The following is a 112,723-nucleotide window of genomic DNA, read 5'->3' as shown; positions in this document are numbered from 1 at the left end:
TGGATGACGCCCGCCGCCTGCGGCGCGGTCCAGCCCTTGCGGATGGTCCAGGCACGCGCTTCCTTGGGACCGGCCGTCAGGTACGTCTGGAGGCCGAGCGTGTGGAATCCGACGTGCGCGAGCTGGGCCAGGCCGGACTCGGTCTGGCCGGTCTCGGCGAGCATCTCCGCGGCCTCGTCCGGTTCCAGTTCCGCGAGCTCCGCCTCGAACTTCCCGTCCAGGAAGATTGCGTCCGCAGGCGCGACCAGCTTGCGCAGCGCCTCCTGCGAGGCAGTGTCGGCGAGCCCGGCGTCGTCGGTGTTGAAGACGTAGATGAACGGCTTGGCCGTGAGGAGTTGGAGCGAGGAGATCTCGGCCAGGTCGAGGCCGGCCGCGGCCGCTCCCTGGTAGAGCGTGGTGCCGGCCTCGAGGATCTCCTGCGCCTTGTTCGCGGCGGCGAAGAGGACGGGGTCACCCCTCTTGATCTTGACCTCCTTCTCCATCCTCGGGAGTGCCTTCTCGAGGGTCTGGAGGTCGGCCAGGATCAGCTCGGTGGAAATGGTCTCGATGTCGCCGGGAGCATCGGCCGACCCGTCGACGCGGACGACGTCCGGGTCGTCGAACACGCGCGTGACCTGGCAGATGGCGTCGGCCTCACGAATGTTCGCGAGGAACTTGTTGCCCAGGCCCTCACCCTCGGACGCACCCTTCACGATGCCGGCGATATCGACGAACGACACGGTGGCCGGCAGCTCGCGCTGGCTCCCGAAGATCTCGGCCAGCTTGCCCAGCCGCTCGTCCGGCAGCGGGACCACACCGATGTTGGGCTCGATGGTCGCGAAGGGGTAGTTCGCCGCAAGCACCTGGTTGCGGGTCAGTGCGTTGAAGATGGTGGACTTGCCGACGTTGGGCAGGCCGACGATTCCGATAGTGAGAGCCACGTCGGGTGATTCTACGTGCCGAGCCCACCGACGGGGCACCGACCGGCCGAGGCCCACGCACCTGCCACCCACACGAGACCTCGCCCGGCCACAACTCGAACCAGTGACCTCGCTATTCCGATTTAACATGCCTAAGTCGAAATAGCGAGCTGGCTGGTTCGAGTTGGAGAGGTGCCACGGCGACGTCGATCCCAGAGGTTCCCGTCCCAAGGGATTCACCGCTGCCGCGTCTATCGCAGCGCAGATCTGGGGTGCCGGCGCGTTGCTCGACGAACTGGAGGATCTTGGAGTCCGGATCGCAGCACGAGCACGTGGCTGATCGCTGTCAACCGCCACTCGCACGAGTGGCCGACCACGGCCCCGGTCACCATCTCGACCCTCGAGCCGATCACGGGAACGCCTGGACCTGCTGGAGCAGTTCCGGGGCGCGGCGGTCGAACACGCGCGCGCCCATCCGGATACCGACCACGAGCAGTGCCGCTCCCTCCGCCAGGCCGAACGCCAGCGTCGCCCAGCCGACCAGGAGATTCCCGGAGGCCATCGCCCAGATGCCCAGCCCGATCAGCGGCACTGACAGGAGCATCACGATGAGCATCGTCAGGAGCTGCGCGAGCATCGTCGCCATCGCCGCGCCCTGCGGCGACTTGAGCGGGCTCTCCCCCGGCTTGGGGACCGGGTAGACCAGTGCCGCCGACGCGACACTGGACACGCCGAGTACGAGCCCGAGAGTCCCGAGACTGATGCCCAGCAGCGGCACGGTCAGGTCCCAGCGGCCGGACAACGCCAGCGTCAGCAGGGTGACGAGCACGACCACCAGGGTGCCGAAGACCAGGACGGGCAGCGCCCGCCCCCATCGATCGGCACGCCCCGAGGTCCCGGTCGCGACATGCAGGGCGAAGGCCGTGTAGTCGTAGCCGACGTCGTTCGACACGCTGAACGCGAGCACCCACGCGACGACGGGCCCTGCCAGGAGGAGCAGTTCCAAGTTGCCCGAGGAGCGCGTCGGCAGCCACAGGATCACCGGCATCAGGAAGATGACGCCGATGCCCGCCGCGTAGCGCGGGTCGCGGATCCAGTAGGTGGTGCAGCGTGCGGCAACGGCACCGATCGGGGTGGCCGGGAACCGATCGAACCAGCCGAGCCCCTTGCTCCTTGCGCCCTTTCCTCCCCCGACCGTCGGAGTGACGAGGGCCTTCGCGAGCGAGCGCGTCCAGATCAGCCACAGCACGGCGACCGTCGCCACGGCGATGGCGAGCCGGGCAACGGCGGTACCCCACGCGCCGTCGTGCACCGCGACCGGGAGCGACCACGGTGCGCCGAACGGCGTCCATGCCGCCAGTTCGCCGAACCTGACGAGCACGGCCGAGAGCACCGAGCCGTCCGCGCTCACGGTGACGCCTCCGTCGCTCGCCTCACTCGAGACGGCGCCGATCTCCTCGCTCGCCCAGCCGATCGCGGGCCCGATCAGCACCAGCGGCACGATCGCCGCCACTGCCACGACCTCGCGGTACCGGCGCGACTCCAGCAGCGGGGCGAGCGCCGTGGTCACCGCACGCGACCCGACGATGCAGGCCGCCACGCCGATGGCCGCCCCGAGCAGGGCGACGAGGATCAGCCACGGCTCACGCCACCACGCGAGGGCGGACCCGCCCGCCGCGAGCAGCGTGGCCAGTCCGGGTACGGAGATCACGCCGGCGACGGCGAGTCCGATGATGAGGGTGCGGTGGGGCATCGCGAACGTCGTGAACCGTTGCGGGTCGAGCGTCTGATCGACGCCGAACACGAAAATGGGCACGATCCACCAGCACATGACGGTGACCGCTCCGACGAGCGTGATCACGTGCCCGGTGAGGACCGGGTCGGCCCCGCCGCCCGCGATCGCGGCGATCACGAGCGATCCCACCACGACGAGCGCGTAGAGCAACGCGACGCAGAGGCCGATGGTCTGCCAGACGCTGCGCCGGAGCGTGTTGCCGAGGAGCGTGAGCTTGAGCCTCAGGAAGTGCGCAACCATTCGAGCCCCTCAGCTCGGGTACGGCCTCCGACGAGGTCGACGAACCGGTCTTCGAGCGTCTGATCGCCCCGGACCTCGTCGACGGTGCCGGCCGCGAGTACCTGACCGGCGCCGACGATCGCGACGTGGTCGCACATGCGCTGCACGAGATCCATGACATGGCTGGAGACGACCACGGTGCCGCCACCGGTGACGTAGTCGGCGAGGATGTCGCGGATGTTCGCGGCGCTCACAGGGTCGACGGCCTCGAACGGCTCGTCGAGCACGAGGGTCCGCGGCGCATGGATCATGGCGCTGGCCAGGGCGATCTTCTTGGTCATGCCGGCGCTGTAGTCGACGACGTACGTGTTGGCGTCGGCGGCGAGGTCCATCGCGACGAGCAGGCTGTGGGCACGTTCGGCCACGGTGTCGCGGTCCATGCCGCGCAGCAGGCCGGCGTACGTGACGAGCTGGAGTCCGGTGAGGCGGTCGAACAGGCGCACGCCGTCGGGCAGGATGCCGAGCGTGGCCTTCGCCTCGTCAGGGCGGGCCCACAGGTCGGTGCCGCGCACGTGCACGGTTCCGCCGTCGGGCCGGAGCAGACCGGTGGCCATGGAGAGCGTGGTGGTCTTCCCCGCCCCGTTGGGGCCGACGAGCCCGTAGAAGGATCCGACGGGCACATCGAGGTCCAGCGCCTGCACGGCGATCTTCTGGCCGAACCGCTTCCACAGGCCGCGCAGGCTGAGCGCGGCGCCGGGATCGGGCGGCGGGGCCGTGTTCGGTGCGGGGATCACGGTGTCCGACGGCGCGGCGGCCGCGCCGTCGACAGGGGGGCCGCCTCCGGGACCGGTCTGGTAGGTCATAGCGACAACGTAGACGGAGAGTCGGACACCGGGCATCCACCATCGGGATGACGTCGCTCCTCCGCGAGATCGAACCTGGTGGGCGGGTCGGTAGCGGTCGTGTCAGTCACTCGTGGCAGCCTTGGCGGCATGGACATCGGCTGGATCCTTCTTGCGCTCGCCGTCGGCGTGGTCGTCGGCTGGCTGATTCATAGTGTGCGGGCGTCGAACGCCGTGCGCGACGCGGAGCTGGAGTCCGCCCGCCTCAATGCGCTCGCGGAGGCGTCCGAGCGCGAGGTGGTCATGGTGCGCGAGCGGGCCGAGGCCGACGTCCAGGCGGCACGGGAGCGCGCCGCCGAGCAGGTCGCCGCCGCACGCACCGAGCAGGAGCGGGCCGCCCAGCAGTTCAAACTGCTCGCCGGCGAGGCCCTGGAGGCCAACACCAAGCAGTTCCTCACGCTGGCGGAGCAGCGGCTGTCCACCGCGACGGTGCGGAACGAGGAGCAGCTCGCCCAGCGCGAGCAGGCGGTCAAGAATCTCGTCGATCCGCTGTCCAAGGTGATGGACAAGGTCCGCACCCAGGTCGAGGAGGCCGAGAAGGCCCGGGCCCAGGGGCACGGTCAGCTGACCGAGCAGCTGCGCCAGGTCACCGAGGAGTCGGCGAAGCTACGCAGCGGGACGAGCGACCTGGTGGCCGCGCTGCGCACGTCGGAGGTGCGCGGTGCGTGGGGCGAGCTGCAACTCCGCCGCACGGTCGAGGCCGCGGGCATGCTCAACCGGGTCGACTTCACCGAGCAGGACGAGTTCACCTCCGACGCCGGGGTGCAGCGCCCGGACATGGTCATCCATCTTGCCGGGGCCAAGAACGTCGTCGTCGACTCGAAGGTGGCGTTCATCCGCTATCTCGAGGCGCAGCAGACCGACGACGTGCACCGCCGGGAGCAGCTCCTCGACGCGCACGTGAAGCACATGCGCAAGCACGTCGACGAGCTGGCGGGCAAGAAGTACTGGGCGCAGTTCGACGCGGCGCCGGAGTTCGTGGTGATGTTCGTCCCGGCCGAGGCGTTCCTTTCCGCAGCGGTCGAGCAGCAGCCGGACCTGCTGGAGTACGCCGCACGGAAGAACGTCATCCTCGCCACGCCGATGACCCTGGTCGCCCTGCTGCGCACCGTCGCCTTCGCATGGCGGCAGGAGGCCCTCGCCGAGAACGCGGCGAAGGTGCACCAGGTGGGCAAGGAGCTGCACTCGCGGCTGGTCACGATGACGGACCACGTCACGAGGATGGGCCGATCCCTGGAGAGCTCGACCAAGAACTACAACAAGCTCATCGGGTCGCTGGAGCGCAACGTGCTCAGCTCGGCCCGCAAGATGGTCGAGCTCGAGGTCGTCGATCCCCGGGACGCGATCGAGGTGCCGGGCGAGATCGAGGAGATCCCGCGCCCCATCACCAGGTCCGAGCTGCTCGCTGCCGACGAGGGCGGCGTCGTGGCGATCGAGACGGCGCGTGACGCCCAGGACGGCCGGAAGCCGGGCACCACCGGCGATCCGGACGGGACCGCGTCCGGCCGCTCCGCCGGCACCGACACGCTGGACACGGTGGTGGTCCAGCAGGTCGAGGTCACGGAGCTCGCCACGAGCGACCAGCGCGCCCTGGCCGAGGCGGAGAGGACGAACCGGTCCCAGGCATCCGGGGGCTGAGGGTCGTCAGGCGAGCGGAAGCTGCTTGCGTGACTCCTTGCGCGGCCGCTTGTCGTCCGCGCCTGCGGCCTTGAGGCCGGCACGCAGCTCGCGGGGCAGGGAGAACATGAGGTCCTCCGTCGCGGTCCGCACCTCCTGCACATCGTCGAACCCGCGCCCCTCCAGGAGCGTCAGGACGTCGCGCACCAGGATCTCCGGGACCGAGGCGCCCGAGGTCACACCGACCGTCGTCGCACCGTCCAGCCAGGCCTCGTCGATCTCCGACGAGCGGTCCACGCGGTAGGCCGACCGGGCGCCCGCCTGGAGCGCGACCTCGACGAGACGCACCGAGTTCGAGGAGTTCGCCGAGCCCACGACGATCACGACGTCGCACTCGGGCGCCAGCTTCTTCACCGCGACCTGACGGTTCTGCGTGGCGTAGCAGATGTCGTCGCTGGGCGGATCCTGCAGGGACGGGAACTTCTCCCGCAGCCGGCGGACCGTCTCCATCGTCTCGTCCACCGACAGCGTGGTCTGCGAGATCCACACGACCTTCGCGGGGTCACGCACGACGACCTGGTCGACCTCCTCGGGCGAGTTCACGACCTGCACGTGGTCGGGCGCCTCGCCCGCGGTCCCCTCGACCTCCTCGTGCCCCGTGTGGCCGATCAGCAGGATGTCGTAGTCGTCCTTCGCGAAGCGGACGGCTTCCTTGTGCACCTTCGTGACCAGGGGGCAGGTCGCGTCGATGGTGTCGAGGCTGCGTGCCGCCGCGGACTCGCGCACCGCCGGGGAGACGCCGTGCGCGGAGAACACCAGGCGGGCTCCTTCGGGCACCTCGTCGGTCTCGTTGACGAAGATCGCCCCGCGCTCGCTGAGGGTCTCCACCACGTACTTGTTGTGCACGATCTCCTTGCGCACGTACACCGGCGCCCCGTAGGTCTCCAGGGCCTTCTCGACGGCGACGACGGCACGATCGACGCCCGCGCAGTACCCCCGGGGGGCGGCGAGGAGGACGCGCTTGGTCAGGGTGGACGTTCCGGAAGTCACGTCCGCCAGTCTATGGGCCATCCGGCGACGTCCGGGCCGGGCATCCCTGTGACGTCGTCGACCCTTCTCAGGATGCGCACGGCCACGCCACGTCGCCGCCATCACCCGCCCGGCCGGCGCCTGTGGACAACCAGCGCGTGGAGACGCCGCATGTCAGCCACTCCGTGCAGGATGGTCCCGTGACCGATCAGACCGCCGCCCCGCTGCCGCTTCCCGAGAAGGCTCTCGACACGAGTGCGAGCCGCCCGTGGCCGGTCCGGGTGCTGTCGGACAAGATCAAGGGCTACATCGACCGGATGCCGCCGGTGTGGGTCGAGGGACAGGTCGTCCAGTTCAACCCGCGCCCCGGTTCGGGCGTGCAGTTCCTCACGCTGCGCGACGCCGATCGCGACGTCTCCCTGCCCGTCACGATCTTCTCCAGTGCGATGGCACGCCTGGCGAAGGCCCCGGCCGAGGGCGATCACGTCGTCGTGCACGCGAAGCCCACGTTCTGGACCAAGCGCGGCACCTTGCAGATGCAGGCCAACGACATCCGCGCTGTGGGCGTCGGGGAACTCCTGGCGCGCATCGAGGAGCTCAAGCGGGTCCTGGGGGCCGAGGGGCTGTTCGACCTCGACCGCAAGCGCCCGCTGCCGTTCCTGCCGGGCGTGATCGGGCTGGTGTGCGGGCGGGAGTCCAAGGCGGAGCATGACGTCGTCGTCAACGCCCGGGCGCGCTGGCCGCAGGTGCGGTTCGAGATCCGCGAGGTCGCGGTGCAGGGTGTGGGCGCGGTCCCCGAGGTGAGCCGGGCGATCCAGGAGCTCGACGAGCGGGACGACGTCGAGGTGATCGTCGTGGCGCGCGGCGGGGGCTCCGTCGAGGACCTGCTCCCCTTCTCCAACGAGGCACTCGTGCGGGCGGCCGCCGCCTGCCGTACCCCGCTGGTGAGCGCCATCGGCCATGAGACGGACTCGCCGCTGCTGGACCTGGTCGCCGACCTGCGCGCCTCCACTCCGACGGACGCGGCCAAGTGCATCGTCCCCGATGTCTCGGAGGAGCGGCAGCGCCTGACGCAGGCCCGGCAGCGCATCCGCGGCGCGATGGCGTCGCTGCTGAGCCGCGAGCAGCACGGACTCGACGGCGTCCGCTCGCGTCCCGTGCTCGCCGCGCCGCACACCATGCTGGAGTCCCGCGAGCGGGAGGTCTCCCAGGCGATCGGGCATGCGCGGCACACGCTGAACGCGCTGCTGCTGCGCGCGTCGGGCGAGATCGGCCGGCTCGAGGCACAGGTGCGCGCACTGTCACCGGCGTCGACCCTGGAACGCGGCTACGCCGTCGTGCAGCGTGCGGACGGTCACGTGGTCCGGACGCCCGGCGATGTCGCCATCGGCGACGACGTCCGCGTCCGCCTGGCCGACGGCGCGCTGGACGCGGAAGTCACGTCCGTCGGAGGCTGAGACGGTCACGCCTGGTCGGCCGACGCTGCCCGCCCGTGGTCATCGCGATGCCGCGTCGACACCCTGGGCGATCGGTAGAGTATCTGGCATGCGATCGGAAGACTAAAATCCCTGCGATCGGTAGAGTAGGGCACATGCCCGAGTACCGTCGTCGCATTCTCGACGCCACCCTTGACGAGCTCCAACCGCACCTGCGTGCCCTGTCGATCCATGGGCCCAAGGGCGTCGGCAAGACCGCGACCGCCGCCCAGCGCGCCAACTCGGTGATCGACCTGAGCCTGCCGCGCCAACGCGAGCTCGTCACAGCGGACCCGAGCATCCTGACCAGCCTGCCGGGCCCGGTCCTGGTCGACGAGTGGCAGCGACTGCCCGAGGTCTGGGATCACGTCCGCCACGCCGTCGACGCCGGGTCACCACCCGGGTATTTCATCATCGCAGGCAGCTCAGCACCACGCGGCGCCATCGTGCACTCCGGGGCCGGCCGGATCGTGCCCATGCGCATGCGACCCCTGAGTCTTGCCGAGCGCGCCATCGAGACACCCACCGTCAGCCTCGCCGAGCTCTTGCAGGGTTCAGACGGCGTTCAGGGATCAACGAAGATCCGCCTGGCCGACTACGTCGAGGAAATCACCGCGTCCGGGTTTCCGGCCATCCGCCCGATGCCCGCCCGGGTTCGCCGGACCGAGCTCGACGCCTACCTGACGAACGTCGCCCAGCGCGAGTTCCCCGAGCAGGGCTACCCCGTGCGCAAGCCAGAGGTGCTCCGCGGCTGGCTCGCTGCCTACGCCGCGGCAACTTCCAGTACGACCGCCTACTCCAAGATCCTGGACGCCGCCACGCCCGGCCTTGACAGCAAGCCTGCCAAGGAGACCACGATCGCCTACCGCGATGCTCTGTCCTCCCTCTGGCTTCTGGACCCCGTCCCGCCATGGATCCCGAGCCGCAACCACCTCGACCGCCTCGCCCAGTCCCCCAAGCACCAACTCGCCGACCCTGCCCTCGCCGCGCGGCTGCTCGGGCTCGACGCACCCGCGCTGCTCCGCGCCGAACAAGGCAGAACCCAGCTCACGGAAGGCACAATCCTCGGCGCCCTGTTCGAGCACCTGACCACCCTGAGCCTGCACACCTACGCCGAAGCCGCCGAAGCCCGCGTGCACCACCTGCGTACCCGCAACGGAGACCACGAGGTCGATCTCGTCGTCGTCCGCCCCGACGGCCGCGTCCTGGCCGTCGAGGTCAAACTGGCCGACCGGGTCGAGGACTCCGACGTGAAACACCTCACCTGGCTCGCCGACCGCATCGGCGACGACCTGCTCGACGCCGCGGTCATCTACGCCGGCGAGCACGCCTACCGGCGCCGCGACGGCATCGCTGCCATCCCCCTCGCGCTCCTCGGTCCCTGAATTCCCTCGCGCCAACTGGCCACCACTCCGCCAGTGATCCACCACTGCAGACGCGCCGCCGAGCGGCTGGTCGATATGCTGCTTGATGCCGCTCAGGCACCGTGGCCGGGTCTGAACGCACCGCCTGCCGCGCGGTGGAGCCTGTCGGCGAGCCGGTCGAAGGCCGCCGCGAGTTCGTCGCCCTCGATGACCTCGATGTCCACGCCGAGCTGTGTCAGCCACAGCGCGAGCTGATCCGGATCGTCCGACCCCAGCTCGACGCGGCACGCGGACTCGCCGACCACCTCGATCTCGAGCGGGGCAGGGATCCTCGCGGCGACGTGGGCGGCGGGAGCGTGCACGAGCAGCCGGGCGCGATACTTCCAGGCCGCCTTCGTAACCCGGCCGACGACGTAGTCGACGACCTTGTCCTCCGGGATCACGCGCGGCCGGAACCGCGCGCCCGTCGGCGCGCGCGGAACCACGCGGTCGACGCGGAAGACACGCCAGTCGTCGCGGTCGAGGTCCCACGCGAGCAGATACCAGCGCGCCCCCCAGCTCACCAGCCGCTGCGGCTCGGTGAGGCGCACCGATTCGGTACCCCCGTGCTTCGTGTACCCGAACCGGAGCCGCTCGTGGGCACGGATCGCGCCCGCCACCACGCCGAGCACCGAGAGATCGAGCACCGCCTCCGCACCGGGAACGATGCTCGTCGCCTCGCGCACCGCCTCGACGCGCCGGCGCAGCCGCGAGGGCAGCACCTGCTCCAGCTTCGCGAGCGCCGTCAGCGAGGTCTCCTCGACACCGAGCCTCCGGGTCGCAACCGTGCTCAGCCCGACCGCGACGGCGACCGCCTCGTCGTCGTCCAGCAACAGCGGAGGCATCGCCGTCCCGGCCGCCAACCGATACCCACCCGCGACACCAGGACGCGCATCCACGGGGTAGCCGAGCGACCGCAGCTTGCCGACGTCCGCGCGTACCGTCCGCGTACTCACGCCCAGCCGATCGGCGAGTTCGGAACTCGTCCAGTCGCGCTTGAGCTGGAGCAGCGACAGCAGTTCGAGCAGGCGGGCCGAGGTCTCCAACATGTTCTCGATCATTCCAGCTATTGCGGAAGCTAACCTGCCGCAATAGCTGGAATCGTGCTTGTCATGACCGAGAACACCGCACTCATCCCCTTCCGCATCGACATCCCGCAGGCCGACATCGACGACCTGCGCCAGCGGCTCGCCAACACCCGCTGGCCGCACCCCGTCCCCGGCCGGGACGACCGCACCGACTTCAGCCGCGGCACCCCGGTGGCGTACCTCAAGGAACTCGCGGATCACTGGCGCGACGGGTTCGACTGGCGCGCCCAGGAGGCGGCACTCAACAAGTACGAGCAGTTCACGACCGTGGTGGACGGGCAGACATTCCACGTCGTGCACGTGCGCTCGGCGAACCCGGAGGCCACCCCGCTCGTGCTGAACCACGGCTGGCCCGGATCCTTCGTCGAGTACCAGCACCTGATCCCGCTGCTCACCGACGACTTCCACATCGTGATCCCGTCGCTGCCGGGCTTCGGGTTCTCGACCCCGCTGTCCGGGACCGGCTGGGAACTGGCGCGGACGACGGACGCCTACGCCGAGATCATGACGCGGCTCGGGTACGAGCGGTTCGCGGCGCACGGCACCGACATCGGCGCGGGGACCACCGGACGTCTCGCATCGATCTATCCGGAGCGAGTCATCGGCACGCACATCGGCAGCGACGGGCAGACGCTCGGGCTGGTCGGCGAGAAGTTCCCCTACCCCGACGGCCTGTCCGACGACGAGATCGCCGAGATCGAAGCGGTCCGTGCCCGGGGCGCCGCCGATCGCGGGTACTACGAGATGCAGAACCACCGCCCCGACACGATCGGCGCGGCGCTCGTGGACTCGCCCGTCGGTCAGCTCGCGTGGGTCGCCGAGAAGTTCAAGACCTGGACCAGCAGCGCGTACCGGACGCCGGACGAGTCGGTCGACCGCGACCAGCTCCTCACGAACATCAGCCTGTACTGGTTCACCCGCAGCGGCGCGTCGAGCGCGCAGTTCTACTACGAGGCCGAGCACTCGGGACTCAACTGGCTCACGCCTTCCAGCGTGCCGACCGGGTGGGCGGTGTTCGACACCCACCCGCTGATGCGCCGCACGATGGATCCGGGGAACGCGATCGGCCACTGGAGCGAGTTCGCCGAGGGCGGGCACTTCCCCGCGATGGAGGAGCCTCAGCTGCTCGCGGATGACATCCGCGCGTTCTTCCGCGACCTTTCCTGACCGTTTCGCGGGCGGCGTCGCTCTCGGCCCCCGGCAGGTCGTGCTCTTCCCAGGGCCGGCCCGCCGGGCACGCCGAGGGCCGCGCCCGCCTCGGGGCCGGCCCGGGCCACGGTGGGGCCCTACGCCGCCACCGCGAGGCCCGCACGACGGCCGGCGTCGGCCATCCAGTGGGACTCGCGGAGCTCGACGAACTCCCGGATGCAGCCGGAGCACCCGACGAGGTGGTCCTCGAGACGACGACGGCGGCCGGGCAGCATCTGATGCTTGAGGTACTTCCGCATCGAGGCGCGCGTCTCCGGGCAGCCGATGGCCTGACCTGTGTTCCGCATGTCCCTCAGACGCGCGAAGGTCCCGGATGTCACAGCATTTCGGCAAACTCTTCAGAATGCCCCACGATCAGCTCCGACGCCACCGGAACAGAGCACCCCGGCGTGCGGGCTACCGCGCCCGCTCCACCCGCCGCTCGTCCCACACGGGCTCGGGCGTCTCGCGCACGACGCCGTCGGACCCGAACACGAGGTAGCGGTCGAAGGACCGGGCGAACCACCGGTCGTGCGTGACCGCGAGGACCGTGCCCTCGAACGCCTCCAGCCCTTCCTGGAGCGCCTCGGCAGACTCGAGGTCCAGGTTGTCGGTCGGCTCGTCGAGGAGCAGCGCCGTGCATCCGGCGAGCTCCAGGAGCAGGATCTGGAACCGGGCTTGCTGGCCGCCGGACAGCCGGTCGAAGGGCCGCTCCGCGGCGACGGTCAGCTCGTAGCGGCGCAGCCGGGACATGGCCTTGCCCCGGTCCTGCGCATGCTCGGTCCACAGGATGTCGAGCAGGGTGCGCCCGAACAGCTCCGGATGCGCGTGCGTCTGCGCGAAGTGCCCCGCCACCACGCGCGCACCGAGCTTCCAGGAGCCCTCGTGCGCCACCTCGCCGCCCGCGAGCAACCGCAGGAAGTGCGACTTACCCGATCCGTTGGAGCCGAGCACGGCGACGCGTTCCCCGAAGAACACCTCGAGGTCGAACGGCTTCATCAGCCCGGTGAGCTCGAGCCGGGCGCACGTCACCGCCCGCAGTCCCGTGCGCCCGCCGTGCAGGCGCATCCTGATGTCCTGCTCCCGCGGCGGCTCGGGAGGCGGGCCCACCTCCTCGAACTTCCGCAGGCGCGTCTGGGCCGCCCGGTACCGGGACGCCATGTCGGGGCTGTTCGCCGCCTGCTGCCGCAGGGTCAGCACCAGCTTCTTGAGCTGCGCGTGCTTCTCGTCCCAGCGCCGCCGCAGCTCCTCGAAGCGCGCGAACCGCTCGCGACGCGCGTCGTGGAACGTCTCGAACGACCCGCCGTGCACCCACGCGTCCGCCCCGGCGGGGCCCGGCTCCAGGGACACGATCCGGTCCGCGACCCGCGCGAGCAGCTCGCGGTCGTGCGACACGAACAGCACGGTCTTGCGCGTCTCGCGCAGCCGCTCCTCGAGCCAGCGTTTGCCGGGCACGTCGAGGTAGTTGTCCGGCTCGTCGAGCAGGAGCACCTCGTCCGTGCCGCGCAGCAGCGCCTCCAGCACGAGCCGCTTCTGCTCGCCGCCGGACAACGTGCGCACCTCGCGGAACTGCGCGCGCTCGTAAGGCACGCCGAGCGCCGCCGTCGTGCACTTGTCCCACAGCGTCTCTGCCTCGTAGCCGCCGGCCTCGCCCCAGTCCGCGAGCGCCTGCGCGTAGGCCATCTGCACGCGGGTCTGGTCGGTGCCGTCGTCCGCCGCCATCATGGCGTGCTCGGCGTCGTCGACGGCGCGGGCGGCGTCGCGGATGCGCGGCGCGGAGACCGAGGCGAGCAGGTCGCGTACGGTGCTCTCGTCCCGGACGGACCCGACGAACTGCCGCATCACGCCGAGGCCGCCGGTGACGGTGACGGTGCCGCCGTCCGGGCTCAGCTCGCCGGTGAGGAGCCGGAGCAGCGTGGTCTTGCCCGCGCCGTTGGGGCCGACCAGCGCGGTGGCGCTCCCCTCGCCCACCCGGAACGACACGTCGCCGAGCAGCGCCCTCCCGTCGGGAAGGTAGTACTCGAGATGTGCGGCTTCGAGGTGACCCATGGGCACATGGTCGCCGTTCGCGCCCGTGAGGCCAAGGGCAATTCGACGGTCCGACGGCGCGGCGGGCGTGCTGCGGGCACCTGCGACGGCTCCTGCCCTGTGGACAACGCCCCTCGGATGTCGGTGACGTGTTGTTGACTGTTCCCCGTGAACACCGACGCCAAGAACACCGACGCATCCGATGTCGCCAGCCTGTCGTACGAGCAGGCGCGTGACGAGCTCGTCCGCGTGGTCCAGCGCCTGGAGGCCGGCGGGGAGCCGCTGGAGGACTCGCTCGCGCTGTGGGAACGTGGCGAGGCCCTGGCCACGCGATGCCAGGAGTGGCTGGACGGCGCCCGTGAGCGTCTCGCGGCCGCTCAGGCGGCGTCGGGTGACGGCGCCGGCGCATCGACGAACGACAGTGAGGTCACCGAATGAGCAGCCACGTTCTCGCCGTGGGCGAGGCCCTGGTCGACGAGGTCCGCCGCCCGGACGGTTCCGCGGCCGAGCATCCGGGCGGCAGCATCGCCAACGTCGCCCTGACGCTGGGGCGTCTGGGCCGGGATGTCCGGCTCGCGACCTGGCTGGGTCGGGACGAGCGTGGTGACGCGGTGCGTACGTGGCTCGCGGAGTCGGACGTCGCGCTCGCCGAGGGCAGCGACGAGGCGGACCGCACGAGCGTGGCGATCGCGACGCTGGACGACGGCGGGTCGGCCAGCTACGAGTTCGACCTGACCTGGCGGGTGCCGGAGCGGGCGGCGGCCGGTGCGGACACCCTGGCGGTGCACACGGGTTCGATCGCGGCGGTGCTGGAGCCGGGCGGCGGTCAGGTGCGTGCGCTGGTCGAGGCCGCGCGGGCGACGTCGACCATCACGTACGACCCGAACGCGCGGCCGGTGATCATGGGTTCGGCCGATGCGGCGCGCGAGCGGATCGAGGCGCTGGTCGCGCTGGCCGATGTGGTGAAGGTCAGCGACGAGGATCTCGCGTGGCTGTACCCGGGTCAGGACCCGGTCGAGGCGGCCCGCGCGTGGCGGGCCACGGCGTCCGGCGACGCGGAGTCCGGCGACACCGCCAGGGCGGCGGGGCACGTGGGGCCCGCTCTCGTCGTGGTGACCAGGGGCGGCGAGGGGGCCGTTGCGCTCTCTGCGGCCGGCGAGGTCGAGGTGAAGGCGCCGTCCGCCCAGGTGGTGGACACGGTCGGGGCCGGGGACTCGTTCATGGGTGCCCTGATCGACGGCTTGTGGGGCCACGATCTGCTGGGTGCCGGGCGCCGGGATGCGTTGCGCGCCATCGGGCCGGACGTGGTGACCGCGATCCTGGAGCAGTGCGTGGCGGTCGCGGCGATCACGGTGTCGCGCGCGGGCGCCAACCCGCCACGACGGGCGGAGCTGGACGGATGAGCGACGAAGCAGCGAGTACGAGGGAGGAGTTGTCCGCATGACCGAGATCCGACGGCCGACCCCGGAGGCAGCCTGGAAGCGCCTGCGCACGGGCAACGACAGGTTCGTCGGCGGCGCTCCCGCGCATCCGTCGCAGGACGCCATCCGGCGGGCGGAGCTGACGGCGGCCCAGTATCCGCACACGGTGATCTTCGGCTGCTCGGACTCGCGGGTGGCCGCGGAGATCATCTTCGACCAGGGGCTGGGCGATGTGTTCGTGGTCCGGACCGCGGGGCACGTGCTCGACACGACGGTGATCGGCTCGATCGAGTACGGGGTGAACGTGCTGGGGGCGTCGCTCGTGGTCGTGCTGGGCCACGACTCGTGCGGTGCCGTGGCGGCGGCGGCGCACACCCTGGCCACCGGGGAGCAGCAGGGCGGTTTCGTGCGGGCCGTCGTGGACCGGGTGATCCCGTCGATCGTGAGCATCACGTCGGGCGCTCCGGGGACCGACATGGGCGCCCTGTCCGACCCGGACGTCCTGCGCCGGGAGCACGTGAAGCACACGGTGGGGATGTTGCACGGGTACTCGGCGGGGCTGGCCTCGGCGGTGGCGGAGGGCCGGTGCGCCGTCGTCGGCGTGGAGTACGACCTGTCCGACGGCGCCGCCCAGCTGATCCAGGTGCTCGGTGATGTCGGGGAGGAGCCGGGTTCGTGACCCGGCTCACCACGAGCCGGGCGTGCGGGTGCGGCACGATAGGAGCCATGAGTTCCGACACCGCCGTCCCCGCGCCGTCCGGCGCCGCCGTGGAGACCGAGTACCGCATCGAGCACGACACGATGGGGGAGGTCCGCGTCCCGAAGACCGCCCTGTATCGCGCCCAGACGCAGCGCGCCGTGGAGAACTTCCCGATCTCCGGCACGCCGCTGGAGCGGTCCCACATCGAGGCGCTCGCCCGGGTCAAGAAGGCCGCCGCCCAGGCCAACGCCGAGCTGGGCGTCCTCGACCAGGACGTGGCCGACGCGATCGTCGCCGCCGCGGACCGGGTGGCCTCTGGAGAGTTCGACGCCCACTTCCCGGTGGATGTGTACCAGACCGGGTCGGGCACGTCGTCGAACATGAACACGAACGAGGTGCTGGCCACCCTCGCCACGCAGGCGCTGGGCAATGACGTGCACCCGAACGACCATGTCAACGCGTCCCAGTCGTCGAACGACGTGTTCCCCACGTCGGTGCACGTGGCGGCGACGTCGGGCATCGTGAACGACCTGGTCCCCGCCCTGAGGCACCTTTCGGACGCGCTGGCCGCGAAGTCCGGGGAGTTCGCGGAGGTGGTCAAGTCCGGCCGCACGCACCTCATGGACGCCACGCCCGTGACGCTCGGCCAGGAGTTCGGCGGCTACGCGGCCGCGATCCGGTACGGCATCGAGCGCGTCGAGGCCGCACTCCCCCGGGCGGCCGAGGTCCCGCAGGGCGGCACTGCCGTCGGGACCGGCATCAACACGCCGGCCGGGTTCCCGCAGCGGGTCATCGAGCTGCTCGCACAGGACACGGGCCTGCCGATCACCGAGGCGCGCGACCACTTCGAGGCGCAGTCCGCGCGGGACGGGCTCGTGGAGCTGAGCGGCGCGCTGCGCACCATCGCCGTGTCGCTCACGAAGATCTGCAACGACCTGCGCTGGATGGGCTCGGGCCCGAACACCGGCCTCGGCGAGATCGCGCTGCCGGACCTGCAGCCGGGTTCGTCGATCATGCCGGGCAAGGTGAACCCGGTGATCCCGGAGGCCGTGCTCATGGTGGGCGCGCGCGTGATCGGCAACGACGCGACCGTGGCGTGGGCCGGGGCGTCGGGCACGTTCGAGCTCAACGTGCAGATCCCGGTCATCGCCCAGGGCGTGCTGGAGTCGATCCGCCTGCTCGCGAACGCGTCCCGCGTGCTCGCGGACAAGACGGTCTCGGGGATCACGGCGAACGTCGAGCGCGCCGCCGCGCTGGCCGGGTCGTCGCCGTCGATCGTCACGCCGCTGAACCGCGTGATCGGCTACGAGGCCGCCGCGAAGATCGCCAAGCACTCGGTGGCCCGGAAGATCACCGTCCGCGAGGCAGTCATCGACCTCGGCTTCGTCGAGCGCGGCGAGATCACCGAGGCGGAGCTCGACGAGGCCCTCGACGTCCTGAAGATGACCCGCCCGCCGCAGGCCTGACGACGCCGGGCGTCACCACGACAAGGGCCTTTGGTTAGCCTTACCTAAGGTGCTACGCTCCCTCACGTAGGACGCACACCGAAGAGGCGCACTACCGGACACGCGGGGCTGGGGGGCTTCCGTCCGGGAGTGCGCCTCTTCGCCGCGCTCACCTCACTGGGCCGAGCTCACCCACTCACACCTCGAGCTTCTCCAGCATGTCCGTCACCAGCGCCGCCACCGGCGACCGCTCGGAACGCGTCAGCGTCACGTGCGCGAACAGCGGGTGCCCCTTGAGCGCCTCGATCACCGCGGCGACGCCGTCGTGCCGGCCGACCCGCAGGTTGTCGCGCTGCGCGACGTCGTGCGTGAGCACCACGCGTGCGTTCTGGCCGATCCGCGACAGCACCGTGAGCAGGACGTTCCGCTCGAGGGACTGCGCCTCGTCGACGATGACGAAGGCGTCGTGCAAGGACCGCCCGCGCACGTGGGTGAGGGGCAGCACCTCGAGCATCTCGCGGCTGATCACCTCGTCCACGACATCCTTGGAGACGAGCGCCTCCAGGGTGTCGTAGACCGCCTGCCCCCACGGGTTCATCTTCTCGGCCTCCGTGCCGGGCAGGAAGCCGAGCTCCTGCCCGCCCACCGCGTAGACCGGCCGGAACACGACGACCTTGCGGTGCCGGCGCCGCTCGAGCACGGACTCCAGTCCCGCGCACAGCGCGAGCGCCGACTTCCCGGTCCCGGCACGCCCGCCGAGGGAGACGATCCCGATCTCCTCGTCGAGGAGGAGGTCGATGGCGATCCGCTGCTCGGCGGAGCGCCCGTGCACGCCGAACACCTCCTGGTCGCCGCGCACGAGCCGCAGCCGCTTGTCGGCGGTGACCCGCCCCAGCGCGGAGCCGCCGGGCGCGTGGACCACGGTGCCGGTGTGCACCACCAGTGGCCCGGCCGCCTCGACCGTGCTGGGGTCGAGGGCGGTCAGGTCGAGGCTCTCGGAATCCCACAGCTCGGACATCTGCTCGTCGCTGACGTCGAGCTCGCGCATCCCGGTCCAGCCGGACTCGACCGCGAGCTGCGCGCGGTACTCCTCGGCGGTGAGGCCCACCGCCGACGCCTTGACCCGCATCGGCAGGTCCTTGGACACGACGGTCACGTCCGCGCCCTCGGCGGCGAGGTTGGCGGCGACGGACAGGATGCGGGTGTCGTTGTCGCCGAGCCGGAAGCCGGCGGGCAGGACGGTCGGGTCGATGTGGTTGAGCTCGACGCGGAGCGTGCCGCCCGCGTCGCCCACGGGGACCGGGGCGTCGAGGCGCCCGTGCTCCATGCGCAGCCCGTCGAGCATGCGCAGCGCGCTGCGGGCGAAGTAGCCGAGCTCGGCGTGGTGACGCTTGGCCTCGAGCTCGGTGATGACGACGACGGGCAGGACGACGTCGTGCTCGGCGAACCGGAACATGGCACGCGGGTCGCTGAGGAGCACCGAGGTGTCGACGACGAACGTGCGGCGACCTTCCTCGGCCGGGGAGTCGTTCCCGGCCTCGTCGGTCTGGGAGTGAGCCGACCTGGGGCCTGCAGCCCCGCTGTGAAGATCTGAAAGCTCTGCCTTCGGGACAGCTGTGGTTCGGGTCATGGCATCTGCTCCCTCCGGCGCCGAAGCGCCTTCGCAGCCGCGTCGTCGTTCACGAAGCTGGTGGATGAGCGGTCGGCCCGCCCCTGGCGCACGACACCGCGGCACAGGGTCGGGATCGACCCTCTCCACGGAGCGATAACTCCATAGGTGGCCTCCCGAGGACGACTGGGTGCCGTCCTTGGTCGCGAACGTACGCCGCCGTGGAAGTTCTGACCAGCCCCTCACTCGGCCGCGTCGCGAGATGTCACACACTGTTCACATCTTGGTAACTTCTTGGCCTTAATGCCAAGAAGTAGTCAAGATTTGGGCTTTCGAGGGAGGTCGCAGACCCCCGGACGCGGTGATGGCGCCCGTCGGATCGATCCGACAAGATATCCGGATGGCTGCCTTCGTCGTCCTGCTCCGGGGAGTGAACCTCGGACCCAACCGCCGCGTCCCCGCGACCGACCTGCGCGGTGCCGCGCTCGACGCCGGCTTCGCCGACGTTCGCACCCTGCTCAACAGCGGGAACGTGGTCCTGACCACGGGCACATCGGACGCCGGGGGGCCCGACGACGTCGCCCGCCTCCTCTCGGACCGCCTGACCGAACGGGTGGGCACCGAGATCCCCGCCATCGCACTGACCGCCGACCGGCTCCGCGCGATCGCCTCCGCGAACCCGTTCCCCGCCGCCGCCCGCGAGGACCCGTCGCACCTGCAGGTGCACGTGCCGTTCGGGGAGGTCGACGAGGTGGGGATCGCCCGGCTCGATCTCCAGCACCCCGGGCGCGAGCACATCGGCGTGGCCGCGGGCGTCGTCTACGTGCACTACGTCGACGGGATCGGACACTCCAAGCTCACCACCGCCGCGCTCGACAAGGCGGCCGGCACCACGCTGACCGCCCGCAACTGGAACACGATCACACGACTCGGCGAGATGCTCCGGGATCTTTCGTGACGAGCGCCACGCTCCCCCGAGAGCGAACCGCCGGCAAGGCAAAGACCGGTTCCGGGTAGGGTTGTAGCGCTGGATCGCACCCCCGTGGACCGAAGGAGCCTGCGTGACCACTTCCGCCACTCTCGAGGCCCCAGGACCCGTCCAGAAGCTCCGCGGTTGGGTGAGCCGGGAGACGATCGGCGGGGCGCTCCTCATCGGCGCGGCGGTCATCGCCCTGCTGTGGGCCAACTCCCCGTGGTGGGAGTCCTACGAGGCATTCGCCGGGACCCCCGTCGGGCCCGCCGAGCTGTTCGGCCTCCCGGTCCACCTCGACCTCACCCTCGCCGACTGGGCGGCCGACGGCCTGCTCGCGGTCTTCTTCTTCGTGGTCGGCGTCGAACTCAAGCACGAGTTCGTCGCGGGCAGCCTGCGCAGTCCCCGGGAAGCCGGCGTCCCCATGGTCGCTGCCGTTGGCGGCATGGCGCTGCCGGCGCTGCTGTACGTGGGGATGATCTTCGCGCTCGGTGCGGGCGACCTGATCCACGGCTGGGCCATCCCGACGGCGACGGACATCGCGTTCGCCCTGGCGGTGCTCGCCGTCTTCGGCAAGGGCCTGCCCACCGCGATCCGCACGTTCCTGCTGACGCTCGCCGTCGTGGACGATCTCCTGGCGATCATCGTCATCGCGATCTTCTACACGGAGGACATCAACTGGTGGCCGCTGCTCGCCGCCCTGGCCTGCGTGGCCCTGTTCGGCTGGCACGTCCGGGCCAGGAAGCCGCAGTGGTGGGTCCTGGTGCCGCTGGCCGTGCTGGCCTGGGCCTTCATGCACGAGTCGGGCGTCCATGCCACCGTGGCCGGCGTGCTGTGCGGCTTCATGGTCCCCGCGGTGATGATGCACGGCGAGGCCGACACCCGGACGCACGCCTACGAGTACAAGGTGCGGCCGTGGTCGTCGGGATTCGCGCTACCGGTCTTCGCGTTCTTCGCGGCGGGTGTGTCGCTCATCGAGGGCGACGGCCCCGCCGCCATGCTGAGCCAGCCCGTCGTCCCGGCCATCGTGGTCGGACTCGTGCTCGGCAAGATCATCGGCGTGCTGGGGACCACCTGGCTCCTGATCCGCCTGACGCCGCTACGGCTCGCGGACGGCATCGGCGTGCGCGACCTGCTCCCCGTCGGGCTGCTGGCCGGAATCGGGTTCACAGTGTCGCTGCTGATCAGCGAGCTGTCGTTCGGTGACGCGGAGCATGCCGACGGCGCGAAGATCGCGATCCTCATCGGATCGGTCGTCGCGGCCCTGCTCGGCGCGCTCACGCTCCGCTGGGACGCCCGCCGCGCCCGGGCCGCCGACATGAACCTCGACGGCGTGGCCGACGAGGTGCACGACTTCATCGGCGACGAGAAGGACAGGCAGGAACACGGCTGATTCGCGCCGCACGACGCCGGGGCGGCCCGGCGTCGTGCGGCGGCCGCGCCGGCGCGGTGCCCACGGCAGGTGAATGCCGGGGCCAGGCACTCGACAGCAGGACGGCCGGGCACGCACGAGGTGGTACGGCAGCGGGCCGGAGCCCGCCGTCATACCACCTCGACCGCCCCGCCGTCGTACCACGCGACCGGGATCTACGCCGCGGTGATCACGCCTCCAGCAGCAGGGCCTCGCCCTGCCCGCCGCCCCCGCAGAGCGCAACCGCGGCACGTCCGCCGCCCCGGCGGGCCAGCTCGTGGGCCGCGTGCACCGCGATACGGGCGCCCGAGGCGCCCACCGGGTGACCCACCGAGATCCCGCCGCCGTGCTGGTTGACCTGGTCCATCGACAGGCCCAGGCGCCGCGCGGAGACGACGGTGACGACCGCGAACGCCTCGTTGATCTCGACCACGTCGAGGTCACCCACGGACCAGCCCTCGCGGTCGAGCGCCTGCTCGATCGCGCGCGCCGGCTGGGAATGCAGCGAGTTGTCCGGCCCCGCCACCTGCCCCCAGGACCGCAGGGTCGCCAGCACCGGGACACCGGCCGCCTCGGCCCGCGCCCGCGTGGTCAGCACCAGCGCCGCCGCGCCGTCGGAGATCTGCGAGGAGTTCCCGGCGGTCAGCGTCCCGTCCTTCGTGAAGGCCGGGCGCAGCTTCGCCAGGCCCTCGGCGGTCGTGTCGGGCCGGACGCCCTCGTCGGTCGTCACCTCGACGGGCTCGCCCCGCCGCTGCGGCACCGACACCGGCGCGATCTCGGCCTCGAAGACGCCGTCCTTCCACGCGGCCGCCGCCCGCTGGTGCGAGGCCGCCGCGACGGCGTCCTGCTCCTCCCGTGACACGGCCACGTCGCCGGTGTTGTGCTCCTCGGTGGACTCCCCCATCGAGACCCGGTCGAACGAGTCGGTCAGGGCGTCGTGGGCCACCGAGTCCTGCATCGTCACCGGCCCGTACGCGTAGCCGGCGCGCGAACCGGCCAGCAGGTGCGGAGCGTTCGTCATCGACTCCTGGCCGCCCGCGAGCACCACGCCCGCCTCGCCGGTGCGCAGCATCCGGGCCCCGTCGATGATGGCCGTCAGCCCGGACAGGCACACCTTGTTGATCGTCACGGACTGCACGTCCCACGGCACCCCGGCCGCCACGGCGACCTGCCGCGCCGGGTTCTGCCCGGCACCGGCCTGCACGACCTGGCCGAAGATCACCCGGTCCACGTCACCCGCCAGCGAGCCGGCGCCCGCGAGCGCCTTCCGCGCCGCGACGGCGCCGAGTTCCACCGCGCTGAGCGAGGCCAGCGCACCCTTCAGTCGTCCCTGCGGCGTCCTCGCCGCCGAGACGACGACCACGTCGTCACTGCTCATGATTTCTCCTTCGTCACGGCACCGCGCCGCCTCGTGAGCGGCCCGGTGCGCCGGGTCGGGGTGCTCAGGCCGTGGCGGTGACCACGTCGTCGGGCACGAGCACCTCGGGCTCGGTCGCGGCGCGCACGTCGTCCGCGCTCACTCCGGGTGCCAATTCCCTGAGTACCAGGCCGTCGGGTGTCACGTCCAGCACGGCGAGGTCCGTGATGATCCGGTCCACGACGCCCTTGCCGGTCAGGGGCAGGGTGCACTCGTTCACGACCTTCGCCGAACCGTTCTTGGCGACGTGCTCCATGAGCACCACGACGCGCCGGGCGCCGTGCACGAGGTCCATGCCGCCGCCCATCCCCTTGACCATCTTGCCGGGGATCATCCAGTTCGCGATGTCGCCCGAGGCCGAGACCTGCATGGCGCCGAGGATCGCGGCGTCGATCTTGCCGCCGCGGATCATCCCGAAGCTCGTGGCGGCGTCGAAGACGGACGCGCCGGGCAGGAGCGTCACGGTCTCCTTGCCCGCGTTGATCAGGTCGGGGTCGACGGCGTCCTCGGTCGGGTAGGGTCCGACGCCGAGCAGGCCGTTCTCGGACTGGAGCACCAGTTCCCGGCCGGCGGGCACGTAGTTCGGCACGAGCGTGGGCAGTCCGATGCCCAGGTTGACGTACATGCCGTCCTCGAGCTCGCGCGCTGCCCGCGCGGCCATCTGCTGTCGTGTCAGTGCCATGCGTCAGCCCTCCTGTCCGGTCGTGCCGGTCGCCGTGCCCGACGTCGGCGCCTCGGTGACGGTCCGGCGCTCGATCCGCTTCTCGATGTCACTGCCCACCTCGACCACGCGGTGCACGAACACCCCGGGCAGATGGATCTGGTCCGGGTCGAGCTCGCCGGGCTCGACGAGCTCCTCCACCTGCGCGATGCACACCCGCCCGGCCATCGCGGCCTGCGGGGAGAAGTTGCGCGCGGACTTGTTGAACACGAGATTGCCGTGCCGGTCGCCGCGCAGGGCGTGCACGAGCGCGAAGTCGGTGGCGATGGCCTCCTCCAGCACGTACTCGGCGGGCCCGTCGGGTCCGGCGAAGGTGCGGACCTCCTTGGCGGGGCCGGCCTCGGCGACACCGCCGGCGCCGTCGTACCTCGTCGGGAGGCCGCCCTCGGCGATCTGTGTCCCGACGCCGGTCCGCGTGAAGAAGGCGGCGATCCCCGAGCCCCCGGCCCGCAGCTTCTCCGCGAGCGTGCCCTGCGGGGTGAGCTCCACCTCCAGCTCGCCCGAGAGGAACTGCCGCTCGAACTCCTTGTTCTCCCCCACGTACGAGGACGTCATCTTCCGGATGCGCTTCGCACCCAGCAGGAGCCCGAGCCCCCAGTCGTCCACGCCGCAGTTGTTCGACACCACCGACAGGTCGGTGGTGCCCTGCGCGAGGAGCGCGGTGATCAGTGCCATCGGGTTGCCGCACAGCCCGAACCCGCCGACCGCGAGCGTCGCTCCGTCGGGGATGTCGGCCACGGCCTCGGTCGCTGTGGCGACCTGTTTGTCCAGTCCGGTCATCGTCTTCTCCTTGTCCTCCCGGCGGGTCTCCCCGGGGTAGTCATCCTGCACACAGGATCGCCGCCGTGAGAAGGTCCTGCCCGACGACGGTGCCGGGGTCCGGCGCCGCCTCGTGACCTTTCACCGGGCGTCTCACGGGTGCCTCACTTCGCGGACCACCCTCCGTCGAGGGTCCAGGACGCGCCCGAGACCATCGCGCCGCCGGGACCCGTGAGCCAGCCGACCAGCGAGGCGACCTCGGCCGGTTCGACGAGCCGCTTGACCGCCTGTTCCTTGAGCAGCACCCGCTCGAGCACCTCGTCCTCGCCGATTCCGTGCGCCGCCGCCTGGTCGGCGATCTGCTGCTCCACCAGCGGCGTGCGCACGTAGCCGGGGTTGACGCAGACGCTGGTCACGCCCTTCGGGCCGCCCTCCAGCGCCGTCACCTTGCTCAGCCCTTCGAGGCCGTGCTTGGCCGACACGTACGCGCTCTTGTAGGGCGAGGCCACCAGGCCGTGGACGGACGACACGTTCACCACCCGGCCCCAGCCGCCGTCGTACATGTGGGGCAGGGCGGCGCGGATCAGCAGGAACGGCGCGACGAGCATGATCGAGTGGATCGTCCGGAACACGTCCGGGTCGAACTCCTCGATCGGGCGCACGTGCTGGATGCCGGCGTTGTTGACCAGGACGTCGACGTCGAGCGTCAGGTGGTCGAGCCCCGGCGTGTCCGCGAGGTCCACCACCCACGCGTCGCCGCCGATCTCGTCGGCGACGGTCTTCGCGCCGTCGGCCGACACGTCGGCGACCGTGACGTGGGCGCCGCGCGCCGCGAGCTCGCGGGCCACGGCCCTGCCGATGCCCGACGCACCCCCGGTGACGAGGGCCTTGCGGCCCGTCAGGGTGGGGCCCGGGGTCTCCGGCTGGGTCACGCGGGGACCTCCTTCCGCCCGGCGGCGTCGGCGGCGTCGAGCTCGTGCAGGGAGGCGCCCTTGGTCTCCCGCATGGACAACACTGCCACGGCCGTGATCAGACCTGCCACCAGCAGGTACACGGCGGTGGGCCACCAGTGCCCCGTGTTCTTCAGCCAGGTGGTGGCGAGGATCGGCGCGAGGGAGCCCGCGAAGATCGACGTCACCTGGTAGGAGATGGACACGCCCGAGTACCGGGTCCGGGTCGGGAACATCTCGGCCATGATCGCGGGCTGGCCGGCGTACATCATGGCGTGGAAGACGAGGCCCACGATGATCGCGGTGAGGATGAGCGTCGTGTCCCGGGTGTCCAGGAGCGGGAAGGCCCAGAAGCCCCACGTGCCGCCGAGGATTGCCCCCGCCAGGTAGACGGGCTTGCGGCCGAGGCCGTCCATGACGCGGCCGACGGCGAGGATCACCACGAAGTGGCTGACGTGCGCGATCGCGATGAGGCTCAGCACCTGCGTGGTGTCCATGCCGAGGCCCTCGTTGAGGTAGACGATCGAGAAGGCGACCACCAGGTAGTACATGATGTTCTCGGCGAACCGCAGGCCCATGCCGGTGATCACGCCGCGCGGGTACCGGCGCAGCACCTCGACGACGCCGTAGCCCGCGTGCTTCTCCTCCGACTGCTCGGCCCGCGCGGCCTCGAAGATCGGCGCCTCCGAGACGGTCTTGCGGATCCAGTAGCCCACGACCACCACCAGGGCGGACAGCCAGAACGCGACGCGCCAGCCCCAGGAGAGGAACGCCTCCTCGGTCAGGACGGCCGACATCACGGTGAGCACCAGCGTGGCCAGCAGGTTGCCGACCGGGACGGCGGCCTGCGGCCACGCGGTCCAGGTGGCGCGGCGGTCGTTCGGCGCGTGCTCGCCGACCAGCAGCACGGCACCGCCCCACTCGCCGCCGAGCGCCAGGCCCTGCACGAAGCGCAGGAGCACCAGCAGGATCGGCGCGGCGATGCCGACCTGGCCGTAGGTGGGCAGGCAGCCCATGAGCACCGTCGCGGCGCCGATCAGCATGATCGTGAGCTGGAGCGTGTACTTGCGGCCGAGCCTGTCGCCGATGTGGCCGAACACGATCCCGCCGAGCGGCCGGGCGGCGAAGCCCACGGCGTAGGTGGCGAACGCGGCGATGATGCCGTCGTACACGTTGTCCATCTGCGGCAGCAGGACCTTGGCGAACACCAGCGCCGAGGCCGTGGAGTAGAGAAAGAAGTCGTACCACTCGACGACCGTGCCGGCCATGGAGGCGGCGACGACCCTGCGCAGCAGTGACGCCTCGGGAGCGGGGTCGGGTGCGGGGGCACCCTGGATCTGGCTCGTGGCCATGTTTCCTCCGGTTGTCTTCGTCGACACCGCGCCGGCTCCGTCACCGGCGCGGGGAACAGTCGTGCGTCCGTCGTGGGTGCCACCGCTTCGCCGCTCTGCGACGCGCTGGTGGCCGGCGGCACCCACGACGGATTTCCTGCGACGCGGACTTTGCCGCGCCATGACGTCGTCGGGAGTCTCGCAGCGGGGACGATGTGCGCGCAACGCGCATGTCAGCACATCTGGTGAACACAAATGCACACCGACGGGTAGGCTGGCCGGCGTGCCGCCGTCGAACACGTCCCCGACCGGGCCGGGCACCGCCCGGCAGCCCTCACCCGAGCATCTGCTCGTCCTCCTGGAGGTCGCCCGCTCCGGCCGGTACACGAGCGCCGCGCAGGCGCTGGGACTCACCCACACGACGGTCGCCAGGAACATCGCGGCCCTGAACCGCTCACTGGGCGGGCGGGTCCTGGTGCGCGGCGCCGACGGGTGGGAGCTGACAGCGCTCGGCGAACGCGCGGCGCGGGCCGCCGAAGGTGTGGCCGAGGCGATGACGACGCTGGCCGACGGCGAGTCCGCGGCGGACCGGGTGACCGGCGTCGTGCGGATGACGACGACGGACGGGTTCGCCGCGTACCTCGCCTCCCCCGCCGTGGCCCGGCTGCGGGACGAGCACCCGGACCTGTCGGTCGAGATCGTGACCGTCACGCGGCGCGCGGCGCAGCACCGGTCGGGCGTGGACGTCGAGGTGGTGGTCGGCACGCCCCAGGTGAACCGGGGTCGCGCGGTCCGGCTGGCCGAGTACGAGCTCGGGCTCTACGGGGCGCGCGACTACCTCGCGCGGCACGGCACGCCGTCGTCGGCCGCCGAGGCGTCCGGGCACCATCTCGTCTACTTCGTGGACTCGATGCTCCAGGTCGACGACCTGGACGTGCCGCGCCGCCTGCTGCCCGGCATCCAGGACGCGTTGACCTCGACGAACGTCTTCGTGCACGTGGAGGCCACCCGAGCGGGCGCGGGCCTGGGATTCCTGCCGTGCTTCATGGCGGACCGCCACCCGGACCTGGTGCGCCTCCTGCCGCACGAGGTGCGCGACCGGCTGCCCTACTTCGCCGTGGTCCACCCCGAGTCCTGGCGCCGGCCGGCGGTGGCGGCGGTCCTGGATGGGCTGCGGGCGGAGGCCGTCCGGCAGCGGGAGGCCCTCCTGGGGCACGCGCACGCCGGCCCGGCCAGAGATCTCCCGGTCTTCTCCAGTGGCGATCCCGGCTGGGCGGGACGCGCCGACGACGAGCTGGGTGAGACCGGATTCGGAACGCGGTAGCCACCAGCGCACCCCGGCCCGGCCGGTCAGACGCTCGGGGCGATGTACTCCTGCCTGAGAGCCCCGCCGAGCGCGTCGCTGATGTACTCGAAGTCGTGGTCGGCAGCCAGGACGGTCATGTCGTTCACCATTGCGTAGGCAGCGATGAGCGTGTCGGTGATGGTGCCCTGGCGCACGTCGATGCCGCGTCGCCGCATAGCCTCCTGCACGTCAAGGACGTCGCTGACCGTGGGGTGCAGCGGTGCGGTGTAGAGCCGGTCCATGCGCCGCCGGTTACGCTCGTACTCCGCCCTGTTCCGAGCGGAACGACAGTACTCGAGCACCTGCGGTGGACAGGCGCTGATGAGGAACCGTTGCTCCAGGTTCTCGATCCGGGTGGCGATGACGCCGTCGTGCGGGAGCCGCTGCCAGAGACTGTTGTCGACGATGAACTCCATCAGTGTTCGGCGTCGTCACGGAAGCGGATGTGCGGTCCGTCGATCTGGTCCAGGGGCAGAGGGTCCGGGTCGTCGATGATCTCGCGGATCACGTCGTGCTGGTTCGCCAGGCCGATGATCCGGTCCCAGCTGCGTTCGATCGCGGCTCGGATACTGTTCGCACCCGTGATCGCCTTGACTTGTTCCAGTTTTGCGAGGTCGATCTCGACCGAGGTCTTGGACGTGTGCGCAATGTGAGTCATCAGGAACCCCCTAGATTGATATCACGGAGGATATCACGTCGGATCGCGGCAACGCCTGTGGGCGCCATGAGGATCGTGTAGTGGTTGACGTCCGCCACCGTCTCGATCGTCAGGGTCGGCGCCCTCGTCGACCATTCAGCCGCGAAGGGTTCCGGGTACATGCCCCCCGGCTCGTCCATCAGGCCGCGCGGCGCGCGGCGCATCGTGACCTCGCCGAGCTCGCCCGTGACGAGCGCCTCCAGGGCGGCCGGGAACGTGTCGCCGGTGTACATGTCGGCGGAGTCGCCCGCGACGGCCTCCGGAGCGGTCGCCGGGCGGAAGGCCGGGGCGCCGTCGGCGGTCCCGCGCGGCGTCGCGATCTCGTCGAGGTCGTAGTCGACGTACTGCTCGATCGTGGGTGTCCACTCGGCGAACGCCGGATGCTCCCGCCAGAAGTCGCGATACGCCTCGCGCGACTCGAACACCCGCGACAGCCGCTCGACCGCCGGGCCCAGCAGCGCGGCAACCACCTCGTCCGCGGTCGCGTCTGCGGGAAGACCCGGCACGGGCTGCAGCGGCAGGCCGCCGTCGACCAGCAGCAGCCGGTCCACCAGGTCCGGGTGCCGGTGCGCGAGCACGACGCCGACGAACCCGCCCATGCTGTGCCCGACGACGGTGACCGGGCCCCCGGCTTCACGATCCGCCGGGCCTGCGCCCGCCTCCGACGCCGAACTCGCCGGCGCCTCCCCGAGCGCCCGTACGACGGCGGCGACGTCGTCCGCGTGCCGCGCCATCCCGAACGGCCCGGGAAGGCCGTTCGACCGCCCGCGTCCGCGCAGGTCCGGCGCGACCACCCGCACCCCGGGCAGCGCCTCGGCCACGGCAGCCCACGCGCGGTGGGAGGCGGTGATCCCGTGGATCGCGAGCACGGTCGGGACCGCGACGGGATCCTGGCGGATCGGGTCCCAGACGCCGACGCGGAGCATGCCTCCGTCGACCGGGACATCGGCGGTCTCGTACGTGTGGGTGGACGCCTGGTTCGCGGACGCCGGCTGCGTCGCCGTGTCTTCCTGCGCGGTCATGCGGACTCCCCTGGCTCGTCGAGCGGGTGGGGCGTGGCCGCGGTAGGCGCCAGCGCACGCTCGATGAAGGTCATGGCCTGCTCGAACACCTCGGGCGGAACCTTGGACGGCGGACCGTCGGGATCGACGTCGGGCCCCCACAGGACCCAGCGCATCCCGACGATCTCGCCGATCCCCATGAGCGCCCACGCGGCGACCTCGGGATCGATGTCCCCGATCTGCCCGTCCGCGCGCGCCTTGGCGAGACCCGTCTGGTAGCCCTCGACGATCCGGGTGTAGTGACGCTTCAGAGCGCCCGGCGAGACGAACTCGGCCTGCCGGACGATCCGGTAGAGCGCCGGATGGTCGGCGGTGAACCGGAAGAACGCCGCGAAGCCTGCCCGCTCGGCCGCGATCCGCCCCTCCGCGGCCGAGGACGCCTCGATCATGGCGTGCCGCACCCTCCGGTTGAGATCGTCCACGACCTCGTCGAACACCTGGATCTTCGACGAGAAGTACAGGTAGAACGTGCCCTGCCCGACGCCGGCCGCCTGAGTGATCTTCACGATCGAGGCGTCGTGGTAACCGATCTCGGCGAACACCTGCTCTGCCGCCTCCAGGATGCGAGCACGCGTGCGCTGCCCCTTGGTGACCTTCTCCTCGTTCATCACGCCTCCCTCGTCGTGTCGCCGGCCGCCCGGCCCACCGCCGTCGTGCCCCTGCGCGTGCCCGTGCCGGTCGCGGGCGGTGTCACGCCTGGCCCCAGCGCCGACCTCATCACCTTGCCCAAGCCGGATCGTGGCAGGCCGGACACCATCTCGACGGATTTCGGCACCTTGAAGTGCGCCAGCCTGCCGCGGCAGAACGCGGTCAGCTCCTCGGCGTCGGTGAGCACTCCGGCGCGCGGCACGACGAACGCCGCACCGACCTCGCCCCAGCGCTCGTCCGGCACCCCGACCACGGCGGCGTCCGCCACGCCCGGATGCTGCCGGAGCACGGTCTCCACCTCCGCGGGTGTCACGTTCTCCCCGCCGGTGATGAACACGTCCTTGAGCCGGTCCAGGACGCGGTAGCACCCCTCGTCGTCGCGCTTCACCAGGTCGCCGGTGCGCAACCAGTCCCCCGCGAACACCTCCGCGGTCGCGTCGGCGTCCCGGAAGTACCCGGCGAACACGCCCGGTCCGCGCACGAGCAGCTCACCCGTCGCGGCGCCATGGAGGTGCTCCCCGGTAGCCGGGTCCGCGAGCGCCACCTCGACGTGCGGGTAGGGCATCCCGGCCCAGCCCACCCGGTCGCGGGCGACGTCGTCCGGCAGGCACAGCACGTTCGGCCCGGCCTCGGTGAGGCCGTAGCCCTGGGTCAGCGCGACGCCGCGGCGGTGCCATGCGCGCAGCAGGGCGTCCGGCATGGGCGCCCCGCCGACGACGGCGTGCTCCAGCGACGACAGGTCGGCGTCCGCGAACCCGGGATGTTCGGCGAGCATGAGGTAGTTGGTGGGGACGCCCATCATCGTGGTCACCCGCCGATCGGCGATGAGCTGGAGCACCCGGCCCGGTTCGAAGGTGCGCTCCAGGACGACGGTCGCCCCGCTCCACCAGGCGAGGAGCGGCTGGATGTTCCATCCGCCCACGTGGAACTGCGGCAGCACGGACAGCACCACGTCGCGGCTGGTCAGCTCGACCGTGCGGGAGAGCGAGAGGTTGTTCCAGAAGCAGTTGGCGTGGGTGAGCAGCGCACCCCTCGGCTGTCCGCCGGTCCCGGAGGTGAAGACGAGCAGCAGCGGGTCGTCGTCGCGGACGGCCCTGCCCGACGGCGGCTCGTCGTCCGCCGGCCGTCTGCCCGGCACCCTCGTCTCGTCGGCGAGCACGGCCCTGCCCGACGGCGGCCGGGGTTCCTCTCCCGGGGGCGGTCCGTGGCCCGCGGCCGGCCGCCTCGGGTCGGCCGCGGGCGGCGGCGCCGCGGTCCCGAGGGCTGGGGGCGGGACGTGCCGCTCCACCCCGCCGACACCTGGCTCCGCCCGTCCCGGCGGGAGGGGAAGCCGTTCCAGGGCAGCGTCGGCCAGCACGGCGAACTCCTGCTCGACGACGACGAGCGCCGGGTCGGTCAGTGCGAGCTGGTCGGCCAGCTCGCGCGGCGCCAGCCGCCACGAGAGCGGCGCGAGCACGAGTCCTGCGTGCGCGCAGGCGAAGAACAGCACCACGTGATCGGCGCTGTTCCCGGTGATCGTGGCGATCCGCGCGCCCGCTCCGTACCCGGCGGCCCGGAACCGTCCCGCCAGGGCGGTGGCACGTTCGTGCAGGTCGCGGTAGGTGAGGGTGACGCCGCGGTCGTCGACCGCGACCCGGTGCGGGGTGGTGCGGGCACGGTCGCAGGTCCAGCGGCCGAGCGTGTGCAGGCCGTCGTCCTCCACCACCGCCGGCAGCGCTCCCGCCTCGGACGGCGTCACGAGGGCACCGCCTCGGCCGTGGGCCGTGCGTCCGGACCGGCAGAGTCCGCGCGATCCCGCGGACTGCGGGAGCCTCGTCGTCGGACACGATCCGCCGCACCCGCGATGCCACCAGGGAGGAACATGACGACCAGGATGAAGCACGTGCCCAGCAGGAACATCGGTTCGGACAGCGGGACGCGCAGCACGGCGGGCAGTCCCGCCACCGCCTCGGAGCCCGCGAGCTCGCTCAGCCGCTGGTCCAGCACCGTGTAGAGCACGGCTCCCACGATCGCACCCCAGCGCGATCCCACGCCGCCGAGGACGACCATGACCAGGATGGTCAGCGTGAAGTCGGCGGTGGACACGGTCGGCGACGCCCCCGACTGGAGCAGGAGGTAGGCCATCCCGACCGCCGTGGCGAGCGTGGCGGCCAGGACGAACACCACGAGCTTGACCACGTAGGGCTGTCCGCCGATGATCCGTACCCGCACCTCGTTCTCGCGCACGGCCGCGGCCATGTGCCCCGTACGGGACCGCTCGATCCACAGCGTCACCAGGTACGTGACGATCAGCATCCCGAGGGCGACCCAGTACAGGTTGCGGGTGTCGGCGACGCCGACGAGGGCGGCGGGTACGCCGGCGGTGGCGAGCGCGAGCCCTTCCTCTCCGCCGGTGACGTCGCCCGGGTCGCGCCGCACCAGTACGTTGCCGGCCTGCGCGAACGCGAGCGTGACCATGGCGAACGAGATCCCGGTGACCCGCAGCGAGATCGCGCCGATGGTTCCGGCCAGCAGCACGCCGCCCGCGAGCACGACGGCGGCCGCCGGGAGCAGCGGGATGTCGGTGTACTCCAGCACCACGGCGAGCCCGTACACCCCGGCCGCGAAGTAGAGGGCGTGGCCGAAGCTGAGCAACCCGACCAAACCGATCAGCAGGTGGTAGGTCAGGGCGAGCGCGGCGGTGAGCCAACACAGGCCGAGCAGCTGCAGCGTGCCGGGCTCGTACGTGTAGCCGGGCAGGATCCCGGGGACGGTGAGGGCGAGCAGCGGCAGGCAGGCCAGGAGGGCGACGACGGCCACCGGGCCCGCCACGCGGGTCAGCGCGGTGCCGACGGGAGACGCCGTCGGGAGGCCGGGGGTGGGGGTCGCGGCGTTCATGCGGTTCTCCTTCCCATCAGGCCGGACGGTCGCACGAGCAGCACGAGCGCCAGGAGCAGCACGACGATGAAGTCGCCCGTGTTGGCCCAGTAGTAGTTGGCCAGCTGCTGCAGCACGGCGACGACGACGGACGCGACCGCCGCGCCCGGCAACGAGCCCATGCCGCCGATCACGGTGACGATGAACGCGAAGATCAGCAGACTCGCCCCCATGTGCGGGGACACGTAGTTCAGTGACTGCGTGGCGAGCACGCCGCCCAGTCCGGCGGCCGCGCCGCCGACGGCGAAGACCACCGTGAACGCCGTGCGGACGTCGATGCCGAGCGCGGTCACCATGGCCCGGTTCTCCACGCCCGCGCGGATGATCAGGCCGTACCGCGTGTACCTGAGGAACGCGACGATCGCGCCCAGCACCAGCGCCGCGGCGAGGATGTTGAGGAACGCGGTGTTCGGGATGCGCGCGCCGAGAACCTCCGTGGTCCGCGTGAGCCACTCGGTCCGCCGGACGGTGCGCGGGTTCGGTCCCCAGATCCCCTCGAACAGGGCCACCGTGGCGAGCGCGAGACCGACCGTGACGAGAACCTGTTCGATGTGCCGCTCGTACAGCGGCCGGATGAGGCCCAGCTCGGTGGCGGCCGCCGCGGCGGCTCCGGTGAACGCGCCGACGAGAAGCCCGAGCGCCAGCCCGCCCCAGGTGTCCTGCCCGACGGCGCCGGCCGCGGCCAGCCCGGCGAACGCCCCGAGCGTGAGGAACGAGCCGTGCGCGAAGTTGAGGATGCCCATCAGCCCGTAGATCAGCGACAGGCCCGATGCCACGAGGAAGTACAGGCCGCCCAGGCCGATGCCCGTGACGAGCAGGAGAACGAGAGTGCTCATCGTGCGCCCTCCTTCTCGTGTCCGACGGCGGTCGCGGCCGGGTCGGTCTGCGGCGTCTCGACGCCGTCGGCGTGCACGCCGAGCAGGCGCTGGATCAGGTCGGGGTCGCCGAGCAGCTCGGGTGCGGGCCCGGTGTGCACCACGCGGCCGGCGTCGATCACGACGACGCGCTCCGCGAGCCGCTCGATGACCTTGAGGTTCTGCTCGACGAGCAGGATCGGGACGGTGCGGGCGGCGGTGGCGAGCGCCCCGGCGACGTCGTCGACGATCCGCGGTGCGAGCCCCTTGGTGGGCTCGTCGACCAGGAGGAGCCGGTTGTCGTTGAGCAGCGCGCGGGCGAGCGACAGCATCTGCTGCTGCCCTCCGGACAACGTCCCGGCGCGCTGCTGGGCACGCCGGACCAGGTCCGGGAACAGCGCCTCGACGAGGCTCCGGCCCTCCGGCGTCGTCCCGTGGGGACCGGGTCGCTCCGCGAGCCGCAGGTTCTCGGCGACCGTCAGCCCGGCGAACACCTCGCGGTCCTCCGGCACGTAGCCGACGCCGCGGCGCACGATCCGCTCGGTGCGGTCGCCGTCCACGCGGTCGCCGTCGAGCAGCACCTCGCCGGTGCGCTCGATCAGCCCGAGGATCGCCCGGAGCGTGGAGGTCTTGCCCACGCCGTTGCGGCCGAGCAGTGCCGTGACGCCGGTGGCCGGCACCGTGAAGCTGACGTCGTGCACCACCTCCTGCCCGGCGATCCGCGCGGACAGGCCGCTCACCTCCAGGACGGTCGCGCTCGTTCGGTCCGCGCCCTCGGCCGCGTCGTTCGCCGGTGTCGCACTCATGCCAGGTCTCCCAGGTACGCGGTCTGCACGGTCTCGTCCGCCATGACCCTCTCGGGCGTGTCGCAGATCAGCAGCTCGCCGTGGTGCATGACGGCGACGCGGTCGGCCAGGCCGAGCACCACGTCCATGTGGTGCTCGACCATCATCACGGTGCGTCCGGTGGCCTTGATGTCGCGGATCACCTGGACGAGGTCCGGGACGTCCGCCGTGCCGAGCCCGGCCATCGGCTCGTCGAGCAGCACCACCGACGAGCCCATCGCCAGCAGCACCGCGATCTCGAGCTTGCGCTTGTCGCCGTGGGACAGGTCGCCCGCTGCGGCGCCGGACCGGTGTGCCAGGCCGACGGTGGCGAGGTGTTCGGCCGCCTCCGCGGAGGCGGCGTCGTCCCGCCGCGGGAAGGAGAGGACCGAGAGCGAGCCGCCACGGCGGCGCTGGGTGGCGAGCCGGACGTTCTCCACCACTGTCAGGCGCGGGAACAGGCTCGACGTCTGGAACGTCCGGCCCAGTCCGGCGCGCGACCGGGCGGCGACGGCAGCCCGGGTGACGTCGGCACCGTCCAGCAGCACCTGTCCGGCCGTGGGCCGGTGGATGCCGCTGATCAGGTTGAACAGCGTGGTCTTGCCGGCGCCGTTCGGCCCGATGACGCCGACGAGCTCCCCTGGCGCGACCCGCAGGTCGACGCCGATCAGGATGCGGGCGCCGCCGATGGTCAGGCCCAGTCCCCGCACCTCCAGGGCCGGGGTACCCGGGGCGCCCCCACCTCCGCCGTCGGGCGCCGGCCACGTTCCGGCGGCCGTGGCCGCCGAGCCGTCTCGCACCTGCCGCGTCGTGGTGCCCGGCTCGCCTCCCACGGCCTCAGCCCGCCTCGGCCGGGGCGACGGCCTCGGCGTCCACGGTCTCGACGAGCTCCGGCACCCACTCGTCGCCGTCGGCGACGAGGCCCGCCTGGTACATCGGCTGGATGAGGGCGTGGTCCGAAGCGCGCACGGTGGTGGCGCCCTTGGGACCCTCGAACTCGTAGCCCTCGAGCGCGGAGACCATCCCGTCGACCTCACCGCCGCCCTCGGCGACGGCGTGCACGATCATCTGGGCCGCGGCGAAGCCGTCCGGGGTGAACAGGTCCGGCGTGCCGCCGGCCGCCTGGACGGCGTCGATCATGACCTGCTCGGTGTCGGTGCCCGCGGCACCGGCGAAGTAGTGGCCGAGGAAGGAGACCTTCTCCGCGGCGTCGCCGTACGCGCCGTAGGTGGAGACGTCTCCGAGGCCTGTCACCACCGTGGTCGTATCGAGCACGCCCTGCTGGTCGAGACCTTCCCACATCGCCCCGGACGTCCCGCCCGCCCAGGCGACGAACACCATGTCGGCCTCCGCGTCGAGCACCTTCTTCGAGAAAGGCGTGAACTCCGTGGCGTCCTCCGGCACGAGCACGGCGGAGACCTCGGCGCCCTGCGCGCCGAGCACGGCCTCGACGGCGGCGAGGTTGCCCTGGCCGAAGGCGTTGTCCTGCGCGTACACCACGACCTCCGCCCCGTCCGGGTCGACGAAGGTGCCCGCGGCCGCCACGTCCTGCAGGGACTGGCGGCCGCTGCGGAACGTGTAGTCGTTGATGCCGGTCAGCGCGTCGACCGCCGCCGGGCCCGAGACGTACAGCACCTCGTTCTGCTCGGCCTGCTCGGCGATCGCCAGCGCGACGCCGGACACGACGGTGCCGCCCAGGATCTGGTAGCCCTTGCCGATCAGGTCCTTCGCGGCCGACACGCCCTTCTCGGGGTCGCCCGCGTCGTCGACGTAGGTGACGTTCAGCTCGCGGCCGCCGACCTCGCCGGTGCCACCGGTCGCGTGGTCCAGCCCGGCCTCGAAGCCCTGTTTGTAGGCCGCGCCGTAGGCTGCCAGGGCGCCGGACTCGGAGTAGATGATGCCGATGTCGATCGGCGCGGTGTCCTCGCCGGAACCGGCGGAACCGTCCGCCGCGCCCGGCGCGCAGGCCGCGAGCGCCAGGCCGCACGCCACGACCGCGGCGAGCGCGTGGAGGGACTTCTTCGTCCGCATGACTCTGCCCTTCTTCGGGTTTCGCTCGCCTCCTGGCCGGGTCTGGGGGGACACCGGAAAACTGAGAGGCGATTCAGGTTTTGGAATCATGATGCCCCGGCAGGGCCCGTGTCAACTCCGCGGCGCAAAAAGTTGACAGGTGATTCAGGTCACAGATATTGTCCCGTCGCGTCCGGCCGGCCCTGCCCGACGACGTGCGGGCCGGCACACCTCAACGAGGAGGTACGCCATGAAACGCCTGATCAGCGCCGCTACGGCGCTGGCCCTGGCCCTCGCGGGAGGCGCGCTCGCGGTTGCCGTCGCCCCTGCCGCGACGGCCGGCATCGCCTGCCCGCCGCCCTTCGACGTCCTGCCCGGCTGCGAGCCGGCCGACGGCGACTCGGCGGACGCCGGCACATCCGCGGAGGCCGGGAGCTGGTCCAGCCGGACCGCCGGCGGGATGACCACCCAGCTGTACGTGCCGTCGTCGGCCCCGGCGATCCCCGCAGGGCGGGCCCTGACGATCAACCTGCACGGTTGCGTGCAGACGTCGTCGGACCTGCGCAGCGGTGGCAACTGGGAGTCCACGGCCGACGCCTACGGCATGGTCGTCGCGGTGCCGGCGGCGCCCGACGGCGGCGTGATCGCCGGCTGCTGGGACTACTACGACACGAACCATTCGCGCACGTCGCCCGGCAGGCACGACGACAACCTGCTCGCCCTCGTGGACGAGCTGCTCGCGGACACCTCGCTCGGCATCGACGCGGACCAGGTGTACCTCACCGGGCTCTCGTCGGGCGGCGGCGAGACGCTCGTGATGGGCTGCCTGGCCCCGGACGTGTTCGCCGGGATCGGGAGCAACGCGGGGCCGGCGGTGGGCACGTCGTCGCTCGAGATCTCCTACGTCGCCACGACGCAGGCGGAGGCGACGTCGGTCTGCCAGGACTTCGCGGGCACGGCCTCGGGATCGTTCGGCACCCAGCTCACCTCGGTGGTGTACGGCTCGGACGACAGCACGGTCGCACCCGGCTACAACCCGCTGAACGCGCAGGTCATGGCCGGGATCTACGGCGCGACGAGCGAGTCGTCGTTCTCCCTCGGCTCCCTGGAGGGCAGCAACACGAGCGGGTCCGGCATGCTGTGGTCCGACGCCGACGGGCCGCGGGTGTCGCTGATCCAGAACACCGGTCTGGGACACAACTGGCCGGCCGGCGGCGGGCCGGGCGGCTCGTACATCTCGACGAACTCGATCAACTACCCGGCCTACGTGACCGGGTTCTTCTTCGAGAACAACCGCCGGGCCGACCGGTCGGGCGAGCCGACGCCGGAGCCCACGGAACCGTCCCCGGAGCCGAGCGGCCCCGAGCCGACCGATCCCGGCGCGTACTGCGGTTCCGCCACGAACGCGGCCCACGAGGCCGCGGGCCGCGCGGTGTCATACGGCGTCAACCCCTACAACCCGTACTACGCGAACGGTTCCCTGGACTACATGGGCCAGGGCGACACGACGGTCACGACCCTGTCGGAAACTTCCCCGGACCGCTTCGACGTCGTCCCCTCCTGCTGACCGCCCGCCCACCACCGGGCGGCGACCACCGGGCGGCGACCACGCCATTTCGCCTCGTGGGAACGCGACCACGAGGCGAAATGGCGTGGTCGCGGCCTGACGCCGGCCCTGCGGGGGTCATTCCGGGGCGTGGCGGTCCAGGAAGGAGTAGACCTCGCGGGTCTCCACGCCCGGGAAGGCGCCCGCCGGCATCGCCGCGAGCATCGAGGCGTGGGGACGCGCGGAGGGCCACGCGTAGTCCTCCCACTTCTCGGCCAGGTCCGACGGCGGCCTGCGGCAGCAGGACTCGTCGGGGCAGCGGGACTGGTCGCGGTGCGTGGTCTCACGCCCGGCGAACCACTTGACGTGCGCGAACGGCACTCCCACCGAGACCGAGAACGCGCCGTCCTGCGTGTTCTCCACGCGGGACGTGCACCAGTAGGTACCCGACGACGTGTCCGTGTACTGCGCGTACGGGTTGAACTTGTCCTCCACGCCGAAGACCACGCGCGCGGTCCACTTGCGGCACACGTACTGCCCCTCGACCGCGCCGAGCGGGTCGGCGGGGAAGCTCACGCCGTCGTTCTCGTAGGCCTTGTGCAGGATCCCCGACTCGTGGACCTTCATGAAGTGCACCGGGATGCCGAGGTGCCTGGTCGCGAGGTTCGTGAAGCGGTGGGCGGCGGTCTCGAAGGAGACGGCGAACGCGTCCCGCAGGTCCTCGATCGCGATGGTCTTGGTGTCCTTCGCGTCGCGCAGGAACTTCACGCCCGTCTTCTCGGGCACGAGCAGTGCCGCGGCCAGGTAGTTCGCCTCGACGCGCTGGCGCAGGAAGTCGCCGTAGTCCTGCGGCTCGGTGTGCCCGAGGATGTGCGAGGCCAGGGCCTGCAGCATCGCGGACCGCGTGTTGGACCGGCCGCGCGGCCCACCCGCCGGCAGGTACAGGCGGTGGTTGCGGTTGTCGATCACCGACCGCGTGGAGTGCGGCAGGTCCGGCACGTAGTGCAGCGTGAAGCCGAGGTTCTCGGCGATCTCGGCGGCGATCCGCTGCGGCAGCGGCCCGCCGGTGTGCCCGACGTCGTCCAGCAACTCCCGGGCCACCTCCTCCAGCTCCGGGATGTAGTTGTCGGACGCGCGCATCTCGGCCCGCAGCTCCGCGTTGGCCCGGCGCGCTTCCTCGGGCGTGAGGGCTCGCTCGGCGTGCAGGCGTTCGAGCTCGCGGTTCAGCCCGAGGATGGTGCGCAGGGCATCGTCGGGCAGAGACTTGCCGATCCGCACGCCGCCGAGGCCGAGGGCCGCGAAGAGCGGCCCGCGCTGCACGCGGCCCAGCTCGATCTCGAGGGCGTCGCGTTCCGACGGCGGTGTGGGGTCGAGCAGGTCGTCGACGTTCGCGCCCAGCGCCCGCGCGATGGACTGCAGCTGCGAGAACTTGGGCTCGCGTTTCCCGTTCTCCAGCGCGCTGACCTGTGACGGCGCGCGCCCGATCGCGGCGGCGAGTTCCTCCAGCTTCATTCCCTGCCGGGTACGCAGGAAGCGGATCTGGCGACCGATCGTCAGCGCGTCGGGCTCGGCCTCCGGAGGACCGGCCAGTGCGTTTCGCTCGGTTCCGCGTTTCGACGTCGTCGTGGGCATACCCGAGGGTGACACACCGGAATCGTTCCGTCCAGCAGAAGTTCGCGGATATTTCTATCGAGTTCCAGTAGATCTGGAGCGCTTCAATGACAGAAGGTCGAATCAGTCCCAGCAGGAGAAGGCAAACCAGGAGGTACCGCCATGACCGCTCCGACCATCGTCACCCGCCGTAATCTTCCGGGGGCCGCGAGCCCTCAGGCCGCCGACGGCACCCCCGCCGACTCGCCGGCCACCACGCGCCCGGGCGACCAGGTGACCACAGCCGAGGCGCTGGCCGAGAGCTGGGCGAGCGACCCGCGCTGGGCCGGCATCGAGCGGACCTTCACCGCCGAGGACGTCGTCGCGCTGCGCGGGTCCGTCGGCGAGGAGCACACGCTGGCCCGCCGGGGCGCCGAGCGCCTGTGGCGGCAGCTCCACGAGGAGGACTTCGTCAACGCGCTCGGCGCGCTGACCGGTAACCAGGCCGTGCAGCAGGTCAAGGCGGGCCTGCAGGCGATCTACCTGTCGGGCTGGCAGGTGGCCGGGGACGCGAACCTCGCGGGCCAGACCTACCCCGACCAGTCGCTCTACCCCGCCAACTCCGTGCCGGCCGTGGTGCGCCGCATCAACAACGCGCTGCTGCGCGCCGACCAGATCGACGTGTCGGAGAACGGCACGGCCACCCGCGACTGGCTGGCCCCGATCGTCGCCGATGCCGAGGCCGGGTTCGGCGGCCCGCTCAACGCGTACGAGCTGATGAAGTCCATGATCACCTCCGGCGCAGCCGGCGTGCACTGGGAGGACCAGCTCGCCTCCGAGAAGAAGTGCGGCCACCTGGGCGGCAAGGTGCTCATCCCCACCCAGCAGCACATCCGCACGCTGAACGCGGCCCGCCTCGCGGCCGACGTCGCGGACGTGCCGTCCGTGGTCATCGCCCGCACCGACGCCGAGGCCGCCACCCTCATCACGTCCGACGTCGACGAGCGGGACCGCCCGTTCATCACCGGCGAGCGCACCGCCGAGGGCTTCTACAAGGTGACCAACGGCATCGAGCCGTGCATCGCCCGCGCGAAGGCGTACGCCCCGTACTCCGACCTGATCTGGATGGAGACCGGCACCCCGGACCTGGAGCTCGCGCGGAAGTTCGCCGAGGCCGTCAAGGCGGACTTCCCGGACCAGATGCTGAGCTACAACTGCTCGCCGTCGTTCAACTGGAAGAAGCACCTCGACGACGACACGATCGCCAAGTTCCAGCGCGAGCTGGGCGCGATGGGCTTCACGTTCCAGTTCATCACCCTGGCGGGCTTCCACGCGCTGAACTACTCGATGTTCGACCTGGCGCACGGCTACGCCCGCGAGCAGATGACGGCGTACGTCGAGCTGCAGGAGCGCGAGTTCGCCGCCGAGGAGCGCGGCTACACCGCGACCAAGCACCAGCGCGAGGTCGGCACCGGCTACTTCGACCGCGTGTCCACCGCCCTCAACCCGGACTCGGCCACGACGGCGATGTCGGGTTCCACGGAGTCGGCCCAGTTCTGACGTGACGAAGGACGCAGCGCAGGTCGCGGGCCGAGGCACGCGGCCGAAGCGGAGTCCGAGGAACGTCAGCATCGGTTCTGACGGGTCACGCACCCCCCACCCCACACCCGCCGAGGCAGCCGCTCCGAGCGACGACGGCTGCCTCGGCCGGCCGGCACGACAGCCCGCCCCTCACGCCCTGGAGGACTGACATGACCAGCACGATCGACACACCCGCCCCGCGCACCGCGACTGCGCTCACGGTCGCGACGTCTGGTGCCTTCGGCGTCGTCCCCCGGGGCACCGTGCGGGTGACCGCATCGCTCGGCGAGCGGTACGACGAGATCCTCACGCCCGAGGCGCTCGACTTCCTGGCGCTCCTGCACGACCGCTTCGGCGCGCGCCGGCACGGGCTGCTCGCCGAGCGCGAGCAGCGGCGCGAGGAGATCTCGTCGGGCATCGACCCCGACTTCCGGGCCACGACGCGGCCCGTGCGCGACGACCCGGCATGGCGGGTCGCCGGCTCGGCCGGAGCCCCCGGCCTGGAGGACCGCCGCGTCGAGATCACCGGGCCGACCGACCCGAAGATGACCATCAACGCGCTCAACTCGGGCGCCCGGGTCTGGCTGGCCGACGCCGAGGACGCCTCCTCCCCCACGTGGCGCAACGTCGTCGAGGGTCAGCTCTCGCTGCACGACGCCATCCGCGGCACGCTCGAGCACACCAACGCCGCGGGCAAGCACTACACCCTGCGGTCGTCCCACCTGACCGACCTGCCCACGATCGTGTTCCGCCCCCGCGGGTGGCACCTGGTCGAGAAGCACCTGCGCTACACGGACGCGGACGGGACCACCACCTGCACGTCGGGCGCCCTGGTGGACTTCGGGCTCTACTTCTTCCACAACGCCGCCGAGCTGATCGCGCGCGGCCGCGGCCCGTACTTCTACCTCCCCAAGCTGGAGAGCTACCGCGAGGCCCGGCTGTGGAACGAGGTGTTCGAGACCGCGCAGGAGGCGCTCGGCATCCCGCGCGGCACGATCCGCGCCACCGTCCTCATCGAGACGCTGCCCGCGGCGTTCGAGATGGAGGAGATCCTCCACGAGCTGCGCGACCACTGCGCCGGCCTGAACGCCGGCCGCTGGGACTACCTGTTCAGCGTGATCAAGTGCTTCCGCTCCCGCGGTGAGTCGTACGTGCTGCCGGACCGTGCCCAGGTCACGATGACCGCGCCGTTCATGCGCGCCTACACGGACCTGCTGGTCGCCACCTGCCACAAGCGGGGGGCGCACGCCATCGGCGGGATGAGCGCGTTCATCCCGGACCGCCGCGACCCGGAGGTGACCCGGCGTGCGTTCGAGAAGGTCTCGGCGGACAAGCGCCGCGAGGCCCGCGACGGGTTCGACGGCTCCTGGGTGGCTCACCCCGACCTGATCCCGGTCGCGAAGGCCGAGTTCGACGCCGTCCTCGGCGCCGCCCCGCACCAGATCACACGGTTGCGCGACGACGTCCGGGTGGGCCGGCACGAACTGCTCGACGTCGCCTCGGTCCGCCGCTCCGGCGCCACCGTGACGTCCGAGGGCCTGCGTGCCAACGTGTCGGTCGCGATCCGCTACATCGACTCGTGGCTGCGTGGCACGGGCGCGGCAGCGCTCGACAGCCTCATGGAGGACGCCGCCACCGCCGAGATCTCGCGCTCGCAGGTCTGGCAGTGGATCGCCGCCGGCACGCGGACGGCCGACGACGGGCGGACCGTCACGCGGGACAGGGTCGCGGCCCTCATCCTCGACGTCATCGCCGGCCTCCCCCGGCCGCACGGCCACCGCGTCGACGACGCGGCTGCGATCTTCCGCGCCGTGGCCCTGGGCGACGACTTCCCGTCGTTCCTCACTGTCGGCGCGTACTCCCAGTTCCTGGTGGGCTCCGCGGCGGATCAGCCGTAGGAACCCGCCAGGCGGCACCCCCACTGGATTCTGGGGCAGACAGAACGCACCGCACGGTGCGGGGGTGCCACACCGGCGTCGTCTCCTCCGGGGACGACGCCGGTCGCCGGGTGCGGGCGACGCGCGGGTGACCCCCTGCCCACGCGTCGCCGGCCCGGCTCGCCCCGGTCGGTCCCCCACCCTTCGGGACCGGCCGGGGCGACGGCGTCGTCCGGCCGCGTCGCCAGGCCGCTACTGGCGCGCCGTGCGGCGGCAGACCTCGTCCCACGGTGTCGGCTCGATGCCGAACTGCTTCCGGGCCGCGGTGTCGTCCAGCACGTAGGGGTGCTCGAACTGGTAGCTCATCTCGCGCACCTCGCGCATCAGTGGCGACACCAGCGCGAGCGCGGCCAGCGCGGGCCCTCGCAGTGTCCGGATGCGCACGGGCGGGCGGCCGGCGGCGGCGAGCACGTCGGTCAGCGCCTGCCGCTGGGTGCGGGGCTCGTTGCTCGGCACGTGCCAGACCCGTCCGTGCGCCTCGGTGTCGGCGGCGGCCGCGACGAGCGTGCGGGCGACGTCCTGCACGTCCGTGAACGTGTGCGGCTGGTCGACGCGGCCCATCATCATCGCCGTCCGGCCGCGCAGGGCCGCGGGCAGGACCCGCGAGATGTGTCCGTTACCGCCCACGCCCGGCCCGACGTAGTCGGAGCCGCGCACCTCCACCGCGCGGACACGCCCGGCGCGGTGTGCCGCCAACGCCTCCACCCACATGCGCGCGCGCAGACGCCCCTTGTGGTCGGTCGCGGCGTCGGGCAGGTCCTCCGTCATCGGGCCGTCGACCGGGCCGTACGGGTACAGGTTGCCGGTGATCGCGTAGACCGCGCCGGTTCGCTCGGCAGCGGTCAGGAGCGACGCCGCCAGCGGCGGCCAGGCGCGTTCCCACTGCGTGTAGTCGCCGGGGTTGGCGCAGTTGTAGAGCACGGCGGCGCCCTCGGCGGCGCGGGAGAGCGCGTCGGCGTCGGAGGCGTCCACCGTCGTGTGCTCGACGCCGGCGATTCCGGTGTCCCGGCCGGACCGGGTGGCCACGGTGACTCGCGACCCGCGCTCGGCGAGCTGCTGCGCGACGCTCCGGCCGACGGGGCCGGCTCCGACGACGACGTGATGGTCGGTGGTGTTCATGAGGACTCCTGGGGTGGCGTGGGCTGGGGTGGCTGGCGGATCGGGTGGGTGCGCCGGGCGGGTGGTCGGGGGTTTTCCGTGTGGTCGGTCAAGTGATTGACCGACCACACGGAAAACCCCCGACCACAGCCGCCGAGAGCGGTGCTCTCGTTTCGAGCAGCATGGCGGGAACACCGCTCTCTGTCAAGAGCAGTGATCTTCTTTGCGTGCAGCGCTCTCTGGTGGCAACCTGGGTGGATGACCGCACCCCGTACGGCGCGCGCCCTGGCACGTGAGACGTTGACGCAGGAGATCCTCGACGCCGCGCGCGCACGGCTGCACTCCGACGGCCCGGCGGAGCTGTCCCTGCGCGCCGTCGCCCGCGATGTCGGCATGGTGTCGTCAGCCGTCTACCGGTACTTCCCGAGCCGCGACGCGCTCCTGACCAGGCTGCTCATCGACTCCTACGGGGAGCTCGGGGAGGCGGTCGAACGGGCGGACGCCGACGTCGCGCGAGAGGACACCGGCGGCCGATGGCTCGCCGCGTGCCGCGCGCTACGCGCCTGGTGCGTCGAGCGGCCCGGGGATTTCGCCCTCCTGTACGGCACGCCGATCCCGGGCTACGCCGCGCCGCAGGACACGGTGGAGCCGGCCACCCGCGTCATCCGGGTGCTGGTGCGGATCGCCGGGGACGCGTACGCGCGCGGCGCGCGGCCGATCCCCGCGCCCTCAGATGCCGCGGGCACTCGCGACGACGGTGGTGGCGGCGGCGTCGGTGGTGGTGGCGGCGTCGGTGGTGGTGGCGGCGTCGGTGACCTCGTCGCGAGCGCCCGGGACTTCGCTGTCCAGCGCGGCCTGGTCCCCGAGGATGTGGCGACCGAGTCGGTGGTCCGCACGCTCATGGCCTGGAGCCAGCTGTTCGGGACGGTGTCGTTCGAGCTGTTCGGGCATCTCGTCGGGAGCGTCAGCGACACCGGCCGCTGGTACGACGAGGTCGCCACCCGCCTGGGCGCGGATCTCGGCATTCCCGCGCCGACGTGAGCGGGTGCCGTCACCAGCTCACCGGCTGGACCCCGTTCTATTGCCTCGATGATTCGAGCAATCGAGCGTCCCGCGTCTGAAGTGCGGTGAAGAAGTCTGGTCACAAGTTCGGTGAAGAAGTCGGGTCACAGCTTCCGGTGGTCGGCGAACCGCAACCTCAAGCCAGGGCCTGCTGCCGAACCGCAACCTCAGCCCGGTTCCCGCTGCCGAAACGCAGGGACACGCCGACAAAATCTCGAACTGTCGGCGTGTCCCTGCGGCTCGGCGGTCAATGCCGACGTCGGACTGCGGTTCGGCGGCGGGAACCGGGCTGCGACTGCAGTTCGGCAGCAGGAACCGAATCGAGACCGCGATTCGCTGCGAGGCCAGCGGAACGATGTCCCGAATTCCAGGCACAGGACACTAGGCGATCTGTAGGGGTGATCGCGCCGATGAACCGGCACGCCAGGTCGAGGCGTCGGCCGACAGCGGGCGGCCATGAGGAGAGGTCTTGTGCTCTTGACCATGGCACCTTACGGTCGGCAGCGTGAGAGCGACGATGCGCACTGACAGCATGCCAGGTCCTTCGTCCGACGCAGGGGGATCACGATGAGCGAGGGCGTGCAGGAGTCCAGGGTCGTCTTTCGGTCGCTGGACGGGTTGGCACTCGTGGGTGATCTGATCTTGCCCGAGTCGCCGCCGGAGATCGCGGTCGTTCAGGTGCATGGCGGCGGGGTGACGCGGCACGAGGCGGGTTTCTTCGACAGAAAGGCCGCGGGGCTTGCCGAAGCGGGCGTGGCAGCTCTGCGGTTCGACTTTCGCGGGCACGGTGAGTCCGGGGGCCGCCAGGAGGAGCTGACGCTCGCCGGAGTCTTGAACGACATTCGGTCGGCACTCGAGTTCGTGCGCGACGCCGCTGGCGTGTCGCGTACATCCCTGATCGGCCAGAGCTTCGGCGGCGGGATCTGCGGCTACTACGCGGCCAAGCGGCCCGACGACGTCGAGCGGCTGGTCATGCTCTGCCCGCAGATCGACTACAAGAAGCGGACGATCGACTCCCGCCCCTACTGGCACGACGACCGCATCGACGCCGACAAGGCAACAGAACTCAGTGAGCAAGGGTTCATCCAGCACTCGCCGACGTTCCGGCACGGCCGGGCGATCTACAACGAGCTGTTCTGGCTCCAGCCGCACACCGTCCTGCATCAGATCAAGGCGCCCATACTCGTCGTGCATGGAACGGCGGACACGCTGGTGCCGATCGACGGGACCCTTGCCGCGATGCCGCAGCTCAACGCCCAGTTGGAACTGCTCAAGATCGAGGGGGCGCAGCACGGGTTCGCCGTCGACGGCGACCCCACCTACCTGAACCCGCAGTCCCAGGAGTGGCAGGCGCTGGTGATCCAGGCCGTCTCGGACTGGATCTCTGTTCGCGGCTGATTGGTGAACACAGCAGTGAAGACGCGGCGGGCTGATCAGAACCTGAGGAGCGGCGCGTCGTACAGGCTCGGGTCACGTACACGGTTGAACTGAGGCGAGACCACCTCGATCACGTGCATTTCCGTGAGGAACTGGACCGTAGCGCCCAGCAGGTGGCTGGAATACCCGTTGGCGCTGTGCGCCTTGAGTCCAGCGGAGACGTGGATGTGCGGGGCCACCTTGCCAGCGGCATCGTCCCAGGCCAGGTCACCGCTACCGTGCGCCTCGGCGTTCTCCAGGTGCACCTTGGACCAGACCGGGGCGTCCGGGTTCTCAAGCTTGTCGCACGTCCCGACCAGGTCGACGTCACGGAATCCAGCGATGAATCGGACGAAGCCCTGCCGGACCTCGTTCTGCTCGCAGAAATCGCCAAGCGCGGTGAAGAAGTCATCACCATGATCGAAGGCCACGACGAACTGCCGGCCGAGAGTGAGTTGTGCGCTACGCATTCGAGCAATCTACCGATCGGCAGGTGTGATCGCGCCGATGAACCGGCACGCACGGTCGATACCGTCGGTCGACAACAGGCGGCTACGAGGCGAGATCAGACCGGCCGCGCCGTAGTCGCCCAGCTGCGCACAGCGAGCTACGAGCCACGACCAGTCCAGATCCAGATAGCGGGCAAGCGCCCGGAGACGGTCCGACGACGTCGCCCCGGCCGAGACCGAGTGGTCCCGTGCGAAGGCGAGAGCGTCGGAGAACTCGCGCAGTTGGAGACGCTGGTCCGGTATGTCGACGTGCCACAGGCTCTCGGTCCCGACCCAGGTCGCCACGATCGCTCTCTGACCGGCGTCGGTCACGAAGCCCGGTAGGGCCGCATACTCGGGTTCGGTCACGATGTTGACCGTGATCGTGAAGGACTCCATGAGCGCAGCCGCGAGGAGCAGCAGGATTCGCTCGGGACGCGGTGAGGTGCTCACCACGGCTGGTGGGATGCAGAACGTGCGCTCCGGCGAGACAGAGTGATCACCAGCGTAGACGCGCAGGTAGTTGAGCTTGTGCTCGAACAGAAGCCACGCGCTGGCCTCCTCACCACGCTGCTCGCGAGTCCAGAAGTCCGGCTGTTGGGTCAGCCGGGGTGAGTGGCGCTGGATGTGGTCTGCGCAGAATTGCGAGCCCAGCCACATCTGGGACGCGGGCGACAGGTCGTCCACGCTCGCGCCAGTGACCGTGGAACTCGGAAGCTCCTCGTACACGTGCAACGTACGCACGGTTCGTTCGAGTGCGGCATCGTCGTCGAGTAGTGAGGCGTCGAAGTTCGCCGCGGCCCACATCACCCCGAGGGTGAGGTCGTCGAGTTCGTATGCGCGGGGGAAGAGCAGACGGTTCTCACCTGCTGGGTCGGTCACCCATCGCCGGGCTCGACGCGCGTCCATCCCGTAGAGGGCCGGAGGCGCGCCATCGGGCGATTCGACGGCGGCAAGGACGAAGGCACGCCCCATGCCGCCGAGCGGGTCGCGGCCTTGCTTGGGCTTCGGAAGAGTCGCCACGATGCGGCCGTCGTCGACGGCACGGACCGGTTGCGCCGGGAGCGTCGTGCCCGTGAAATAGCGACCCGCCGGTGCTTCCAAACGCCCGCGGCCATCCACCCCTGGCGCTGGCATCACGAGCCGAGGCACCATGCTGCCCACGGTTGCGAACGCCCTCGCGTGGTCCGGTTCCGGCCTACCCCTGACCATCTCGGGTTTCATCCTTCTCGCGTCGGTGGCGGTCTGGGACCTCGCTGCCATGCCTGCATGACGGTGATCGGCAGCGACCACCTCTGCCGGACCAAGCGCAAGGATCTGCCCAGGCGACATGCGTGCGCGGTCCGCGTCGTCGACCAAGTCCTGGAGGGTGCAGCCGTGCCCGAAGGTGAGGGCGAGCGCACCCAAGACTTCGAGCGAGGGCTTGGTACCGCCGAACGGCCATGCTTCCCACTCGCTGACCCGGCTCTCAGCGATCGGCAGCTCGGGGTTGGCAGTACGGAACTCCTGCACGAGCTTCCACTGCGGCCAGCCCATCGCGTATCGCCAGGCGACACGGGGGCGAACCGCGAAGTGCCGGCCGAACTCCTCGGCGACGCGCGCCATTGAGAGGCCCTGGACGAGGAGGGCGTTCCGGAGCTCGTCGCGGCGCGCCCTGGCGCTCTTGACCATGCTCGTCCCCCTGATGGCTGCGACGTGCAATTTCCTTCACCGAGGGTAGTGACGCCAGCTCGTGCCAGCCATCACCGGGACGAAAACTTCCAATCTCCGGAAGATTCCGTCGGCTCGGGTGGACGAGGTTTCCGGAACCGTCCGGATTCTCCAGCAGCCGCCGAATGCAGGGTGGTGAAGTCCTGGAAGCCGACCCAACGGAGCACGACCATGACGACCACCACCGCTGCCTGCCGGACGACGGCCGGTCTGTTCGCGAGCGATATCGACTTCACGTTGCTGGTGACCGGATGCAAGCCGACGCCCAGGGTGGTCGAGGCCATCGGCGACCTGCAGGCAGCCGGGCACCACTTGGCCCTCGCAACAGGGCGTTCGCTCGTGGGCGCGCTGGCGGCGGTAGTGGATCTTGAGATCCGCGAAGCGCACGTGGTCGCGTCCAACGGTGCGGTCACCGCCCGTGTCGCCGATGGGAAGTGCACGGTGCTGGCCAAGCGGGAGGCTCCCGCAGAGAAAGCCCTGCGCCACGTGGCCCGCGCGATCGTGGGCGGCCGATTGAAAGCGGCGGCCGAGGTGGTGGGTTACGGCTACCGGGTCACCTCACGGTTCCCGGACCACGAACTCCCTGGGACCCAGATACCCTCGAACCTGGAGGGACTGTGGGCAGCTCCCACGCCAAGAATCGCTCTGCGCGGTGAGGGAGCTTCTGGGTTCGTACCCGGCCTGCGGGCGTTGGGCGTGACGGCGCACGCAACTCGTCCGGACTGGATCGATGTCACCAGCGACGGCCTCTCAAAGGCCACCGCGCTGGAGCACCTGCGCGCGGAACTGGGCGTACATCCGGGTCGTACGGTCTCGATGGGTGACGCGCCGAACGATCTGGAGATGCTGCGGTGGGCGGCCACCCCGGTCGTGATGAGCAACGCCACCGATGAGGTGAAGGTGGCCGTGGCCGACCTCAAGGGCGAGACCACCGGTTCGGTGTGGCAGGACGGAGCCGCCTACGCGCTCGACTCCGCCACCGCGTGGCTGAGCAATTCCGCCCGCTGCGAATGGTGGACCGACTGCGCCGGCCAGCAGCGCTGCACTCGGCCCGCCGTCGACAAGATCGGCGCGTACTGGCAGTGCGGCCCCCATATCGACGAAGAACTCCGCCGCAACGAAGGCACCGTGCAAAGGGCCTCCGAATGAGATGTCGCGGGCATGCCTCGACCCAGGTCCGCTGTTACCCCTGGTCCAGCCCCAGGAGATCCTCCTCCGTCTCACGGCGGATGAGGACCCGTGACGAGCCGTTCGCCACCGCCACGACCGGGGGCCGCAGCAGCATGTTGTAGTTCGACGCCATCGAGCGCCCGTAGGCTCCGGTCGCGGCGACCGCGAGCAGGTCACCCGCCCGGACGTCGCCGGGCAGCATCACGCGATGCACCACGATGTCGCCGGACTCGCAGTGCTTGCCGACCACGCGTGCCAGGACCGGCTCCGCCTCCGACGCGCGACCGACGATCTCCGCGTGATAGTCCGCCCCGTAGAGCGCCGGCCGGATGTTGTCGCTCATGCCGCCGTCGACCGAGACGTACAGCCGAGTGAACGGCTCGTCGTCGTCCCCGCCCACCGTCACGGGCTTGACCGTGCCGACCGTGTACAGCGTCAGGCCCGCCGGGCCGACGATCGCCCGGCCCGGCTCGATCGAGAACCGCGGCAGCGACGTGCCGAGCCTCGCGGCCACGTCCGCCACCGAGGAGGCGATGTCCTTGGCGACGCGCTCCGGATCCAGCGCCACCTCGCCCGGCAGGTAGGCGATGCCGTAGCCACCGCCGAGATCCACCTCGTCGACCAGCACGCCGGTCCGGGCCGCGAGCGCCGCGCGCAGCTCCAGCACCGCGCGGGCCGCGGCCTCGAACCCGTCCGGGTCGAGGATCTGCGAGCCGATGTGGGAGTGGATGCCGAGCAGGCGCAGGCTCGGCCGCTCGAGGATCCGCAGCAGGGCGGTCATCGCGGGACTGTCGGTGCTCGACGACGCCGGGTCCTCGGCCTGCTGTCCGGCACCCTCCCCCGACGCCGCATTGACCGACAGCCCGAACTTCTGGTCCTCGTGGGCGGTCGAGATGTACTCGTGACCGCCGGCGTGCACGCCCGTGGTCACGCGCACCATGACCGGCGCGACGACGCCGCGCTCCGCCGCGAGGTCCGCGACGCGGTCGATCTCGGCGAGCGAGTCGACGATGATCCGGCCCACGCCATGGGAGAAGGCGCGCACGATCTCCGCGTCCGACTTGTTGTTGCCGTGCAGCCCGATCTCCTCGCCCGGAATACCGGCGCGCAGCGCCACGGCCAGCTCACCGCCCGACGCGGTGTCGACCCGCAGGCCTTCCTCGCGCGCCCAGCGCGCGACCGCCACGGTGAGCAGCGCCTTGCCCGCGTAGTACACGTCCACGCCGGTCCCCACCGTCGCGAAGGCCGCCTCGAAGGCCGTCCGGTAGGCGCGGGCACGGCCACGGAAGTCCGCCTCGTCGAGGATGTACGACGGCGTGCCGTGGTCGGCCGCGAGCTCGGCGACACCGACACCCGCGACCTCCACAGCACCGTCGTCGCCCCGACGGACGCCGCTCGACCACGGCGCGCCCGCCGAGCCGACGGGGAGCCCGGCGGGACCGGCCTGCCCGGCCGCGTCCGCCGTCGGACCGGGTCCGGCAATCGCGCCGGGACCACCCGTCGTGCCAGGTTCACCCGCCGCGGCCGTGTCGCCCGCGATCGCCGTCGTACCCGGCCCCTCGGACGCGCCGCCCGCTGCCGGTGCCGTGCCGCTCACATCCGCTCCGGGGCGCTCACGCCCAGCAGGTCCAGGCCGTTGGCGAGGACCGTGCGGACGGCGTCGTTCAGCCAGAGGCGGGTGCGGTGCGCGTCCGTCACGGCCTCGTCGGGGTACGGGTTGGCACGCAACTCGGCCGGGTCGTTGTACCAGGAGTGGTAGTCACCGGCGAGCGCCTCGAGGTAGCGGGCCACGCGGTGCGGCTCGCGCAGTTCGGCGGCCTGCGCGACGATCCGCGGGTACTCGGTGAGGCGGCCCAGCAGCTTGCTCTCCGACTCATGGCTCAGCAGCGACGGGTCGAAGGCGTCCTCAACCCGCACGCCACGGTCGGCCGCGTTCCGGTCGATGGCACACGTCCGCGAGTGCGCGTACTGGACGTAGTAGACGGGGTTCTCGTTCTTCTGGCTCGCCAGGAGATCGAGATCGAGATCGATGTTCTGGTCCGCGGACGAGCGAGCGAGCGCGTAGCGCGCGGCGTCGACCCCGACGGCGTCGACCAGGTCGTCGATCGTCACGACGGTGCCCGCGCGCTTCGACATCCGCACGGGCTGACCGTCACGGACCAGGTTGACCATCTGGCCGATGAGGATCTGCATGTTCTTGCCCGGGGTGTCGCCGAACGATGCGCAGACGGCCATCATGCGGGCGACGTAACCGTGGTGGTCGGCGCCGAGCATGATGATGACGTCGTCGAAGCCGCGCTCGCGCTTGTCGAGGTAGTAGGCGATGTCGCCCGCGATGTACGCGGCCTCGCCGTCGGACTTGATGATGACGCGGTCCTTGTCGTCCCCGAAGTCGGTGGTGCGCAGCCACAGCGCGCCGTCCTTCTCGAACGTCCGCCCGTCGGCCGTGAGCCGGTCGACGGCGTGCTTCACCGCGCCGGACTCGTGCAGGGAGTCCTCGTGGAAGTACACGTCGAAGTCGACGCCGAAATCGTGCAGGGACTGCTTGATCTCCCCGAACATGCGCTCGACGCCGCGCGCGCGGAAGACCTCCTGCGCCTCGTCGTCGGGCAGCTCGCGCGGGTCGGTGTCGCCGTCCGCGATCGCGTCGGCGATCACGGCATCGGCGATCTCCGCGATGTACGCGCCGCCGTAGCCGTCCTCCGGGGCGGGCCTGCCCTGTGCGGCGGCCAGCAGGGAGCCGGAGAACCGGTCGATCTGTGCGCCGTGGTCGTTGAAGTAGTACTCCCGCGCCACCTCGGCGCCGGACGTCTGGAGGATGCGGGCGAGCGAGTCGCCGACGGCTGCCCAGCGCACACCGCCGATGTGGATGGGCCCGGTCGGGTTGGCGGACACGAACTCGAGGTTGATCCTGAGCCCGGCCTCGGCGTCGTTCCGGCCGTACTCCCTGCCCTTCTCCACGATCGTGCGCGCGAGCTCGCCCGCGGCACCGGCGTCGAGCGTGATGTTCAGGAAGCCGGGGCCCGCGACGTCCACCGACTTGATCCCCGCGTTCTCCCCCAGCCGCGCGGCCAGGTCCTCGGCGAGCGCCCGGGGCGTGGTGCCGGCCTTCTTGGCGAGCTGGAGCGCGACGTTCGTGGCCCAGTCGCCGTGCTCTCGCTGCCGGGGGCGCTCCACGTGCACCGACGCGGGGATCGCGTCGGCGGGGAGCTGGAGGGTGCCGTCGGCCACAGCCGCGGCAAGGGCAGCGCTGAGTGCTCCGGAGAGCTGGGTGGGGGTCACCCGACGATTCTACGGGCGGGGTCTGACCCGCGGCCCGCGGTTTCCACAGGCCGGGAACGTGATGTCCGACGCCGGCCGGTGCACCTGGGTGCGCCGGCTGGCGTCGGGCAGTCAGGACACGTCCAGATCGGTCGCGTCCAGTGACGCGAGGATCTGCCACCACCGTTCCTCGGTCGCTCCCGCGCCCTCGTACGAGATCTCGAACGACTTGCGCCCGTCGGCCGTCAGCCAGAAGGTCGCGTGCCCCAGGAAGTGCTCGCCGGTCTCGGCGTCGGTCCCGACGGTCACGACGCCGCGCGTCGTGCCGGGCGGCTCGTACCGGTACCCGTTCAGATCGAGGTCGAAGGGCTGCTCGTACGCTTCGAGATCCCACAGACCGATGGACAGGTCCTGCCAGGAGTCCGCGGAGTGGTTGTTCCAGATGCCCCAGGTCCCATCCTCGCCCTTCACGTCCTCCGGCAGCCTCATCCGGAGGCCTTCGAACTCGACAGGCCTCCAGTCCGACGGCGGGTCCTGCAGCAACGGATCCACGGGATCCAGCTCGTCATAGGCGGGGTCTCCGTCCTTCGACGCCTCGGCGAAACCGAAGCTACCGACGACCGCGGCGAGGTCGTCGTCGAGATCCGTGGCGCCGCGGTCACCGAAGAGGTTCACCGTGTAGCCCCTGCCGCCGGCGCGACGCACCTCGATGTAGGCCCGGTAGTAGTCGTCGAACCGCTCGATCCGGACCTGCGACACGTCCGCGCCCGGCAGCTCGAAGCGATAGTACGGAAGGTCCTCGCCGAGCTCTGCATACTCGGCGGCCATCTCGGCGTTGTCGAGATACATCAGATGCTCCTCCAACGCCAGCCAGAGCTCCACGTCGCCGTCAGGCCGCTTGAAACGCAGCGTGTCGCCGGGGTTCTCCTCCGCGGCCGGACCGCCCGAGGTCTCCCAGTCCCCGGGAACCGCGAACTCCAGGCCGTGGAACTCCGTCTGTCGCCATGACGCGGGCACGTCACCCGCCTCGAGGAGCGGCAGGTCCGCCTGGGGAATCATCGGCGACGTCTCCGGTCCGTCGTACTCCTCGTCGATCCGGACCGTGTCGATAAGCCGCTCGAAGGTGGTCTGCGGCGTGGCATCGTCGTGGAGCATCATGGTGACCCGGACCACCGTCCCGTCGGCGAGCTCCACGTCCAGCTCGCCCACGAAGTCGCCCGCGTCCGCCTCGAGATCCCCCGCCATCAGCCCTTCGTCGCCGTCCGCGGTGTACCAGGAGTACCGCGCGGACACCGCCCCCGGCACCTCGGTGTCGACCACCGGGTTGCCGACCTGCCTGCCCACCATCGGCACACCGTCCACCGGCTCGACAGCGACCCACGACTCGGCCGACGGAAGGGACTCCATGTCCAACTCGTGCGGGATCACGGGGTCGGGTCCCCACATCGGGTCGCCCACCGGGTTGAACATCTCGTAGCCGGCGGGCACCTCCAAGACCAGGCCGTCCGCGCGCACCTCGACCGGGGCCGACGGGTCCTGCACCCACGGCAGAAGCGCCGGAAGCGCCGGACGCCCTTCGGCGAACCAGATCGTCCCTGCCGTACCGAGGACCACCAGCACGGCCACGGCCCCCCCGATCGCCCGCCGCCGTACGCGCTCGCGGCGGATCGTCCGATGCGCCATGCTCTCGCCGTCGATCCCGTCCAGGGGCCCGACCCGGCCCGCGGCGTCATGGATCAGCTGCACCAGGTCGTTGCTCTGTTCCTTCATCGCTGCGCCTCCTTCCGCGAGGTCGTGCCGTTCGCCGCCGTCGCTGCTCGTGGATGTCCCGTGCCGAGGATCTGCCGCAGCCGGTCGAGTCCGCGCGACGCCGCTGACTTCACGGCGCCCACGGAGATCTCCAGGTCCTCGGCCGTCTGCTTCTCCGTACGGTCCAGCAGGTACCGCAGGACGACGGCACGCCGCTGGCCCGCCGGAAGTTGTCGCAGCGCCCGGACCAGTTCGTCGCGGTCGACGACGTGCTGCGTACCGTCCGATGCCGAGCCCGGGCGGAGATCGGCCGGAGCGACCAGGACGTCGCGCCTGGTCCGCCGCCAGGTGTCGATCCGCGCGGTGGCGATCACCTTCCGGGCGTAGGCGAACGGATCGCCGTCGCCCAGCCTGTTCCAGGCGCGGTACGTCCGCTCGAGCGCCAGTTGCACCAGGTCGGCGGCCCGGTGAACGTCGCCGCACAGCAGATACGCGATGCGGGACAGCTCGGGTGATCGGTCGCGGGCGAACATCGTGAACCGCTCGTCACGGGTGCCCGTGACCACCACCGTGGCAGTGGCTCCGTCCAGGACGGCCGCGTCGTCGCTCACCACGCCCACCACCTCCGTCGTCGTCCTGCATACCTGTTCGCACGCCGGCCGGGCCGGCATCCTCGTGAAGTCACGGCACACAGACGCACCCGGCCGAGGAAAGGTTGCCTGGGCACCGGAGATATCGCGGCGCTCGATCCCTCGAGAGCGGGAGACCCGCCGAGCCACTGGATCATCATGACAACCTTTCCGCGGACGTACCCGTCTCCCTTCCATGAATCAATCGACAATCAGGCGGTGCACCGGATGAGTCCTCGGACCGCCGCCGGCGCGGCGCCACGCGTTGCGGTGCGCACGACAGGCGGCAAGACCGAGCGCTTCACCGCCTTCGCCGAAGGCGCGACACCGATGCTGTCTCGCCTCGCGTTCCTGCTCACCGGCGACGAGCACCGCGCCCGCGACCTCGTCCAGCAGGCCCTGGAGCGGACCTACCTCGCTTGGGGCCGCGTGGCCGACGGCAATCCGGAGGCGTACGCACGGCGGATCGTCGTCAACGCGCGGATCGACGGCTGGCGCAAGCGACGCCGGGAGACGCTGGCGGACCCGGCCGAGCTGTGGGACGCGCGGACTCCCGACCCGACCTCGGGCGTGCTGCACCGCGACGAGCTGGTCCGGGCGCTCCGGACGCTGCCGCCCGCACAACGGCGCGTGATCGTGCTGCGCTACCTGTACGACCTCAGCGAAGCGGACACCGCCGCCGAACTCGGCGTGTCCGCGGGCTCGGTCAAGTCCGCAGCGTCCCGCGGGCTGGCGCGCCTGCGCACGGTGCTCGACGACGAGCCCTCCTCGGAGAACACGACCCAGCGGAAGGGGACGGCACGATGACCTCTCAGAGGCACTCCGACGAAGCTCTGATCGACCTCCTCCGGGCCTCGGCCGCCCAGACCGGACCCCTCGACCTCGACGGACGCGCCCTGGCCCGGACCGCGGCGCGCCGGGGCCGCACACGGCGTGCGCTCCAGGCCGGGGGCGGCGCCCTCGCGGCGGCGGCGGTCGCCGGTGGCGCCTGGCTGTACGGGACGTCTACGACGACGCCGGTGCCCGCGGACCCCGTCCCCTCCGTGAGCCCGACACCGGAGGGCAGGCCGACCACGGGTCCGTTCGCCGACGACCTGACGATGGGACGGCTACCCGTCCTCGACGGTGTTCAGCCGGGTGTCGTACCGGAGGGGTGGGTATCGCACAAGGTGAGCGGGCTGCGGTTCGCGCTGCCCGACGGGTGGAGCGAGGTGCCGGAGGAGCCGTACCCCGGGGATCCGGTGCAGGCCACCCGGTACGCGTTCCTCTGGCGGCAGGACGAGACGATCCGTCTCGCCGGCCCAGGCGGTGCCCACGTGATCGCAGCCGAGTCGGCCTTGGTCGAGAGCCTCTCGCCGGACAACCCGCCACAGGGCTGGGCACTCAGGCAGGGAGCGAGGGCACTCTTCCCCGTGGACGGGTCGGATCTCGCGGTGGCATCCCTCCAGGGCCCGGTCTACGACGGCATGTCGCTCGACTCGGCCGAGCTCCTGCTCCGGGCCGCCGACGGCAGAGGTTACGCCGTCGTCGCGACGGGCCTCGACACGCTGGACGACCAGGACACACTGGTGAAGCTGCTCGGCACCCTCACATTCACCGAGAAGGCGCACCGTGCCACGCCGCTGACGGATGTCCCTCTCTGGCAGGAGGCCGACCAGGAGATCCCTGAGGGCTGGCAGACGCTGCGTGAGGGTTCCGTCACCGTGGCGGTGCCGAACGACTGGCATGTCGGCGAAGAGGGGTACGCGCCCCCGGGCGAGTTCGTATCCTTCGGGAGGCTGAGCTCGCCAGGGCCCATGACGACCGACCAGGCACAGCACCGCTTGGAGACCTCCGGTGCAAAGGCGATCCTGGTGAGGTCGGAACTCGCCCACCACCCGTGGTCCGACCGGCCCGCGATCGATGCACAAGTGGACGTACGACTCACGGCGGGAACGGTCGTCACTCTCACCATCGGCCTAGTGGACGACGAGGACGGGGCCGCTCTGCTCCGCCAGATCGCAGGGACGGTCCGCGTGGATCCGTGACCCTGGATCATCGATGACCACTGGCTCCTCGCGGTGAGCGACGAGTGCTGGCGGCCGGTAGCCGCGGTTCGGTGCCCATGTCCGGCGGCGGCCGGTACGCACGTGCGCACCGGCCGCCGCCGGGCACGACGCTCGTCACAGCTATCGATGCGCTCTCCGGGCCCGTCACCTGGTAGTCTCGTTTCGGCCGTCACGGGAGTGAGTTATCACTGCCGAACCACGGTCCCGCGCCTGTAGCTCAGTGGATAGAGCGTCTGCCTCCGGAGCAGAAGGTCGGGGGTTCGAATCCCTTCAGGCGCACCCGAGAAAACAGGCCGTGACCAGCACGAACGCTGGTCACGGCCTGTTTCGTCGGTCGCCCTGGCGACCTTCTTCCTGTCGCTCCCGGCCTCACTGCTGGCCTATGCACCCTTGAGCACGTCGTCCAGCGCCGTGCCGGCTTTACACCGATGACCGAGTTGCCGGTATCGTCCGCCACATGTCCGATGCAACGGCACCCGATCAGGCCACAGCGACCGCGTCCGGCACATCCAGTCCCACCACCGGCGACGGGGTGGAACTCTTCCCGTCGCGCGGGCACGTCACCACGCTGACGATCGCCGCACTCGTGCTGACGGTCGTGTGCGGCGCGGCCGCCGTCGTCGGCTTCGACGCGGCGCAGACCGAGCCCTCGCCCACGGCACTCGTCGTCACCTGCGCGGGGGCGGTCGGCGCTCTCATGGCACTCGGCGCGGGCCTCATCGCGGTACGCCGCATGCTGGTGGCGAGCTGGCCCGTGCTCATCGTCGACGACGAGGGCTTCACCGACTGGCTGCCCAACCTCGGCGTCGAACGCGTCGAGTGGTCCGAGGTGACCGGCGTCCGGGACACGAGCCTCGCCGGCCGTGCGGTGGTCGTCGTCGACGTCGTGGACCCCGGCGCCGTCGTCCGCCGCCAGCGCACGCCCGTCCGGCGCCTGGCCGCGGCGACGAACCTGCGCCTCACGGGCACGCCGGTGGTCCTGAAGCCGGGCAGCATCGACGCCTCCGCGGAGGAGATCAGGGCGACCCTCGCACCGCACGTCGCGAAGGGGTAGCCGGAGGGCCGGACCAGGCATCACGGACAGGGGTGGACAACGATTGCCTCTGCTTGTGTAGACTTCCTCACAGGACCTGACATGGGCGACAGGGGAACTGCCATGAGCGACCTCGACAAGGCCGGCCACGACCTCGGCCAGGACACCGGCTACCGCGACTTCGAGTTCGAGAGGCGCTTCTTCGTGCGGGACTTCCCGCGCACGCTCCGCGACGCACCGGCTCTCATCGTCCAGTCCTACTTCGTGGCGGACGACGGCTACGCGCTCCGGGTCCGCGTCCAGGCGAGCGACATCGAGACGCCGCAGGAACCCGCCATCGACGCGGGCAGCATCCTCCGCGAGCATGCGTCGGAGATCGACTTCGCCGCAGTGACCGTCAAGGGACCGGCCGTCGGCGGCACCCGCTACGAGGCGGAGCGCCCCCTCGACCCGAGCATCGCCGTCGAGCTGGTCCGGCGCGGCGGGCACCTCGTGGTCAAGACGCGCTATGCCGCGTGGCTCGGCGCGGACGGCTGGTCGATCGACGTGTTCGGCGGCGCCAACCACCCGCTGATCATCGCCGAGTGCGAGCGTTCCCGGCCGGTCACGAGCCTCCAGATCCCTGACTTCTGCGTCACGGAGATCACCGACGACGCCCGCTTCTCCAACGACTCCCTCGCCATGCGGCCCTACGGCTCCTGGTCGGCGGCGTTCGACACAGAGCTCACCGCGCAGGGTCCGCGCTTCCGCCAGGACTTCGGCCCCAACTCGCGCCTCAGCACGAGCTGACGGGCCAGTACTACGGCCACCCTCCGCGTGCCGATCCTGGCCCTCACCGGCCGGTCGAGCGCGACGTCGCGCTCGACCGGGCCGGCTCGGTGACGAACCGCGTCAGCCGTTCCAGAGTCCGAGTTCCCGCACTCCGTCGACGTACTCCCAGTGCCAGGGCTCGTACTTCTCGCCGCCCACCTGGGCCCATGCCGGGTTCTGCCAGCCGTACGCGGGCGCGTTCGCCCACATCCAGGAGTAGATCTCGCTGTTGCTGGTCTCCTGCTTGCAGATGTCGACCGCGAGCCCCCAGCCGTGGTTCGAGGTGCCGGGCGAGGCGGCCCAGTAGCCGAGCTGGGCCTTCACCGCATACTGCGTGTCCAGGTCCCGATAGCTCGCCACCAGGCACATGTCGCGCCCGAACTGCGCGCGGAAGGCCCCGTTGAGGGCGGACAGGGCGACCGCGGCGTCGGGCCTCAGCCGCTCGTCGTCCTGCCACAGCTCGCACAGCGAGTGGTCGGCGAGCAGCCCGTTGCCACCGTCCACGGGGGCGTCGAAGTCGCACCCGGGCAGCGGGCTGCGCTCGGCGTCGCGACTGGCGGAACGTGTCTCGGTGCGCTCGATCCTCGGCGCGGCCATCACGTTCTCCGACGCACGGGGCGCGGTGGTCGGGTCGGTGACGAGGTCGAGCGGTGAGGGCCCGGTCGGATCGGCCGCGACCTCGAAGGGCGACTCGCCGCTCCGCTCCGGCTGCTGGCTGAGCGGCGCCCCGATCGTGGCGGCCGCCAGGGTGCCGAGCACCGCGGTGCGGGACAGGAACCTCTGCGCGGGAGCGATCCGCGTCCCGTCCCCGGAGGCCCGTGCCGGACGGCCGCTCCGCACCAGGCGGGCTCCCCGACGGACCGCCTGGCTCCGCTCCAGCGCTTCGCGCCGGGCACGCCGGGTGGGGTAGGCAGGCGATGCGCCTGCACCAGCCGCTGGCTCCACTGCTCCTCCGAGGTCGCTGCCGCACCCCCCAACGCGGCCGTCGTCATCCGGCTTCGACCCTAGCGGGCAGCTCGCATCCGTGCCAAGCCGGGCACGACACTCATACACGAAATGCCGTTCTCACCCGCTCCGCACCCTCGCGTGTCCCCGTCCGCGCCCAGGCGCGCGTCCCCCCGTCCGCGCCCAGGTGCGCATCCCCGCCCGCGCCCGTGCGCACGTCCCCGCCCCCGCCAGGCCGGACGTCACCGCCGCTGCATCGCGTCCCGCACCTCGCCGACGAGCTCCTCGAGGATGTCCTCCAGGAACACGACACCCTGCAGTTCGCCGCCCTCCCCGACGACCCGCGCCAGGTGCGCCCCGGAGCGCTGCATCACCCGCAGCGCGTCCTCCACCTCGTCGCCCGGCCGCACGCTCGCCAGCGCGCGCACGCGCCAGAGCGCCACGGGCTCGGTCCGCGCCTCGCCCGCCGCGTACAGCACGTCCTTCAGGTGCAGGTACCCGATCAGGCGTTCGTCGTCGGCCGCGGCCCCGCCCTGGGCCGCCGGCGTGCCGTTGTCCTCGGGGATGCCCGTCGCCAGCACCGGGAAGCGCGAGAAGCCGTGCTCGGCCACCAGCCGCTCGACGTCGTCGGGCGTCACCCCCTCGGTGAGCGTGACCAGCGAACCGACCGGGACCATGACGTCGCGGGCGGTCTTCTCGGAGAACTCCAGCGCACCCGACAGCAGGCCCAGGTCGTCCTGCAGCACGCCCTCGGCCTGGGAGTGCTCCACGATCGACTGCACCTCCTCGGCCGTGAACGCGGAGGCGACCTCGTCCCGCGGCTCGACGCCTGACAGGCGCACGGCGTGGTTGGCGAGCCAGTTCAGCGCCACGATGATCGGCCGCACGACACGGGCCAGCAGCACGAGCGGCGGCCCGAACCACAGCACCGCCTTCTCCGGCGTCGACACCGCCAGGTTCTTCGGCACCATCTCGCCGAGCACCACGTGCAGGTACACGACGATGGCCAGCGCGATCGCCATGGCGATCGGGTGGGCCAGCGCCTCCACGCCAAGCGCGTGCAGCGGCACCTCGAGCATGTGCGCGAGCGCCGGCTCGGCCACCATGCCGAGCCCCGTGGAGCACACGGTCACGCCGAGCTGTGCGCACGCCAGCATGAGCGAGACGTGCTCCATGGCCCACAGCACGGTCTGCGCGCGGCGGTTCCCCGCGGCGGCGAGCGGCTCGATCTGGGACCGCTTCGCCGACAGCACGGCGAACTCCGCACCGACGAAGAAGGCGTTGCCCGCCAGCAGGACGAGGGCGATGACGATCGCCGTGGTGGTGCTCATCTCCGCGCCTCCTTCCTGGGGCGGCGGTGCCCGAGGGCGGCCTCGGGCGCGATGTCGCCCGCTCCGTCGCGGGGCGCGGGGCGGACCCGGACGCGCTCGATCCTGCGGCCGTCCATCGCCTCGACGCGCAAGGTCGCGCCGGGCACCGTCACCTCGTCGCCGGCGCGGGGCACGCGCCCGAGCTCAGCCATGACGAGGCCCCCGAGCGTCTCGTACGCGGCTCCCTCGGGGACGACGACGCCGGTGTTCTCCTCCAGCTCGTCGGGCCGCAGGACGGCGGGTACCACCCATTCGTCGCCGGGCGCGCGCACGACGCCGGCGCGGCGCCGGTCGTGCTCGTCGGCGACCTCCCCGACGAGTTCCTCCACGACGTCCTCGAGGGTGACCACCCCGGAGGTCCCGCCGTACTCGTCGACCACGACGGCCATCTGCAGTCCCAGGTCCCGCAGCTCGACGAGCAGCGGCCCGAGCCCCACGGTCTCGGGCACGCGCGGGGCGTCGACCATGAGCGCGGTGGCCGGGACCTCGGCCCTGCGCTCGTGGGGGACGCCGACGGCACGGCGCAGGTTCACGAGGCCGACGACGTCGTCCCGGTCCTGGCCGATCACCGGGAACCGGGAGTGCCCGGTGTTCATGGCGAGGCGGACGACGTCGGCCGCGGTGGCGTCGCGCTCGACCACGATCATGCGCATGCGGTCCGTCATGACGTCGTTGGCGCTGAGTTCATGGAGCTCGATCGAGTTGGTGAGGAGCTGCGCGACGGACTTCCCGAGCGTGCCCTCGGCCGCCGACCGGCGCACCAGGGAGGCGAGCTCCGTGGCCGACCGGGCGCCGGACAGTTCCTCGCGCGGCTCGACGCCGACCCGTCGGAGCAGCGCGTTGGCGGACCCGTTGAGAACCAGGATCACCGGCTTGAAGAGCACGGTGAACACCCGCTGCAGCGGGATGACGAGGCGCGCGGCGGCGAGGGGCACCGACAGGGCGAAGTTCTTGGGGATCAGCTCGCCGAACAGCATGGAGAAGCCGTTCACCAGGATGAGGGCGAGCACCGTCGCGAGGGCCAGACCGACGGCCTCGGCCATCGGGAAGTCGCCGAATCCCGCGAGCAGCAGGTTCACCAGCGCGGGCTGCGCCGTGTACCCGAGCAGGATCGTGGTCATCGTGATGCCGACCTGGGCGGAGCTGAGCTCGGTGGAGAGGGACTTCAGCGCGGCACGGACGGCACGGTCACGGCGTCCCGGCCGCGCGGGAGTGGCGGAAGGGCCGGGTCTGTCCCCCTCCTCGTCGTCACCGACGACCGCGGGGTCGAGGGTGACCAGGGAGAACTCGCCTGCCACGAAGATTGCGGTACCTGCGGTGAGGAGCACCCCGACGGCGACCATGATCCAGTCGACGGTCATCGGGGGCTCCGGGAATGGTGCTCGATCATCGTGAGCCGATCGTAGCGTCAGTAGCAGACAAAGAGGAGGCGTGCAGCGGACGAGCGCGAGACCGGCTCTCGGGGCACTCGTGACACGACCGGGCCACTTCCGGCCCGGGTTCAGCATCCTTTCAGGCTGAGGGGTGCAAGATGGACCCATGTCTTCAGGTACGCCGCAGCAGCCGGGCAGCCCCGCCCGCCCCGACCTCGCCTCGTCGGGCGCCACCGGTACTGGCCAGCAGAGCGCCACCATCCTCGTGGTGGAGGACGAACCGACCATCGCCACCGCGATCGCCCAGCGGCTGTCCGCCGAGGGCTGGCGGGTCGAGGTCGCGCGGGACGGTCTGTCCGGGGTCGACGCCGCCATGCGGCTGCGCCCGGACGCCATCGTGCTCGACGTGATGCTTCCGGGGATCGACGGGCTCGAGGTGACGCGACGCATCCAGGCCGAGCAGCCGGTGCCCATCCTCATGCTCACGGCCCGCGACGACGAGACGGACATGCTCGTCGGGCTCGGCGTCGGCGCCGACGACTACATGACCAAGCCCTTCTCCATGCGCGAGCTCGTCGCCCGCCTCAAGGCCCTGCTGCGGCGCGTGGACCGCGCGGCCCAGGCGGCCGCCTCCACGCCGTCGGAGCCGCCGATGGCGATGGGCGACGTCACGGTCGACCGCGCGCAGCGCCGGGTCTACCGCGGCAGCGAGGAGATCCACCTGACGCCCACGGAGTTCGAGCTGCTCGTCATGCTGGCCTCCTCCCCCAAGACGGTGCTCACGCGCGAGCGCCTGCTGGCCGAGGTCTGGGACTGGGCGGACGCCAGCGGCACCCGCACCGTGGACTCGCACATCAAGGCGCTGCGCAGGAAGCTGGGCTCGGATCTGATCCGGACCGTCCACGGCGTGGGGTACGCGTTCGAACCGCCGACGGCCTGACGCGATGAACCGGAGGCTGCCCGGCGTCGCACGCACCCTTCGCGACGTCCGCCCGCTGGACCCCCTGCATTCCATCAAGATCAAGCTCGGCATCCTCGTCGCCGCGACGGTGACGCTCGCGGTGATGATCACGTGGCTCGGCCTGCAGCTCGAGATGGGCCCGAGCCGCACGTTCCCCGTGGCGATCCTGCTGTCGCTGGTCCTGACCCAGTTCCTGGCACGCGGGATGACCTCGCCGCTGCGGGAGATGACGCACGCCGTGCAGGCGATGGCCGACGGCGACTACACGATCCGGGTGCGCGCGACGAGCCATGACGAGGTGGGCCAGCTGGCCGCCACGTTCAACCAGATGTCCGAGGACCTGGCGTCGGTGGAGCAGACGCGGCGCGACCTCATCGCGAACGTGTCGCACGAGCTGCGCACGCCCGTGGCGGCGCTGCAGGCACAGCTCGAGAACATGGTCGACGGCGTCGTCCCGGCCACGCCCGCGATGCTCGAGCAGGCGCACGCGCAGACCGAGCGGTTGACGCGCCTGGTCACGTACCTGCTGGACCTGTCCCGCCTCGAGGCGGGCGCGTCGGCGCTGTCCGTGTCGGAGTTCGACGTCGGCGACCTGATGGAGGAGTGCGCGGACGGCCTCCAGATGGTCGACGCCGCCAAGGACCTGCACTACATCATCGACGTGACGCCCCCGAACCTGGCGATCGAGGCCGACCGCGAGCGGCTGCACCAGGTACTGACGAACCTGCTCCAGAACGCGATCCGGCACTCCCCCCGGGACGGTGACGTCCGCATGGACGCCTACCCGGTCGACGACACGGTCGTGCTGGAGGTCAGCGACCAGGGCCCCGGCATCGCCCCGGAGGACCGGGAGCGCATCTTCCAGCGGTTCGCGCGCGGCACGGCGGTGAGCCCGGGGACGACGGCGGCCGTGGCGGGGACCGGCACGGAGAGCGCGGCGGGGCCGGCGGGCGGCACGCCGCCGGCGAGCGGCGGCACCGGGATCGGGCTGGCGATCGTCCGCTGGGCGGTCGAGCTGCACGGCGGGCACGTCGAGGTGGCCGATTCCCGCGAGGGTGCGACGATGCGCGTCACGCTCCCGGCGCGCGCGCACCCGGCGCCCGGGGTCGCGGCCGAACGTCTCGGCGCCGAGTAGGGACGGACCGGCTGCGGGCGATGCCGGCGCGGGGCTGCCGGCATCATCGTCGTGTGCCCGCGAGGAGCTGACGTGTCAAGACATCGGGCGCGGAGAACAACCCCACGGGGCCGTGATTTCCGTCACACGGACCAGGGATTGTCCGCCCTGGCCGCGCTGCGGAAACACGGCATTGACGGGTTCCAGAACGAATGTTGCCCACTTTTTGCCTGTGGAGCAGACTTCATGACGAAGCATCGGCGATGGCGCGCTTCGGACCGCGCGGGACCGCGGACGTCACACCCGCTTCCGGGCTCCCAAGGCATACCCTTGTGCTGTCCGAAACCATCGGACTGAGGCCGTGACCGGTCAGGGCCGGCACCCTCACAGAGCGCAGAATCTATGGGTGAAGGTGGGCGATCCGCGCGTGTCCCCTAAAGCTGGTTCAGAGTCGATCAGCGTGGCGAGCTCGTCGTTCGGAGCCAATGAATGGCTCGTCGACGAGCTCTACCAGCAGTATCTGAAGGACAAGAACGCCGTCGACCCCGCGTGGTGGGAGTTCTTCGAGGACTACACGCCGTCGCCGGACAGCACTCGCAAGGCGGCCGACACGCAGTCGGCGCCGGCGGCCACCGCGCAGACCGGCCCCCCGCCGCCCACGCCCGCCCAGCCGAAGACGCCGTCGGGCAGCCAGGGCACCGCGGCGGCCGAGGCGGCACAGCCGCCGGTGGAGAAGGCCATCCCGGCGGACCCCAAGGTCACCGCCGCGGCCCCGCCCGTCGCCACCCCGGCCGTGCAGGACTACGGCCAGTCACTGCTGCAGCCCAAGCCCCACTACGACGACGCCGTCGACGACGTGCAGAAGCTGCGTGGTCCCGCCGCGCGCGTCGTGACCAACATGGAGTCCTCGCTCGAGGTCCCGACCGCGACGTCGGTACGCGCGGTGCCCGCCAAGCTCATGGTGGACAACCGCATCGTCATCAACAACCACCTCAAGCGCGGCCGCGGCGGCAAGGTCTCGTTCACCCACCTGATCGGCTACGCGCTGGTCGAGGCGCTGAGCGACATGCCCGTGATGAACTCGCACTACGAGACGGTCGACGGCAAGCCGGGCGTCAACCAGCCCGCGCACGTCGGCTTCGGCCTCGCCATCGACCTCGCCAAGCCGGACGGCTCCCGGCAGCTCCTGGTGCCGAGCATCAAGAAGGCCGAGGAGCTCGACTTCGCCGAGTTCGTCGCGGCCTACGAGGACCTCGTCCGCAAGGCTCGCGGCGGCAAGCTCGGCGTCCCGGACTTCCAGGGCACCACCGTCTCGCTCACCAACCCGGGCGGCATCGGGACGGTGCACTCCGTGCCGCGCCTCATGCAGGGCCAGGGCACCATCGTGGGCGTCGGCGCCATGGACTACCCCGCCGAGTTCGCGGGCGCGTCGGACGAGCAGCTCGCGCGCATGGGCATCTCCAAGGTCATGACGATCACCTCGACGTACGACCACCGCATCATCCAGGGTGCGCAGTCCGGCGAGTTCCTCAAGATCATCTCCGAGAAGCTGCTCGGCCTCGACGGCTTCTACGACCGCGTCTTCGCCGCGCTGCGTGTCCCGTACGAGCCGGTGCGCTGGGTGCGCGACAACACCGTCGACACCGACGTCGAGGCTGCCAAGCCGGCCAAGATCGCCGAGATCATCCAGGCGTTCCGCTCGCGCGGCCACCTCATGTCGGACACCGACCCGCTCGCCTACCGCCAGCGCAAGCACCCGGACCTGGACATCCAGAACCACGGCATGACGCTGTGGGACCTGGACCGCGTCTTCCCCACCGCCGGCTTCGGCCCCAAGGCCAAGATGAAGCTGCGCGACATCCTCGGCCTGCTGCGTGACTCCTACTGCCGCTCCATCGGCGTGGAGTACATGCACATCGCCGACGTGGCCCAGCGCAAGTGGCTCCAGGAGCGCCTGGAGTCGAGCTACGCGAAGACCCCGCGCGAGGACCAGCTGCGGATCCTGCGCCGCCTGAACTCCGCCGAGGCGTTCGAGACGTTCCTGCAGACCAAGTACGTCGGCCAGAAGCGCTTCTCCCTGGAGGGCGGCGAGTCGCTCATCCCGCTGCTCGACGCGATCCTGTCGCGGGCCGCCGAGGGCGGGCTGGACGAGGTCGGGCTCGGTATGGCCCACCGCGGGCGGCTCAACGTGCTGGCGAACATCGCGGGCAAGAGCTACGCCCAGATCTTCAAGGAGTTCGAGGGCCAGATCGACCCGAAGTCCGTGCAGGGTTCGGGCGACGTGAAGTACCACCTGGGCACCGAGGGCACCTTCACCGCCGAGTCCGGCGCGACCACCAAGGTGTACCTCGCGGCCAACCCGTCACACCTCGAGGCGGTGGACCCCGTGCTCGAGGGCATCGTCCGCGCCAAGCAGGACCGCATCGACCTGGGCGCCGACGGCTTCTCCGTGCTGCCGATCCTGGTGCACGGTGACGCCGCATTCGCCGGCCAGGGAGTGGTGCCCGAGGTCCTCAACCTCGCGCAGCTGCGCGGGTACCGCACCGGCGGCACCATCCACGTCATCGTGAACAACCAGGTGGGCTTCACCACCGGCCCGCAGTCGTCGCGGTCGACCACCTACGCCACCGACGTCGCCAAGGGCTACCAGGTCCCGGTCTTCCACGTGAACGGCGACGACCCGGAGGCCGTCGTCCGCGTCGCCGAGCTCGCCTTCGCGTTCCGCGAGCAGTTCGGCCAGGACGTCATCGTGGACCTGATCTGCTACCGCCGCCGCGGGCACAACGAGGGCGACGACCCTTCGATGACCCAGCCCATGATGTACAACCTCATCGAGGCGAAGCGGTCCGTGCGCAAGCTGTACACGGAGAACCTCGTCGCGCGGGGCGACATCACGGTCGAGGAGGCCGAGGCCGCGCTGCAGGACTACCAGAAGCAGCTCGAGCGGGTCTTCACCGAGACGAAGGCCGACTTCACCCCGGCACCGCAGTCCGAGCTCGTCGCCGGCCTGGAGCGCCCCGAGGCGCAGCTCGAGGACGCCGGCACGATGGTCGGCTGGCAGACGGCGATCAGCCACGACGTGTTGCAGCGCATCGGCTCGGTGCACACCGCGCCGCCGGAGGGCTTCAACGTCCACCCGAAGCTGGCCAAGCTGCTCGAGACCCGCGAGATCATGTCCAAGGACGGCGGCATCGACTGGGGCTTCGGTGAGCTCGTGGCCTTCGGCTCGCTGCTCATCGAGGGCACCCCGGTGCGCCTCGCCGGCCAGGACTCCCGCCGCGGCACGTTCGTGCAGCGCCACGCCGTGCTGCACGACCGCGAGACCGGCGCCGAGTGGACGCCGCTGCTGTACCTCACGCCGGACCAGGCGAAGTTCTGGGTGTACGACTCCTCCCTCAGCGAGTACGCGGCCCTCGGGTTCGAGTACGGCTACTCGGTGGAGCGCCCGGACGCGCTGGTGCTCTGGGAGGCGCAGTTCGGCGACTTCGTCAACGGCGCCCAGACCGTGATCGACGAGTTCATCTCGTCCGCGGAGCAGAAGTGGGGCCAGTCGTCGTCGGCGGTCATGCTGCTGCCGCACGGCTACGAGGGGCAGGGGCCGGACCACTCGTCGGCCCGCGTCGAGCGCTTCCTGCAGCTCGGCGCGGAGAACAACATGACGATCGCGCAGCCCAGCACGCCGGCGTCGTACTTCCACCTGCTGCGCCGCCAGGCGTACGCCCGCCCGCGCCGCCCGCTCGTGGTGTTCACGCCGAAGCAGCTGCTGCGGCTCAAGGCGGCGGCGTCGGCCGTCGAGGACTTCACGGCGGGCACGTTCCAGCCGGTGCTGAGCGACACCTCCGCCGACCCCGCGAAGGTCGAGCGGCTGATCCTCTGCACGGGCCGCGTGTACTACGACCTCCTCGCGGAGCGCGCCAAGCGCGGCGACGAGGGCGTGGCGCTCGTCCGCCTGGAGCAGCTCTACCCGTTCCCGGAGGAGCAGATCCGCGCGGAGATCGCGAAGTACCCGCAGGCCGAGACCGTGTGGGTGCAGGACGAGCCGCAGAACCAGGGGGCGTGGTCGTACATCCACCTGGCGCTGCCGAGTGACCTCCCCTACGTCAAGGTGATCAGCCGCGGCGCGTCGGCCTCCACGGCGGCCGGCACGGCCAAGCTCCACCAGGCCCAGCAGAAGCACCTCCTCGAGGCGGCCTTCACCCGCTGACCCGGGACACGAGGAAGCCCACCACCCCTTCGGGGGCGGTGGGCTTCCTCGTGTCGTCAGTCGTCCTGGGGAAGGCCCAGCCAGGAGTGCCAGCCCGTGTGGAGGACGAGCCAGGCCATGAGCCCGTAGCCCGCCTGCCCCGGATAGGTGGTGCCGTTCTGCGCCAGGTCCGCGAGCCACTGCTCGTGGGACGCGAGCGGCGTGTACGTGTCCACGTACGGCACGCGGCGCCGGCTCGCGACGTCGGCGAACGCGTCGGACAGCTCGGCGATCCGGTCGCCCTGGTCGGGCGTCCCGGGCGGCGGGCCGACGACGAACGTGGGTGTCCGGTTCGCCTCCGCGACGTCGAGGATGTTCGCCAGGTTCAGCCGCGAGCGCGCGACGGACAGGCCGGCGGCGACGTCGTGCCGTCCGAGTGCGACCACGAGACGGTTCTCGACCTCGTGCTCGGTACCGAAGCGTGCGGCGGTCTCCGCCTCCCAGCGGGCGCTGAGCTGCGTCGACGTCTCGCCCGGGATGGCGAGCGTGAAGACCATCGCGGGCCGGCCGAAGCTCGTCCGGGCCACGACGCGACCGGTCCAGCCGAGCGCTCTCGCGTCGCCGACACCGGTGGCCAGCTCGTCGCCGACGACACAGATGCGCACCTGGCGTTCCTGCACGGACCTCTCCTTGCCTCAGCACTCATCCTGCCGCTCCTCGGGCTGCGCTCCTCGGATGCCGCGTTCCCGGCCTGCCCATTGTCGGTCAACCGGGATGGACCACCTGGGATTTCGCGCTCAGGCGCGCCGCTCGTCGAGCAGCGTCACACCCCAGCGCACGCGGTGCGTGTCGCCCGGGGCGAGCCGCACGAGCCGGTCACCCGTGACGAACGCGTCCGCGTAGCAGGTCATCGGCTCCGCCGCCAGGCCCATCCGGCGGTGGTCCTTACTGACGTGGTCGCCCGAGCACGCCTGCCAGACGTCCATCGAATCGTCCATCCACAGTGCGGACGTGCGCCCGTCCGTCCCGGTGAGCCGGATCCAGGACAGGCCGTCGTCGTCCCGCAGGACGTCGACGAACGCGTCGTCGAGGTCGCGGCCCGACATGCTGACGGGCTCGCGCATGTCGAAGGGCCCCGCCACGGGCTCCTTGCCGGTGGGCAGGAGCCGCTCGTCGGTGGTGATCCTCGTCGCGGCGTCGAGCCGGACGGTGCAGTCGTCGAGGTCCGCCCCGCCGGTGGACAGCCACGGGTGGAACCCCGCGCCGTAGGGCGCCGTGCCGGCGCCGGCGTTCGTCGTGGCCAACGTCACGGTCAGACCGCCGTCGGACAGGGCGTAGGTGACCTGCGCGGTGAGCTGGAACGGGTATCCGGGCTGCGGGACGACGTCGAGCCCGAGCGTGACCGACACCTCCGTGCGGTCCACCAGCCCCCAGCGTTCCCAGGCCGCGAGGCCGTGGATCGCGGTGCCGCGTGCGGGCTCGGTCACCGGGAGGGTGTACCGGACGCCGTCGGCCTCGTAGACGCCGTCGCGCAGGCGGTTGGGCCACGGGAGCAGGACGGCGCCGTTGAACACGGGGTTGACCTCGTCGGCCCCGAACGGGACGACGACGTCGCGGCCCCCCACCGTGTACTCACGCAGGGCCGCTCCGACCTCGGTGACGGTGACGTGCTGTTCGCCGTACGAAATGCTGTGCTGGGCGCCGGACGGCGCAGGTACCGTCTGTGGGTCTGTCATCACCCTCACACCTTAGAGGCTGCGTGGAACCGGGAAGTTTCCGTGTCGTGCGGATAGCGTGGGACAGAGAACACCGACGTAGCGCGCGCCCCCGGGGCGCGCTGCGTTCCCCATACGGCCCGAGGACGGGCCACGCGGGCCCCAAGAAAGCCCGCGACATGAGCAGGAGGATCAATGGAACAGCAGGTACTCGGACGGTCGCGCCGCCTCGTGTCGGTCGTTGGCCTGGGCACCTGGCAGCTCGGGGCTGACTGGGGCGAGGTCTCGGAGACCGACGCCCGCGACGTCCTGGAAGCCTCCCTCGAGGCCGGTGTGACGTTCTTCGACACGGCCGACGTGTACGGCGACGGGCGCAGCGAGCAGGTGATCGGCGCGTTCCTGAAGGAGCACGCCGACTCCGGCATCACCGTGGCGACCAAGATGGGCCGGCGGATGGACCAGGTGCCGGAGAACTACGTGCTCGCCAACTTCCGCGAGTGGGCGGACCGGTCCCGGAAGAACCTCGGCGTCGAGCGGCTCGACCTCGTGCAGCTGCACTGCCCGCCGACGGCCGTGTACTCGTCGGACGAGGTGTACGACGCGCTCGACACCCTCGTGAGCGAGGGCGTGATGGCCAGCTACGGCGTGAGCGTCGAGACGACGGCGGAGGCACTGACCGCGATCGCGCGCCCCGGCGTCGCCACCGTGCAGATCATCCTCAACGCCTTCCGGCTCAAGCCGCTGGACGAGGTCCTGCCCGCGGCGTCGGAGGCCGGCGTCGGCGTCATCGCGCGCGTCCCGCTCGCGTCCGGCCTGCTGTCCGGCAAGTACTCCGCGGACACGAAGTTCGCCGAGAACGACCACCGCCACTACAACCGGGAGGGCGCCGCGTTCGACGTGGGCGAGACGTTCTCCGGAGTGCCCTACGAGGTGGGGCTCGAGGCCGCGGGGCGCTTCACGGAGCTGACGTCCAAGTGCTTCGACGAGAGCCTCACCCCGGCCCAGGCCGCGATCGCCTGGGTCTGGCAGCGGCCGGGCGTCTCCACGGTGATCCCGGGCGCCCGCAACGCCGACCAGGCGCGTGCGAACGCCGCCGCCGGCGACGCGGCGACGCTGGGGCCGCTCTTCACTTCGGGGGTGCGGGAGATCTACGAGGAGCTCCTCGAGGAGCACGTCGCCGACAGGTGGTGAGGTCGCGGGGACTGCGGGGGGCAGTTCAGCCGCGGAGGATGGCTGTGGCGCCGGAGACCGTGCTGGTGGAGAGGTAGCAGGTGGCGCCCGGTTCCGGGTGGTCGACGACGACGGTGCGCTGGGCCGAGGAGGCCAGCGGCTCGTTGTCCAGGGTGACCTTGCCCGTCACGCTGCGGGCGCGGAGGTTCACCGGGGTGCCGGCGTCGAGCGTGATCGTCACGGCGCCCGCCACCGTCTTGGCGGACACCATCGGCGTCGAACCCGACGACGCCACGTTCACCGGGCCGGACACGCCGTTCACGGTCACGCGGCCGAGGCCGCCCGAGACCGTCGCCGGGCCCGAGGCCTGGTTCACGGTGACGTCGCCCGTGTGCTCGGCGACGACGATCGCCCCCGACACGGACTTCACCGACAGCGATCCGGACGTGCCCGTCACGCCGACCGCGCCGTTCACGCTCCTGACGGCCACCCGCGCCCGGCTGCCGGTCACGCTCGCCTCCGCGCCCACGGTCGCGACGTCGACGGACGCCGCCGCCGGCACGGTGATCCGCACGACGGCGGCATCCTGGTCACGCAGGCCGCGGAAGCGGTCCACGAACCCTTCGATCCCGGGGAAGTCGTAGGCGACGCGGAGGGTGCCGTGCTCGGCGACGACCTGCAGCGGCCGGGAGGACACCTCCAGCACCTCGATGGTGGCACCGGAGGTCCGTTCCGGGTCGGCGACGATCTCCGCCCGGCCGTTGGTCAGCCGGACCGTCAGGGAGGTCGTGTCGGCGACCTCGATGGTCTGCGGTGCGGCGACGCTCCAGGACTCGGTGGTCATGGTCATGCTCCGTTCGTTCGGCGGCTCGTGCGGGAATCGTCGGTCGGCGTGCTGGTCGGGGGCTGGCCGGACGTCGGCGTCGGTCGCCCGGGGGTCATTCTGGTCGATCTCGGGTCGTGGGGCAGCGTGGCGGTGACCGCGGTGCGTGCGCCGTCGAGCACCGTCCGCAGGGTCTCGACGGTGAGGGCGCTGACGGCGCCGCCGACGTCGGCCTCCCGCAGGTCCGCGAGGACGTCGCGCCGGAACTTCTGCAGGGCGGCCTCCGCCTCGTGCCGGAAGGTGTTCGACGTCGCCCGCCGCTGGTCCGCCGGTGCGTGGGGCGCGGGACGCGGCCGGGCGCGCACCTCGGCGGCCGCGGCGGCGAGCTCGGCCCGCACGCCGCGCATCGTCTCCCGGATGTCGGCGCGCAGCTCGTCGGCCCGGGACCGCACGGTCTCGGCCACCGAGGACTCGAGGCGGACGACATCGGACCAGCGGGCCTCCACCTCGGCCCGCCCGGCCGGTGTCAGCTCGTAGGGGGCTTTCCGCCCGGCGGCCTCGTCCGCCGGGACCCGGCGGACGAGGCCCTCCTCCTCGAGCCGCGCGAGGCGCGGGTAGATCGTTCCCGCGCTCGGCCGGTAGGTACCGCCGAAGCGGTCCGCGAGCTCCGTCATGAGTTCGTAGCCGTGCCGGGCGCCCTCGACGAGCAGCGCCAGGAGGTACAGGCGCAGCTCACCATGGGCGAAGACGGGAGGCATCAGACGATCCAGGAGATACCCGGGCCGGTGGCTCCCGACGCCCGGGCACCGTGCACCCCGTGCACGCCCGGACCGGCCGGCCCCGGACCGCCGTCGGACACGTCCTGGGACGTGCCGAGCACGGTGACGTCGCCCGAGACCGACGACACGCGCAGGTGGGTACGCTCGCCGCGAGCCGGGCGCACGACGGCGCCGCCGCGCCCAACGACCTGCATGCCGCCGACCGTGACGCGGCCGCTGACCGCCGATGCGTGCACCTCGACCACGGCGTCGTCCGGGACGCGCAGCAGCAGGTTCCCGGAGACGGAGGTGGTCTTGACCCAGTCGGGCTGGGTGGTCAGGTCCATGGTCACGTCGGCCGAGACGGTGCTCGACGTGACGTGCTCGGCGGCGCCGCTCAGCATGACGTCACCCGAGACGGTGGTGCTGGTGATCGGGCCCTCGTGGTCGCGGACGGTCACGTCGCCCGACACGTTGGTCAGGGTCAGCGGACCGCGGGTGCGCGACACGAGCAGGCTGCCCGACGCCGTCGACGCCTTGGCCTCTCCCTCCGTGCCGGACAGCAGCGCCTCCGCGCGCACCGTGCCCAGCTTGGTGTCCACGCGGGCGGGGACCGCGATGTGGATGTCGGCGCGGGCGCTGCCGCTGAAGTCGGTCCACTTCCGGAGGAAGCCGGCGAGGCCGCCGGGAGGGTTCGGCTCGTGCCCGACGACGAGCCGCCCGTCGCGGAACGTCACCTCGACAGGCCGGCCGTCGACGGAGTGCACCTCCACGCGGGTGACGGGATCGTCGTGCGCCACCACGTCCAGGCGCCCGTCGACGAGGTGCGCGTGCAGCACGGTGACACCGTCGACCTCGATGGTCTGCGGACCGGTGACGGTCCAGTTCTGCTCGGTCATGCCTGTCTCCTGACGGTTCCGGGGCTCTCCGAAGGGGGTCGTGCGTCCCGGCCGCCGGCCCGGCGGATGCGGAACGCGATATATCGCGTTGACTCGACTCACGATATATCGCGTTCGCGCGGCGGGCAAGGGCCCCGTCGTGGGATCATGGGCCGAGTCAATCCGCCATTCGTCAGGAGACACCCATGAGCAAGCGTGGCCGCAAGCGCAAGGACCGCAAGAAGAAGTCCGCCAACCACGGCAAGCGTCCCAACGGCGGCTGAATCGCCGGGGGACGTCCGGCGCGACGGAGGCGCGGCACGGGGTGCGGGCCGAGGAGACGAGGCACCCGCCCGGAGCGGAGTCCCAGGAGCATCGGCGCGAGACACGAAAGGGCCGGAACCCGCAGGTTCCGGCCCTTCGTCATGCCCGCTTCGTCATGCCCGCTTCCTCATGCCGTCGTCAGAGCGTCCCGCCCGCGGCCACCGGGGCGTCGGGGGAGGCGCCCGCGTCGCCGATGGTCTCGCGCGCGACGAAGTTCTCCAGGTCGAACAGGTTGTCCTTGGCCCGCTGCGCGACGGTGAGCAGCGTGTTCGCGCTGGCCACCTCCTCGACCTGCTCCTTGAGGAACCAGAGCAGGAACTGCTCGCCCAGCATGTCGGCCTCGGCGCGCGCGGCGCGGAAGATCGCCTCGATCTGCGCCGTGACCTGCTGCTCCTGGTCGAGGGCGAGCTGCAGGGGCTCCGTGACGTCCGCGAAGTCGTTGCGGACGGTGCCCGTCCCCGGGATCTCGACCGGCACGTCCCGGTCGAGGTGGTACTGCACCAGCATCATGGCGTGGTTCCGCTCCTCGACCGCCTGACGGTAGAAGTGTGCGGCGAGCTGCGGCAGGTCGTGGCCGTCGAACCAGACGGCGATGGCGATGTACTGCTGGTGCGCGGAGAGCTCGTGGCCGATCTGCTCGCCGAGCAGCCGCCAGAACTCGGAGTTCTGCGGAGCCTGGGTGGTGGAAGTCATGTCCCCAACGTATCCCGCCGGGAATGGATGGGCCCAGGCGGTCGTTTTCGCAGTCGTGATCTCGTGCCCCACCGCTCCGACCACGCCCGCCGGGGTGTCCGACGTCGTCGGCCCGCCCCGCCCGGCCCCCGGCTTCCCGGCCGCGCCCGAGCGGCCCCGGCGCGCCGTCGTGCGGCTCGACGAGACCGACGCCACAGGAAAGGAACGCGTGACGCAACTAGGCTCGACGTTGATGACGGATCACCCGCAGACCTCCACGCCCGGCGAGGCGTCGAACCGCACTCCCGACGGGGAGGACAACGCGGCACGCGCCGCGCGGTTCGAACGCGACGCGCTCCAGTACCTCGATCAGCTGTACTCGGCCGCGCTGCGTATGACCCGGAACCCCGCCGATGCCGAGGACCTGGTCCAGGAGACCTTCGCGAAGGCGTTCGCGGCGTTCCACCAGTACCGCCCGGGCACCAACCTCAAGGCCTGGCTGTACCGGATCCTGACGAACACGTTCATCAACAGCTATCGCAAGAAGCAGCGTCAGCCGCAGCAGTCGCAGGCGGAGGAGATCGAGGACTGGCAGATCGCCCGGGCGGCGTCGCACACCTCGCAGGGGCTGCGCTCGGCGGAGGTCGAGGCGCTGGACCGCCTGCCCGACAGCGACGTGAAGCGCGCCCTCGCCGAGCTTCCCGAGGACCGGCGCATGGTCGTGTACTACGCGGACGTCGAGGGCTTCCCCTACAAGGAGATCGCGGAGATCATGGGAACACCGATCGGTACGGTGATGTCCCGGTTGCACCGTGGTCGCCGGCAGCTCCGTGAGCTCCTCGCCGACTACGCGGCGGGACGTGGACTCGTGAAGACAGAGGCACCCGGAGGCGCGAAGTGAAGGACCAAGAGCGGGGCGACCAACCGGTCGTGGAACCCATCCCGCACGACACTCCCGGCTCCGAGTGCGAGCACGCGCTCCTGCACCTGTACGAGTACCTCGACTCCGAGATGACGCACCAGGACGAGCAGCGGATGCGCGCCCATGTCGCGCACTGCTCGCCGTGCCTGGCGGAACTGAGCGTCGAGGACCTGGTCAAGCAGCTCGTGAAGCGCTCCTGCGCGGAGCGCGCACCGGAGACGCTCCGGCTGAGGATCGCCGAGCAGATCCGAGCGCTCTGACGCGACGAAGGGCGCAGGGCGAGGGCCGAGGCACTCGCCCGGGGCGGAGCCCGAGGAGCGTCGACGAACGACACCGACCGCAATGCATGCCGTATGCCGGCCGTCCTGGCGTGGACGGAACGGCCGACCTTTGACAAGGTGGACCGCATGGTGCTCCGACACATCGCTCGACCCCTCCTGGCCTCCTGGTTCGTCGCATCGGGCGTCCAGGCTGCACGGAAGCCCGCCGAGCACGTCCAGGCGGCGCGACAGGGCTCAGGTCTCGTGACGAAGGCGCTCGGCGCCGAACCGCTGAGCGAGAAGCAGGTGAAGACCCTCATCCGCGCGCACGGCGTCGCGGTCGCCACCGCGGGCGGGCTCCTGGCGCTCGGCAAGGCACCTCGCACGGCCGCGGTAGCGCTCGCCCTGCTCACGGTTCCGCTCGCCGTCGTCAACCAGCCGTTCGGCACGTCCGACGGCGATCGCGAGGCGCGCGCCCAGCGTTTCGTGGGCAATCTCGGCGCCATCGGTGCCGCTCTCATCGCGGGAGCCGACACCGAAGGCCGCCCGAGCCTGGGCTGGCGCGTACAACAGGCGCGAGCCGCCCGCGCGACGGCCCGGGCAGCGAAGGCGGTCGCCAAGGAGTAGGTGACGATGTGTGGTCGGTCCGATGTCGGATGATCGGCCCCCCGAGGAACCGATCATCCGACATCGGACCGACCACTCGACAACCGGTGGCCCTAGAGGGTCGCGCCCGTCCGGCTGGCCAGGAGGCGGCGGAACGAGGCGAGCCTGAGGGCGCGGGCCCCGCGGGTCCCGTCGTCGGGCGCGGCCGCGACCCACTCGTCCAGCGCGCAGTCCGGTGCGTCCGCCTGGTGGGTGCAGCCACGCGGGCACTCGGCGGCGGCCTCGTCGAGGTCGTCGAAGGCGTGCAGCAGGTTCGCGATCTTGACGTGCGCCAGCCCGAACGACCGCACGCCCGGTGTGTCGATCACCCAGCCGTCGTGGTCGGCGTCCTCGCCGGCGCTGGCGTGCCCGGTCGGCAGGGACAGGGCGACGGCCGAGGTCGACGTGTGCCGTCCCCGTCCCGTGACGTCGTTGACGTCCCCGGTCGCGCGGCCCGCGGTCGGCACCAGGGCGTTGATCAGCGTGGACTTACCCACGCCGGAGTGGCCCACCAGCACGGACGTCCTCCCCCGGAGCAGTCCGCGGACCTCTTCGACCGACGCCGGGTCCAGGGAGAGCTCCTCGTCGTCCGCCCCCTTCTGCCGCGCGCGCGGGGCATCGGCGTCGCCGGTCGCGGCGCGTGTCACGACGACCTCGACCCCCAGCGGCTCGTACAGGCCCCGCAGTTCGTCCGGTGAGGCCAGGTCCGCCTTGGTGAGGCAGAGCAGGACGTCCATCCCGGCGTCGTAGGCGGCGACCACGCATCGGTCGATCATCCCGGTACGGGGTGGCGGGTCGGCGAGCGCGGTCACGATCACGAGCCGGTCGGCGTTCGCGACGACGATCCGCTCGTACGGGTCGTCGTCGTCCGCGGTCCGGCGCAGCACGGAGCCCCGTTCGGCGATCCGCACGATGCGCGCCAGCGTTCCGTCCTCGCCGGTGACATCGCCGACGACGTCGACCCGGTCCCCGACGACCACCCGCGTCCGGACGAGTTCGCGCGCCTTCATGGCGAGCACCACGGTCCCGGACCCGGGGACGAGCAGCGTGTAGCGGCCCCGGTCCACGCCCGTGACCATCGCGGTCACGGCATCCTCGTGGCTCGGCCGGCGCTTGGTGCGGGGCCGCGAGCCACGCTTCGACGGACGGGACCGGAAGTCCGACTCGTCGCGTGTGCCTCCCCGCGCCATCAGCGCCGGCCTCCCGTCATGCGCCTGCTCCGAGCATTCCCCGCCACAGCGACGGGAACTCCGGCATCGTCTTGCCGGTCGTGGCGATGTCCTCCACCTCGACCCCGGGCACGCGCAGTCCGATCAGCGCGCCCGACGTCGCCATCCGGTGGTCCTCATAGGTGCGGAACGTGCCGGCGTGGAGCGGGCGCGGCGTGATGACCAGGCCGTCCCGGGTCTCCTCCGCCTGGCCGCCCAGCCGCGTGATCTCCCGGGCCAGCGCCGCGAGGCGGTCGGTCTCGTGCCCGCGCAGGTGCGCGATGCCGCGCAGCCGCGTCGGGGAGTCGGCGAGCGCCGCGAGGACGGCGAACGTCGGCGCGAGCTCGCCGGCGGCGTGCAGGTCGAGGTCGACGCCGTGCACGTCTCCGGTGCCGGTCATGGTCAGGACGTCGCCGGAGAGGTCGGCGCTGCCGCCCATGCGGGTCAGGAGGTCGGGCAGGAGGGCTCCGGGCTGGGTGGTCTCGGCCGGCCAGCCGGGGATGCGGACGGTGCCGCCCGCGACGAGGGCGGCGGCGAGGAACGGGGCGGCGTTGGACAGGTCGGGCTCGACGCGCACGTCGCGTGCGGTGATCGGTCCGGGTTCGACGTGCCACAGCCCGTCACGGGTGTCGTCGACGGTGACGCCGACGTCGCGCAGGGTGGCGACGGTCATCTCGATGTGCGGCAGGCTGGGCAGCGTGGTGCCCACGTGCCGCAGGGTCAGGCCCTGCTCGTACCGCGGCGCGGCCAGCAGGAGTCCGGACACGAACTGCGACGACGCCGACGCGTCGACGTCCACGGATCCGCCGCGGACGGTGCCGGTGCCGGTGACCGTGAACGGGAGTCGATCCGGCAGCCCGCCGTCGGGCCCGGTGACGGAGAGTCCGAGGGCGTGCAGTGCGGTGAGGACGGGTCCCATGGGCCGTGCGCGCGCGGCGGGGTCGCCGTCGAAGCGGACGGGGCCGCCGGCGAGAGCGGCCACGGCTGGCAGGAAGCGCATCACGGTGCCGGCGAGTCCGCAGTCGATGTCGGCGCCGGTGACCGGGGTCGTGCCCGGGGTGACATGCAGGGTGCTGGGGCTGTCGCCCTCGGTGATGTCCGCGCCGAGGGCGCGCAGGCCGGCGATCATGAGGTCGGCGTCGCGGCTGCGCAAGGCGCCGCGGAGGGTGCCGGGGCCGTCGGCGAGTGCGGCGAGGACCAGCAGGCGGTTGGTCAGGGACTTGCTGCCCGGCACCTCGACGGTCGAGTCGAGAGGTCCGACGGCGGTCGGGGCGGCCCAGGTCGGTGCGGTGGGGGCGTCAGTCATGCCCCGAGGTTATCCGAGCCGGTCAGCCCGGGCCCTGTCGTCTCGCCCGGCCGGCCGCACTCCCGCCCGGCCCTGGCCGCGCTCCCGCCCGACGACGGGAGGAACGCCGCGGCGCGCCCGGCGGGCATTCGTATGCCCGATCTGCGCGGCATCTGGGCGTGGAATGCGCATTTACCGCTACGGTGGCGGGCGTGGCCCCCGTGACCAAGACCAGTTATGACGATGACCTGCGCCTTGCCCATGTCATTGCCGACCAGGTGGATTCGCACACGATGTCGCGCTTCCGATCTCTCGACCTGCATGTCGAGACCAAACCGGACAACACGCCGGTCTCCGATGCCGACCGGGCGGCCGAGGAGATGATCCGCGCCTCGCTCCAGCGGGCCCGTACCCGCGACGCGATCGTCGGCGAGGAGTACGGCGCGGCCGGCAGCGGTGCACGCCGGTGGATCATCGATCCGATCGACGGCACCAAGAACTTCGTGCGCGGCGTGCCCGTGTGGGCGACGCTCATCGCGCTGGCGGACGGCGACGAGGTCGTCGTCGGCCTGGTGAGCGCGCCGGCGCTGGGGCGGCGCTGGTGGGCCGCACAGGGATCGGGCGCCTGGACGGGCAAGGGCCTGCACGCGGCGACCCGGATGAGCGTCTCAGGCGTGCGTGAACTGAGCGACGCGTCGCTCAGCTTCGCGTCGCTCAGCGGCTGGGAACAGCGCGGGAAGCTGGACGCGTTCCTCGACCTGACGCGCCAGTGCTACCGCACCCGCGGCTACGGGGACTTCTGGTCGTACATGCTGGTGGCGGAGGGCGCCGTCGACATCGCGCCCGAGCCCGAGCTCGAGGTGTACGACATGGCGGCGCTCGTGCCGATCGTCGAGGAGGCCGGCGGGCGGTTCACCTCGCTCGACGGGGCGCGGGGCCCGTGGGGGCACAACGGCCTGGCCACGAACGGCCTGCTGCACGACCGGGTGCTCGACCTCCTGGGTTGAGCCCTCGCGACGGCAGATCCGCCGGGCAGGGCACAGCGCTCCGCCCGCGCGGCCGCTGCCGCCGTCGCGTCCGGCGGCTCGCCGGGCTGAACCTGCCGGGCTGCCCCCGCCGGGCTGAACCTGCCTCGCGGAGCAGGCACACTCTTCTCATGCGCATCTACGTGCCCGCCACACTCGACGAGCTCGACGCCGTCGACGCCGGTCGCACCTCCACCCGCTGGTCGCTGACCCCTCGCCTCGTGCACGGCGTGACGAAGGCACTGGCCGCCGAACTGCCCGACGAGGACTCCGAGGCCGTGGAGTACGCAGCCTTCCTGGATGCCGCCGCGGCGTCGCTCGCGCTGCTGGCCGCACGGCCCGACGCACCCCCGCTGCGCGCCGTGGTCACCGTCGAGGTGCCCGACGACGTCCTGGAGCCCGCCGATGCCGCCGGCCCGGACGCCCTCGCCTCCCAGCTTCGCCTGACCGACACCGTGCCCGGCGTGCCGATCGTCTGCGTGCACGCCGACGAACCGGGCGCCGCCCCAGATGTGACGGCGGTCCGGAGCGCCGCCGAGGCCGACGACGAGGAGGCGCTCGCCGACGCGGTCCAGAGCGTCACCGATCGCGACCTGCTCTGGTACGACCGGTCCGAGGTCGGCACGATTCCCCGGTGACCTCGGCGCTCGTATCTGGTGGACGACGGCCCCCGCTGCCGTAGGCGCTTGCCGCGCGGGCGGCCATCGGGTGGCCCGTCGCCGCGCGGGCGGGCATCGGGCGAACGGGCCGGGCGGGCATCGGGCGAACGGGCGGTGACGCCTGCGGCTACGACTCACGCGACGTCCCGGAGATGCCGACCCACGGGGATACCTCGGCGACGGCCGGGGTCCGCGCGCGTACCAGCTCGCGCACCTGGTCCGCGAGCTCGCCGAATGCCGCGCGTACGGGCGATCCCGGCGCGCATTCGGCGAGTGCCCGGCCGCTCAGGAGGCCTGCGTCCAGGCCGGCCGGGTCGTCGGGCACCAGGTGCGGGTCGACGCCGGCGAACCTGATCAGCGCGGTCCGCACGGAGGTGCGGGGGTTCGCCCCGACCGCCGCGCCGCGGACCCGGTTCACCACGACCAGCCGGTCCGGCGTGACGGGCGCGGGCACGGCGGCCAGGTCGTCGAGACCGCGCACGAGGCGCTGCAGCCCGATCGGGTCCCCGCTTCCGACGACCACCACGACGTCGGCGGCGGCCAGGGCTCCGAGGGTTGCCTCGTTGCGCTGCGGCGCCCGCGTGTCGTACGAGAGGAGCTCGTCCGTCTCCAGGACCGGCCCGGTGTCGATCACGGTCCAGTCGGCCAGGTCCCGGAGTCGTTCCCACACCGCGTCGAGCGCCGCACCGGACAGCTCGGCCCACCGCCCGGGCCGCCCGATTCCGCCGAGTACACGGACGCCGGGGAGCGCGACGGGCGCGTACCGGGCGAGGGTCTCGACGTCGAGCGGTCCGAGGCCTGCGGCGCGGACGGCACCCGCCAGCCCCGCGGAGTCGTCGAGCATCCCGAGGCGGGGCGCGACGCACGGGCCGTAGGTGTCGGCGTCGGCCAGCACGACGTGCTCGCGGGCGACGCCACGCCCTGTGCGGGAGCCGCGACGGCCGGCCCGTCCGAGCATGCCACGGCGCCCCGGAGGCTCGCCCCGGTCCCGCCGTCCGGACGCGCCCGCGACCGGCAGGCCCGCCGCCAGTGCCACGGCCAGCTCGATGGCGGTGGTGGTCCGTCCGGGGGATCCGACCGGCCCCCACACCGCGACGATCCTGCCCTTGCCCGTCCGGCCGGCGGACCGGCCGGACACCTCGGACGCCGCCGCGGGCGGCAGGGCGGTCTCGTCGCGGACGACGGGGAGCAGGTCCTCCACGGAGCGGGCCATCCCGTCGACGCCGACCGCGGCGAGCCGGTCCGTGCTGGGCTCGGGCGCGTCGTCGAGCGCGATCACCCGGACCCCCGCCTGGTGCATCCGCGCCACCGCCTCCCGCCCGAGGCCGGGCAGGGTCGCCGAGACGACCGCGGCCCTTCCGGACCCGGCCTCGGCCGAGGCGAGCAGCTCGGTGAGGTCCGCACAGCGGCGGGTCACCGCCACGCCCGACCCCGGCACGCCGAGTTTCCGCACCACGTCCGTCTCCGCCGGACCCAGCACCGCGCAGAGCACGGTAATCGCTCCCAGGGCGGTCACCGGACCGCTCCCCCGACCGGCACGACGGCGAGGCTTCCCGGCTCGGCCAGCGCCGCGAGCACGCGCGGCAGGGCATCCTGCTCCACCAGCACGTGCAGCGTCGTCGTCCCGGCCACCACGAGGGCGCCGTCGGGCACCTCGACCTGCTCGACGACGACGCCCTCGGCCAGGGTGCCGGGCTCGGCCGCGGTGTTCCCGGACTCCGCCCCCTGCGATCCCCCGGACAACGGCCCGGACCTGGCGTCGGGCACGAACCAGAGGTCGGCGACCGCCCCGGGGCGGATGCGCTCGGACACCCCGCCCGAGATCGGGAGCGCGACGGACCGCATCGTGCTGCCGTCACCCAGTCCCGACCGGGAGACCAGCTCGCCGTCCGCCACCACGCGTTGTGCCACCAGGCCGGACGGCAGTTCCTCGTCCGCGCGCAGGTACCGGTCGATGCCGGCGCTCAGCCGGACGTCCACCACGCGGAGGGCATCCCGCGTGACGGGTTCTCCGGGTGTCAGCGCGCCGTCGGCGACGAACACGGGTACTGTGCGGCCCGCGGACGCGACCAGCCAGGAGCCGAGTGCGACGGATATCGCGACGAGCACGATGCCTGCCAGCAGCCGTGGATCTCGCCAGCCGGGCGGGCGCAGTCTGACGGGGGCTCGGCTCTCCCGTGGTAGGGCCGGTGCGTCGATCATGTAGTTCCTCTCCGTGTGCGGGCCGAAGGCGGTGAACGTCCCCCAGACATGGTGAGCGAACCTCCGGGATCTGGCATCCGATGAACTCTTCCTGTGGATAACTGTGAATTTCCGCGCTCTCGTCCGGGACCTGTGCCATAGTGGTGTCATGGATAAGCGGTTTCTCTCTCTGGCTGACGTGGTCGAGACCTTGAACATCTCCATGGCACAGGGCTACGCACTCGTGCGCACCGGTGACCTGCCGGCCATCCAGGTGGGTCCGAAGAAGGTCTGGCGCATCGAGGCGGCGGAGCTCGAGTCCTACATCGAGCGCCAGTACGCCAAGAGCCGTGAACGTCTCAAGGCCGGCGAGGGCTGAGCGTCACAGTCAGCAGCACGAACGCCTGAGGCGGCTCATCCCATCGGGATGCGCCGCCTCTCGTCGTGCCAGGCCACGCGATCCAGGAGTCAGGGGCCCATCCCGGGCGGAGCGTGACTCACGCACAACAGCGCCGGGAACGGGACCGTCCGCGACTCCCTGCGGCCGCCGTCCAGAACGTCCAGGTCGAGGTGGTCGGCGCCCACCCGGCCGATGCGGCCGCGATGCACTCGCCCGCGGGTGCGGACGAGCACGGTCCGCCGGTCACGCTGCAGCCCGCGCAACCGGGTCGTGATGGCCGGTTCCCTCGGGGCCGCGGGCGCCGAACCGGCGCCGAGCCCGGAGACACCATCGATTGCGGTCAGCGGGATCAGATGCCGTTCCGGGCCGTGTGCCGCCCCGTCCAGCAGGAGCCACGTCTCCGCCGCCGCCAGCACCACCCCGCGCACGGTCGCGCCGTCCGGCAGGTCGACAACCACCGGCGCCCCCGTCGCGGCCCGGAGACGGGCCGCGAGATCGATCGTCGCGTGTTCCGCGCGGGTCAGCTCCGCGACCATCGCATCCGACTCGGCAGCCTCCTGCGCATCGGCAAGCGCGTCGAGGTCCTCGGCGAGATCCGACCAGCGAGCATCCGATGTGTCCACGGACCTACTCTCCGTCATCCACAGCCCCTCCGCCCATCGGTAGACGGCAGCAGCGACCTGATGTTCAATAACAGCATCAAAACACACTCAGGCGATGCTTATTGAGATGTTGACCCGCACTCAGGGCAACAGGGGGTACTTCATGGCTGTGACAGAAGGAGACGCGCGATCAGGCGCGAATCCGGCGGCGCTCGCGGCGATCATGCTCGGCGCGGCCGTCGCCGCGGTCCTGCTGGCGACCCGCGCGATGCAGGTCTGGCGCGAGGGAACAGGCACGATCGACCGGAGTGTCGAGCTGGTGATCGAGGCGGGAGCCACGGTCTGCGCGGGATGGATCGCGTTCGGGGCCGCCGTCGGACTGCTGTACGCGGCGGCTCGGCGCGCCGGCCAGGACTGGCACGCAGGGCGGGCCTTCCTCGCGCGCTGCACGCCGCGGCTCGTGCGCCGGATGGCCGGCGTGGTCGTGACGGCGAGCGTCGGCATCGGCATCGCCGCGCCGAGCGCGTTCGCCGCACCCGCCTCCGGGACGGAGGCCGGTGACGCCGTACCGTCCGGGGTCGTGCTCGACCTCGGCTGGCAGCCGACGTCAGAGGCATCGGCCGGCAGCGTCGGCAGCGTCGGCAGCGTCGGAGCGAGCCCGGCCGACCTGGCCGGACCGGGCGCACACGCGCCGGACGTCCGGGGCACGGGCTCCGACCGGCCCGGGTCCGGCCGTGCACGGGATCCGGACCGGACGCGCCAGGTCGACCGGAAGGCGCGCGAAGGCGGGCGACGGGACGACGACGTGCCGGTGATCGTGCAGCGCGGCGACACGCTCTGGTCGATCGCGACCGAGCACCTCCGGCCGGACGGACCTGCCCCGGACGGCGACACGCCGGACACCGCCCGCATCGCGAGCGAGGTCGCCGCGTGGCACGCCGCGAACCGCGAGGCGATCGGTCCCGAGCCCGACCTCATCCGACCCGGAACGGTGCTCCACGCACCGGACGCGCGACCTCAGGGAGCCAAGCCATGACAGCGGTCACCGAGCCACCGAAGCCGGTACGCACGCGTGCCGTGCCCCAGCCCCGGCGGCCTGCCGAGCCCACCGCCCAGGAGCCTCGGCGCAGCCTGCGCAAGGTGCAGCTCGGCGGCTCCGACCCGAGCATCACGCGCGCCGCCGAGCTGCTGAGCCAGATCGACGAACAGCGCGAGCCGGAACCACAGCCGGAGCTGCCCGACCCCACCGCGCTCGTCTGCCGCGTCGCCCGGGCCGCCATCGAGGTACTGCGGGGCGAACGCCCGGCCAACCAGCTCGCACGGTGGACCTCGGCTCAGGTCTACGACCAGCTCGTGGCACGAGAACGCCTGCTGAGCGGCACGCGAGCCGGCCGGCCCCGGCCGGCGGCACTGCGGGTCGGGGTGCGCCGGGTGCGTCTCGTCCGGCTCGGTGCGGCGTCGGCCGAGGCCACGGTCGTGCTGCACGACGGCGAACGGGTGCGCGCCGCGGCGGTCCGGCTGGAGGGCAGGCGTGGCACCTGGAAGGTGACCTGCCTGGAGCTGGGCTGATGACGAACGGGACGAAGTTCCGATCCGATTGAACCGCGACGCCCCCTCACCCGTAGTCAGGGGCAGGGGCCGGCACCGGGCCGGCCCGCGAACGAGAGGGGCGGAGCGTGCGCACAGGGATGAAGGTGGCGGTCGGCGTCGGTGCGGCTGTGGTCGCGGTCGGTGTGGTGGCGGGGATCTACGGACCCGGCCTGTACGCGGACTGGGCGAGCGGCGCGGCGGACGACGAACCGACACTGGAGGCGTCGATGGCGCCCCTGCCGGACACCGACACCGTCGAGGGCACCTGGACCGTGGGCGCCGGGTCTTTCGCCGGGTACCGTGTCGACGAGATCCTGCAGGGCGAGGACGTGACGGTCACGGGACGCACCGAGGACGTCACCGGGTCCGTGACGGTCGCGGACGGCGCCATCACGACGGCCGACATCGAGGTCGACATGGCCAGCGTGGCGACGGACGCGGACCAGCGCGACGCGTACTTCCGGGACCAGGCAATGGAGGTCGGCACATATCCCACGGCGCTCTTCGAGCTGACCGGCCCGGCCGAGCTCGAGTCCGGCGCCACGGCGGTGGAGCTGACGGGCGACCTCACGATCCACGGCGTCACCCAGCCGGCGACCGTCGAGGCGGAGGTCGCGGGAGACGCGGCCGGTGGCGGCCCCGTCCAGGTCATCGGGAGCGTGCCTATCACGTTCACCGACTTCGGGGTCGAGGCCCCGGACCTCGGGTTCGTGTCGGTGGAGGACGAGGGCAGTGTCGAGTTCTCGCTGCAACTCGAGTCCGGACAGTAAAGGGCCAGGCAGTACGCGCCACGCAGGAGGCGCCAGGCAGCGAGAGCCGGACGACAGAGGCCGGCACTCACGACGCGGAGGACAATCGGGACCGTGACCAGGAGAGGATCTGCCGGTGGGTGCAGAAGATGAGCTCCTCGAGGCGGTGCACGACTCGCATGCCGACGCGCTCTACCGGTACGTCGTGCGCCGCACGGGCGACGAGGAGGAGGCGCGCGACGTCGTACAGGAGACGCTGCTGCGCGCGTGGCGGCACCCCGAGGTGCTCGAACGGTCCGAGGACTCCGTGCGCGCCTGGCTGTTCACGGTCGCGCGGAACCTCGTCGTCGACCACCTGCGCAGCGCACGCCGCACCCGCGAGCACGCCACCGGCTCCGTACCCGAGCGTGAGGACCACGACAGGACCCAGGCGGTCCTCGACTCGTGGCTCGTGGCCGACGCGCTGGTGTCGCTCTCACCGGACCACCGGGCGGTCGTCGTAGGCGCGTACTACGGCGGCCGCTCGGTGGCCGAACTTGCCACCGAACTGGGCGTCCCGCCCGGCACCGTGAAGTCACGCCTGCACTACGGGCTGCGTGCGCTGCGCCTCGCACTGCAGGAGAAAGGAGTCACGTCATGATGGCGGCGGCAGAGAGGAACGGTGGCGACCGCTACGCCGAATGGGACGCGGCATACGTGCTCGGCGCGCTGGGCCCGAGCGACCGTCACGCCTACGAGCAGCACCTCACCGGGTGCGAGGCGTGCCGCGCCGCCGTGGCCGAGCTCGCCGGCATGCCGGGACTGCTCAGCACCGTGTCTCCCACGCTCGCCGAGGCGCTCGTCGCGGACGCGTCCGACACCACGGAGCAGTCCGACGGCGTCCCCACTGCCGCAGCCGGCCATGATTCCGACACCGACCTGGCACCGGTCGTCCCGCTCGCGAGCCTCGCTCACGCCGCCCGCCGGTCCCGTCGCCGACGGCGAACACTGGGCGCGGTCGCCGCGTCGGCGCTGGTCCTCGCGGGGGCGGTCGGTGGTTCCGTGCTGGCCGACCTCGGTCCGCTCGGATCGCCCGGAGGAACAGGCACGGCGGGGCCGTCGGTCACCACCGCGGACGCCAGGACGGTCGAGCTGCGCCCCGTGGGCAAGGCGGACATGAGCGCCGAGGTGGTCGTCACACCGACCGGCTGGGGCACGAGATTCCAGTGGTCCTGCCACTACCCGCCCCGGACGGGCGAGGACCAGTCGTCGGGCGAGAACTACGTACCGCAGGAACCGGTCAACTACGAGCTCGTGGTGGTCGGCCGGGACGGCGAACGCACCGTCGCGGCGACGTGGTCGTGGTCCGGCGGCACGGTGACCGGCCTGGACGCCTCGTCGGCAGTGCCGCTCACGGAGATGGACCGCCTCGAGATCACACTGGACGGCCAGGAGGAGGCGCTCGCCGCGGCGACGCTGTGACGGCCGGCCCAGGGGACGCAGTTCGGACGGACGTGGTTTCGGACGTGGTTTCGGACGCGGTACCGGACGTGGTTTCGGACGTGGCTTCGGACGCGGTACCGGACGCAGTTCCGGCGGACGCAGCTCCGGCCACGCGGCCCGGTCGTCGTCGGGCGAGCCTCGGCCGGCTCGCGCATCACTCGAAGGTGACGTGCAGGTCCGCGCGGTCCCGTGTCGCCGCGACGAGCTCGGCATTGCGCTGGTCCGAACCGTGCGCCCACGCCCGTGCCGCCTCGAGCGTCTTCCCGTGGGCGTGGTGCCGGGCGGCGAGACGCTCCAGCCGGATGTCGTCGGGCAGGTCCACGTACCAGACCTCGGCCATGTGCGCGCGAGCCCGGGGCCAGCGTCCCGTCTCCGCGAGCAGGTAGTTCCCCTCGGTGATCACGAGCGGCACCTCGGGAGACACGGGCACCGCGCCAGCGATCGGCTCCTCGATCTCACGCCGGAACTCCGGGGCGAGGACCGTGCCGTCCGGGTGTGCCGCGGCGAGGCGCCCGATCAGGTCGGCGTACCCGGCGTCGTCGAACGTGTCGATGGCGCCCTTGCGCTCCCGGCTCCCGCGCGCCTCCAGGACGGCGTTCGCCAGATGGAACCCGTCCATCCCGACCACCACGGCGCGGTCCGGCCCGAGCGCGGCGGCGAGCCGCGCGGCGAGGGTCGACTTCCCGGCACCGGGCGGACCGGTGAGGCCCAGGACGGCACGGCCCTCGCGAGTGGAGTCGTCCGCGAGACGCCGCGCCCGCTCGACAAGATCCGCGGGCGCTGCCGGGAGGCTCTCGACGCCCCCGATTCCCGCCTCCCTGTCGAACCGGCCCTCCGCGGCTGCCCGCTCACCCGACGCCGGCTCGTCCGTCGTTCCCTGCTCCGCCGCCTCGCCCGCCGCCGGCTGCGTCACCGGGCACCGGCCCTCCGCGGCCGCGCCGGCCGCCGGCCCCGCCCCGCCGAGGTGACCCAGCCATCCGCGCGGTCCCAGGTACTGCACGCGCAGCGAGGCCACACGCACCGCTTCAACACATGACTCCGGAAGCCGCGCGCCCCGGCCCAGCGCGACCGTGAGCGCGCCGTGGAAAGCGTCCCCGGCGCCGAGCGTGTCGACGGCGGACACGGCCGGGACGTCGACGGTCCCGCCGGCGTCGCCGGACCGCCAGTCGACCGGCGCCGAGCCGTGTGTCACGACCGTCGCCCCGCGCAGCCCCGCATACCAGCCCTCCCGCCCGTCGGGGACACGGAAGGCCGCCGAACACGCGATGACGTCGGCCTCGGGCAGGAGGTCGGCGAACACCGGCCGCCATCTGCCGGCGTCGAGCACGATCGGCGGGTGGGGTCTCAGCGTCCGGACGTGCGCGAGCACGCCGCGGGCGATGTCCGGATGGTGCCCGTCGAGCAGCACGACGTCGGGCACCGGAAGGCCGGCCAGCTCGTCCGAACCGGGTCCCGCGACCCGCGTGAGGGCGCCGTCGGCGGAGACGACCGACCGCTCCCCCGTGGCCTCGTCGACCAGCACCGCGGAGACCGCCAGGTCGTGGTCGGTCCGCGCGACGTCGTGCACCTCCACCCCATGCCGTTCGAGGTCCGCCCGCGCTGCCGTGCCCACGGCACTGGTTCCGAGCGCTGTGACCAGGACCGCCCGCGCGCCCAGCGCGGCAGCCGTGACCGCCGCGTTCGCGGCCGGGCCGCCGGCGGCGACGTCCTGGCGGGTAGCGGTCACCTTCTGGTCGCGCTCTGGCCGGGCCGCACGGTGAATCACGTCCAGCGTGGCAAGACCGGCGAACCAGCAGGTCAAAACTTTCCGGCCAGGCTGATACGGGGTCTCTTTCGCCATGACATGAGGCTACGACACACTCCGGCATCTCCGGCGTCAAAGACACGATTGGCAATCCGGACATGTTCCTTGCCTGTGGATAACCGAAGTCCGCCAGCATCATGCCATTCCATACTGGAAGACATGACACTCGTGACCACCATCAGACCCGGACAACGCCTTTCCGATGACGAGTCGCTGCTCGCACTCGCCGAGTTCCTGCATCAGGACGTCCGCCCACGCGACCGCTCGCTCTGGTTCGCTCTGCTCGACTCCGAGCGCCGCATGCTGCCCGCCGTCGTGCCCTTCCACGGCCTGTCCCCCGAGCCCGAGGTGCCGTTCGTCGCCCGGCTCGGCTACGTCTGGTCCGCTGCCCTCGGCGCGGTGACCGGGGCGAGCACCGTCCTCATGCTGGAACGCCCGGGCGCCGAGGCGGTACGGGACTCGGACCGGACCTGGCATGCGGCGCTGCGCGCGTCCGCCGCCGAGGTCGGCCTCGGCGTCGCCGGCTTCTTCCTCGCCACGGCCGACGGCGTCCGCCCGCTCACACCGGACGATCTGTGACAGCGCGGACGGCGGTATGGCTCCGTGCTCGCCCGGTGGGCGGACGGCCGGTCCGGTCGTCCGCGCCGTCTCGCTCATCGGACTCCGTGTGGACGCCCCGGCCCGCGGGCGGCTAACGTTCCCGCCATGACGTCGCACCTGACCTGCCTGGACTGGTGGCCCGCCGACTAGGCGGGCTCGCGACGCATCCATCCACACGTCCACGACCGCCTCGCTCCGGGGCGGTCGTTTCGTGTTCCCACGAGGCTCTCGATCCCGGGGCAGGCACCCGAACCGAGAGGCCACGCATGTCCCGCATTCCTCGCCCCGCCGGCTCCGCCACCCGGCATCCCCTCCTCGACCGGATTCTCGCCTCCGACGGCTCGCTCCCCTTCGCGCTCCTGCGCCGCCATGGCGGCACCGACGTCGAGGTCCTGGTCGGCGACGTCGTCGACGCCGGCCTCCTGCACGACATCCCGCTCGACGGCGCGCCGGTGCTCGCCGTCGTCCCGTACCGCCAGGCCCGCGAGCGCGGGTTCACCGTGCACGACGACGGCGCCCCGCTGCGCTGCCTCGTCGTGCGCGAGTCGGAACGGGTCCCCCTGCCGGACGCCGTCGCCGCCCTTCCTCCCGAGCCGGTCGCCGCCGAGCCGCTCGGCTTCGACATCCCCGACGACGAGTACGCGGAGACCGTGCGCCGAGTGATCGACGAAGAGATCGGGCAGGGCGCCGGCGCCAACTTCGTCGTGATGCGCCGCTTCGAGGCCCACACCGACGCGGCCCCCGTTCCTGCGCTCGCTTCGTGGTTCCGCGCCCTGCTGACGCACGAGATCGGCTCGTACTGGACGTTCGCGGTCCATGCCCCGGCGCCCGGTGTCTCGTCGCCGGGCCCGGCCGCCGAGACGCTGTCCCTGGCGGGCGCCACCCCCGAGCGGCACCTGACCGTGCACGACGGCGTGGCCCGCATGAACCCGATCAGCGGCACCTATCGACACCCCGTGACGGGACCTACGCGTGACGGTGTCCTCGGGTTCCTGCGCGACACCAAGGAGAACGAGGAGCTCTTCATGGTGGTCGACGAGGAGATGAAGATGATGAGCGCGCTGTGCCCCGACGGCGGGCGCATCGTCGGCCCGTACCTGAAGCAGATGGCCCGGCTCAGCCACACCGAGTACCTGCTGGAGGGCCGCACCACCCTCGACCCGCGCGAGGCCCTGCGGCTGACGATGTTCGCGCCCACCGTGACCGGGTCTCCCATGGAGAACGCGTGCACGGTCATCACCCGGCACGAGACGCGCCCCCGCGGCTACTACTCGGGCTTCCTCGCCCTGTTCGAGCCCGACGGCGCGGAACACGACCCGGCGACACCCGGCGGCGCCGGTCGCGACCTGCCCGCGCCAGCCGGCCAAGGCGCCGGTCACGACACGGCGCCGCACCCCCCGGCAGAGCACCCGACGGCCGGCCCCGGCAGCTACTCGCTCGACGCCCCGATCCTCATCCGCACGGCCTATCTGCACGACGGCGGCCGCGTGTCCGTCCCGGCAGGTGCCACCCTCGTGCGTCACTCGGTCCCTGAGAACGAGGTCGCGGAGACGCGGGCCAAGGCGGCGGGCGTGCTGGCCTCGCTCGGGCTGGTGCCGCGCGGGGCGGGGCCCGACGCCGTCGTCGACCTGAACGCGCAACCCGGCGTGGCCGAGGCGCTGATCGCCCGCAACCGCCAGCTCGCCGAGTTCTGGGTCCGTCCGCAGGAGGCCGCCCACGCCGAGCTGACGGACGAGTCGGCCGAACCGTCCGATTCGCACGAGGCGGCGCCGGCGACCGGGCCCGCCGCGGACGCACGGGCGGCCGGGCCCGCGGGAGCCGTCCGGGCCACCGAGCCTCCCGCCGACCCGGCGGCCCCCTCCGCCCCTCTTCTCGACCACCTGGGAACCTCGCCCCTGACCGGCCGGAACGTCCTCGTCGTCGACCACGAGGACCAGTTCACGACGATGCTCGCCCACCAGTTCCGGCACCTCGGCATGACCGCGCGCGTGGTCCGGTGGGACGCGGTCGGCGACGTGCTCGGGGACGATCTCCTCGTCCTCGGCCCGGGACCGGGCGACCCGCGCGACCACGAGAACCCGCGCATCGCCACCATCGCCCGCCGGATCCAGGAGCGCGTCACCACGGGGCGACCGCTGCTCGCCGTCTGCCTCAGCCACCAGGTGCTCGCCGGGCTGGCGGGCTTCCCGATCCGTGCGCTGCCCTCACCGCACCAGGGCGTGCGGCTCGACGCCGACGTGTTCGGCACCACGGCCGCCGTCGGCTACTACAACACCTTCGGGGCGCGGCTCACCACCATCGACGCCGCCGACGCCGACAACCCGGTGGCCCGGCTCGCCCTGGAACCGTCCGCCGACGCGAACGGAGTGCTCACGGCGTTGCGCGGTCCCGGCGTCGCCTCGGTCCAGGGCCACCTGGAGTCGGTGCTCTCGGCCGACGGCCTCACGATCCTGGAGTCCCTCACCCGCCACGTCCTGGCCACCCCGGCGGACCCGTCCCTCGTTCGCTGACGGCCCCGATCCGCGGCCTGGCCCCACCCGCCGGGTGGGGCCAGGTGGGTCAGGCGGCCAGCTCGCGGTACATGTCCAGGAGTGCGACGAACTCGCCGCGGAGGCCGTAGGGATCCGCGCCCAGCGCCACGGCCGCGCGGGCCTGGGCCGACTCCAGGCTCGCGCCTGCCGCGTACTCCGATTCCCGGGCGACGAGCCCTGCCTCGACCACGGCCGACGCGAACCGGAAGTCCGAGGACGGCAAGTCCGTGCGCGCGCCGGCACCCACCGGGTACTCCCGCTCGGCGCTCCTCGACTCCCCCGGTTCCTTCCAGCGCACGTGGACGGTCATGTAGTCGTCCGAGCCCGACGCCTGCGAGTCCTGGTACTTCAGGTCGCCGTCGGCGTCGTCTCCGGTCGCGCGGATGATCTCGTAGAAGGCCGTCACCGAGTGGCCGGCGCCGACGTCGCCGGCGTCCTTGGTGTCGTCGTCGAAGTCCTCGTCCTCGAGGCGGCGGTTGTCGTAGCCGATCAGCCGGTACTCGGACACCACCGCGGGGTTGAGCTCCACCTGCAGCTTGAGGTCCTGGGCGACCACGAACATCGTCGAGTCGAACTCGTCCACCAGCACCTTGCGCGCCTCGTCGATGGTGTCGACGTAGGCGTAGTTGCCGTTCCCGTGGTCGGCGATCGCCTCCATCGTGTTGTCCTTGAGGTTGTACATCCCGAAGCCCAGCACCGAGATGTACACCCCGGACCCGCGTGCCTCCTCGACCTGCTCCGTGAGCTGCTCCGGCGTCGACGGACCCACGTTGAAGTCGCCGTCGGTCGCCAGGATCACCCGGTTGTTGCCGCCCTCGATGAAGTTCTTCTCCGCCAGCTCGTAGGCGGTCTCCAGCCCGGCCGCGCCCCCGGTGGAACCGCCCGCGGACAGCGACTCCAGCGCGTCAGTGATCACGCCGTCCTCCGACCCGGGAACGGAGTCGAGCAGCACCCGGTTGTCGCCCGCATAGGTGACGATCGAGACGACGTCGTCCGGGCCGAGGTTGGACGCGAGCAGCGCGAACGACTCGGCCAGCAGCGGCAGCTTGTTCGGCTCGTCCATCGAGCCGGACACGTCCAGCAGGAACACGATGTTGTTGCCCTCGTGCGTCGGCACGGCCTCCGTGGCCTGTACCCCGATCATCGCCAGGTCGTGGTCCGGCGCCCACGGCGCCTCGGCCACCTCGGTCGTCACCGCGAACGGCTCGTCGTCGTCCGGGCCGGGCGCGCGATGGTCGTAGTCGAAGTAGTTGACCAGTTCCTCGATGCGCACGCCCTCGGGCGTCTGCCCCTGGACGATCTGGCGGCGCAGGTTGCTGTACGACGCCGTGTCGACATCGGCCGAGAACGTCGACAGCGGACTCGTGGCGACCCTCTGGAACGGCTGCTCGGAGGCGTCGTCGTACTCCTCCTGCGGATCGATGGGGACGTCGCGCCAGTCGCCGTCGGGCGCGACACCCTCGGCGTTCATCCGGGCGTCGCCCTCGGCGTACATATCGGCACCGGCGGGGGCCGGTACACCCTGGCCGCCGTCGAACGCACTCTCACCTTCGCTGCCGCAGGCGGTCAGGAACAACGCGACGACGGCGGTCGTGGCGAGCGCAGCGGTGGTCCGCCGGCGGGTGGTACGGGTCATGGCGCTTTCCTCTCGTCCGGAGGTCTGGGCACGGGTACCAGTCTCCGGACGTCGGCAGCGGCCTCACCAGCACGAACGGATCACGGTCCCGTACCGTCTGTGTCACGGCCTCCGGCGGCGTTGCACCTGCCGGGTCACGGTCGCGCAACGGCCATGACGATGTCCGCACCCTCCGCATCCGCGGACTCGTCGCCGGACCCCTCCGCCCGCAGGTCTCCCTGGCTGACACGGACCCGGTCGACGGCGGTCCGCAGGTCGGTCATCGCCAGCGCCAGCGCCTCCTCCATGATCACCGCCTGCTCCACCAGCATCTCGGCCTGGGGCACCGTGGCCGGCTCCTGCGTCGTGACGTGCTGACCGACGATGCCCTCCGCGGCGTGGATCGCCGCGTCGAGCGTGGCGCGCGCCTCGGGATCGGCACCGGCCGAGTCCGCCCGGACGTTCCGCGCCACGACGATCACCGTGGTCAGGCGCTCCGACGTCGCTCGCCCCGCGGCGACCCGCTCGTCGATCCGCGCGTTCAGCACCTCGAGGCGATCGGTGGTGGCGGCCCGTGCCTGGCTCACCCAGCCGACGAGCAGGGTCATCACGATCGCGAGGATCATGACGCCGACCACCCACCGAGCCAGCGCGCGACGAGCGGCGCTGCCGGAAACGGTGCGAACGGACATGGTGCGAACGGACGTGGTCCCGGTTCCGGAAGGCTCCAGAACAGCAGCCTGCATGGTCATTCGTCTCCCCCTGAGAACGAAACTGACGGCGAACGGTGTGCTCCCGGCCGCGCCTCCTTGACAGGGCACTCCTGGTTGTGCCAGACGGCGAGCCGATTTCCCGAGAGTAGGACGGCCCGAGCCGCCTCGCGCGCCCAGATCGTGATCTGTGGAAAGCAGCTCATCACAGCCGTGAAAATGCTGTCTGACCTCGTGAAACGCGTTTACCTACGTGTCCGTTCGGCGGCCTTCTCGACCACGATCAGGCGGTGCGTCGGGCGGGTCAGCGCGACGTACAGATCGCGCTCCCCGCCGGGCCGCTCGGCGACGATCTCGTCGGGCGCGACGACCACCACCGCGTCGAACTCCAGCCCTCGCGCCGCCGACGCCGGAAGGACCTGCGCGGACTCCCCGACGGCCCGGGCGAGGTCGGCGACACGCGGCTCGGCACAGATGACGGCCACCTGAGCGCCAGGGTGCGCCACGCCGTCGTCGGACACGATCCGGGCGACGGCCGCGGCCGATGCGCCGGGGATCACGACCGTCCGCGGCTCCTCGCCGTGCCGCACCGCCGTGCTCAGCTCCTGGTCCGGCGCGATCCGCGCGAGCAGGCCGCGCGTCGCGCCGAGGATCTCGGCCGTCGTGCGGTAGGAGACCGTGAGCGTCCAGGTCCGCGTGCGGTCGTCGGCGACGTCCGCCAGCGCCTCCTCCCAGCTCCGCACCGTCGAGACCTGCCCGGCCTGGGCGAAGTCGCCCACCACCGTCATCGACCGGGACGGGCAGCGGCGCGCCACCATGCGCCACTGCATCGGCGTGAGCTCCTGCGCCTCATCGACGACGACATGCCCGAACGTCCGCGCCGGCGGGCCGTCCACCAGTGCGGACGCCTCGTCGAGCAGGGGCACGTCCGCCTCGGTCCACGCGCCGGTGCCCGGGGCCGAGGCCCGGCCGGTGGAGTGCACGGACCCGGCGGTCGTCCGGCCCGCGCCCGGCCCCTGCGCCGCCTCCTGCGCCAGCACCTCCCGCACCACCTCCTCGGGGTCCAGCCGCGGCCACAGCGCGTCCACGGCACGGTCCAGCCCACGGTCGGTGGCGAGCTCGGCACGCACGGTGTCGGGGTCGAAGTCGTCGTGCGCGTCCCCGACGGCGTCGTCGTACCCGAGGTTCGTCAGGTCGGCGGCGACCGCCCGGTCCAGCGACGCGACGTCGCGGCCCATGGCCGCGGCGACCTCCTGGTCGACCCGCTCCAGGGCAGCCGTCGCCTCGCGCTGCAGGGCATCGGTCAGCGCGTCGACCACGTGCTCCTTGAACACCTCGCGCGCCGGGTTGTGCGCCAGCCCGTCGCCGACGGCCTGCGCCCGCGCCGCGGCGACGTCGGCGGCGGACAGGTCCGGCAGGTCGCCCGGCGTGCGCAACGGGCCGGGAGGGGCCTGCCGTCGCGCGACGGCCGCGTCGATCGCCGCGCCCAGCCGGGCCTCGCCCTTGACCCGCGCCTCGTCGTCGGCGGCGGGGACCACGTCCCGCCCGGTCAGGGTGGCGCAGGTGGCCAGCACCACGTCGTTCTCCCCCAGCGAGGGCAGCACGTGCGAGATGTACTCGAGGAACCGCGCGTTCGGCCCGAGCACGAGGACGCCCTCGGCGGCGGCTCGCTCGTGCGCGTACAGCACGTAGGCCGCGCGGTGCAGCGCGACGACGGTCTTGCCCGTGCCCGGGCCGCCCCGCACGACCGTGACGCCCCGATGCGGCGACCGGACGATCCGGTCCTGCTCCGACTGCAGCGTGGACACGGCGGCGCGCATGCGCCCGGTGCGGCGGGCGGACAGCGCCTCGACGAGCGGCCCGTCGCCGACGACGTCGTCGGGGCCGGGCGCCGACCCGTCCAGGATCTCGTCGCTGACCTCGGTGATCGTGCGGCCGTCGGACTTCAGGTGGCGGCGCCGGCGCAGGCCCTCGGGCACGAGGGCGGTGGCGGCGTAGAAGGGCCGGGCGGCCTCGGCGCGCCAGTCGACCAGCAGCGGATCCTCGGCGCCACCGGACCGCAGCCCGATACGCCCTACGTGCACCCACGTCCCGTCCGTGCGGTCGATTCGCCCGAAGCACAGGGCGTGCGCGGCGGACTCGAGCGCATGCGCCCGGGCGCGGAGCCGCGCGGCGGCGATCTCCCGTTCGCTCACCTCGGCGGCGCCGGACGGGCGCTCGCGCAGCACTCGTGCCAGCTCGGCGCGAGCGGCTCCGGCCTGCTCGTCGAGCAGCGCATACATGCCACCGACGTGTTCCTGTTCGACGGCGGTCTGGGTGGCCTGGGCACGGTGCGGCGCGGCGGTCCGGGGCACGGGACTCCTCTGGTCGGCGACCGAACGTGAACGCGCCGGCCGGATGGTTTGTTCCGCCGCGGCCCGGCCGCGGCACCCCGCCCGGGTCGCACGCCCGCCCCCGAGTCGCACGGCTCGCCGGAAAGGTCACGGAATCATTTCCTTGCCCCATCCGGCCCGTGCCGCTTGGATGGACGACGCCCCGTACCGGCGAAAGGAACCACCCGGATGTCCCTCCTGGACAAGTTCAAAGAAGAGTTCGTCGACATCGTCGAATGGACCGACGACACGCGCGACACCATCGTGTGGCGCTTCCCCCGTCACGACAACGAGATCAAGAACGGGGCGCGGCTCACGGTCCGGGAGTCCCAGACGGCGGTGTTCGTCAACGAGGGACAGATCGCCGACGTCTTCGGCCCGGGCATGTACACGCTGGAGACCGCCAACCTGCCGATCCTCAGCACCCTGAAGGGCTGGAAGCACGGCTTCGAGTCGCCGTTCAAGGCCGAGGTGTACTTCGTCAACACCCGCCAGTTCACCGACCTCAAGTGGGGTACCAAGAACCCGGTGATCGTGCGCGACGCCGAGTTCGGCGCCGTGCGGCTGCGCGCGTTCGGCGCCTTCGCGGCCCGGGTCACCGACCCGTCGCGCCTGCTGCGCGAGCTCGTCGGCACCGATCCGCAGTTCCGCACCGACGAGGTGCACGAGTACCTGCGGCAGAACGTCGTCAGCCGCCTCGGCACCGCGCTGGCCACGGCGAACGTGCCCGTCCTGGATCTCGCCGCCCACCAGGGCGAGCTCGGGGACTCCCTCGCGGAGAAGCTCACCGGCGAGCTCGAACCGGACCTCGGCATCGCCGTCCCGAAGTTCGTCATCGAGAACATCTCCCTGCCGCCCGAGGTCGAGGAGAAGCTCGACAAGCGCACGTCGATGGGCATCGTCGGCGACCTCGACCAGTACACGAAGTTCCAGGCCGCCGAGGCGCTGGAGGCCGCCGCCGAGAACCCGGGCGGTGGCGCGGCCGCCGTCGTCGGGATGGGCCTGGGCCAGGCCACCGGGAACATCGTCGCCGGTGCGACGGCGCCCGCCGCGCAGCCTGCGCCCGCGCAGGCGGCCGCCGCCCCGCCGCCCCTGCCGGGCGGGGCCCGGTGGTTCCTCGGATCGAACGGTCAGCAGACCGGCCCGTTCGACGACGCCGGCCTGGCTGCCCAGGCGTCCTCCGGCGCGCTCACCCCCGGCACGCTCGTGTGGCAGGACGGCATGGCGGGCTGGGTACCGGCGTCGGACGTGCCCGACGTCGCGCGCCACCTCCGCGCCACTCCCCCGCCGCTGCCGGGGCAAGGCTGAGGGCGCGGGCGGAGATGACGGAAACTGCCAACTCCGGGACGGCGGCCCACCGGGACTACCCGTGCGAGCAGTGCGGGGCGAGCGTCCGGTACGCGGCCGGGACAGGTGCGCTGACGTGCCCCTACTGCGGGCACACGCAGGAGGTCGCGGCCACCGACCGGGCCGTGCGTGAGCACGACTTCGCCACGCTCCTGGCCTCGGACCGCGAACTGCCGCCCGACTCCCACGACTACGAGTGCGGCACCTGCGGCGCGGTGACATCGAGCGACAAGCTGTCGCAGGACTGCGGGTTCTGCGGTTCGGCGATGGTCGCGGAGGTCAAGGGCCTCGGGCTGGTCATGCCCGAGGCGGTCCTGCCGTTCGCCGTCGACCGCCCGGCGATGACGACGGCGCTGCGGCGCTGGGCGCGCACCCGCTGGTTCGCGCCCTCCGCGTTGAAGAATGTGACCGCCGTCGAGCGGGCGCACAGCGTGTACCTGCCCCACTGGACGTACGACGCGCAGACCACCACCGACTACGCCGGACAGCGCGGCGAGCACTACTGGGAGACCGTCACGAGCACGGACTCCGAGGGACGCACCACCTCCCGGCAGGAACGGCGCACCCGCTGGTACCACGCGAGCGGCCGCGTGGCGCGGTTCTTCGACGACATCCTGATCACCGGGACCCGTCGCGTCATGCCGGAGCACCTGGCCAAGCTCGAGCCGTGGCCGCTCACGGAGGCCGAGCCGTACCGGCCGGACTTCCTCGCCGGCCACGAGACGCTCCGGTACGACGTCGAACCCGAGGCCGGCCTCGAGATCGCGAAGCGGAAGATGGCGCGCGTGATCACCGACGACTGCGAGGACGACATCGGCGGCGACGAGCAGCGCGTGCACCACATGGACACGAACTACTCCGCGGTGACGTTCAAGCTGCTGCTCCTCCCGGTCTGGATCGCGACGTACCTGTACGGCGGCAAGCCGTTCCAGGTCCTGATCAACGCCCGCACCAGCGAGGTCATCGGGGAGCGCCCCTGGTCGGCGTGGAAGATCGCGGGTGCGGTGGCGGCGGCCCTCCTGGTGGTGGGCGCGGTCGTGGCGGCGGTCCTCCTGTCGAGATCGGGCTGACCACGGGGACGCCTACGCGGCATGAGGTTGCTTACGCCTCAACAGCCTGAGGCGTAAGCAACCTCGTGGTTCGCCAGGACGGGTCGGGTGGGCGTCAGCGGTCGACGCGGGCGCTGCCACCTCTCGCGAGCTTGGCGACCTCGGCCAGGGTGGCCGTCGTCGTGTCGCCCGGGGTGGTCATGGCGAGGGCGCCGTGGGCGGCGCCGTACTCGACGGCTTCCGCCAGCGACCCGAGCTCCATGAGGCCGTACGCCAGGCCCGACGCGAACGAGTCGCCGCCGCCGACGCGGTCGAGGATCTCCAGATCGGCCCGGTGCGTCGCCTCGGCGAAGCCCTCCGCGCGGGACCACGCGATCGCGCCCCAGTCGTTGACGGACGCCGTCTTGACCCCGCGCAGCGTGGTGGCGATCACCTGGAAGTTCTCGTACTCGGCGGACGCCCGCTCGATCATGGCCCGGAAGGCGCCGGTGTCCAGGTCCGTCAGATCCTCGGACACGCCCTCTACCTCGAACCCGAGCGAGGCCGTGAAGTCCTCCTCGTTCCCGATCATCACGTCCACGTGCCGGGCGAGCCGACGGTTGACCTCCCGGGCACGCTCCACCCCGCCGATGCCCTTCCACAGCGAGGGCCGGTAGTTCAGGTCGTAGGACACGATCGTGCCGTGCGCCCGCGCGGCCGCCATCGCCGCCTCGGCGACGTCCGCGGCCGACTCCGACAGCGCCGCGAAGATCCCGCCCGTGTGCAGCCAGCGCACGCCCGCGGAGAAGAGGGCGTCCCAGTCGACGTCGTCGGGCCGCATCTGGGAGATCGCGGTGTGGCCGCGGTCGCTCACCCCGAGGGCGCCGCGCACGCCGAAGCCGCGCTCGGTGAAGTTCAGGCCGTTGCGGACCTCGCGGCCGATGCCGTCGAAGTCCCGCCACCGCACCCACGACGTGTCCAGGCCGCCGGTGAGCATGAGGTCCTCCACGAGGCGGCCGACGTCGTTGTTCGCGAGGGCCGTGACGATCGCGCCGCGCAGGCCGAAGCAGCGGCGCAGGCCGCGCGCGACGTTGTACTCGCCGCCGCCCTCCCAGACGTCGAAGCTGCGGGCGTTGCGCACGCGACGCTCGCCCGGGTCGAGGCGGAGCATGACCTCACCGAGTGCGACGACGTCGTACCTGCACTCGGCGGCGGGGCGGACGGACAGCGAGGGGTTGGTCATTGTCAGGCTCCTTCGAGAAGGTCGGCCGCGGGGGGCGCGGCGGGATGCGGAGGCACGGGACGGCGGGTGGACACAAGTTCGGCACGCTCAGGCGCGCGACCCCGCCACGATCGACACGGCGTCGACGGTGCGGCGGGTGATCTCGGCGAGGTCGCCGGCGGCGACGAGCTTCTTGTCGACCATCCACGAGCCACCCACCGCGAGCACGGACGGCAGGGCGAGGTACTCGGGCAGGTTCGAGGCGCTCACGCCGCCTGTGGGGACGAACTGCACCTGTCCGAACGGCGCGGACAACGCCTTGATCGCACCCGGCCCGCCCACGACGCCGGCCGGGAACAGCTTGACGGTCGTGATGCCGAGGTCGAGCGCGGCCATGATGTCCGACGCCGTCGCGACGCCGGGCAGGATCGGCACGCCCGCCTCCTGCGCCGCTCGGACCACGGGTGCGCTCAGCCCCGGCGACACCAGGAACGAGGCGCCGGCGGCGACGGCCTCCTCGACCTGCCGCGGGTTCACCACCGTGCCGGCCCCGACCAGCATCCCGGGGTACCGGTCGGTGATCGCCTCGATCGCGGCCCGCGCGCCGGACGTGCGGAAGGTGACCTCCGCGACGGGGAGGCCGCCGTCGTCCAGGGCTCGCGCGACGCCGAGGCCCTGCTCGGCGTCGTCGACGACGACGACGGGAACCACCCGGGCGCGCCCGAGGCGTTCGAGGACCGACTGCCCCGAGCCGGGTTCGCCGGTCTCGGCTGGGGACGATGACTTCACTGACACCGTGATACTCCGAACTTCGTCGTGGCGGGTACAGAGGGCAGCCTAGGCGATCTCCACACCGATGCGGAATGCGCTTACCCAATATCCATCGGACCGGACATCTCTACCCTGAGGTGTCAAGCCATTTTCCGATCGAACTACACTCGGCACCTCGTCGCGTAGGTCCGTGTGGCGCAGCACGGCTCGCGCCAGAGGCTGTTGATCCGGACACTGGTCAGGTAGGTTCCGAACGAGCCGGGGCGGTCCCGGAGGTCCCCGACAGGAGGTACCGATGAAGCGCGCCCTGACAGCAACGATCGCCGGCGTCGCCCTCGCCGCCTCGCTCGCGGCCGTCGCGCCCGCGGCGGCGTCCGCGCCAGGCGCGGTCGGCGGGTCGTCCGACCCCGGGGCCAGGGCCGCCACCGCCGGGCTCTCCGGTACCGCGCCCGCCACCGCCGTCGGACAGGCCGATGCCACCGGCGACACGCCCGACGACGAGGACGGTTCCGCCGTGCCCGAGCAGTGGCGCTCGCTCTGGGTAGACGCCTTCAACGAGGGCATCTACACGCCGGAACAGGCGCAGGAACTGGTCGACGAGGCGTCGGCGATGAACGTCAACGCGCTGATCGTGCAGACCGCCCGCCGGTACGACTGCTTCTGCAACCGGGCGCTGTACCCGCGCACGGACGCGGCGATCGACCCGGCGCCCTACGACCCGCTGGACGAGATCATCGAGCGCGCCCACGACGCCGGGATCGAGGTGCACGCCTGGGTCACCGTGAACACGATGTGGAACCTGCCCAGCGGCCCGCCCAGCTCACCCGACCACATCTTCAACACTCACGGGCCCGACGCCGAGGGACGCGACCGCTGGATCAGCAGGATGGCCGACGGCCGTGAGGTCGTGAACAACCGCGTCTACCTCGACCCGGGCCACCCGGACGCCGTCGACTACGTCGACGCTGCCGTCGCCAGTATTGCGCGCGAGTACGACGTCGACGGCATCAACCTGGACTACATCCGCTACCCGGACCTCAGCTCCACCTCGGAGTACAGCGAGTGGGGCTACAACGACGTCGCCGTGGCCCGCTTCCAGGAGGCGACCGGCCGCACCGACGTCCCGGCGCCCGACGACGAGGAGTGGAGCCAGTGGCGCCGCGACCAGGTCACCGGTCTGGTGCGGCGGATCTACCTGTCGCTGTGGGAGATCGACCCGTCACTGCGGCTGTCGATGGACGCGATCACGTACGGCAACGGGCCCGACGCCGTCGGCGGGTGGACCAGTACCCGCGCCTACGCAGAGGTGCTGCAGGACTGGGTCGGCTGGCTCGACGAGGGGATCATGGACACGGCCGTGACCATGAACTACAAGCGCGACCACGTCCCCGCCCAGGAGGTCATGTTCGACGAGTGGTCCGAGTTCCTCGCCGACCACCAGGCCGGGCGGCAGGCCGTGAACGGCCCGGCGCTCTACCTGAACTCGCGGGAGCAGAGCGTGGCGCAGGCGGAGCAGTCGGTGGCCCCGTCCGAGGCGGGGAACACCGCGGCCGGGTGGAGCGGGTACTCGTACGCGAACCCGAGCCAGGAGGTCGTCGCGGACCCGGCGCTGCGCGACGCCGAGCAGGCGAAGCTGGCCGACGCGCTCGCCGGGCCGGGCGGGGTCTTCGAGGACGACGCCGCGGTCCCGGACATGCCGTGGAAGTCCGCGCCCGACGACGGTCACGTCACCGGAACACTCACCGCCGGGGGCCGCGACGGCGCACCGCTGGACAGCGTGCGCGTGACGCTGCGGCCGCTCGGGCCGGGCCCCGCGTACGAGCAGGTCACGGACGGTTCGGGCTGGTTCGGCTTCGCGCACGTGCCGCCGGGCAGGTACCTGGTGTGGGCCGACCCCAGCGCCGACAGCGGAGAAACGACGGGCGTCGGAGGTATCGGGGACGTCATGATGGGTATCGTCGGCGTCAAGGGGGGCAAGATCACCGAAGCCCGGTTGCGCTGAACGCAGGGGACGTGGCCGGCGCTGCGTTCAGCGCGCGGGACGTGCGCGGGCCGGAACGGGCGCCACCGGCCCCGGCCGGATGTGAGAGAGTTCAACCGGCGGCAGTCCCAGCTCTCCTGAGCCGCCTCCCGGAGGTGTGCAGAGGCATGACGGTCCTCGTGGCGTACAACGCGTCACCCCAGGGTGAGTCCGCCCTTCGAGCTGCCACCGCGGAGGCGGAGCGACGGAAACAGGACCTGTCCGTGCTGGTCCTGACCCCGCAGGAGAGCCCGGACCTCCCGTCCGACCTGGCGCATCTCCTGGACGGCGTTCCCTCCTCGGTCACGGTCAAGCCGGTCACGTACCGGACGGAGTCCGAGGACGTCGCGGAGTCCATCATCGACGCCGCCGAACGCGTCGCGGCGTCGCTCGTGGTGATCGGGGCGCGCAAGCACTCGACGGTCGGCACGTTCCTGGTGGGCTCGACGACGCAGCAGGTCCTCCTCGATTCCCCGGCGCCGGTCCTGGTCGTCAAGGCGGGCTACGCCTGACAGCCGTCGCGCAGCCGCGGCGGGACACGATCGTCCGCAGTACGTAAGGCGGAACGCCTGGACATGTGGTGCCGGCGGGCGGTTAGGCTCGTGAGATGGCAGCCGTGTCGCTCGGAATCCCCACGCTGCGGCGTGCGCCGCGCCTGAAGGACCTGCCGTCCCGTCCCGAGGACGCGCGGCTGGTCGACAGGTACGGCCGCGTCGCCCGGGACCTGCGCGTCTCGCTCACCACCGCCTGCAACCTGCGCTGCACGTACTGCATGCCGGCGGAGGGGCTGCCGGTCATCCCCCGCGACGAACTGCTCACGCCGGGCGAGATCGCGCGTCTGATCGGGATCGGCGTGCGGATGGGTATCCGGGACGTCCGTTTCACCGGCGGCGAGCCGCTGATGCGGCGGGACCTGGAGGAGATCCTCGCGGCATCACGCGAAGCGGCGGACGAGGCGCTGCGGGAGCAGCCGTCGTCGGACACCGTGCTCTTCGCCATCACGACCAACGCGCTGGGCCTCGACAAGCGCGCGGACGCGCTCGTCGCCGCCGGGCTGGACAGGATCAACGTCAGCCTCGACACGGTGGATCATGCCGCGTTCGCCGCGCTCACCCGGCGCGACCGGCTCGACGACGTGCTGACGGGGATCCGCGGCGCGATCGCCGCCGGGCTGGACCCGGTGAAGATCAACGCCGTGCTGCTGCCCGAGGTCCTGGCGGGCGCTCCCGACCTGCTCGCCTGGGCGCTGAAGCACGGCTGCCGGCTGCGCTTCATCGAGGAGATGCCGCTGGACGCCGACGGCAACTGGACCAGGAACGACGTCGTCTCCGCTGCCGACCTGCTGGAACGGCTCGGCACGCGGTTCACGCTCACGCCCGCCGGCCGGGAGGACCCGTCCGCCCCGGCTGAGGAGTGGCTGGTCGACGACGGGCCGGGGACGGTCGGGATCATCGCCTCGGTGACGCGCTCGTTCTGCCGGGACTGCGACCGCACGCGGCTCACGGCCGAGGGAACGGTCCGCTCCTGCCTGTTCGGCAACGAGGAGACGGACCTGCGCGGGCTGCTGCGCTCCGGCGCGTCGGACGAGGAGGTCGCCGACGCCTGGCGCGGCGCCATGTGGGCCAAGCCCCGCGCCCACGGCTCGGACGCCCCGGAACTGGCCAGCGACGCCTTCGCCGACACGGCCCGCTCGATGGGCGCCATCGGCGGCTGAGGGAGGCGCACGCCCTTGACCGCCTCAGTCACGGATCCGCTCGACGATCCAGGTCTCCCGCCGACCTCATCGTCGCGCTCGTGCCGCCCGCCGCGTGGCCAGTAGTGCGACGAGTATGACGGCGTACGTCGCCAGCAGCCAGATCACGACGTGCCCTCGCGCGCAGGTTCGAGTTCGTGGGCTGCCAGGAGAGCCCTGTCGAACCCACGCCGCTCGATGTATACGCGGACTGGCCACGCCCCCGGTACTTCGATCTCGACCACCATCCCGACCGCGCCGAGCAGCATGCGTGGCCCGTCCACGACCCGCACCCGGTCACCGACCTGCCACACGCGGGGCTCGTTGGCCGAGCTGGTGGAGTCGTCCACGGTCTGGTCGTCCCAACCATCCAGGGCTGCGCTACCGGGGCCGTTCAACGTGCCGTCCCCGCACTCGGCGGAAGGCCGACGATCGCGCGTAGTGCTCGGGCGGCACCGTCCTCGGCCAGGGTTCCGGTGACCTCGTTCGCGGCCTGGCGCACCTGGACGGGTGCGTGGGCCATCGCCACGCCGCGAGCGGCCCACCGCAACATACTGATGTCGTTCGCGGAGTCGCCGATCGCGACCGTGCCCGATGCCGGGACGCCAAGAGCTGCGCGTACTCGTTCGAGGGCAGTCGCCTTGGAGATCCCGCCGCAGGTGACGTCGACCCATTCGCCGTGGACAGCGTGCGCGGTCAATCCCGCCTCACGCAGGCCCTCGACCAACCAGGCCGCGCCCTCGCCTACCAGTGCGACACGCGGCGCGGGTGCCGCCCAGAGCCCTTCCAGGTTCGACAGGTGCAGCACACCCGGCAGCTCGTGGGCCTCGAACCGGCCGGTAACTCGGTATCCGTGCCCGGGAATCTCAGCCGCGATGCGAAGGCGCAGCTTCGGAGCCACAAACCGCACCACCGCCTCGACGTCGACCAGGTGGCGCTCGACGATCTTGACCTTGCCGTCACCGATGCGGGCCGTGATCGCACCGTTGGATGTGATGAGCCAGCCGTCGTGCAGACCGAGTTGTAGCGCCACCGGCACCGCGCCGATCAACGACCTGCCGGTCGCCAGCACCACACGGTGGCCCAAGTCCGAGACGGCGCGAACCGCGTGGACGACGGCGTCGGACGGCGGACGGCCGGTCTCCGCGAGTGTGCCGTCGATGTCGAGGGCGAAGAAATGCTGCGCCATGGTCGTATTCGCGGACATCGCGTTGGTCGTGGTCATCTGGCAGTCTCCTGGAAGTTCGGAAGCGCGGCGGGGAAGCCTGCCTGGGATGGCTCACCCGTAGTCCCCAAGCACATGTGATCCGGGAGAGCGGGCACAGGTGGTCGGCAGGTCAACTTGGTCAACTTCGTGACGTCGGCGACTCCCTCACACGGATTCCGTGGACAGGCGTTGCGGGGCGCGAGAAGGTAGTTGCCCATGTCCGAACCTGGTGAGGGGACCAGCATGGAGACCGCCCGACCACGAAACGAGACCCTGGCGGCGTGCCTGGACGAGCTGGGCTGGAGTCCCAAGATGCTCGCGCGCAGGCTCAACAGCACTTTCGGTGTCGGGACGGTCGCTGAGAGTGCCCCGTATCACTGGCGGGACGCCAACCGAACACCGCGGGTACCGATGCCGACACTGGTCGCTCACGTCCTGTCGCAGGCTCTGGAGCGGGAGGTGTCAGCTACGCACCTCTGGCCGGATGCTCGTGGTGGGGACGGACCGTTTGCCTCTGCCGCGGCCGGACTGGTCGGTCCGTGGTCACGTCACAGCCTGCTGACGATCATCGAGACCTGGTTGGTCAGCGGCCTGACGGACCGCCGCCACTTCCTGGCACTCTCGGGCACCGCCTTGCTGAGCCTCGTCTCGGAGTTCCTGGACGAGAACACCGCGATCCACGGTGGGCACGCCCCGGTGGGGCGTACGGGCGAACCGGTCGTCGACCAGGTCGAACTCAACTTGCCACTGTTGCAGCAGCTCGACGACGACTACGGCGGAGCACGCCACCTGTCCTACGTCGGGGCTCAGTTCCGGTCGGTAGGGCTCGTGATCAAGGAACAACACTTCAGCGAGGCCGTGCGGACACGCCTGATCCGGGCGCTGGCCGAGATCGGACAACTCGCCGGGTGGATGGCGTTCGACGCAGGTCACCACGGTCTCGCGCAGCGTTACTTCTCCACTGCGCTACGAGCGGCGCACGACGTCGGTGACCGTCTACTTGCCGCGCACATCCTGGGCGATATGTCGTTCCAGGCGGCTTCCCGAGGCGATACCACCAACGGCACCCGACTTATCGAGGCGGCACGCGCCGCGTCCTGGGATTCGGCGATCGTGCACGCGTCGGTGATGTCCCGGGCCGCGTTTGCCTATGCCGCGGCAGGCGAGGCCGACCAGGCCCAGCGGGCTCATGCCGACGCCCGGGAATCGATCGACCAGCACCGGGCCGATGATCCGACGCCGCGATGGATGTACTTCCTCACACCGAACCACCTGGACTGCCAGTACGGGTACGCCCTGGTGGACCTGGGCCGGACAACGGCCGAGACGGGGTCGACCCGCAAGGCGCGCCTGTTGGTGCGTGAAGGTCAGCGCCTGCTGGAGAAGGGAGCACACCGCATCACCGGGACCCAGTACGGTCAACGCCGTGCACTGTTCGAGGGCGCCTGGCTCACCCTGTCCTACAGCGTGTCCGGCGACCTGGAACGTGCCTGCGAGGTCGGTTCGACGGCGATCACGCGGCGTTCCATGGTCAGCTCCCCACGCAGCGACGCCGTGTTGCGAAGCGTCACGACCGAACTGCGTAAGCGACAGCGCAACCAGTACGTTCATGACTTCCTACCGGAGCTGGAGCACGCCCTGCGATGACGACCTCTGACCATGCCGACGTCGTAGTCCTCGGTGCCGGCGTGATCGGCCTGACCACAGCGATCGAGCTTACCCGGCGCGGCCGCACCGTCCGGGTCGTGGCCCACAACATCCCCGGCATGACCTCCCTCGCCGCCGGGGCGTCCTGGGGGCCCTACCTCGTCGAACCATGGCCACACGTACGTCGCTGGTCCCTGTACACCCTGGACGTCCTGCGCGAACTCGCGGACGTACCTGGCACCGGAGTGCGCCAGGTCTGGGGTCTTGAGGCAGCACGTCACCCGATGCCGGCGCCTCCGTGGGCCGACCTCCTGCCAGACTTCGCGCCCGCCCAGCCGCACGAGCTGCCGCCCGGTTTCCAGGCAGGCTTCCGCTTCGCGACCCCGCTGATCGACATGCCCGTCCATCTCGACCACCTCACCAAGCAGGCCCGCTCCCTCGGAGTCACGTTCCAGCAGCAGTCCATCGCCGAACTCTCAGAACTGACGTCGGGAGCCGCGCGGCCCGCGAGCGCGATCGTCAACTGCGCCGGCAACGACGCCGGCCGACTCGCCGGAGACACCGCCCTGTATCCCATCCGCGGACAACACGTCGTCGTACAGAATCCCGGGATCACCGAGTTCTTCTCCGAAGAGACCGGGACTTCCCCGGACCTGACCTGCTTCTATCCCCACGGCGACACCGTCGTCCTCGGCGGCACGGCAGTCGAGACGGCCTCCAGGGAACCCGACCCCGACGCGGCCCGGTCCATCATCGAACGCTGCGCCGAGATCGAACCCCGACTGGCCACCGCCACCGTCCTGGAACACCGGATCGGACTACGCCCCACCCGCCCCACCATCCGCGTCGAACTCGACGCACACAGCGACATCCCCATCGTGCACAACTACGGACACGGCGGAGCAGGCGTCACCTGCTCCTGGGGATGCGCCGAACAAGCAGCCGACCTCATCGCTCCACAACCCGCGTAGAACGCTTCCTTGTCGCGGCCGAGCGGGCCGCCGTCGTACCGCTGCCGTCGCTGCCCCCCGTGCCGTTCGGCAAGAGTTCGCCGCCCGGACGATGTGGCATGACGCGCGCCACCGCTACAACCCGACCCACTCTGATTCCCCGTCGGTGAACTGCTGCCTCTTCCAGATGGGGACCTCGGCCTTGATGCGCTCGACCAGCAGCGAACACGCCTCGAACGCCTCCCTGCGGTGACCGGCCGAGGCAGACGCGACGAGCGCGACGTCCCCGACCTCGAGGTGGCCGTAGCGGTGCACCGCGGCGACGCGCAGCCCGGTCTCGGCCGCGACAGCCTGGCACACTTTTCGCAGGACGGCGGCGGCGTCGGGATGCGCCTCGTAGTCGAGACTGGTCACGGAGCGTCCACCGTCGTCGTCCCGGACGACGCCGCGGAACGTCACGACGGCGCCGCACTCGGGCGCGGCCACGGCCCCCTCGACGGCGCGGGTCACGCTCTCGCCGAGGACGGCGTCGGTCACAGTGCTCACGTCACTCACGCCCCCACCCTATGCACCCGGGTCTCGCGGACGGCAGCCGTCTCGGAAGGCGGCAGAAGAGGCATGAGGCTGCTTGCGCCAAGCGGGCGTTTGGCGCAAGCAGCCTCGTGGTTCCCCACATGTCGATGAGTCTCCGGTCCGTTCGTCGTCCCATCAAGGGAGCATCCCTTCGATCCGTACCACCTGGAGGAGACCATGACCACCACGCCCGAAACCACCGCACTGCCCGGGCGCCCGCCCGTCGTCGACCCCGCCACCTGGGAGGCCGCCCGCGACGAGCTGCTCGTCCGCGAGAAGGCACACACCCGCGAGGGCGACGCGATCGCCGCCGCCCGGCGCCGCCTGCCGATGGTGGAGTTCGACGGCAGCACGCCGGTGGTCGGCCCGGACGGTCCCGTGCCGTTCATCGACCTGTTCCAGGGCCGCGACGAACTGCTGGTCTACAAGCACATGTGGCACGACGGCGCCCCGTTCGAGGGCCAGTGCGAGGGCTGCACCGTCTCCGCCTGGCACATGAAGGACGCGGCCTACCTCAACGCCCGGGGAGTCTCGTTCGCGATCCTGACCGAGGGGCCGTGGGAGGAGGTTCCGCCGTACCTCGAGTTCATGGGCTACACCCAGCCCTGGTACTCGGTGCGTGGGCTCGACGAGCCGATCGGCGGCGAGATGGGCCACATCACCTGCTATGTGCGCGACGGCGACCGCACCTTCCTCACCTACGACACCACCGGCCGCGGCACCGAGCAGCTGAGCGGATCGTTCGCGCTGCTCGACCTCACGGCGTACGGCCGCGGCGAGGCCTGGCAGGATGCTCCGGACGGCTGGCCCGAGGGCCACGACCCCTGCTGGTACTGGCGCTCCGACGCCGACGGCGTCAATGGCTGGGGCCCGGCCAGCCGGCCGGTTCCGCAGTGGACCCGCCCGGGCGCGACCCCGGTGGACCCGGCGGCGGCCCACGCCCACCACCACTGACTGCCCACACCGCTCGCCCGCGCACGACGCCGACCCGCCCGGAGCGCCCGCGACGCCCGGAGCGCGTCGCGCGGATGATCGGTCCCTCTGTGAATGATCGGCAGATCGAACTACCGATCATTCACAGAGTGACCGACCACGGATGCGGTCGGCCATGCCATGACCGACGGGCTGTCCCGGCGGCGCCTTCCCGGCGGACCACACCGTCACAGTGGCAGGATCGTCACCTCGTCGCCCGCGCGCAGTTCGGTGACGTCGGCGGGCACGTCGATCAGCACGTCGGCCGCTGCCATGGACGCGACCAGGTGCGATCCCGGCCCTCCGACGATCTCGACCACCGGCAGGGTTCCGCTCCCCACCCCGGCCGCGTCCCGGGGCCCTGCCACCCCGGCCTCGTTCCGGGGCCCTGACGTCCAGGCCGCGGGGCCGGCCGCCGAGTCGCCGTCCCGGACCCGGCCCCGCAGGAACTGCCGCTTGCCGCCGGGG

General features: G+C 71.6%; 102 protein-coding genes and 1 tRNA gene (2 of these 103 running past the window's edge). 48 read left to right on the top strand and 55 right to left on the bottom strand.

The genetic code is table 11. The features are described 5' to 3' along the window. The 3 genes from ychF to ACYVK5_RS05705 all read right to left on the bottom strand — a co-directional run. On the bottom strand, positions 1-920 hold the 5' portion of the coding sequence (gene ychF, locus ACYVK5_RS05715) for a redox-regulated ATPase YchF (RefSeq protein WP_460702673.1). The gene continues 190 nt to the left of window position 1, outside the view; 920 of the gene's 1,110 nt are visible here — the first part of the coding sequence; its start codon is at positions 918-920; the stop codon falls past the left edge of the window. Between the two features lie 388 nt (positions 921-1,308). Beyond that, entirely contained in the window at positions 1,309-2,934 is a 1,626-nt protein-coding gene (locus ACYVK5_RS05710) for a hypothetical protein (protein WP_460702671.1), read from the bottom strand. Next, on the bottom strand, positions 2,916-3,776 hold the full coding sequence (locus ACYVK5_RS05705) for an ABC transporter ATP-binding protein (RefSeq protein WP_460702669.1): 861 nt from the start codon (positions 3,774-3,776) through the stop codon (positions 2,916-2,918). Before ACYVK5_RS05705 ends, ACYVK5_RS05710 begins: the two co-directional genes overlap by 19 nt. A gap of 129 nt (positions 3,777-3,905) precedes the next feature. On the opposite strand from ACYVK5_RS05705, the gene ACYVK5_RS05700 reads away from it, so the two are divergent. Next, entirely contained in the window at positions 3,906-5,453 is a 1,548-nt protein-coding gene (locus tag ACYVK5_RS05700; RefSeq protein WP_460702667.1) for a DNA recombination protein RmuC, read from the top strand. A gap of 6 nt (positions 5,454-5,459) precedes the next feature. Here the strand turns inward: ACYVK5_RS05700 and ACYVK5_RS05695 are convergent, their stop codons facing one another. Beyond that, a complete protein-coding gene (locus ACYVK5_RS05695) occupies positions 5,460-6,503 on the bottom strand; it encodes a 4-hydroxy-3-methylbut-2-enyl diphosphate reductase (RefSeq protein ID WP_460702665.1) in 1,044 nt (347 codons plus the stop codon). A 158-nt stretch (positions 6,504-6,661) separates the two neighbouring features. Between ACYVK5_RS05695 and xseA the strand changes: the two genes are divergently transcribed. Next, positions 6,662-7,918 carry an exodeoxyribonuclease VII large subunit gene (xseA, locus tag ACYVK5_RS05690; protein WP_460702663.1) on the top strand — a complete coding sequence of 419 codons (1,257 nt, stop codon included), beginning with the start codon at positions 6,662-6,664 and terminating at the stop codon, positions 7,916-7,918. A gap of 134 nt (positions 7,919-8,052) precedes the next feature. Continuing rightward, the gene (locus tag ACYVK5_RS05685) at positions 8,053-9,321 is read left to right on the top strand and encodes an ATP-binding protein (RefSeq protein WP_460702661.1); all 1,269 of its coding nucleotides are present in this window, start codon (positions 8,053-8,055) and stop codon (positions 9,319-9,321) included. Between the two features lie 92 nt (positions 9,322-9,413). On the opposite strand, the gene ACYVK5_RS05680 is transcribed toward ACYVK5_RS05685, so the two are convergent. Beyond that, positions 9,414-10,388, bottom strand: a complete 975-nt coding sequence (locus ACYVK5_RS05680; RefSeq protein ID WP_460702659.1) for a helix-turn-helix transcriptional regulator — start codon at positions 10,386-10,388, stop codon at positions 9,414-9,416. Positions 10,389-10,451: 63 nt separating this feature from the next. Here ACYVK5_RS05680 and ACYVK5_RS05675 point away from each other — a divergent pair, with 63 nt between their 5' ends. After that, positions 10,452-11,594, top strand: a complete 1,143-nt coding sequence (locus tag ACYVK5_RS05675) for an epoxide hydrolase family protein (protein ID WP_460702657.1) — start codon at positions 10,452-10,454, stop codon at positions 11,592-11,594. Positions 11,595-11,713: 119 nt separating this feature from the next. Here ACYVK5_RS05675 and ACYVK5_RS05670 read toward each other — a convergent pair whose 3' ends face one another. Both ACYVK5_RS05670 and ACYVK5_RS05665 read right to left on the bottom strand, forming a co-directional pair. Then, positions 11,714-11,923 carry a hypothetical protein gene (locus ACYVK5_RS05670; RefSeq protein ID WP_460702655.1) on the bottom strand — a complete coding sequence of 70 codons (210 nt, stop codon included), beginning with the start codon at positions 11,921-11,923 and terminating at the stop codon, positions 11,714-11,716. Between the two features lie 109 nt (positions 11,924-12,032). After that, positions 12,033-13,664 (bottom strand): ABC-F family ATP-binding cassette domain-containing protein, encoded by a 1,632-nt coding sequence (locus ACYVK5_RS05665; protein ID WP_460702653.1) that lies wholly within the window; start codon positions 13,662-13,664, stop codon positions 12,033-12,035. Positions 13,665-13,811: 147 nt separating this feature from the next. Between ACYVK5_RS05665 and ACYVK5_RS05660 the strand changes: the two genes are divergently transcribed. The 4 genes from ACYVK5_RS05660 to ACYVK5_RS05645 are packed head-to-tail and all read left to right on the top strand — an operon-like array spanning position 13,812 to position 17,230. After that, positions 13,812-14,081, top strand: coding sequence for an exodeoxyribonuclease VII small subunit (locus tag ACYVK5_RS05660; RefSeq protein ID WP_460702651.1), 270 nt, complete (start codon positions 13,812-13,814; stop codon positions 14,079-14,081). Beyond that, the gene (locus tag ACYVK5_RS05655; RefSeq protein WP_460702649.1) at positions 14,078-15,046 is read left to right on the top strand and encodes a carbohydrate kinase family protein; all 969 of its coding nucleotides are present in this window, start codon (positions 14,078-14,080) and stop codon (positions 15,044-15,046) included. The genes ACYVK5_RS05660 and ACYVK5_RS05655 overlap by 4 nt, the downstream gene beginning before the upstream one ends. 37 nt (positions 15,047-15,083) lie before the next feature. Beyond that, complete coding sequence (locus ACYVK5_RS05650; protein ID WP_460702647.1) at positions 15,084-15,743, top strand: carbonic anhydrase; 660 nt, start codon at positions 15,084-15,086, stop codon at positions 15,741-15,743. A gap of 47 nt (positions 15,744-15,790) precedes the next feature. Beyond that, the gene (locus tag ACYVK5_RS05645; RefSeq protein ID WP_460702645.1) at positions 15,791-17,230 is read left to right on the top strand and encodes a class II fumarate hydratase; all 1,440 of its coding nucleotides are present in this window, start codon (positions 15,791-15,793) and stop codon (positions 17,228-17,230) included. 175 nt (positions 17,231-17,405) lie between these two features. Here ACYVK5_RS05645 and ACYVK5_RS05640 read toward each other — a convergent pair whose 3' ends face one another. After that, on the bottom strand, positions 17,406-18,839 hold the full coding sequence (locus ACYVK5_RS05640) for a PhoH family protein (RefSeq protein ID WP_460702643.1): 1,434 nt from the start codon (positions 18,837-18,839) through the stop codon (positions 17,406-17,408). Positions 18,840-19,218: 379 nt separating this feature from the next. On the opposite strand from ACYVK5_RS05640, the gene ACYVK5_RS05635 reads away from it, so the two are divergent. Continuing rightward, positions 19,219-19,776, top strand: coding sequence for a DUF1697 domain-containing protein (locus tag ACYVK5_RS05635; RefSeq protein WP_460702641.1), 558 nt, complete (start codon positions 19,219-19,221; stop codon positions 19,774-19,776). A 103-nt stretch (positions 19,777-19,879) separates the two neighbouring features. Continuing rightward, positions 19,880-21,181, top strand: a complete 1,302-nt coding sequence (gene nhaA, locus ACYVK5_RS05630; protein ID WP_460702639.1) for a Na+/H+ antiporter NhaA — start codon at positions 19,880-19,882, stop codon at positions 21,179-21,181. Between the two features lie 208 nt (positions 21,182-21,389). Here the strand turns inward: nhaA and ACYVK5_RS05625 are convergent, their stop codons facing one another. From ACYVK5_RS05625 to ACYVK5_RS05605, 5 genes are all read right to left on the bottom strand, one after another. Then, positions 21,390-22,577, bottom strand: coding sequence for an acetyl-CoA C-acetyltransferase (locus tag ACYVK5_RS05625; protein ID WP_460702637.1), 1,188 nt, complete (start codon positions 22,575-22,577; stop codon positions 21,390-21,392). 64 nt (positions 22,578-22,641) lie between these two features. Continuing rightward, complete coding sequence (locus ACYVK5_RS05620) at positions 22,642-23,298, bottom strand: 3-oxoacid CoA-transferase subunit B (protein ID WP_460702635.1); 657 nt, start codon at positions 23,296-23,298, stop codon at positions 22,642-22,644. 3 nt (positions 23,299-23,301) lie between these two features. Continuing rightward, positions 23,302-24,117, bottom strand: a complete 816-nt coding sequence (locus tag ACYVK5_RS05615) for a CoA transferase subunit A (RefSeq protein ID WP_460702633.1) — start codon at positions 24,115-24,117, stop codon at positions 23,302-23,304. A gap of 143 nt (positions 24,118-24,260) precedes the next feature. Continuing rightward, positions 24,261-25,028: a 3-hydroxybutyrate dehydrogenase gene (locus ACYVK5_RS05610; protein ID WP_460702631.1), complete on the bottom strand. Its 768-nt coding sequence runs from the start codon at positions 25,026-25,028 to the stop codon at positions 24,261-24,263. Further along, a complete protein-coding gene (locus ACYVK5_RS05605; RefSeq protein WP_460702989.1) occupies positions 25,025-26,398 on the bottom strand; it encodes an MFS transporter in 1,374 nt (457 codons plus the stop codon). The genes ACYVK5_RS05610 and ACYVK5_RS05605 overlap by 4 nt, the downstream gene beginning before the upstream one ends. Before the next feature lie 262 nt (positions 26,399-26,660). Between ACYVK5_RS05605 and ACYVK5_RS05600 the strand changes: the two genes are divergently transcribed. Further along, a complete protein-coding gene (locus tag ACYVK5_RS05600; protein ID WP_460702629.1) occupies positions 26,661-27,701 on the top strand; it encodes a LysR family transcriptional regulator in 1,041 nt (346 codons plus the stop codon). A gap of 26 nt (positions 27,702-27,727) precedes the next feature. Here ACYVK5_RS05600 and ACYVK5_RS05595 read toward each other — a convergent pair whose 3' ends face one another. From ACYVK5_RS05595 to ACYVK5_RS05550, 10 genes are all read right to left on the bottom strand, one after another. Then, the gene (locus ACYVK5_RS05595; protein ID WP_460702627.1) at positions 27,728-28,138 is read right to left on the bottom strand and encodes a PIN domain-containing protein; all 411 of its coding nucleotides are present in this window, start codon (positions 28,136-28,138) and stop codon (positions 27,728-27,730) included. Beyond that, positions 28,138-28,380, bottom strand: a complete 243-nt coding sequence (locus ACYVK5_RS05590) for a hypothetical protein (protein WP_460702624.1) — start codon at positions 28,378-28,380, stop codon at positions 28,138-28,140. Before ACYVK5_RS05590 ends, ACYVK5_RS05595 begins: the two co-directional genes overlap by 1 nt. Next, the gene (locus ACYVK5_RS05585; protein WP_460702622.1) at positions 28,380-29,441 is read right to left on the bottom strand and encodes an alpha/beta fold hydrolase; all 1,062 of its coding nucleotides are present in this window, start codon (positions 29,439-29,441) and stop codon (positions 28,380-28,382) included. The genes ACYVK5_RS05590 and ACYVK5_RS05585 overlap by 1 nt, the downstream gene beginning before the upstream one ends. Next, positions 29,438-30,088, bottom strand: coding sequence for a TetR/AcrR family transcriptional regulator (locus ACYVK5_RS05580; RefSeq protein WP_460702621.1), 651 nt, complete (start codon positions 30,086-30,088; stop codon positions 29,438-29,440). The genes ACYVK5_RS05585 and ACYVK5_RS05580 overlap by 4 nt, the downstream gene beginning before the upstream one ends. Beyond that, on the bottom strand, positions 30,088-31,866 hold the full coding sequence (locus ACYVK5_RS05575) for a class I adenylate-forming enzyme family protein (protein WP_460702619.1): 1,779 nt from the start codon (positions 31,864-31,866) through the stop codon (positions 30,088-30,090). Before ACYVK5_RS05575 ends, ACYVK5_RS05580 begins: the two co-directional genes overlap by 1 nt. Continuing rightward, positions 31,863-33,005, bottom strand: a complete 1,143-nt coding sequence (locus ACYVK5_RS05570) for a branched-chain amino acid ABC transporter permease (protein WP_460702617.1) — start codon at positions 33,003-33,005, stop codon at positions 31,863-31,865. Before ACYVK5_RS05570 ends, ACYVK5_RS05575 begins: the two co-directional genes overlap by 4 nt. After that, positions 33,002-33,880, bottom strand: a complete 879-nt coding sequence (locus ACYVK5_RS05565) for a branched-chain amino acid ABC transporter permease (RefSeq protein WP_460702615.1) — start codon at positions 33,878-33,880, stop codon at positions 33,002-33,004. The genes ACYVK5_RS05570 and ACYVK5_RS05565 overlap by 4 nt, the downstream gene beginning before the upstream one ends. After that, positions 33,877-34,704, bottom strand: coding sequence for an ABC transporter ATP-binding protein (locus ACYVK5_RS05560; RefSeq protein WP_460702613.1), 828 nt, complete (start codon positions 34,702-34,704; stop codon positions 33,877-33,879). The genes ACYVK5_RS05565 and ACYVK5_RS05560 overlap by 4 nt, the downstream gene beginning before the upstream one ends. Continuing rightward, complete coding sequence (locus ACYVK5_RS05555) at positions 34,701-35,438, bottom strand: ABC transporter ATP-binding protein (RefSeq protein WP_460702987.1); 738 nt, start codon at positions 35,436-35,438, stop codon at positions 34,701-34,703. Before ACYVK5_RS05555 ends, ACYVK5_RS05560 begins: the two co-directional genes overlap by 4 nt. A gap of 121 nt (positions 35,439-35,559) precedes the next feature. Continuing rightward, the gene (locus ACYVK5_RS05550; RefSeq protein ID WP_460702611.1) at positions 35,560-36,753 is read right to left on the bottom strand and encodes a substrate-binding domain-containing protein; all 1,194 of its coding nucleotides are present in this window, start codon (positions 36,751-36,753) and stop codon (positions 35,560-35,562) included. Between the two features lie 229 nt (positions 36,754-36,982). On the opposite strand from ACYVK5_RS05550, the gene ACYVK5_RS05545 reads away from it, so the two are divergent. After that, positions 36,983-38,299, top strand: a complete 1,317-nt coding sequence (locus tag ACYVK5_RS05545) for an extracellular catalytic domain type 1 short-chain-length polyhydroxyalkanoate depolymerase (RefSeq protein WP_460702609.1) — start codon at positions 36,983-36,985, stop codon at positions 38,297-38,299. Positions 38,300-38,416: 117 nt separating this feature from the next. Here the strand turns inward: ACYVK5_RS05545 and ACYVK5_RS05540 are convergent, their stop codons facing one another. Beyond that, positions 38,417-39,910, bottom strand: coding sequence for a helix-turn-helix domain-containing protein (locus ACYVK5_RS05540; protein ID WP_460702985.1), 1,494 nt, complete (start codon positions 39,908-39,910; stop codon positions 38,417-38,419). A 141-nt stretch (positions 39,911-40,051) separates the two neighbouring features. Here ACYVK5_RS05540 and aceA point away from each other — a divergent pair, with 141 nt between their 5' ends. Beyond that, complete coding sequence (gene aceA, locus ACYVK5_RS05535) at positions 40,052-41,428, top strand: isocitrate lyase (RefSeq protein ID WP_460702606.1); 1,377 nt, start codon at positions 40,052-40,054, stop codon at positions 41,426-41,428. Positions 41,429-41,619: 191 nt separating this feature from the next. Next, complete coding sequence (gene aceB, locus ACYVK5_RS05530) at positions 41,620-43,347, top strand: malate synthase A (RefSeq protein WP_460702604.1); 1,728 nt, start codon at positions 41,620-41,622, stop codon at positions 43,345-43,347. A gap of 231 nt (positions 43,348-43,578) precedes the next feature. Here aceB and ACYVK5_RS05525 read toward each other — a convergent pair whose 3' ends face one another. Beyond that, on the bottom strand, positions 43,579-44,505 hold the full coding sequence (locus tag ACYVK5_RS05525; protein ID WP_460702602.1) for an NAD-dependent epimerase/dehydratase family protein: 927 nt from the start codon (positions 44,503-44,505) through the stop codon (positions 43,579-43,581). 237 nt (positions 44,506-44,742) lie between these two features. On the opposite strand from ACYVK5_RS05525, the gene ACYVK5_RS05520 reads away from it, so the two are divergent. Then, a complete protein-coding gene (locus tag ACYVK5_RS05520) occupies positions 44,743-45,525 on the top strand; it encodes a TetR/AcrR family transcriptional regulator (protein WP_460702600.1) in 783 nt (260 codons plus the stop codon). 588 nt (positions 45,526-46,113) lie between these two features. After that, the gene (locus ACYVK5_RS05515; RefSeq protein ID WP_460702598.1) at positions 46,114-46,944 is read left to right on the top strand and encodes an alpha/beta hydrolase; all 831 of its coding nucleotides are present in this window, start codon (positions 46,114-46,116) and stop codon (positions 46,942-46,944) included. A gap of 35 nt (positions 46,945-46,979) precedes the next feature. Here the strand turns inward: ACYVK5_RS05515 and ACYVK5_RS05510 are convergent, their stop codons facing one another. Continuing rightward, complete coding sequence (locus ACYVK5_RS05510) at positions 46,980-47,432, bottom strand: PPC domain-containing DNA-binding protein (RefSeq protein ID WP_460702596.1); 453 nt, start codon at positions 47,430-47,432, stop codon at positions 46,980-46,982. Between the two features lie 9 nt (positions 47,433-47,441). Beyond that, the gene (locus ACYVK5_RS05505) at positions 47,442-49,055 is read right to left on the bottom strand and encodes a hypothetical protein (RefSeq protein WP_460702594.1); all 1,614 of its coding nucleotides are present in this window, start codon (positions 49,053-49,055) and stop codon (positions 47,442-47,444) included. 276 nt (positions 49,056-49,331) lie between these two features. Here ACYVK5_RS05505 and ACYVK5_RS05500 point away from each other — a divergent pair, with 276 nt between their 5' ends. After that, positions 49,332-50,309 carry an HAD family hydrolase gene (locus ACYVK5_RS05500; protein ID WP_460702593.1) on the top strand — a complete coding sequence of 326 codons (978 nt, stop codon included), beginning with the start codon at positions 49,332-49,334 and terminating at the stop codon, positions 50,307-50,309. 34 nt (positions 50,310-50,343) lie between these two features. Here ACYVK5_RS05500 and lysA read toward each other — a convergent pair whose 3' ends face one another. The 4 genes from lysA to ACYVK5_RS05480 all read right to left on the bottom strand — a co-directional run bounded on the left by lysA (position 50,344) and on the right by ACYVK5_RS05480 (position 55,954). Further along, the gene (gene lysA / locus ACYVK5_RS05495; RefSeq protein WP_460702982.1) at positions 50,344-51,696 is read right to left on the bottom strand and encodes a diaminopimelate decarboxylase; all 1,353 of its coding nucleotides are present in this window, start codon (positions 51,694-51,696) and stop codon (positions 50,344-50,346) included. Between the two features lie 227 nt (positions 51,697-51,923). Further along, entirely contained in the window at positions 51,924-53,612 is a 1,689-nt protein-coding gene (gene argS, locus ACYVK5_RS05490) for an arginine--tRNA ligase (protein WP_460702591.1), read from the bottom strand. Positions 53,613-53,723: 111 nt separating this feature from the next. Then, a complete protein-coding gene (locus tag ACYVK5_RS05485) occupies positions 53,724-55,361 on the bottom strand; it encodes a hypothetical protein (RefSeq protein ID WP_460702589.1) in 1,638 nt (545 codons plus the stop codon). After that, on the bottom strand, positions 55,358-55,954 hold the full coding sequence (locus ACYVK5_RS05480; RefSeq protein ID WP_460702587.1) for a SigE family RNA polymerase sigma factor: 597 nt from the start codon (positions 55,952-55,954) through the stop codon (positions 55,358-55,360). Before ACYVK5_RS05480 ends, ACYVK5_RS05485 begins: the two co-directional genes overlap by 4 nt. 243 nt (positions 55,955-56,197) lie before the next feature. Between ACYVK5_RS05480 and ACYVK5_RS05475 the strand changes: the two genes are divergently transcribed. The 5 genes from ACYVK5_RS05475 (at position 56,198) to ACYVK5_RS05455 (ending at position 59,839) form a co-directional block, all read left to right on the top strand. Continuing rightward, entirely contained in the window at positions 56,198-56,776 is a 579-nt protein-coding gene (locus ACYVK5_RS05475) for a SigE family RNA polymerase sigma factor (protein WP_460702585.1), read from the top strand. Continuing rightward, the gene (locus tag ACYVK5_RS05470) at positions 56,773-57,996 is read left to right on the top strand and encodes a hypothetical protein (protein WP_460702583.1); all 1,224 of its coding nucleotides are present in this window, start codon (positions 56,773-56,775) and stop codon (positions 57,994-57,996) included. Before ACYVK5_RS05475 ends, ACYVK5_RS05470 begins: the two co-directional genes overlap by 4 nt. A gap of 227 nt (positions 57,997-58,223) precedes the next feature. Then, positions 58,224-58,296, top strand: a tRNA-Arg gene (locus ACYVK5_RS05465). A 178-nt stretch (positions 58,297-58,474) separates the two neighbouring features. Further along, positions 58,475-59,071, top strand: coding sequence for an STM3941 family protein (locus tag ACYVK5_RS05460; RefSeq protein ID WP_460702581.1), 597 nt, complete (start codon positions 58,475-58,477; stop codon positions 59,069-59,071). Positions 59,072-59,173: 102 nt separating this feature from the next. Then, on the top strand, positions 59,174-59,839 hold the full coding sequence (locus ACYVK5_RS05455; protein ID WP_460702579.1) for a CYTH domain-containing protein: 666 nt from the start codon (positions 59,174-59,176) through the stop codon (positions 59,837-59,839). 102 nt (positions 59,840-59,941) lie between these two features. On the opposite strand, the gene ACYVK5_RS05450 is transcribed toward ACYVK5_RS05455, so the two are convergent. The 3 genes from ACYVK5_RS05450 to ACYVK5_RS05440 form a co-directional block, all read right to left on the bottom strand. Beyond that, positions 59,942-60,700, bottom strand: a complete 759-nt coding sequence (locus ACYVK5_RS05450; protein ID WP_460702577.1) for a M15 family metallopeptidase — start codon at positions 60,698-60,700, stop codon at positions 59,942-59,944. A 347-nt stretch (positions 60,701-61,047) separates the two neighbouring features. After that, positions 61,048-62,136 (bottom strand): hemolysin family protein, encoded by a 1,089-nt coding sequence (locus ACYVK5_RS05445; protein ID WP_460702575.1) that lies wholly within the window; start codon positions 62,134-62,136, stop codon positions 61,048-61,050. Then, positions 62,133-63,536 (bottom strand): hemolysin family protein, encoded by a 1,404-nt coding sequence (locus ACYVK5_RS05440; protein ID WP_460702573.1) that lies wholly within the window; start codon positions 63,534-63,536, stop codon positions 62,133-62,135. The genes ACYVK5_RS05445 and ACYVK5_RS05440 overlap by 4 nt, the downstream gene beginning before the upstream one ends. Before the next feature lie 178 nt (positions 63,537-63,714). Between ACYVK5_RS05440 and ACYVK5_RS05435 the strand changes: the two genes are divergently transcribed. The 3 genes from ACYVK5_RS05435 to ACYVK5_RS05425 all read left to right on the top strand — a co-directional run bounded on the left by ACYVK5_RS05435 (position 63,715) and on the right by ACYVK5_RS05425 (position 69,827). Further along, positions 63,715-64,488: a response regulator transcription factor gene (locus tag ACYVK5_RS05435; RefSeq protein ID WP_460702571.1), complete on the top strand. Its 774-nt coding sequence runs from the start codon at positions 63,715-63,717 to the stop codon at positions 64,486-64,488. A gap of 4 nt (positions 64,489-64,492) precedes the next feature. Beyond that, positions 64,493-65,644 carry a sensor histidine kinase gene (locus ACYVK5_RS05430; protein ID WP_460702569.1) on the top strand — a complete coding sequence of 384 codons (1,152 nt, stop codon included), beginning with the start codon at positions 64,493-64,495 and terminating at the stop codon, positions 65,642-65,644. A 439-nt stretch (positions 65,645-66,083) separates the two neighbouring features. Continuing rightward, complete coding sequence (locus tag ACYVK5_RS05425) at positions 66,084-69,827, top strand: multifunctional oxoglutarate decarboxylase/oxoglutarate dehydrogenase thiamine pyrophosphate-binding subunit/dihydrolipoyllysine-residue succinyltransferase subunit (protein WP_460702566.1); 3,744 nt, start codon at positions 66,084-66,086, stop codon at positions 69,825-69,827. A gap of 56 nt (positions 69,828-69,883) precedes the next feature. Here the strand turns inward: ACYVK5_RS05425 and ACYVK5_RS05420 are convergent, their stop codons facing one another. Both ACYVK5_RS05420 and ACYVK5_RS05415 read right to left on the bottom strand, forming a co-directional pair. Further along, positions 69,884-70,486 carry a GDSL-type esterase/lipase family protein gene (locus tag ACYVK5_RS05420; RefSeq protein ID WP_460702564.1) on the bottom strand — a complete coding sequence of 201 codons (603 nt, stop codon included), beginning with the start codon at positions 70,484-70,486 and terminating at the stop codon, positions 69,884-69,886. 117 nt (positions 70,487-70,603) lie between these two features. After that, positions 70,604-71,542, bottom strand: a complete 939-nt coding sequence (locus ACYVK5_RS05415; protein WP_460702562.1) for an aldose 1-epimerase family protein — start codon at positions 71,540-71,542, stop codon at positions 70,604-70,606. Between the two features lie 174 nt (positions 71,543-71,716). Here ACYVK5_RS05415 and ACYVK5_RS05410 point away from each other — a divergent pair, with 174 nt between their 5' ends. Next, positions 71,717-72,712, top strand: a complete 996-nt coding sequence (locus tag ACYVK5_RS05410; protein ID WP_460702560.1) for an aldo/keto reductase — start codon at positions 71,717-71,719, stop codon at positions 72,710-72,712. A gap of 25 nt (positions 72,713-72,737) precedes the next feature. Here the strand turns inward: ACYVK5_RS05410 and ACYVK5_RS05405 are convergent, their stop codons facing one another. The 3 genes from ACYVK5_RS05405 to ACYVK5_RS05395 are packed head-to-tail and all read right to left on the bottom strand — an operon-like array spanning position 72,738 to position 75,171. Next, positions 72,738-73,541, bottom strand: a complete 804-nt coding sequence (locus ACYVK5_RS05405) for a DUF4097 family beta strand repeat-containing protein (RefSeq protein ID WP_460702558.1) — start codon at positions 73,539-73,541, stop codon at positions 72,738-72,740. Next, a complete protein-coding gene (locus ACYVK5_RS05400) occupies positions 73,538-74,272 on the bottom strand; it encodes a PadR family transcriptional regulator (protein ID WP_460702556.1) in 735 nt (244 codons plus the stop codon). The genes ACYVK5_RS05405 and ACYVK5_RS05400 overlap by 4 nt, the downstream gene beginning before the upstream one ends. Continuing rightward, the gene (locus ACYVK5_RS05395) at positions 74,272-75,171 is read right to left on the bottom strand and encodes a DUF4097 family beta strand repeat-containing protein (RefSeq protein WP_460702554.1); all 900 of its coding nucleotides are present in this window, start codon (positions 75,169-75,171) and stop codon (positions 74,272-74,274) included. The genes ACYVK5_RS05400 and ACYVK5_RS05395 overlap by 1 nt, the downstream gene beginning before the upstream one ends. A gap of 185 nt (positions 75,172-75,356) precedes the next feature. Between ACYVK5_RS05395 and ACYVK5_RS05390 the strand changes: the two genes are divergently transcribed. Beyond that, positions 75,357-75,434: a 50S ribosomal protein bL37 gene (locus tag ACYVK5_RS05390; protein ID WP_372433060.1), complete on the top strand. Its 78-nt coding sequence runs from the start codon at positions 75,357-75,359 to the stop codon at positions 75,432-75,434. Positions 75,435-75,612: 178 nt separating this feature from the next. Here ACYVK5_RS05390 and ACYVK5_RS05385 read toward each other — a convergent pair whose 3' ends face one another. Further along, complete coding sequence (locus ACYVK5_RS05385; RefSeq protein WP_460702552.1) at positions 75,613-76,167, bottom strand: ferritin; 555 nt, start codon at positions 76,165-76,167, stop codon at positions 75,613-75,615. 94 nt (positions 76,168-76,261) lie between these two features. Here ACYVK5_RS05385 and ACYVK5_RS05380 point away from each other — a divergent pair, with 94 nt between their 5' ends. From ACYVK5_RS05380 to ACYVK5_RS05370, 3 genes are all read left to right on the top strand, one after another. Beyond that, positions 76,262-77,047 (top strand): sigma-70 family RNA polymerase sigma factor, encoded by a 786-nt coding sequence (locus ACYVK5_RS05380; RefSeq protein WP_460702550.1) that lies wholly within the window; start codon positions 76,262-76,264, stop codon positions 77,045-77,047. Between the two features lie 29 nt (positions 77,048-77,076). Beyond that, on the top strand, positions 77,077-77,328 hold the full coding sequence (rsrA, locus tag ACYVK5_RS05375) for a mycothiol system anti-sigma-R factor (RefSeq protein ID WP_460702548.1): 252 nt from the start codon (positions 77,077-77,079) through the stop codon (positions 77,326-77,328). Between the two features lie 147 nt (positions 77,329-77,475). Further along, positions 77,476-77,955 carry a DoxX family membrane protein gene (locus ACYVK5_RS05370; protein ID WP_460702546.1) on the top strand — a complete coding sequence of 160 codons (480 nt, stop codon included), beginning with the start codon at positions 77,476-77,478 and terminating at the stop codon, positions 77,953-77,955. A gap of 92 nt (positions 77,956-78,047) precedes the next feature. Here ACYVK5_RS05370 and rsgA read toward each other — a convergent pair whose 3' ends face one another. Both rsgA and aroA read right to left on the bottom strand, forming a co-directional pair. After that, the gene (rsgA, locus tag ACYVK5_RS05365) at positions 78,048-79,163 is read right to left on the bottom strand and encodes a ribosome small subunit-dependent GTPase A (RefSeq protein ID WP_460702544.1); all 1,116 of its coding nucleotides are present in this window, start codon (positions 79,161-79,163) and stop codon (positions 78,048-78,050) included. Positions 79,164-79,179: 16 nt separating this feature from the next. Then, positions 79,180-80,487, bottom strand: a complete 1,308-nt coding sequence (gene aroA / locus ACYVK5_RS05360) for a 3-phosphoshikimate 1-carboxyvinyltransferase (protein WP_460702542.1) — start codon at positions 80,485-80,487, stop codon at positions 79,180-79,182. Positions 80,488-80,678: 191 nt separating this feature from the next. On the opposite strand from aroA, the gene hisN reads away from it, so the two are divergent. After that, complete coding sequence (gene hisN / locus ACYVK5_RS05355; RefSeq protein ID WP_460702540.1) at positions 80,679-81,473, top strand: histidinol-phosphatase; 795 nt, start codon at positions 80,679-80,681, stop codon at positions 81,471-81,473. A gap of 149 nt (positions 81,474-81,622) precedes the next feature. Next, a complete protein-coding gene (locus ACYVK5_RS05350; RefSeq protein WP_460702538.1) occupies positions 81,623-82,129 on the top strand; it encodes a DUF6912 family protein in 507 nt (168 codons plus the stop codon). Between the two features lie 148 nt (positions 82,130-82,277). On the opposite strand, the gene ACYVK5_RS05345 is transcribed toward ACYVK5_RS05350, so the two are convergent. Both ACYVK5_RS05345 and ACYVK5_RS05340 read right to left on the bottom strand, forming a co-directional pair. Beyond that, the gene (locus ACYVK5_RS05345) at positions 82,278-83,666 is read right to left on the bottom strand and encodes an AAA family ATPase (RefSeq protein ID WP_460702536.1); all 1,389 of its coding nucleotides are present in this window, start codon (positions 83,664-83,666) and stop codon (positions 82,278-82,280) included. Then, positions 83,663-84,352, bottom strand: coding sequence for a CpaB family protein (locus tag ACYVK5_RS05340; RefSeq protein WP_460702534.1), 690 nt, complete (start codon positions 84,350-84,352; stop codon positions 83,663-83,665). Before ACYVK5_RS05340 ends, ACYVK5_RS05345 begins: the two co-directional genes overlap by 4 nt. Positions 84,353-84,500: 148 nt before the next feature. On the opposite strand from ACYVK5_RS05340, the gene ACYVK5_RS05335 reads away from it, so the two are divergent. Beyond that, entirely contained in the window at positions 84,501-84,710 is a 210-nt protein-coding gene (locus tag ACYVK5_RS05335; RefSeq protein WP_123815499.1) for a helix-turn-helix transcriptional regulator, read from the top strand. A gap of 89 nt (positions 84,711-84,799) precedes the next feature. Here ACYVK5_RS05335 and ACYVK5_RS05330 read toward each other — a convergent pair whose 3' ends face one another. Beyond that, entirely contained in the window at positions 84,800-85,354 is a 555-nt protein-coding gene (locus ACYVK5_RS05330; protein ID WP_460702532.1) for a hypothetical protein, read from the bottom strand. A 142-nt stretch (positions 85,355-85,496) separates the two neighbouring features. Between ACYVK5_RS05330 and ACYVK5_RS05325 the strand changes: the two genes are divergently transcribed. The 5 genes from ACYVK5_RS05325 to ACYVK5_RS05305 all read left to right on the top strand — a co-directional run bounded on the left by ACYVK5_RS05325 (position 85,497) and on the right by ACYVK5_RS05305 (position 89,133). Then, positions 85,497-86,369: a hypothetical protein gene (locus ACYVK5_RS05325; RefSeq protein WP_460702530.1), complete on the top strand. Its 873-nt coding sequence runs from the start codon at positions 85,497-85,499 to the stop codon at positions 86,367-86,369. Then, entirely contained in the window at positions 86,366-86,902 is a 537-nt protein-coding gene (locus ACYVK5_RS05320; protein ID WP_460702528.1) for an Rv3235 family protein, read from the top strand. Before ACYVK5_RS05325 ends, ACYVK5_RS05320 begins: the two co-directional genes overlap by 4 nt. 107 nt (positions 86,903-87,009) lie before the next feature. Next, a complete protein-coding gene (locus ACYVK5_RS05315; protein WP_460702526.1) occupies positions 87,010-87,693 on the top strand; it encodes a YceI family protein in 684 nt (227 codons plus the stop codon). A 115-nt stretch (positions 87,694-87,808) separates the two neighbouring features. Beyond that, positions 87,809-88,312: a sigma-70 family RNA polymerase sigma factor gene (locus ACYVK5_RS05310; protein ID WP_460702524.1), complete on the top strand. Its 504-nt coding sequence runs from the start codon at positions 87,809-87,811 to the stop codon at positions 88,310-88,312. Continuing rightward, positions 88,309-89,133, top strand: a complete 825-nt coding sequence (locus tag ACYVK5_RS05305; protein ID WP_460702522.1) for an anti-sigma factor family protein — start codon at positions 88,309-88,311, stop codon at positions 89,131-89,133. The genes ACYVK5_RS05310 and ACYVK5_RS05305 overlap by 4 nt, the downstream gene beginning before the upstream one ends. A gap of 175 nt (positions 89,134-89,308) precedes the next feature. Here ACYVK5_RS05305 and ACYVK5_RS05300 read toward each other — a convergent pair whose 3' ends face one another. Further along, positions 89,309-90,994: a nucleoside/nucleotide kinase family protein gene (locus ACYVK5_RS05300; protein ID WP_460702520.1), complete on the bottom strand. Its 1,686-nt coding sequence runs from the start codon at positions 90,992-90,994 to the stop codon at positions 89,309-89,311. Positions 90,995-91,117: 123 nt separating this feature from the next. Between ACYVK5_RS05300 and ACYVK5_RS05295 the strand changes: the two genes are divergently transcribed. Next, the gene (locus ACYVK5_RS05295; protein WP_460702518.1) at positions 91,118-91,537 is read left to right on the top strand and encodes a hypothetical protein; all 420 of its coding nucleotides are present in this window, start codon (positions 91,118-91,120) and stop codon (positions 91,535-91,537) included. A 287-nt stretch (positions 91,538-91,824) separates the two neighbouring features. Next, the gene (locus ACYVK5_RS05290) at positions 91,825-94,068 is read left to right on the top strand and encodes an anthranilate synthase family protein (protein WP_460702516.1); all 2,244 of its coding nucleotides are present in this window, start codon (positions 91,825-91,827) and stop codon (positions 94,066-94,068) included. A 49-nt stretch (positions 94,069-94,117) separates the two neighbouring features. On the opposite strand, the gene ACYVK5_RS05285 is transcribed toward ACYVK5_RS05290, so the two are convergent. From ACYVK5_RS05285 to ACYVK5_RS05275, 3 genes are all read right to left on the bottom strand, one after another. Continuing rightward, positions 94,118-95,725, bottom strand: a complete 1,608-nt coding sequence (locus ACYVK5_RS05285) for a vWA domain-containing protein (RefSeq protein WP_460702514.1) — start codon at positions 95,723-95,725, stop codon at positions 94,118-94,120. Positions 95,726-95,859: 134 nt separating this feature from the next. Continuing rightward, positions 95,860-96,396, bottom strand: coding sequence for a hypothetical protein (locus ACYVK5_RS05280; RefSeq protein WP_460702512.1), 537 nt, complete (start codon positions 96,394-96,396; stop codon positions 95,860-95,862). Between the two features lie 263 nt (positions 96,397-96,659). Further along, positions 96,660-98,768: a HelD family protein gene (locus tag ACYVK5_RS05275; RefSeq protein WP_460702510.1), complete on the bottom strand. Its 2,109-nt coding sequence runs from the start codon at positions 98,766-98,768 to the stop codon at positions 96,660-96,662. Between the two features lie 207 nt (positions 98,769-98,975). Here ACYVK5_RS05275 and ACYVK5_RS05270 point away from each other — a divergent pair, with 207 nt between their 5' ends. Both ACYVK5_RS05270 and ACYVK5_RS05265 read left to right on the top strand, forming a co-directional pair. Then, on the top strand, positions 98,976-100,094 hold the full coding sequence (locus ACYVK5_RS05270) for an SPFH domain-containing protein (RefSeq protein WP_460702508.1): 1,119 nt from the start codon (positions 98,976-98,978) through the stop codon (positions 100,092-100,094). A 14-nt stretch (positions 100,095-100,108) separates the two neighbouring features. After that, complete coding sequence (locus ACYVK5_RS05265) at positions 100,109-101,203, top strand: TFIIB-type zinc ribbon-containing protein (protein ID WP_460702506.1); 1,095 nt, start codon at positions 100,109-100,111, stop codon at positions 101,201-101,203. 94 nt (positions 101,204-101,297) lie between these two features. Here the strand turns inward: ACYVK5_RS05265 and ACYVK5_RS05260 are convergent, their stop codons facing one another. Together ACYVK5_RS05260 and eda are read right to left on the bottom strand one after the other, a co-directional pair. Continuing rightward, positions 101,298-102,404 (bottom strand): sugar kinase, encoded by a 1,107-nt coding sequence (locus ACYVK5_RS05260; RefSeq protein WP_460702504.1) that lies wholly within the window; start codon positions 102,402-102,404, stop codon positions 101,298-101,300. 87 nt (positions 102,405-102,491) lie between these two features. Beyond that, positions 102,492-103,172 carry a bifunctional 4-hydroxy-2-oxoglutarate aldolase/2-dehydro-3-deoxy-phosphogluconate aldolase gene (gene eda / locus ACYVK5_RS05255; protein ID WP_460702502.1) on the bottom strand — a complete coding sequence of 227 codons (681 nt, stop codon included), beginning with the start codon at positions 103,170-103,172 and terminating at the stop codon, positions 102,492-102,494. Between the two features lie 277 nt (positions 103,173-103,449). On the opposite strand from eda, the gene ACYVK5_RS05250 reads away from it, so the two are divergent. The 3 genes from ACYVK5_RS05250 to moaA all read left to right on the top strand — a co-directional run bounded on the left by ACYVK5_RS05250 (position 103,450) and on the right by moaA (position 106,888). Next, entirely contained in the window at positions 103,450-105,156 is a 1,707-nt protein-coding gene (locus ACYVK5_RS05250) for a family 10 glycosylhydrolase (RefSeq protein WP_460702500.1), read from the top strand. Between the two features lie 146 nt (positions 105,157-105,302). Further along, a complete protein-coding gene (locus ACYVK5_RS05245; protein ID WP_460702498.1) occupies positions 105,303-105,686 on the top strand; it encodes a universal stress protein in 384 nt (127 codons plus the stop codon). Positions 105,687-105,781: 95 nt separating this feature from the next. Then, the gene (gene moaA, locus ACYVK5_RS05240) at positions 105,782-106,888 is read left to right on the top strand and encodes a GTP 3',8-cyclase MoaA (RefSeq protein ID WP_460702496.1); all 1,107 of its coding nucleotides are present in this window, start codon (positions 105,782-105,784) and stop codon (positions 106,886-106,888) included. 143 nt (positions 106,889-107,031) lie between these two features. Here moaA and ACYVK5_RS05235 read toward each other — a convergent pair whose 3' ends face one another. Together ACYVK5_RS05235 and ACYVK5_RS05230 are read right to left on the bottom strand one after the other, a co-directional pair. Next, complete coding sequence (locus ACYVK5_RS05235; protein WP_460702495.1) at positions 107,032-107,256, bottom strand: KOW domain-containing RNA-binding protein; 225 nt, start codon at positions 107,254-107,256, stop codon at positions 107,032-107,034. A gap of 44 nt (positions 107,257-107,300) precedes the next feature. Next, positions 107,301-108,131 carry an HAD family hydrolase gene (locus ACYVK5_RS05230; RefSeq protein ID WP_460702493.1) on the bottom strand — a complete coding sequence of 277 codons (831 nt, stop codon included), beginning with the start codon at positions 108,129-108,131 and terminating at the stop codon, positions 107,301-107,303. Between the two features lie 198 nt (positions 108,132-108,329). On the opposite strand from ACYVK5_RS05230, the gene ACYVK5_RS05225 reads away from it, so the two are divergent. Then, a complete protein-coding gene (locus ACYVK5_RS05225; RefSeq protein ID WP_460702491.1) occupies positions 108,330-109,760 on the top strand; it encodes a hypothetical protein in 1,431 nt (476 codons plus the stop codon). Beyond that, a complete protein-coding gene (locus tag ACYVK5_RS05220; protein ID WP_460702489.1) occupies positions 109,757-110,731 on the top strand; it encodes an FAD-dependent oxidoreductase in 975 nt (324 codons plus the stop codon). The genes ACYVK5_RS05225 and ACYVK5_RS05220 overlap by 4 nt, the downstream gene beginning before the upstream one ends. Before the next feature lie 114 nt (positions 110,732-110,845). Here ACYVK5_RS05220 and ACYVK5_RS05215 read toward each other — a convergent pair whose 3' ends face one another. Next, positions 110,846-111,265 (bottom strand): molybdenum cofactor biosynthesis protein MoaE, encoded by a 420-nt coding sequence (locus tag ACYVK5_RS05215; protein ID WP_460702487.1) that lies wholly within the window; start codon positions 111,263-111,265, stop codon positions 110,846-110,848. A gap of 195 nt (positions 111,266-111,460) precedes the next feature. On the opposite strand from ACYVK5_RS05215, the gene ACYVK5_RS05210 reads away from it, so the two are divergent. Then, positions 111,461-112,237 carry a DUF899 family protein gene (locus ACYVK5_RS05210; RefSeq protein WP_460702485.1) on the top strand — a complete coding sequence of 259 codons (777 nt, stop codon included), beginning with the start codon at positions 111,461-111,463 and terminating at the stop codon, positions 112,235-112,237. Between the two features lie 206 nt (positions 112,238-112,443). Here the strand turns inward: ACYVK5_RS05210 and ACYVK5_RS05205 are convergent, their stop codons facing one another. After that, on the bottom strand, positions 112,444-112,723 hold the 3' end of the coding sequence (locus tag ACYVK5_RS05205) for a molybdopterin molybdotransferase MoeA (RefSeq protein WP_460702483.1). It continues 1,103 nt past the right edge of the window; only the last 280 of its 1,383 coding nucleotides appear in the window; its start codon lies off the right edge, out of view; it ends in the stop codon at positions 112,444-112,446.

The organism is Myceligenerans halotolerans, from assembly GCF_054782975.1.
The sequence above is the reverse complement of the archived record's forward strand: the minus strand, read 5'-3'. Positions and strand labels throughout refer to the sequence as shown.

Bases quoted from the DNA above. Each gene is read 5' to 3' on its own strand.
- ACYVK5_RS05670 (WP_460702655.1), bottom strand. From the start codon at position 11,923: ATGCGGAACACAGGTCAGGCCATCGGCTGCCCGGAGACGCGCGCCTCG.
- ACYVK5_RS05540 (WP_460702985.1), bottom strand. From the start codon at position 39,910: ATGCCCACGACGACGTCGAAACGCGGAACCGAGCGAAACGCACTGGCC.
- ACYVK5_RS05445 (WP_460702575.1), bottom strand. From the start codon at position 62,136: ATGAGCACCACCACGGCGATCGTCATCGCCCTCGTCCTGCTGGCGGGC.
- ACYVK5_RS05270 (WP_460702508.1), top strand. From the start codon at position 98,976: ATGTCCCTCCTGGACAAGTTCAAAGAAGAGTTCGTCGACATCGTCGAA.
- ACYVK5_RS05510 (WP_460702596.1), bottom strand. From the start codon at position 47,432: ATGCGTAGCGCACAACTCACTCTCGGCCGGCAGTTCGTCGTGGCCTTC.
- ACYVK5_RS05640 (WP_460702643.1), bottom strand. From the start codon at position 18,839: ATGACCCGAACCACAGCTGTCCCGAAGGCAGAGCTTTCAGATCTTCAC.
- ACYVK5_RS05565 (WP_460702615.1), bottom strand. From the start codon at position 33,880: ATGAGCACTCTCGTTCTCCTGCTCGTCACGGGCATCGGCCTGGGCGGC.
- ACYVK5_RS05675 (WP_460702657.1), top strand. From the start codon at position 10,452: ATGACCGAGAACACCGCACTCATCCCCTTCCGCATCGACATCCCGCAG.
- ACYVK5_RS05500 (WP_460702593.1), top strand. From the start codon at position 49,332: ATGACGACCACCACCGCTGCCTGCCGGACGACGGCCGGTCTGTTCGCG.
- ACYVK5_RS05580 (WP_460702621.1), bottom strand. From the start codon at position 30,088: ATGAACGAGGAGAAGGTCACCAAGGGGCAGCGCACGCGTGCTCGCATC.
- ACYVK5_RS05335 (WP_123815499.1), top strand. From the start codon at position 84,501: ATGGATAAGCGGTTTCTCTCTCTGGCTGACGTGGTCGAGACCTTGAAC.
- ACYVK5_RS05685 (WP_460702661.1), top strand. From the start codon at position 8,053: ATGCCCGAGTACCGTCGTCGCATTCTCGACGCCACCCTTGACGAGCTC.
- ACYVK5_RS05550 (WP_460702611.1), bottom strand. From the start codon at position 36,753: ATGCGGACGAAGAAGTCCCTCCACGCGCTCGCCGCGGTCGTGGCGTGC.
- ACYVK5_RS05665 (WP_460702653.1), bottom strand. From the start codon at position 13,664: ATGGGTCACCTCGAAGCCGCACATCTCGAGTACTACCTTCCCGACGGG.
- ACYVK5_RS05260 (WP_460702504.1), bottom strand. From the start codon at position 102,404: ATGACCAACCCCTCGCTGTCCGTCCGCCCCGCCGCCGAGTGCAGGTAC.
- ACYVK5_RS05650 (WP_460702647.1), top strand. From the start codon at position 15,084: ATGACCGAGATCCGACGGCCGACCCCGGAGGCAGCCTGGAAGCGCCTG.
- ACYVK5_RS05280 (WP_460702512.1), bottom strand. From the start codon at position 96,396: ATGTCCGTTCGCACCGTTTCCGGCAGCGCCGCTCGTCGCGCGCTGGCT.
- ACYVK5_RS05645 (WP_460702645.1), top strand. From the start codon at position 15,791: ATGAGTTCCGACACCGCCGTCCCCGCGCCGTCCGGCGCCGCCGTGGAG.
- ACYVK5_RS05635 (WP_460702641.1), top strand. From the start codon at position 19,219: ATGGCTGCCTTCGTCGTCCTGCTCCGGGGAGTGAACCTCGGACCCAAC.
- ACYVK5_RS05625 (WP_460702637.1), bottom strand. From the start codon at position 22,577: ATGAGCAGTGACGACGTGGTCGTCGTCTCGGCGGCGAGGACGCCGCAG.
- ACYVK5_RS05430 (WP_460702569.1), top strand. From the start codon at position 64,493: ATGAACCGGAGGCTGCCCGGCGTCGCACGCACCCTTCGCGACGTCCGC.
- ACYVK5_RS05210 (WP_460702485.1), top strand. From the start codon at position 111,461: ATGACCACCACGCCCGAAACCACCGCACTGCCCGGGCGCCCGCCCGTC.
- ACYVK5_RS05595 (WP_460702627.1), bottom strand. From the start codon at position 28,138: ATGGAGTTCATCGTCGACAACAGTCTCTGGCAGCGGCTCCCGCACGAC.
- ACYVK5_RS05320 (WP_460702528.1), top strand. From the start codon at position 86,366: ATGACAGCGGTCACCGAGCCACCGAAGCCGGTACGCACGCGTGCCGTG.
- ACYVK5_RS05710 (WP_460702671.1), bottom strand. From the start codon at position 2,934: ATGGTTGCGCACTTCCTGAGGCTCAAGCTCACGCTCCTCGGCAACACG.
- ACYVK5_RS05485 (WP_460702589.1), bottom strand. From the start codon at position 55,361: ATGAAGGAACAGAGCAACGACCTGGTGCAGCTGATCCATGACGCCGCG.
- ACYVK5_RS05285 (WP_460702514.1), bottom strand. From the start codon at position 95,725: ATGACCCGTACCACCCGCCGGCGGACCACCGCTGCGCTCGCCACGACC.
- ACYVK5_RS05230 (WP_460702493.1), bottom strand. From the start codon at position 108,131: ATGACCACGACCAACGCGATGTCCGCGAATACGACCATGGCGCAGCAT.
- ACYVK5_RS05385 (WP_460702552.1), bottom strand. From the start codon at position 76,167: ATGACTTCCACCACCCAGGCTCCGCAGAACTCCGAGTTCTGGCGGCTG.
- ACYVK5_RS05290 (WP_460702516.1), top strand. From the start codon at position 91,825: ATGTCCCGCATTCCTCGCCCCGCCGGCTCCGCCACCCGGCATCCCCTC.
- ACYVK5_RS05245 (WP_460702498.1), top strand. From the start codon at position 105,303: ATGACGGTCCTCGTGGCGTACAACGCGTCACCCCAGGGTGAGTCCGCC.
- ACYVK5_RS05455 (WP_460702579.1), top strand. From the start codon at position 59,174: ATGAGCGACCTCGACAAGGCCGGCCACGACCTCGGCCAGGACACCGGC.
- ACYVK5_RS05295 (WP_460702518.1), top strand. From the start codon at position 91,118: ATGACACTCGTGACCACCATCAGACCCGGACAACGCCTTTCCGATGAC.
- ACYVK5_RS05305 (WP_460702522.1), top strand. From the start codon at position 88,309: ATGATGGCGGCGGCAGAGAGGAACGGTGGCGACCGCTACGCCGAATGG.
- ACYVK5_RS05705 (WP_460702669.1), bottom strand. From the start codon at position 3,776: ATGACCTACCAGACCGGTCCCGGAGGCGGCCCCCCTGTCGACGGCGCG.
- ACYVK5_RS05410 (WP_460702560.1), top strand. From the start codon at position 71,717: ATGGAACAGCAGGTACTCGGACGGTCGCGCCGCCTCGTGTCGGTCGTT.
- ACYVK5_RS05520 (WP_460702600.1), top strand. From the start codon at position 44,743: ATGACCGCACCCCGTACGGCGCGCGCCCTGGCACGTGAGACGTTGACG.
- ACYVK5_RS05620 (WP_460702635.1), bottom strand. From the start codon at position 23,298: ATGGCACTGACACGACAGCAGATGGCCGCGCGGGCAGCGCGCGAGCTC.
- ACYVK5_RS05460 (WP_460702581.1), top strand. From the start codon at position 58,475: ATGTCCGATGCAACGGCACCCGATCAGGCCACAGCGACCGCGTCCGGC.
- ACYVK5_RS05590 (WP_460702624.1), bottom strand. From the start codon at position 28,380: ATGACTCACATTGCGCACACGTCCAAGACCTCGGTCGAGATCGACCTC.
- ACYVK5_RS05400 (WP_460702556.1), bottom strand. From the start codon at position 74,272: ATGCCTCCCGTCTTCGCCCATGGTGAGCTGCGCCTGTACCTCCTGGCG.
- ACYVK5_RS05545 (WP_460702609.1), top strand. From the start codon at position 36,983: ATGAAACGCCTGATCAGCGCCGCTACGGCGCTGGCCCTGGCCCTCGCG.
- ACYVK5_RS05680 (WP_460702659.1), bottom strand. From the start codon at position 10,388: ATGTTGGAGACCTCGGCCCGCCTGCTCGAACTGCTGTCGCTGCTCCAG.
- ACYVK5_RS05605 (WP_460702989.1), bottom strand. From the start codon at position 26,398: ATGGCCACGAGCCAGATCCAGGGTGCCCCCGCACCCGACCCCGCTCCC.
- ACYVK5_RS05220 (WP_460702489.1), top strand. From the start codon at position 109,757: ATGACGACCTCTGACCATGCCGACGTCGTAGTCCTCGGTGCCGGCGTG.
- ACYVK5_RS05225 (WP_460702491.1), top strand. From the start codon at position 108,330: ATGTCCGAACCTGGTGAGGGGACCAGCATGGAGACCGCCCGACCACGA.
- ACYVK5_RS05350 (WP_460702538.1), top strand. From the start codon at position 81,623: ATGCGCATCTACGTGCCCGCCACACTCGACGAGCTCGACGCCGTCGAC.
- ACYVK5_RS05435 (WP_460702571.1), top strand. From the start codon at position 63,715: ATGTCTTCAGGTACGCCGCAGCAGCCGGGCAGCCCCGCCCGCCCCGAC.
- ACYVK5_RS05525 (WP_460702602.1), bottom strand. From the start codon at position 44,505: ATGAACACCACCGACCATCACGTCGTCGTCGGAGCCGGCCCCGTCGGC.
- ACYVK5_RS05370 (WP_460702546.1), top strand. From the start codon at position 77,476: ATGGTGCTCCGACACATCGCTCGACCCCTCCTGGCCTCCTGGTTCGTC.
- ACYVK5_RS05340 (WP_460702534.1), bottom strand. From the start codon at position 84,352: ATGATCGACGCACCGGCCCTACCACGGGAGAGCCGAGCCCCCGTCAGA.
- aceA (WP_460702606.1), top strand. From the start codon at position 40,052: ATGACCGCTCCGACCATCGTCACCCGCCGTAATCTTCCGGGGGCCGCG.
- ACYVK5_RS05265 (WP_460702506.1), top strand. From the start codon at position 100,109: ATGACGGAAACTGCCAACTCCGGGACGGCGGCCCACCGGGACTACCCG.
- ACYVK5_RS05390 (WP_372433060.1), top strand. From the start codon at position 75,357: ATGAGCAAGCGTGGCCGCAAGCGCAAGGACCGCAAGAAGAAGTCCGCC.
- ACYVK5_RS05560 (WP_460702613.1), bottom strand. From the start codon at position 34,704: ATGAGTGCGACACCGGCGAACGACGCGGCCGAGGGCGCGGACCGAACG.
- ACYVK5_RS05440 (WP_460702573.1), bottom strand. From the start codon at position 63,536: ATGACCGTCGACTGGATCATGGTCGCCGTCGGGGTGCTCCTCACCGCA.
- ACYVK5_RS05615 (WP_460702633.1), bottom strand. From the start codon at position 24,117: ATGACCGGACTGGACAAACAGGTCGCCACAGCGACCGAGGCCGTGGCC.
- ACYVK5_RS05405 (WP_460702558.1), bottom strand. From the start codon at position 73,541: ATGACCATGACCACCGAGTCCTGGAGCGTCGCCGCACCGCAGACCATC.
- ACYVK5_RS05470 (WP_460702583.1), top strand. From the start codon at position 56,773: ATGACCTCTCAGAGGCACTCCGACGAAGCTCTGATCGACCTCCTCCGG.
- ACYVK5_RS05325 (WP_460702530.1), top strand. From the start codon at position 85,497: ATGGCTGTGACAGAAGGAGACGCGCGATCAGGCGCGAATCCGGCGGCG.
- ACYVK5_RS05300 (WP_460702520.1), bottom strand. From the start codon at position 90,994: ATGGCGAAAGAGACCCCGTATCAGCCTGGCCGGAAAGTTTTGACCTGC.
- ACYVK5_RS05475 (WP_460702585.1), top strand. From the start codon at position 56,198: ATGAGTCCTCGGACCGCCGCCGGCGCGGCGCCACGCGTTGCGGTGCGC.
- aroA (WP_460702542.1), bottom strand. From the start codon at position 80,487: ATGACTGACGCCCCCACCGCACCGACCTGGGCCGCCCCGACCGCCGTC.
- ACYVK5_RS05570 (WP_460702617.1), bottom strand. From the start codon at position 33,005: ATGAACGCCGCGACCCCCACCCCCGGCCTCCCGACGGCGTCTCCCGTC.
- ACYVK5_RS05695 (WP_460702665.1), bottom strand. From the start codon at position 6,503: ATGGCCCATAGACTGGCGGACGTGACTTCCGGAACGTCCACCCTGACC.
- moaA (WP_460702496.1), top strand. From the start codon at position 105,782: ATGGCAGCCGTGTCGCTCGGAATCCCCACGCTGCGGCGTGCGCCGCGC.
- ACYVK5_RS05505 (WP_460702594.1), bottom strand. From the start codon at position 49,055: ATGGCGCGCGTCGCCGAGGAGTTCGGCCGGCACTTCGCGGTTCGCCCC.
- ACYVK5_RS05585 (WP_460702622.1), bottom strand. From the start codon at position 29,441: ATGACCGCGCAGGAAGACACGGCGACGCAGCCGGCGTCCGCGAACCAG.
- ACYVK5_RS05250 (WP_460702500.1), top strand. From the start codon at position 103,450: ATGAAGCGCGCCCTGACAGCAACGATCGCCGGCGTCGCCCTCGCCGCC.
- ACYVK5_RS05415 (WP_460702562.1), bottom strand. From the start codon at position 71,542: ATGACAGACCCACAGACGGTACCTGCGCCGTCCGGCGCCCAGCACAGC.
- rsgA (WP_460702544.1), bottom strand. From the start codon at position 79,163: ATGGCGCGGGGAGGCACACGCGACGAGTCGGACTTCCGGTCCCGTCCG.
- ACYVK5_RS05655 (WP_460702649.1), top strand. From the start codon at position 14,078: ATGAGCAGCCACGTTCTCGCCGTGGGCGAGGCCCTGGTCGACGAGGTC.
- ACYVK5_RS05395 (WP_460702554.1), bottom strand. From the start codon at position 75,171: ATGACCGAGCAGAACTGGACCGTCACCGGTCCGCAGACCATCGAGGTC.
- aceB (WP_460702604.1), top strand. From the start codon at position 41,620: ATGACCAGCACGATCGACACACCCGCCCCGCGCACCGCGACTGCGCTC.
- ACYVK5_RS05700 (WP_460702667.1), top strand. From the start codon at position 3,906: ATGGACATCGGCTGGATCCTTCTTGCGCTCGCCGTCGGCGTGGTCGTC.
- ACYVK5_RS05515 (WP_460702598.1), top strand. From the start codon at position 46,114: ATGAGCGAGGGCGTGCAGGAGTCCAGGGTCGTCTTTCGGTCGCTGGAC.